An 87,726-nucleotide genomic window follows, 5' to 3' on the forward strand; every position below is an offset into this window, starting at 1 on the left:
CGAAACCCAGGAATTGAGAGAAATTGAGGCTCCTGAAGGTGAGCTATTCCTGAAATTCAAGGTTGCTACCGGCGAAGAATTTGCATTGCCGGCAGTATCAATTGTGGAAGTGATGAGCATTGGCCCTGAGAAGATTACCCCCATGCCCAATGTGGCACCGGTTTTGCTGGGCACACTCAACTTGCGGGGTGAAGTGATCTGGGTTGCAGACCTGGGGCAATTCTTGGGGATCAGTCCCCCCCTCAATCTTGAGCGTGCCGAGCTGCCTGTGGTGGCTGTAATGGATCAACAGGATTTGCTGATGGGATTGGCTGTGGACTCCATTGGGGGCATGGAGTGGCTCAAGACGGAATCGCTGCAACCTGTTCAGAAGGCTCCTGAGTCGCTAGCTCCCTTCTTGCGCGGAGAATGGGTGGTGCCAGAGACAGGGGCTCACTTGCCGTTCCTGGATCCGTCGGCCATCCTGAAATCTAATCGTTGGGGCTGATGAGGAGCCGCCTATAAGTTCGCCAGGAAAAGGAGGATGTATAGTTCTTATCGAGATTGCTCCCTAGACAGGGGAAACAGCTTGGAGCCTGTTCCCAAGAGATTTGCCCCAAGCTTGCTGGGGATGTGTTGCGCTAGCTCTTGCCCCCAAAGCTTTAGGGTTGGAGGGGAAAAGCAGTCCATGAGCATATTACTACAGCTTTATGGCGACCTAGCGACTTTGAGGGGTTGGTGTGGGGTGAGTTCTGTGCATTGAGGCTAAAGCAGTCCCAGAGGTAGCCAAGCAGGGAAGGGAGGAGCCATGGTTTCCAGCGCAAACAATCAGAGAGACTTCACTGAGGGAATGGTTGCCTTTTGGCGGGGAGACTACGCTGAGGCAGTGCGTCTATTCAGCCAGGTGGCCGCTGCTCAACCTCAGGATACGGCGGTCAAGCTGTTGCTGGCTTCGGCCCAGAAGCAAGCGGGGCAACTGCGGGAAGCCCGCCATACCTACGATACCATCCTCAAAACAGCCAGCGATCCTGAGGATCTGGAAGCAGCCCGTAGGGGCCTGGAGGAGCTGTTGCAGGTGGCGCCGGAGCTAGCAGAGGCTCCCCCTTTACCGCAGGAGGACGAGCTTCAGCCTCGGGAGGGGTTTGCTGCTCAACTGGAGGAGTCGGATCCTTTTTCCCAGTTTGCTTTTGAGGAGAGGAGAGAAGCTGGGGCCGATCCCCTTGCTGCGGAGAGCAACAGCTTTGGAGAATTTGCCGAACCTTTCGAGACGAGACTCTCAGTGGAGCCAGCAGCCCTGTTGGGCTCCTCTCAGCCCCTGCCCACGACTCCTCGAACAAGGGGAGGGGGTGTGAAGCAACCTCAGGCAGAGCCGATGCTCGAGGACGACTTTGCCTTCCTCAACGAGTTTGAGCAACAGCCGCAAGATCTGGAAAGCGATGCTGTTACTCAATTGGCTAGCGGTGCCGATTTTCCCGAGGAGATGGGCTTTTCTCTACCCACTTTTGAGGAAGGGGGATCCCTAGAAGAAAGCTTGCCGACGGAATTGGCCGCCCCCATGAGCGAGCCGATCCCTGCCCCCGACGAAGATACAGCCAGCGCTGGCTCTACGGTGCTCTTTGAGCCTGACGAGTTGGACAGCTTGGATCGCGAACTGGCCGGCATAGGCAGGAGCGAGCCGGCGGCCCTCGGCGCCGATGAGGGCAAGACAGGAGAAACGGCTAGAACGCTACAAAGCTTGCCTACTCTCTCCGTTCCTCTCCCCAGCATACCTAGAGGGGAACTGCCTAGCCGACTGACAGCCAATCAGCTGACCCTGGCGCTGATGCAAGGGGTGGTCAGTTTGGCTGCCGGCTTGGCCATTGGCCTAGGGATCCCAGCCAACGGTGGAGCCCGCCTGCTGGCCGGCGTAGTTGGCGGGGGGGTCATTGGCACAGGAGTTGGGGCTGTCCTTGCCTCCCGCCATGCCCAGCGCCTTCGCGCCACTACCCAAGAGCTGGCCGGACACTTTGCCGCGCTGGCCCAGGGGAATTATTCCGTGCGGGCAGAGGCGAGAGGAGATGACGAGCTGGGGCGCTTGGCCGACAGCTTCAACCGGATGGCTGCTGCCCTGGAGGCCCATTTTGCTGACCTCAGCCAGCGGGCTGCTGAACAGGGGCAGGCTAAGGAAGACTTGCAACGCCAAGTGATCCGCCTCCTGGACGATGTGGAGGGGGCAGCCCGCGGGGACTTGACGGTGCGGGCGGAGGTTACCGCTGACGTGCTCGGAGCTGTTGCTGACTCTTTCAACCTGACCATTAGCAGCCTGCGGGACATCGTGATTCAAGTGAAGCGGGCCGCAGCCGCTGTGAACGATGCAGCTTTACAGAGCGAGGACTTTGCCCGCAACCTTTCTGCCGACGCCCTGCGCCAGGCGGAGGAGATTTCCAACTCCCTCAACTCCATTCAGGAGATGACAGACTCCATTCAGGAGGTGGCTGGCAATGCTCGCGAGGCAGCCAATGTCGCTGCCCAGGCTACAGAAGCAGCTGCCCGAGGCGGAGAAGCCGTGGATCGCACGGTGGCCAGCATCCTGGAGATTCGGGAAGTGGCAGCAGAGGCGACCCGCAAGGTGAAACGCTTGGCAGAATCCTCCCAGGAGATCTCCAAGATTGTGGCTTTGATCTCACAAATTGCCTCGCGCACCAACCTGCTTGCCCTCAACGCCAGTATCGAGGCCGCGCGGGCCGGCGAGGCGGGACGGGGCTTTGCCATTGTGGCCGATGAGGTGCGACAACTGGCTGACCGAGCCGCCAAAGCTTCGAAAGAGATCGAGCAGATTGTGCTGCAGATCCAGTCGGAGACCAGCAACGTCATGACAGCCATGGAAGAGGGAACCCAGGTGGTGATCGAGGGAACAAGGCGGGCTGAGCAGGCCAAAAACAGTCTGGACGAGATCATCGAGGTCAGCCACCAGATTGATAGGTTGGTGCGGGCCATTTCTCAGGCTACCGTACAACAAACAGAGACCTCTCGCGCTGTGGCCCACCTCATGCAATCAGTGGCGCTGACAGCCAACGAGACATCCGAAGAGGCGCAGAAAGTGGCTGCTTCGCTGCAGCAGTTGGTGGGCATTGCCCGTGAGCTTCAAGCTTCCGTGGGTCGCTTCCGAGTGGGAGATGAATGAGCAAATTTGCCTGGTTCGCGGGCACTCTAGGGAGTAAGGATCCCGAGTCTCCTTGGGAGCCCCCTGCCAATCAGCGCAGAGGCAAGTTTTCCTGTGTCCAATTTGTTACTACTAAAACTGTGGGCCGTAGGAGGAGCCTCCTGCCATGAATGAAGAAGCGCAAAAGCGGATTCTCAACTATTTCATCGAAGAGGCCCGCGACCACTTGGCCACTATCGAGCAAGGGCTCCTCAGCTTGCGGGACACGGTCGGCGACCCTGAGCAAATCAATGAGCTATTCCGAGCTGCTCACTCCATCAAGGGGGGAGCAGCCATGCTGGGCCTTACCAGCATTCAGCGAACAGCCCACCGCCTAGAAGACTTCTTTAACATCTTTCGCTCTCGTCCGGGCGAGGTGCCAGTGGATCAGCACCTGGAAACACTGCTGCTGCAGGTCTTTGATGGTCTGACGGCGCTCTTGGACGAGCTGCAGAGCCCCCAAGGCCTCACCCAGGAGTTCAGCGCTTCCACTTTGGCAAGATTGGAGCCAGTTTTTCAGGAGGCCGAAAAGCACATTCGCAGTCTTCTGGGCGAAGGCCCCCCCTCCATTCCCGCTCCGGCTGTTGCCCCGCCGTCGGCAGCTCGCAGCCTTCAGCAGGAGATGGTGGAAGTGGTGCCGCAGCAGTTGCGGCAGATGTTGGAGCTGTTCAAGCAAGGGGATCAGCCGGGCGTGCGCGAGCAGTTGCGGGAGGCAAATGCCGTCCTCAAGCAAATCGGGCAAACTCATCACTTGAAAGGCTGGCAACAGCTCACAGAAACTTTCGAGCAAGCGCTGGGCAACCCCAATGCCGATCTGCGAACGCTGGCGTTGATTGCCCTGCGGGACTTCAAGCAAGGGCAGCAGTTGATCTTGGCAGGCAGGGCTGAGGAGGTGAGTGCCTCGGCAGAATTGCAGCAGCTGGCCCGCCCGGCAGCGCCGGCTGCACCCCCTGATCCCTTGGACGTGGTGATCCAGCAGCGGATCCCGGCCCTACTGCGCCAGATGCTGGAGCTGTTCAAACGGCCCGACGACCCCGCTACGCGGCCCGCCTTGCAGAGCATCGCCCAATCCCTGCAGGAGGTGGGGCAGGCCGAGGGTGTGGATCTGGGCGGCTGGACAGCCCTAGCGCGCCTGGTTGGGGAGATTTTGGCAGATCCTGCCCAAGATTTACGGCAGGTGGCTCTGCCAGTGTTGCGAGATCTCAAGCAGGGCCACCAGGCTCTGGCTAGCGGATCAGCCCAGAGCATCCAGCCCTCTGCAGAGTTGTTGGCCTTCCGCCGCGTGCCGACAGTTGCTGAGGAGGCTGAGTCAGAACTGTCCTCTGCCGAACCCGAGGCCGTCCTCTCTGCTCCGGCTCTAAGCCGAGAATCTGGGTTAGAGGAAGCCCTAGAAGCCGAAAGCCAAGAAACAGAACACCCAGAGCTAGGCCGGCCGGAGATGCTTGCCGAGAAGGGGATAGAGGAAGACGGGCAAGCGGCCGCCGACCTTGCCCAAGAAGGCCTTGCTGGCTCCGCAGAGATGAACTGGCTTCAGGAGAAGGGGGTGCCACAAGCCGACTGGGCCGTGGGTGGAGGTGACTTCGACGCCACTCCCTTGAGTTTGGAGGAAGAAGTCTCCTTGGCCTTTGAGGAGCTGTTTGCCAACGCAGAACAGCTATCCGATATCGAAGAACTTCCACCAGAGCTGATCCCTCCTGCCTCTGAACTCTCCTCGGCAGCGTTCGAGGAGCTCATCCCAGAAGAGAGGAGCGCGGAAGCGGATCTGGCAGCGCTGTTTGCGGAAGTGGTGGGCGAAGCCACAGCGGAGGCTGGCTCTGCTGAGCGGACAGAGGCTGAGGACACAGGTCAAGCTCTCTGGAACGTCACCGAAGAGGAGTTGACGGCCCAAGCACCTGCGGAAAGGCCTACGGCGAGCCTCGACTTTGCGGCTGCAAGTGGCGGAGTGGAGACCCCGTTTGAGCTGGAGGAGCTAGCCGTTGAGAGTTCTCCCTTGCCTGACTTGGAGTCAACTCCCAGGGTGGAGCTTTGGGCAGAGGTCGAGGAGGGATCCCCTGCCGAGGAGAGCCTAGAGGATCTTCTTGGGGCAGCAGAGCTGGCCTGGTCGGAAGCAGCTGAGCAGTCCGAAGGCCTCGAGGAGCCAGAGGTTGCGGCAGCCCAGGGCTTCACGGCTGAGCTGAGTCTGGCTGAGCTCTTGGCTAGGGAGACGGTGGAGGCCCCAGAAAACCAGGAGGAGTGGGCGCTCCTGGAGCAGATGTTTCCAGCCCCAGAAGAGGAGCCCTCTGCAGCAGCTGCTGCCTCTTTCTCGGAGGATTCTCTCAACCGTCTCGAGGTGTTGTTTGCCGAGGAGGCCGAGGCCAAAGAGCTGGGCAGGGGGGCTGGCGAACCTTCATCGGCTGTGGATACTGATGGCGACAGCCAGATCGATCTGGAGGAGCTGAGCCGGTTCTTTGCCGCAGCGGCAGACACGCAGGAAGGAGCCCCCCTGGCTGACCTAGAAGCCTCGCCAGCAAGCAACTTAGCTGCAGAAGTTCCGCCAGAGGTAGCAGAGGAGGGTAGGGCTCTGCAGTCAGCAGAGGAAGACCTGGCCAGGCAACTGGAAAGCCTGTTTGCCGAGGATGAGCCCTTGGCCGCCCCGGGCGCAACTGTGGCTGAGGGCAAGATGCAGACCCCGGCAGAAGAAGCTTTAGAAGGCTCCTCGAGCCCCAGCCTGGACGATCTGGCTGCTCTCTTTGATGCTGCTGAACCAGCAGTGACTCCTAAGCTGGAAGAGGCTACTGCTCCCCCTGCGGAAGCCGCCAGCGACTTCGCAGCCCAACTGGAATTGCTCCTAGGCGACCTCGAGGTCGCTCCCCAGGCTCCTGCTGCGCCTTCTCCCCCTGCTGTTACTGCTCCAGCAGCCACCCCAGCAGTACCCGCTACGCCAGCAACACCGGCCAGCCGGCGGGCTGCCCTAGGTAGCTCTGTAATGCGGGTGGAGGTGCGTCACCTGGACTGCATCAACAACTTGGTGGGAGAGCTGGTTGTCATTCGCAATAGCATAGAGCAAAACCAAACTCGTCTGCGCCAATTTCTCGATGGCCTATTGAGCCGTGTCCAGCAGCTTGGGGAGCTGGGCCAGCGCATGCGGGATCAGTACGACCGCTCCCTGCTGGAAGCAGCGCTATTTTCTGGCCGCAGGAGCACGGCAGCAGTGGGCTCCAGTCGCAACGGCGAGGGATCCAGCCGCGCCAGAGTAGGTCACTCCACAGGCCAGGAGTTTGACAAGCTGGAGATGGACCAGTTTACGGCCTTCCACGCCCTGGCCCAGGAGATTATCGAGCTCATTGTGCGGGTGCGTGAGTCTTCCTCCGACATTGAGTTTGCCGTGAATGAGGCGGAGCAGATTGCCCGCCATTTCCGGCAGGTCACTGCCCAACTGCAAGAGGGCCTGAACCGAGCGCGCATGGTGCCTTTTGCGCAAATTGCCGACCGCTTGCCCCGAGCTGTTCGCGACCTCTCCCTCAAAACCGGTAAGCAGGCCAGCCTGGTGGTGGAAGGCCGGGACACCCTTATCGACAAGGCCATTCTGGAAGAGCTCTCCGACCCGCTAACCCACCTGGTGAACAACGCCCTGGTGCACGGGATCGAGCCGCCGGAAGAGCGGCGCCGCTTGGGCAAGCCCCCTGAGGGCAAGATCACCGTCAAGGCTTTCTACCAGGGCAACCAAGCCATCATTGTCGTCTCCGACGACGGGGCGGGGATCCCGGTGGAGAAGGTCAAGGCCAAGGCGCAAAGGTTGGGGCTGCTGTCAGAGGAAGCAACCGAAGACGAAGTATTGGGGGTTCTCTTCCACCCCGGCTTCAGCAGCCGCGAGGCTAGCGAGGTAGACGATCTGGCTGGGCGAGGGGTTGGCTTGGATGTGGTGCGGCGCAACATCACTGCACTGCGCGGCAGCATTCAGGTGGATTCTGTGCGCGGCAGGGGCACCACCTTCACCATCTGCCTGCCGCTCACTCTGAGCATTTCCAAGGCGATGGTGTGTGTCAGCGACAAGGCCCTGATTGCCTTCCCCCTCGACGGCGTGGAGGAGATGCTGGATGTTCCCGTCGACGCCGTGCAGCCTGATGAGCAGGGACGGCCCACCATTCCCTGGCGGGATCAGCGTCTTCCCTTCCAGCCCCTCTCCAGCTTGTTGTCCTACAGCCGCAGCCACAGCCGCAGCCGCTCTGAGGTTTATACCGTCACCCAGGATGAGGGTATCATTCCCATCGTTGTCCTCCAAAGTGCGGGCCAGTACCTTGCTCTGCAGGTGGACAGCTTTGTGGAAGAGCAGGAGATCGTGATCAAGCAACTGCGCGGCCCTGTGCCTAAGCCGCCGGGAATCTCCGGGGTAACAGTGTTGGGGAACGGGCGGGTGCTGCCGATTGCTGACGTCCTCGAGCTGGTGGATATGGCTCAAGGCCGCCGTCGCGATCTCAGCCGCCTCTGGGCAGAGCGTCGCGCTGAGGAGCCAAGGGCCGAGGAAACCCATCAGACCACGGTGCTCATTGTGGACGACTCGATTACCGTGCGAGAGCTGCTCTCCATGTCCTTCCAAAAGGTGGGCTACCGGGTGGAGCAGGCCCGCGATGGCCAGGATGCCTGGGAAAAGCTCCGCGGCGGCTTGCGCTGCGATCTCGTCTTCTGCGACATCGAGATGCCGCGCATGGACGGCCTAGAGTTGCTCTCCCGCATACGGGCAGACAGCAACCTCAAGCATATTCCGGTAGCTATGCTCACCTCGCGAGGGGCAGAACGACACCGGCAAACAGCCCGGGAGCTGGGGGCCACTGCCTACTTCACCAAGCCCTACCTGGAGGAGGAGCTGCTCAGCGCTGCTGCCCGCATGCTGCAAGGGGAGCAGTTGTTGAAGCCTGCCCCCCCTTCCTGAAGGGGCGACGCCAGGATCGCCAAAGGGCTTGACTCCAGAGGAGATTGGAAGGTGTAGGATATTGGCCTGTTGTCCTCGGAGGGAAGTGGCGATGCGCCTGACGGTCTGGGCTCTCATCCTGGCTGGTGGGTTTGTCCTGGGGGCTTCCTGGGCTGGCAGGGAGCTGGAGGCAACTGCTCATGAGAGCAAGGGGAAGGGGGAGCTCTCGATCCATAGAGCTCATCAGATCAGCCTAGGCCCTGCCGACGAATCCTTCGACCTGCGGTTTCTGGATGCGATGATCCTCCACCACGAGGGAGCGGTGAGCATGGCCGCGGAGGCCCTGCAAAAATCCCGGCGGCGGGAAATTCGTCAGCTAGCCAAGGATATCCTGGCTGCCCAGAGCCAAGAAATCAAGCAGATGCGAGGCTGGCGGCTGAGCTGGTACCCGCAAGCTCCCCGGGATCCCGTCATGGGGCATGAAGAGATGGGCCACCAGATGGCCATGACTCCGGAGATGGCTGCTGCCATGCGCATGGATACCAACCTGGGATCCGCTGACCCTGAGTTTGACCTGCGCTTCCTGCAAGCCATGATCCAGCACCACGAAGGAGCCCTGGTCATGGCTAGAGAGGCTCTGGAAAAATCCAAGCGCCTCGAGATTCGGCAACTGGCAACAGCCATTGTCACTACCCAGCAGGCGGAGATTGAGCAAATGCGGGCCTGGCAAAAGCGGTGGTATCCGCAGTAGGGCCGCTGGGATAGAAAGATGAGGGGATGCGGGCAAGGCCGGCTCTTGCTGCTGCCCGCAGCACCCAAAGGATTCCTCCGCATTGCCAATGGCCCTAGAGCTGCCCTCCCTCCCTCAACACCCCGATTTGCTTCCACCGGTTCGCCAAGACCGGAGATCCCGCTGGCTGGCAGGGCTAGCTGTTTTGCTGCTGTGCTTGGGATCCCCCAACCGCTGGTTGCACTGGTTCCCAGGGGCACTACTGGGCCTAGCACCCCTGTTTTACCTCTGCGAACAGCAACAGGGGTGGAGGCGGTGGCGTTTGGCCTATGGCCTGTGGTTTTGCGTGTGCCTGTACGCCTTCTGGGTGGATCCCTTCTCCCTTCAAGTGCTCAGCGCCTGGGAAGTCTTGGGGGGAGTGGTGGTGGCCCCCCTGATTCCTCTGTTTTTCACAACGGCCACCGTTTTAAGTTTGCAGTTGAGCCAGCCGCTTCCCCCCTGGGCCCGTCCTCTAGGGGTAGCCACGGTCTGGACAGGGCTAGATGGGCTGCTGGGCCTGCTCCGCTGGCCGATTCCCTTCCACTGGGGATCCCTGCTGTTCGATTGGCCGCTGGGGATCCAAGTGGCTGATCTAGCGGGGATCTGGGGGGTGACCTTTTTTGCGGTCTTCGTCAACGGCGTGCTCTGGCAGTTGGCCCTCCAGCTTCCCCAGCTTTCCTTGCGGGGGGTGCTGAGTGCAGGGCGCAGAAACCCGGATTTCTGGCGGATCTTGGCCTGCGGCCTGGCTCTAGCAGGGCCAGTCTTGGCCTACGGGAGCGTGCGGCTGGCCTATTTCGATGTCCTGGCGGCAAGAGGAGGGAATCCCAGCTTTCGCGTGGGGGCGGTGCAGCAGGTGGCCTGGCTAGAAGCCGATCGCAGTTGGGACTACCGCAGCCAGCGCTACCGCGAGCTGCACCAGCTTTCGGCCCAAGCGGTGGCCGAGGGGGCCCAGTTGGTGATCTGGCCAGAAGGAGCGCTGCGGGCCCGCCTACTGAACACCCCGCTACAACCCTATGTGATCGAGCCCATGCAAGCTATCCTTCCCCCTGAAGGGGCCTTGATTACCGGGGCAACGGAGCCCGATCCCCGAACGGTACATCTGCCAGAGGAGGAGCAGCGGTTTTTCAACACAGCCCTCCTCTTCAACGCCCAGGGCCAGGTGCAGGATTGGTTTGGCAAGCAGTGGATCTTTCCCTACTTCGAGTCGGGCCGCTACGTGCCCTCTCCCGATGGCTATCGGCCGCTAGCAGGAGGAGAGCTGTTTGGGCCTTTGGGGGTGATGATCTGCCTGGAGAGCGTCTTGCCGGCCCCCAGCCGAGCTCTAACTCGTGCGGGAGCGGAGTCGTTGATCGTGATCTCCGACAGCAGCTGGTTTGGCAACAGCCACTGGCCCCTGCTCCACGGCCGGCTTTCGGTCTTTCGGGCGGTTGAAAACCGGCGCAGCGTGGTTTTTGTCAACAACACCGGCGGCAACTTGGTGGTGGATCCCTCCGGTCGAATACAACGCGTGGGCCCGATTTTTCAGCGCGGAGTGGTTACTGGGGAGGTGAGGCGGCAATCCCAGCTAACCTTCTACACGCGCACAGGCGACTGGCTGGCCTGGTTGACCTTAGGCCTTTCTCTGGGATTGAAGGCCTGGGGATCCCGAGCCAAGCCAGGATACGCTAAAATTCCCAGGTAGGGTTAGGGCTTTGCGGCAGGCGGTGCCTAGCTCCGCTTAAATGGAATCCGAGCCCTCCTTGCTGATGTAGCTCAGTTGGTAGAGCAGCTCACTCGTAATGAGCAGGTCATCGGTTCGAGTCCGATCATCAGCTTTAAAACCTGCCTTAGCTTTACAAGGGCTGTGGGGCGGGAGGGGCTGCCCCCTAAGCGTGGCTAGGTGATCAAGCTGTCTCCTTACCTTCCCGGCCGCAGTTTTTGGCCATGACAACCCCTTTTCCTTGGCCCTACCGCACCCCCGGCATTCCAGACTCTGCCTTTGAGCGGATCCCGGGGATCCCTATGAGCCCCCGCGAGGTGCGGGTGCTGGTGCTGAGCCAGTTACGCTTGGGAGAAGACCACTGCCTATGGGATATCGGCGCCGGCACTGGCACTATTGCCATCGAGGCGGCCATCCTCTGCCCCCGCGCTTGCGTGATTGCCATCGAGCGCGATGCGGAGGTGGTCAGCTTGATCGAGAGTAACTGCCAGAAATTTGGCCTCAGCAACGTGCAAGTTATCCAGGGCACTGCTCCCGAGTGTCTGCATCAGCTTTCTCCGCCCCCCGACCGCCTCTGTATTGAAGGGGGCCATCCCCTCCGCCAGATCCTAGAGGCTGCTTGGCACTATCTCAAACCCAACGGCCGAGTCGTGGCCACCACCAACTCGCTAGAAGATCTCTACGGCCTCTCCGCGGGCCTGGCTGCGGTGGGGGCCCACCAGGTTGAAGTTATCCAGGCAGCAGTAAACCGTCTGGAGTCGCGAGGCCGCACCCAACTGTTGCTGGCTTTGGATCCTACTTTTGTGTTAAGCGGAGAGAAAAGCTCTAAATAGCTTGAGAGGTTTCTTCTCCGCTGCTTGCAAAGCTTTTTCTAAAGCAATGTGGATCAACCAAACCGAACCACCAGGACTCCAATTTTCTCCAGCTGCAGAGGGCAATGGAGAGATTTCACGTCCCCTTTCCAGAGTTGCAGGCAGTAAGGCTGGAGCAGCTGTTGACTCGACCTGCAGCGACTTGAATGCTATGGGGACTGGGGCATTGGCAATCGCTGCCGACAGGAAGTGATTTAGGCCAAGCCAGCCGAAGGAAAAGCCAGCTTGGGCTAGCGATGCCTCCTCGCTTTCCCCGCTCTTCCCGAAACCCTAGCAGCTGCCAATCCCCCACTGCGAACCCAAGGAAGGCAACTACTGCGCCATACACATTTCTCTACACTCTGCAGCCTTTGTTAGGGATCGAGGTAGAGTATTTCCAGAACAATTGCCTCTTCGGGAGAGCAAAGGATGAAAGTTGGAGATCGAGTACGGGTGCGCGCCAGCGTGATTGTCTATCACCACCCGGAACATCGCAATCAACCGTTTGACCTCAAGGGCATGGAGGGAGAAGTAATAGCTGTCATCCGGGACTGGAATGGCCGCCCTGTCAGCGCCAACTTTCCCTTTCAGGTGCAGTTTGGTAACAAGTTCCGCGCCCATCTGCAGGCGGAGGAACTGGAGCTGATCGAGGCGGCCCCCTTGCCGGAAACTCCTGCCTAGGAGAGACCTAGCAGGGTGCGGTTGGTTTCCAGAATTGGCTGGATTAAGGCAAACTCCGCCGGGGTAAGGTACTTGGCAATCACCTCCTGCAGAAGGCGGTAGGTGGCCTCGCAACTGCGCTGCGTGCGAAAGGCCCGCATCAAGGTCTGAAACCAGTAGAGGAACCGCTCCTTGTAGCGCTGCTCATCGTCCAAAAGCATGGCCAAAGCGGAAAGACGCAAAACCCGCACTGTGTCCGCCTTCCACTTGTTGCTGAAGTCCTCTATCCCCCGCATGAGCAAGTAGGGATCCAAGGCGCGCAGCTTGGCCTCCACCTCGCCGACAATCTGGGCTTCCGCCGCTTGAATTTTGCGGTAGGCGCTTAGCCGCAACTCAAAAGAAGCTAGGTAAGCCTCCATGAACTGCATCTCCTCATCTCGGAGATAGCGTCCGTCGGCGGCCAGGCTCAATTGGCGCAGTTGGGTCAGCATCGGGATACCAGAGGAATACAGGAGGGCATTCGCTTGCTTTTAAGCCTAGCGGCAGAAGGTGTGCCATTTGATTTCCGCTGGCTTCTCAGCTAGGTTAATATTAGTTAATAGTCTGCCAGTGGGCCCAGGCACCATTGGATAGAAAGCACCCTTTGGGAGGAAACACTTCCGTGAGTCAGAAAAGTAAAAACAAAAAATGGAGGAGTGCCGGCTTGTATGCCTTGCTGGCCATCGTCTTGATCTCGCTGGCCACAACCTTCTTCGGCACCCGCCCGGCTGAGCGCCTGGAGATCAGCTACTCGGATCTCATGAGCCGCGTAGAGCGGGGCGAGGTCAGCAAGGTTTTGGTTGAGGTTACCCCTGATGGCCGCCAAATTGCCATTGCTGACGCGGAGATCAACAGCCGCGCCACTCGAGTGCAGGTCAATCTGCCCCCCCTCACTCCCGACTTTGAGAACACCTTGCTTGCCAAAGGAGTAGAACTGGCAGTGCGCCCTGTTCAGGATGAGGGTTTGCTGGGGCGCATCTTTAGCACCTTCCTTCTACCTGTTTTGCTGCTGCTGGGTTTGTTTTTCCTGCTACGGCGAGCCCAGAATGGCCCTGGCAGTCAAGCGCTTAACTTCGGCAAGTCGAGGGCGCGGGTGCAGATGGAGCCGAAAACCCAAGTTACCTTCAACGATGTGGCAGGTGTAGACCAGGCCAAGCTGGAGCTGGCGGAGGTGGTAGACTTTTTGAAAAACCCTGAGCGCTACAACGCTCTTGGGGCAAGGATCCCGCGAGGGGTGTTGCTGGTCGGCCCTCCAGGCACCGGCAAAACTCTCTTGGCCCGCGCTGTGGCTGGGGAGGCAGGGGTGCCTTTCTTCTCCATCTCTGGCTCCGAGTTTGTGGAGATGTTTGTGGGGGTAGGGGCCTCGCGCGTGCGGGATCTATTCGAGCAAGCTAAGCAAAATGCCCCCTGCATTGTCTTTATCGACGAGATCGATGCCGTTGGTCGGCAGCGGGGAGCGGGTTTGGGAGGTGGCAACGACGAGCGGGAGCAAACTCTCAACCAGCTGCTGACCGAGATGGATGGCTTTGAGGGCAACTCCGGTGTCATTGTTATTGCAGCTACCAACCGACCCGATGTGTTGGATGCAGCGCTGCTGCGACCGGGGCGCTTTGACCGCCAAGTAACGGTGGACCGCCCTGACTTCCAAGGCCGCCTGGAGATCCTCAAGGTGCATGCCCGTGGCAAAACCCTGGCCGCCGATGTGGATTTGGAGAAGTTAGCCCGCCGTACCCCTGGGTTTACGGGGGCAGATCTGGCCAACCTGCTCAACGAGGCAGCCATCTTGGCGGCCCGCCGCAACCTCACGGAGATCTCGATGGACGAGATCAACGACGCGGTGGATCGAGTGCTGGCTGGCCCAGAGAAGAAGGATCGCCTCATGAGCGAGCGGCGCAAGGAGCTGGTGGCCTACCACGAGGCGGGCCACGCCCTGGTGGGAGCCCTCTTGCCCAACTACGATCCCATCCAAAAGGTCACCATCATCCCTCGCGGCCAGGCGAGCGGCCTTACCTGGTTTGTGCCCAACGATGACGACATGGGCCTGACTAGCCGTGCTCATCTCAAAAACATGATGACTGTCGCCCTAGGCGGACGGGTGGCCGAAGAGGTGGTTTACGGCGAGGCGGAGGTGACTACGGGGGCAGCCAGCGACCTGCAGCAGGTAGCCCGTATTGCCCGCAACATGGTGACTCGCTTTGGCATGAGCGACCGCCTAGGCAATGTGGCCCTAGGCCGCCAGTACGCCAACATCTTCCTAGGTCGCGAGATTGCTGCCGAGCGGGACTTCTCCGAAGAGACAGCAGCCCTTATCGACGAGGAAGTGCGGCGTCTGGTTAACGAAGCCTACCAGCGGGCTACCTATCTCATCCGGGAGAACCGCGCTCTCTTGGATCGCATTGCCCGTCGCCTGGTGGAGGCGGAAACCATCGACGGGGAAGAGCTACAGGCAATCATCGAGAGCTCTGAAGTGGTGATGCTGCCACCTGAGGAGGAGCCAGTGAGCTTGCCAGTGGCCCTCAACGTCAACGCTTAGGTCTCTCTCGCTGGAGGCGAGGTGGGGGATCCCTGCTTTCCAGGCAGGGATCTCAAGTTTTTCGAGGAGGCTGTCTTAGTCGACGACAGCCGAGCCCGACAAGAGGCGGCTCACCTCTGTTTCGGTGGCCCGAGGCTCGTACATCTTCACCACGTATTCGGCCACCATGCGGTCGGTGTTAAAAACCGGGTTGAGCGTGCGGATCGCCTCCTTCATGCGGGCAACCCAGCGGCGCGGGATCCCCTTTTCATCCCGCTCGTAGAACATGGGGATGATCTCGTACTCCAACACATCGTAGAGGGAGTTGGCATCCAGTTCATCTTGGATGGCGGGATCTAGGCCTTCAATGGCTTGTCCAATGGCCCAGCCGTTGCGACCGTTGTAGCCCTCAGGCCACCACCCATCCAAAACCGAGAGGTTGAGCCCGCCGTTGAAGCCCACCTTTTGCCCAGAGGTGCCCGAGGCTTCAAGAGGGCGCCGCGGGGTGTTTAGCCACAAATCCACCCCTTGGATCAGGTTGCGGCTGACGTAGGCATCGTAATTTTCAATAAAGGCAACCCTGTGGGCCACCTCAGGCCGATTTGACCATTCGACCACCCGTTGGATGAGGCGCTTACCCTCTTCATCTCGCGGGTGAGCCTTGCCAGCAAAGATAATTTGCACAGGGTATTCTTTGTTGGTGAAGATGCGGGTAACCCGCTCCAAATTCCGCAAGATGAGGTCTCCTCGCTTGTAGGTGCTAAAGCGCCGGGCAAACCCAATCGTCAGGATCTTGGGATCCAGCAACTGGTTGACAGCCTGAATGCGCTCGTTGCTCTCTCCGCGGCTGCGCCGCGCCCGCAACACCCGGTGACGGGTAAAAGCCACCAGCCGCTCCCGCAGGGCTTCTTTGCACCGCCACAGTTCCTCATCAGGTATTTCCTCTACCTTGGCCCACAGCTCCGGGTCGGATACCCGCTCGGGCCAGTCGGGACCTAGGTATTGGTTGTAGAGGTTCCAGAAAAGAGGAGCAACCCAGGTGCGGGCGTGAACCCCATTGGTAATGGAGCCAATGGGCACCTCATCCACGGAGCGCTCTGGGTAGAGCACATGCCACATCTGGCGTGAGACCCGACCATGCAACTGGCTTACTCCGTTAGCCGCACGTGCGTAGCGCAAAGCCAGCACCGTCATGTGGAAGGGCTCCCAGGGATCCCCGCCGCGCCGCGCTCCCAGAGCCAAAAACTGCTCCCGCGTCAGGCCTAGTTGCGGCCAGAAAGAGGCAAAGAACGCATCCATCTCGCTGGGGCTGAAGGCATCGTGGCCAGCCGGCACCGGTGTGTGAGTGGTGAACACACATTTCTCCCGCACCTTGGCCTCTGCTGCCTCAAAGGGCGTGCCCCGCGCCACCTCCTCCCGCAGCAGCTCCAGGGTTAGGAAGGCGGAATGCCCCTCGTTCATGTGGTAGACCATGGGATCCAAGCCCAGCTGGCGCAGCAGCCGTACCCCGCCAATGCCGAGGACGCACTCCTGGGCAAGGCGCGTGTCGGTGCTGCCGCCATAGAGGTGGGCGGTGATCCAGCGGTCAATAGGATCGTTCTCCGGCAGGTTAGTGTCTAAGAGGAAAAGGGGAACCCGGCCCACATCGACCCGCCAGGCGCGCACCTTGACCAACCGCTGCCGCATTGACAGCTCCACCAGCAGGGGGCTGCCATCTGGCCGCCGCACTAGCGTTAGGGGCAGGGAGTCAACCTCACAGTCTTCGTAGAGCTCCCCTTGCCAGCCACTGATGTCGAGGCGCTGTTGGAAATAGCCTTGACGGTAGAGCAACCCCACGCCCACCATCGGCACCCCTAGATCGGAGGCGGATTTGAGGTGATCGGCGGCCAGCATGCCCAGGCCACCGGAGTAGATCGGCAAGGACTCGTGTAGACCGTACTCAGCGCAGAAATAGGCAATAGGGCGCTGCCAGTCGTAGGTTTTCATGGTGCGCTTGGCCCAGGTGTCCTCAGCTGCCATGTACTTGCGATAGGCTTGCACCATCCGATTGAGGGTGTTGAGATAGTTGACATCGGTGGCCAAGGCCGCCAAGCGCAAGTAAGAAACCTCCTCCAGCATGCGCACTGGATTGTGGGAGGTTTTTTCCCAGAGGGCAGGATCCATTTCCCGGAAAATGGTGAGGTGATCCGGGTTCCAAGTCCACCAGTAGTTGCGGGCAATCTCGCACAAAGGGGCAAGCGCCGGCGGCAGGGCCGGGCAACGTTCGGGAAAAGCAGAGGCTAGAGCAGCAAGGGACATAGGATAGATACCTGGGGCGGCGGAGTTTGATTGTACCTGGTAAGCGTTTCTAACTGATTTTAGATTCAGCAGGATCTCTACAACCTGCAGTAGCTCCAAGCCAGATTTCCTCAGCCTTTATTATCCCAGCAGCTCAGCTTTCAATCTCAAAGAGGGCTGCTGGCCAGTCTTCGGCCCGCCTGGAGAGATGGCGCTGCATCAGGTTAACAGAGGGTAATTGCCACAAGCTCGGAAAAGCTTTAGCTGCCTTCGCTACCCAATGAGTTCTTTCGATAGGAGCTCCCACTGAACCTAGCGTCCCTCCACCACGGCCAAGCTGGTGTTGCGGTAGTAGTGGCTGAGGATCTGTTGGTAGGAGTAGTTTTGGCTAGCCAGGGCGGCAGCTCCCCACTGGCTCATGCCCACTCCGTGCCCGTAGCCGCGCCCTTGGATCTCGAAGAAAGCAGGGAAGCTTGCCCTAGCAGGAGTCAGGCTGGCGGTGGTGGCTGTCTCCCCACGCGGGCTGATGGTGATCATTGTGCTGCGCAACCCCAGGGCCTTGCGAAACTCGTTACCCCTGATGTCTTTACTGCCCTGGGATCCCACTAGGCGCAGGGTAATGGCCCGTCCCCAAGGGGAGCTGCGCAGGATCTCGATGGAGCGGATGGCACCGATCCCGTCGGCCAGCCGCTGGATCTGGTGAGCAGGAATGGTGGCCGTCCAGCTAAACACGGGCGAGTGGTGATCGAAGTCGGGCACTCCCTGCAAGTAGGGCCGCGACTCCAGCCAAACATTGCCGGCATCATCTGTGTGCCCCCCACTAGAGGAGTGGAAAACGGCATTGATCAACTGCCCCTGGTGGACGAGAACCTGCCCAGCCGTCTCGCGGGCCGCCGCTTGGGTGCGGTTGGATTCAGCCGCCACCCCCTTGTAGACCTGCCAATCGACGCCATTTCCGATGTCAAAAGGCTGGTGAGAACGGCGACTGCGATGGTAGAGGGCATAGGTGCGGGAGGCCACGGCTTGGGCTTTGAGGGCCTCCATCGGGAAGCGGTGACCCATCTCGCTGCCCACCACGCTGGAAACGTAGTCCTCCAAACCTACTTGATTGATGGCGATCACTCCCCTCTCGCCGGGGACCAGCTCTGCCCAGCCGCGGTACCAGTTCTGGTCAATGAACACCAGCCCCTCCGGCTCCGTAGGCTGGAGATAGAGGCGCTCTGCCTGGTGACCAGCTACGCTTACTGCTGAGCCTACCCGAATGGCCTGAAGGGGCTGCATGGCCGGGATCTCAGCTAGCAGCTGGCCTTGGGGGTTTAGGAGACGGGCCGGAGTAGAGCTGCCAAGCCTAACCTGTGGCTTGTTGACGGCAATTCCCACCCGCAGCAGCACCCGCGCCTGAACTGGGAAGGTCAAGCAAAGCCAAGCCCAAAACAGAAAGCCAGCTAGCCGAGCTAGTGGAGCAGAAAACTGCTTTTCAGGCACAGCCCCTATCCTCCGCACGAGACTACTTGGAAGCAGAAAACCTCCCGATTGCCCGCAAGGCTGGCCAACCCGTTATGACGATATATCAAAAACTGCCTGTAGAGGCACCTTCTTGGGTTCTCGCTCCCCACAAAGAGCTCCCCCGCCGGCGGCTAAACCACTCCTGCAATAGACGACGACACTCAGCCTCGCAGACCCCCCCGATGACTTCTGGGCAATGGAAGCTGGCAGCAGAAGCAGGCAAGTTGAGCACACTGCGCAGTGCGCCGGCCTTGGGATCGTCAGCACCATAGATCACCTGGGCCAGCCGCGATTGGCTAATCGCCCCCGCACACATGGGGCAGGGTTCCAGGGTCACGTACAGCCGGCAGCCCTGCAACTGCCAATCGCCCAGACGCTGCCCTGCCTGCCGCAGGGCCAAGATCTCCGCGTGGGCCGTGGGATCCCGATCCCGCTCCCGCCGGTTGCCGCTCAGGGCCAGCAACTCTTCCCCTGGCCCGACCACCAGAGCTGCCACGGGCACCTCGCCCGCCTCCCCCGCTTGCCTAGCTTCTTCTAGAGCTAACTGCATCCAGGCGCGGTGGCGCTGCCACGGATCCCGCTCCTGGAGCAAAAAAGAGGGGATCTTGCCCCAATTGCCGATCGTCATTGAGCGTTTGAGCACTGCTGTTGCCTGCTAGATTTGCTAAGTTGAGCACAGGGCTCTCACCCATCTAAAGGGTAACGGGGGGCCAGGTAGGATAGGGTATAGAGGCGGGGTTAACCAAGCTGGCCTTAGTCAGCGGATTGGGTCTAAGCCTTCCCTATGCTTGCATTCGTTTTCTTGGCAATAGGGCTTAGCTGTGGGAGGGATCATGGCGCGGCTTTTACGGCAAACACTTCTGGCAATGGCTTTGTTTAGCGGCGGCCTCGCCTACGGAGTTTGGCTGTCGTCGCCAAGGGGGCAGGAGTGGCTGCAGCAAACTCCCCTTGCCTCTTGGTCGCAGCGGACCAGTGAGGGGGTGGGATCCCTTCTGCCTCGCCCCGAGGCTGCCAATTCTGCTGCTCCTGCTGACGCCGTCCGGCCCTCCAATTTTATTGCCGCGGTTGCCCAAAAGGTGGGGCCGGCAGTGGTGCGCATCGACGCCACCCGCACCGTGGCCAACCCCCTTGATCCTGAGCTGTTTAACCATCCCCTGTTCCGCCACTTCTTCCCGCAACTGCCGCAAGAGTTCCAGCAGGAAGGCACCGGATCCGGATTCATCATCGACGCCGACGGCCTGATCCTCACCAATGCCCACGTGGTGGAGGGTAGCGAGCGGGTTAGGGTGCATCTGCTCGATGGGCGCACCTTTGAAGGGAAAGTCAAAGGCTCAGACCCGGTGACCGACATCGCTGTGATCCAGATCGAGGGAGAAAATCTGCCCACGGTGACCCTGGGCAACTCTGACCAGGTGCGGCCAGGAGACTGGGCCATTGCCATTGGCAACCCACTGGGCCTGGACAACACGGTAACGGTGGGGATCATCAGTGCTGTCGGACGCTCCTCTGGGCAAATCGGGGCTGCCAACAAGCGGGTGACCTTCCTGCAAACCGACGCTGCCATCAACCCTGGCAACTCTGGCGGTCCCTTGCTGGATGCGGAAGGTCGGGTTATTGGGGTGAATACGGCCATTTTCCAGCGGGCTCAGGGTGTTGGCTTTGCCATTCCCATCAACCGCGCCATGGAAATTGCCGAGCGGCTGATCCGCGACGGCCGGGTGGAGCACGCCTTCCTGGGTATTCGCATGATTACCCTCAACCCCGATTTGGTAGCCCGCCTCAACCGCGACCCAGCGCGGCTCAGCCCGCTGACGGTGCAGGAAGGGGTGTTGATTGGGGAGGTGGTTCCGGGCTCGCCGGCTGAGCAAGTTGGCCTGCGCAAAGGGGATGTCATTGTCGAGATCGACGGCCGACCTATTCGCGACGCCGAGCAGGTGCAGCAGTTGGTGGATGCCGCCGGCGTGGGCAAGACCCTGACGCTGCGGGTCATCCGCGATGGACAAGTGCGCATCTTCCAGGTGAAAACGGGGGTGCTGCCCCCAGACTTCTAGGGAGCTTTCCAAGCCCTCAAGTCATTGATCCCCGTAACAGAATGACTCCAGGAGCGGGGAAGAGGGGTGCGCATGGCTTGGGCAGTTGGCGAAACATTGCAGGGGGGGTGCTACCGCATTGAGGCTGTTTTGGGGGAAGGGGGCTTCGGCATCACCTACCGGGCCTGGGATAGCGTTCGCGCCGAGCAGGTGGTTATCAAGGTCTTGAGCGACAGCCTCCGCAAGGATCCAGACTATCCTCGCTTCCAGCAAAACTTCATGAACGAGGCGCTGCAACTGGCCCGCTGCCGTCACCCCCACGTGGTGAAGGTGGAGGAGGTCATTTGGGAGCGGGATTGTTGGTGTATTGTGATGGAGTACGTTCGCGGCCAGACGCTGCACCAGCTTCTGCACCAAAAGGGGCCGTTGCCCCTGCCAGAGGCTCTGCGCCTGACGCGGGAGGTGGGATCTGCCCTCATGTGCTTGCACGAACAGGGGATCCTGCACCGCGATGTAAAGCCCGCCAACATCTTGGTGCGGGAGGGATCCGGACAGGCGGTGTTGATCGACTTTGGGCTAGCGCGGACTTATAGGCAGGGGCTCATCCAACGCCACACCTCCTACGGCACCGATGGCTATGCTCCCCTGGAGCAGTACGACAGCCTGCGCCGCCGCGGGGCTTTTACCGATGTCTATGCCTTGGCTGCTACCCTCTACACCATGCTGACGGGGATGGTGCCCCTCTGTGCGCCGGTGCGGGCCACAGGTCGGCAGTTGGATCCTCCCCGCCGCCTCAACCCCAGCATTCCTGAAGATGTGGAGGCTGCTATCCTCAAAGGGATGGCCCTCCACCCCGAAGACCGCCCGCAAACGGTAGCTGAGTGGCTGGCCCTGCTGCCGGCAGAGTCAGCCCTGCAAGAGAAGCGGCCAGCTACCTTTGAGCCTGCCATCCGCACCCAAGAACTGCGGGAACTGGAACAGCTTCTGGCCCAGCAGCAACCCCAAGATGAGCTGGAGCAGCTCCTGGCCAACCACTCCGCAGAAGAGCTGGAGCAAATGGTGGCACCCCCCACCCCTGCCCCAACAAAAGGGGAGGCGGGATCCAGATCCCTGATTTTCCCTGAGGTTTCTCGAGAGGGATCCCTGCCTGCAACTCTCCCCTGGCCAGACTGGGTGGGAGAAGCGGCGCCTGCCCTGCAAGGGCTGTGGGATCGGCTGCGGGCCGGCCAGTGGGGGGAAGCCGATCGGTGGACGACGGCTTTGATGCTCAAACTCAGTGGGCGCTCCCAGGTAGGCTTTTTCGACCCCAAGGATGTTGAGGCTTTCCCGTGCCCTATGTTGCGGCTCATCGACCAACTCTGGATGCAGGCCAGCCATGGGCGCTTTGGCTTTACTGTCCAGAAGCAGCTCTGGCAGGAGTGTGATTCGGAGGGAAGAGGAGGGCTTCGTTCGAGATCTTTCTCCGCCTTGCCCCGCGAAGAGTGCATGGGAGAAAGGGTCGGCTGGTGGGTGCAGGGCCGCTGGCTGGGGTACGAGGAGCTTAAAACCAACCTGGAAGCGCCCGAGGGTCATCTGCCGGTGGGCTTTTTTTGGGGCTACTCAGGTGGCCTACGTGCGGCGCTGCTGATGCTGGATCGGGCGGTATTGAAAAAGTTCAAAGCCTGCCTGTAAAAAACTCCCCCCTCCCAAAGGGAGAGGGGCTGGGGAGTGAGGGGATAGAAAGCCCTAGTAGCGGTGCACCAGCTTGTTGATGGGCTTGAAGATGTCTGCCTCAAACTTTTTGCCCTTGAGCATGCGGTTCCAGTAGAGCCAGGGCAGGACGTGCACCTTCACCAGATACATCGAGTAGCGCTCCCGCGTCGGATCCAGCGGGAAGGAGGGAGCCAGTTTCCCCCCGTAGGCAAACTCCGCCATGATTAGGGAGTTATAGCCTGTGATCAGGGGACAACAGGTGTAGCCATCATACTGGGCCACCGGGGGCTTGGACTGCATGGCAGCCAAGAGATTTTCGGCCAGTACCGGCGCTTGCTTGCGGGCGGCAGCCGCCGTTTTGGACGTTGGCAGAGAAGAGGCATCTCCCAAGGAAAACACGTTGGGGTAGCGGGTGTGCTGCAGCGTTGCCTTATCCACATCCACCCATCCTCCCGGCCCGGCCAGGGGGCTGCGCTTGACAAAGTCCGGAGCGCTCATGGGCGGAGCCACGTGGATCATGTCGTAGTGCAGGCTCACCTCTTCTTTGCCATTGTCGGTGGTGACTTCAAAGATGGCTTCCTGAGTCTCAGGCCGGATGGCTTTGAGGTTGTGCTTGAATTTCACCTGGATCCCTCGCCGCTCTACCACCTTCTCCAGGGCGGCGCTGTACTCCGGCACGGGAAAGAGAGTGGGAGTGGCTGTGCAAAAGAGAACCTTGGTGTTGACGCCAACCCCACTTTTGCTTTTGAAGACATCGTCGGCCAGGTACATGATTTTTTGGGGGGCGCCACCGCACTTGATTGGGGTAGCCGGGTGCGTGAAGATGGCTGTTCCTCCCTTGAAGTTGCGGATGGTCTCCCAAGTGTAGGGGGCGTAGTCCTTGGAGTAGTTGCTGGTTACTCCTCCTTTGCCCAGCGCCTCCGGCAAGCCCTCGATCAAGTGCCAGTCGATTTGGATCCCTGGGGCAACGATGAGGTAATCATATTCGATGATCTGCCCGCTCTCCGTGATCACGCGGTTGTGATCCGGATCTAACTCCGCCACGCGTGCTTGGATCCAGGTGGCTCCCTTGGGGATCACTGTTTTTTCGTCCCGGATAAACTTGGCCAGGGGGGCAATACCTCCCCCTACCAATGTCCAGCCGGGCTGGTAGTAGTGCTTGTCGGAGGGCTCGACAATCGCGATATCAAGATTGCGCTTGCGCTCCAGCAACTGGGCCGCTGCGCTGATGCCGGCAGCCCCTCCTCCCACTACAACAATTTGATGGTGAATGACAGGTTGCGAAGTTCTGGAGGTGGATCCCTCGACGCCAGGGCGCCCGTTCGTTTGGGTGGAGGCGGGTGGGGATTGGGTTTTGAGTTCCATTGGCTTAGTAGTCGTTGACACAGCAGTTTCCTCAAACAGAACTGAACTTGAGCTCAAGAAGCTGTTTAGTTTAATGCGGAAGAACCTGTTAAATGACAGCCAACAACCCCGAACTGGCAATCCTTAGAAGACTCTGCAGATTGCCAGCCTTCAGGAGCTGCAGCTGGGAAACAAGCATAATCATAACACCCGATAAGAATATAGCCATTTTTTCAAGCTGTCGAGAATTTGAGGCAAATCTTAGCCTAGGACTTAGGCTTTGTTGACGCTGGGGGGAACAGCGGCACTTCTGGGGGGTAGGCGGCGTCGGCTAGGCTGTAGACTGTACGAGGGATTTGCCGTTGAATTCACGGCTGGCTTTCAAGTTCTGCTGCGATTCAACTAGAGACCTGCGATGGCAAAATCCGTCTCCCCTGACTCATTGCCGGCAGCTCCCTGGCACGCCCTGCCCGAAGAGGAAGTTGCCCGCCAAATCGTTGCAGTGGATCTGCCTCTGGCGGCGCTTCTGGAACGGGGTCTGTCTCAAGCTGAGGTGATCCAGCGGCAGAAGCAATATGGCCCCAACGAGCTAAAGGCCAAGGCGGCTACCCCGGCCTGGGTGAAGTTTCTGCAGCAGTTCAACCAATCCTTGCTCTACATCTTGATGGTTGCCGGGGCGGTCAAGGCGTTTTTGGGATCCTGGCGCAATGCCATCGTGATCTGGGCGGTGGTGGTAATCAACGCTCTCATCGGCTACATCCAGGAGTCCAAAGCGGAGGAAGCGATTGCCGCTCTGGCTCGGTCGGTGGTGACGGAGGTCACGGTCATCCGGGATGGGCAAAAACTGCGGGTGCCCTCGCGGGAGCTGGTGCCGGGGGATGTGGTGCTCTTGAGCTCGGGAGATAAGGTGCCCGCCGACCTGCGCCTGGTGAGCGTGCGCAACTTGCGGGTGGACGAATCGGCCCTCACGGGAGAATCGGTGCCGGTGGAAAAACGGCTGGGATCCCTCCCCGAAGACACGCCGTTGGCCGAGCGCCAGAACATGGCCTATGCCGGCAGCTTCGTGACCTTTGGCCAAGGGGCGGGGGTGGTGGTGGCCATCGGTAACCAGACCCAAACAGGCCGCATCTCCAAGCTGATCGAGGAAGGGGGATCCCTGCAAACTCCCCTGACACGTAAGTTTGAGGCGTTCAGCCTGACTTTGCTGAAAATTATCCTCACCTTGGCTGCGCTTACTTTTCTGGTGGGGCTGGTGCAGGGCCAAGCGGCAGCGACTGTCTTTGAGGCGGCAGTGGCGCTGGCGGTGAGTGCTATCCCCGAAGGCTTGCCGACGGTAGTCACTGTAACCTTGGCGATTGGGGTTTCCCGCATGGCAAAACGCCACGCCATTATCCGCAAGTTGCCGGCGGTAGAAACTCTAGGCAGCGCCACGGTGATTTGCTCGGACAAAACCGGCACCCTCACGGAAAACCAGATGACGGTGCAGGCCATCTACGCCGGATCCCAGCTCTACCGGGTTACCGGCAGCGGCTACAGCCCCCAGGGCCAGATCCTGTTCCAGGCGGCTGATTCCCCCATCGAAATCCATCAATTGCCTGCTCTTGAGGCTTGCCTCGTAGCTGGCTGCCTCTGCAACGACACCCGCCTCCAACCCAAGGACAAGGGCCAGTGGGAAGTTGTAGGGGATCCCACCGAGGCGGCTCTGCTTGTGGCGGCTCAGAAAGGGGGCTTGAATCGAGAAGATCTGCAGCGCTGCCGCCCTCGCCTAGATACCCTCCCCTTTGAATCCCAGTTTCAGTACATGGCTACCTTACACAGGGTGGGGCCGGAGGAGCATTGCATTTACGTCAAGGGATCCGCAGAAGCTCTCTTGCCGCGCTGCTGCAGCCAGATGGGATCCCAAGGGGAGATCCAGCCCTTGGAAGCAGAGCCGATTCGCCAGCAGGTGGAGGCCTTGGCGCGGCAGGGGCTGCGAGTTCTGGCCTTTGCCCAAAAAACCGTCCCCAGCAGCCAAACTCAGGTGGATCACTCAGATCTAGAGGAAGGGCTGATTTTCTTGGGCTTGCAGGGGATGATTGATCCGCCGCGGCCGGAGGCCATTGCCGCCGTGCGCGCCTGCCAGAGCGCCGGGATCCAGGTGAAGATGATTACCGGCGACCATGTGCTCACCGCCCAAGCCATTGCCGAGCAGATGGGGCTGGGGGGTGGCAAACCGGTGAAAGCCTACAGCGGCCGGGATCTGGAGCAGCTCGGCCCAGAGGAGTTTGTTACCGCCGCCAACGAGGGATCTGTCTTTGCGCGGGTGGCCCCGGAGCAAAAGCTGCGCCTGGTGGAAGCTCTGCAGTCGCAGGGCCATATCGTGGCCATGACTGGCGATGGAGTTAACGACGCCCCGGCCTTGAAGCAGGCGGACGTGGGGATTGCTATGGGAAGGGGTGGCACCGAAGTGGCCAAAGCCGCCGCCGACATGATCTTGACCGATGACAACTTTGCCTCCATCGAGGCCGCCGTCGAAGAGGGGCGCACCGTTTACAACAACCTGCTCAAGGCCATCGCCTTCATCCTGCCGGTGAACGGAGGGGAGTCAATGACCCTTCTCCTCAGCGTCCTCCTCAACCGCGAGCTGCCCATTTTGGCCATCCAGGTGTTGTGGCTCAACATGATCAACTCCATCACCATGACAGTGCCCCTCTCCTTTGAGCCCAGCACGGGGCGGGAGATGACCCAACCACCGCGGGATCCCGACGCCAATTTGCTTTCTCCCCGGCTGCTGCAGCGCATTCTGCTGGTTTCAGCCTTTAACTGGCTCTTGATCTTCGGGGTTTTTGAATACATCGAACAAACCACCGGCAACCTCAACCTGGCCCGCAGCATGGCCATTCAGACGCTGGTGATTGGGCGCATCTTCTACTTGCTCAGCCTCAGCCAGGCTATTCCTACCCTGTTGGGCCGCGGGCGCGCCAGCCAGTTGGAACGCCACGAACGCCTAATGGATGTGGCGGCTATCACCATCGGCATTGGAGCGGCCATCCTGCTGCAGATCCTCTTCAGCCAATGGAGCCTGTTCAACGCTCTCTTCGACACGGCACCGCTAGCTTGGGAGCAGTGGGGCTTCTGCCTGGTGGTGAGCCTGCCAATGATTGGGGTGGCAGCGCTGGCCAACCGGGTGGATCCGGAAGGCGCTTCGCTGGCCCGCTTACCCAGGAAAACCTAAATCTTGGGGGAAGCCAGAGCGGCGGCAAGGGCTTGCCTCCTAGATGGCTACGCTCAGCGGTTGCCCTGGGGGATGAGGAGTTGCCGCAAGGCTTCTTTGAGGTGGGGATATTGGAAGGTGAACCCCAGCTGCAGCGCGGCTTGGGGGATCACCTTCTGCCCCGTTAGAACCACCTGAGCTGCTTCGCCCAGCAGCAGTTCTAAGGCTAGGGCTGGCACTGGCAGCCACGAGGGGCGGGCCAGAACTTGCCCCAACGTGCGGCAGAACTCTTCCATTGGCACTGGGTTAGGGGCAGTGGCGTTGAAGACGCCGGATCCCTGTTGCAGCAGGAAGCAGACTAGACTCACCCAGTCGTCGCGGTGGATCCAGGAGACCCACTGCTTGCCAGAGCCAATGGGGCCGCCGAGGAAGAACTGAAAGGGGGCAAGCATTTGACCCAGGGCTCCTCCATCGGGCCCTAGGACAATCCCCGTGCGCAGGATGGCCAAGCGGATCCCTAGCTCCTCAGCCGGGCGGGCAGCTGCTTCCCACGCCTGACAGACTTCTGCCAAAAAGCCCTGGCCAGGGGGATTTGCCTCCGTCAGGGGCTCTCCTTCGGGTCGGGATCCGTAGTAGCCCACCGCCGAGCTGCTGATCATCACCTGGGGCTTCTGGCCAAGGGAGGCGAGGGCTTGGACAAGGGCCTGGGTGGTCTCCACGCGGCTGCGGCGGATCTCTCTTTTCTTAGCTTCCGTCCAGCGGGAAGAAGCCAGGGGCTCTCCGGCCAAGTTGACGACTGCCTCGTACCCTTCCAGAGCTGAGGCCCAGCTTTGCGGTTGATAGGGATCGTACCCCAGCAGCTTGAGGTTGGGGGAGGCTCCCAGAACGCGGCGGGCCTGCTCAGGGCGGCGGCTCAAAACCAACACCTCATCTCCTCGCTCCAGCAGGTGGGCCACCAAGCGGCGCCCGATAAAGCCACTCCCACCCGTAACCGCTATGCGCATAGGCGGATCCCGACTCCTTGCATTCCCCCTGTCGAACCTCTAGCCTAGCGCGTCTGCGGTTTACCCCGCCTCCGCCGCGCTGAGTTGGCGCTAAAAGACAGAAAAGTCGTGGGCCAGCCCCTGACATGCTCGGAAAAATCGGCTTCAATAAGCCCTAGCTGCGCTTCCTGGTAGCAGCGGCGGCTCTTTACCTCCTTATGGCACCCAAGTCTGCTTCCCGCACTCTGGCTCGCTCCTTGCCTCTACAGGTGGAGCAAGTTGCTGGGCCTAGACTGCGCCTTTCCAGTCGCTCCCAGGGATCCTTAGCTCGGGTGCGGGGGCAGGGAACGCTAGCTGCCAACCGACGGACGATCCCTGTCCGGCCTTCTAGAACCTCGCCCCGACTGCAGAGACGGCCAGAGCCTCAAGCTTGGGAACTACTCTGTCGCATCGGAGTGAATCTCCTGTTTACGGCGGCTGCTCTCAGCGGTCTGTACCGCCTTTTGCCTGTACAACTAGCCCAGCATCACCGTCTAAAGGTTTTGGAGCAGAACCTCGAAGTCCTCTCAGCGCGAATCTCGCGACTGCGGGAGGAGTTGGATCGCGGCATGGATCCCTTGCAGCAGCAGGCCCTCATCAAGGAACGCCTCAACCGAGTGCCGCCGGATCAAATCCAGGTGCGCCTGGTGGATCCCAGCGCTCTAGTAGCCGACACGGAGAAAGAGGCGCCTCTTGCCTGGATTGGACAATCTCCCCAGTTGTCTAGAAGGCCTTAGCTAGGACTGCCGCAAAAGCAGGGCCGCCTCCTTGGCGAAGTAGGTGAGGATCATGTCAGCGCCGGCTCGCTTCATGGCCAAGAGCGATTCCATCATCACTTTCTTGCCGTCGATCCAGCCCTTTTGCTCGGCAGCCTTAATCATGGCGTATTCGCCGCTAACGTTGTAGGCGGCCACAGGCAGATTTGTTGCTTCCTTAACCCGATAGATGATGTCCAGGTAGGCCAAGGCCGGCTTTACCATCACCATGTCCGCCCCTTCCGCCTCGTCCAGCTCCACTTCTCTGAGGGCCTCGCGGGCGTTGGCGGGATCCATCTGATAAGTTTTCTTGTCCCCCCACTTGGGCGCAGATCCCAGGGCATCGCGGAAAGGGCCGTAGAAGGCAGAGGCATACTTGGCCGAGTAGGCCAGGATGGCCACGTCGGTGTAGCCTTGCTCGTCCAGGGCCTCGCGAATGGCGCCGACGCGACCGTCCATCATGTCGGAGGGGGCAACAATATCGGTTCCCGCTTCCGCTTGCGAGAGGGCCTGCTTAACCAGCACCTCCACTGTCTCGTCGTTGAGGATCACCCCGTCCCGCACGATGCCGTCGTGGCCCTCGCTGCTGTAGGGATCCAAGGCCACATCCGTTATCACCAGGATCTCGGGGATTTCCTGCTTCAGCCGCCGCACCGCCCGCTGGATCAACCCTTCTGGGTTAAAGGACTCCCGCCCCGTGGGATCCTTTTTCTCTTCCGGCACCACTGGGAAGAGAGCCACCGCTGGGATCCCCAAGTTGGCTGCTTCCTCCACCTCCTTCAGGAGCAGATCCAGAGTGTAGCGGTAGCAGCCGGGCATGGATTCCACTTCCTGCCGCTGGTTCTCTCCCTCCATAACAAACAGCGGGTAGATGAGATCCTGCACCCGCAGGTGGGTTTCCTGAACCAGTTGGCGAAGGGCCTCAGTGCGCCGCAGCCGGCGGGGACGGTAGATTAGGTCTAGGCTCATGGGAGCAAGCAGAAAGAGGGCCTCTCTATTTTGCCACGAGGGCCCAAGCGGCAGGGAAAGTGCCGATCCAGCCACTGGCAGAGAGTCTCCTGGACGGCTTCGGCTTGGCAGTCGTGTAAAAGGTCGTGGCGTGAGCAGGAGAAATCGTAGATCTCTCCCTGGGGCAGCCGGCGGGCAAACTCCACGGCGCCGGCAGGGTTGACGACGATATCGGCGGAGGTGTAGAGCACCAGAACCGGCAGCTCCAGGCGGTGGGCCTGCTCAAGGCAGCGCTGCCCGCTACGCACCAACTCCGCCGTAAACCGGGCCCGGGTAACGCCACACACGTAAGGATCTGCAGCCAAGACCGCCTGCTGCTCCGGCAGGGAGGTCACCCGCACCGGCTCGTAGGGGCCAGTCAGGGCCAACTGGGGCAAAACCTTGTCCAAAACCTGTAGAAGACCCCAGGTAAAGCGGTTGAAATAGTGGTCGATACGAAAGGCAGGGGAGATGAGGATCAGCCCCTGCACTTGGTCGGGGTGAGCGAGCGCATATTCCGTAACCCAATTGGCCCCTGCGCTGTACCCGCACCAGACTTGGAGGATCCCTGGCTGGGGCCAAACTTGCTCGACGATTGCCTCTAGATCCGCCCGGTACTGACCAAAGTGATCGATCCAACAGCGGATGCCATCTGAGCGTCCAAATCCCCGCATGTCAGGCGCCAAAACCTCCCAGCCCCGGGCCACTAGTTCTTCCGCCAAGGGGCCAAACCCGCCGCCGTGATCCCCTTTGCCATGCAACAGCAACACCCGCCCGCGCGGGGATCCCGGTGACCAGTGGCGGAGAAAAACCGCAGTGCCGTCCGAAAGCTGCAGTTCCTGGGATCGATAGATCTCTTGAGACGACGGAGGTCTTGTCTGACTTGGCAACCGCTCCTCTGGAGCCTCCCAGTGGCCTAACTGGCGACCTGGATGACCGGACAAGTCGAAGGGCATAGGCAGATGAGATACCAGCCGGCAAAGCCGCAGATCCCATTTTCCCACTCCCCCGTCGCTGAGCGACTGCAATGTTGCTTTTCGCTTTAAAATATTTCTTAACAATTTCACCTCTTGCCGGGGATCCGTGTCAGTTCGAGCTTTCTGCTTTTTTCGGGAGCAGGGGGGAAAGAGTTTTCGGGTTAAAAAGAGGCGCTGGGGAGGTATGATCCTGTGAAGAAGTTTTGCCAAGCCTCAAGTTGACGGGATCCCGTCGCTACGGCTTCTCCTTTCCCTTGAGCATTGCTCTACTGCTTGTCAGCTTTGTCTAGTTGGAAATGGGTTGTTGAAACTATGCTGTTACTGAAAATCTCAGTTTACGCAGTGGTGATCTTTTTTGTCGGGCTGTTTGTCTTTGGCTTCTTGAGCAACGATCCGGCCCGTAACCCCAACCGTCGGGATTTGGAGTGAGGGAACCTTGAGGGGGTGCCCAACGCATCCCCGCTGCGGTAGCTTTCAACCCAACACGGCGGCCTGGCTTGCCTACGGCAGCGCTGTGATGAGCAGGGTTTGGGATCCAGAGCGATTCTGCTGGTCAAAGGCGGTGATGCGGAACTGCCAAACGCCGGCAGGATCGCCAGGAGCAACCCGGAAGTCGGTGTTGAAGCTACAGAAAGTAGCACCTGGGCTACAGCCAACCTGCTGCGGGCTAAAGGCTTCTCTTTGCACGCGCGCGCCAAGCGGGTTAAAGGTTTCCAGTTCCACAAACTGGGTTGAGCGGGCACCGCCGGGCACACTGACTTGTACCGTAAAGGCGGGGGTGGAAGTGCCCACCCGCACAGAGGTAGGCGGATTGATGAAAGAAACGGTTGGGCTCTGGGGTGGGATGAGGATCGATCCCCCAGGGCTACTACCACTGCTGCAGGCGGTCAACGCCGTAGCCAAAAGGCCCGTGGCCGCAAGAGTCAGAGCAGCGCGCTGCATCTTTTCGTCTCCCTACAAAGCCTTTGCAGAAACCTGATGAAACCCCTTGCCCCCTCCCTGCAGCCAGCTTGCCTTTGGACTACCCTTTTCCCGTCCCAGCCATAGAGAGTCTTTGCGCTAAAGCAGCAGCAGGCGCCGCAGGATTAGGGCTATCACAGCAGCGAAGCTAACCACGATGAGCTGTCCTGGCAGGGTATAGCCGGAGTAGAGCCGAAGCAACTTCAGCAACTCTCCATTCCAGGGCTGGGTAGCCAAGAGATAGATGATCCCGGTCAGGTGAACCAGGGCCAGGGCCACCAAACTGGCGGCGGCCAAATCCTGTAGACGCACCGGCGCAGAGATGCTGGGCAGCAGGTAGGGGTTGCGGCGAGGGAGAAGGGAAGTAGGCAGCAGGTGGGGATCCCTTTGTCGAAAGGCCATCGTCCCGCAGGCCCAGGCCGCAGGCAAAAACCCGAGCAAATAGCCAAAGGCGGGCTGGTACAGGTACTGCCACCCCCCTCCCTGGGCAAACACCTGCAGCCCTGCCAATCCCAAGCCTAGATAGACAAGCTGGGCGCACACTGCCGCCACCGGTCCCGCCAGACAGGCCGTTAGCAGCATGCCGCCGATTTGCAGGGAAAAGCTATATCCTCCCACCCCTGGCCACTGAGGCGGCAAGCTCACCTGGGTTAGGGTGCCCAAAATGGTCAAGATCACTCCAATTGCGGTCCAGAGCCATTCCAGAGGGGTTAACAGTCGGCCAGCACGCATAGCCGAGGGAAAATCTTTCCCTATGCTAGGAGAGAACACCGACGAGGTAGGCAAGAGAGTGGTTAAGCCAGAGTGGATTGCCTTGGCCCAGGCTCTAGCCGACGCAGCCGGAGCGGTGATCCGGCCTCTGTTTCGCGGGGAGCTGCAGGCCGAGTACAAAGAGGCTAGATCCCCTATCGTAACGATAGCCGACCGGGAAGCAGAACGGGCAATGCGGGCGTTGCTGGCCGCCCACGTGCCGGAGCACAACGTCCTTGGCGAGGAGTTTGGCTTCCACCAGACCGGATCCCCCTATACCTGGGTTTTGGATCCCTTGGATGGCACCATCGCCTTTTCCACCGGCAAGCCCACCTTCGCCACCTTGATCGCCCTTTTGGAAGAGGATCGCCCCATCTTGGGCATTATCGATCAGCCGGTGTTGCGCGAGCGCTGGGTGGGGGTGCAGGGACAACCAACCCGCTGGATAACCCCTTCCACCCAACAGCTCAGCCGCAGCAAAGCCACCACCGACCTCAGCCGCGCCTCTTTGAGCTGTACCACTCCTGATTTGTTTGCTCAGCCAGACCAGCAGCAGCGCTTTCAGCAGCTCAGCCGTTTGGTTCACATCACCTCCTACGGCGGCGACGGCTACCAGTACGGCCTCTTGGCCAGCGGCTACATCGATCTGGTGATGGAGTGCGGCCTCGCCCTCTACGACTTTGCTGCTCTCGTGCCCGTGATCGAGGGATCCGGCGGCGTGATTACCGATTGGTCGGGGGATCCCTTAACCCGCACTTCTAGAGGAGAAGTGTTGGCGGCAGCCAACCCGACGCTCCATCGACAGGCCTTGGCTGCTATTCAAGAGAGAGGCAAACCTCACCCCTCCCTTAGCTAAGCCCTCAGTCAGGCCTCCCCAACCTAGGGGCTGGGTTGCAGCCTGGATCTCTAAGAGATCTTGAGTACAAGCGGGCGAACGGAATCGAACCGTCAACAGCAGTTTGGAAGACTGCGGTTTTACCATTAAACTACGCCCGCACAGGTGTTTGCTTCCGCCCAGTAATAATAGCACCTGGCGAGGGTACCCCCTCAAGAGGCTTCCCTTCAAAGACAAGAGGTGTCTCATCGACGCTGGAGCTGCTTTTGGCGTTTTTTCTGCCACTGCCGAAACTCTTTTTCGTAGCGTTCCCCTTCCGTCTGGCAGGTGCTCCAGCCCTTGAGGGCAACAGCCAGGCCCCAGCCCATCAGTATAAACAGCGACCAAGACAGCCCTCCGCCGGAGAGCCAATCCAAGCTTACTAGGAAGCTGTTGACAATGGCATACCGCCCCAGCAATTGGTAGAACTGCCGCCGGCGGTAGCGTTGAAACTCACGCTGTTGGTTGGTTAGTTGCTGCCAGGCTCTCCATTCCCGCTCGGCCTCCTCCAGCTCTTGGGGGGAGATCCCCAGTTCGGCAGCCATCTCCTCCAGTTGCGAGCGGGTAAACTCACCAAGGCGCGGCTGGCGAGCGATGGCCCGCTGTAGGATCTGCTGCACGTCCTCTTGGCTGTAGCGGGATCTGGACATTTGACGAGGGGAAACCTGACGATCCTTAGTTTAGGGCAGCCAGACTTGGCAGCTCCCCGATCCCAGCCAAGGGTAGCTAGGGAGAGGATCCCCCTAGACTTAGGCAGCGCTCCCGAATGGCCTGCAGGTTGAGGGCGAGATCGCGGCGGATGCGCCGTTCTACTAGGCCAACCGGCATGCGGCGCGGCGGTTGCACCTGCAGGTGGTAGGTGAGCAGGGTCTGCTGCTCTAGCCAGTCGGCTAGCTCCCAAAACCCCTCGAAGATGAGGAAATCCCCTTCTACTTCTTGAAAGCGCAGTTGGTGGGGAAACACTTCCTCGATAGCCAGCACCACCGCTGCAGAAAACCGGGCAAACAGAACTTGCTGGGATCCCACTTGACGCACCAGTTTGCGGCCATTCTGGCTGCCAAGGAGGCGACTTTCCACCAAGTTAGGAATAAACTCCGCCAGATGGTCGTAGTCGGTTAAAACCTGCCAGACCTGCCGGCGCTCTACTGGGATCAAGATGCGGCCTTGCACTTGGCGGCGGCGCTCCCCCAAGTCTTCTACCTCTACCTGGATGTCTGAGAACTCCCTCCCGCTAAGGAGAGCAAGAGCTTCTAGGTGACCTTGTGGATCCTGGTCAAAAGGCATGGCAAGGAAAGGGTTGAAAGCCAAGGCAGAAGCTGCCAGCCCCTCAACAGGCTGAGCTCCCCTGGAGCCTTGTATAAGGGATAACGATCCTAGGAGAGAAGAGCCCGGAACCAACTCAGGATTACCTGCCAAACTTGGTCGAGGAGGGCAAAGGGATCTCGCAGCTCCTGGAGCACCTGCTGCGGGCCGATTCTAAAGACCACGTACAAAACGGCTAGGAGGACCGCGATCCCCACCGCTGTCCAGATGACCTCTCGAACTACCCGCACCCAGAAGACCAGCATAAAAATGGCGATGGCTACAGCGGCAACCAGCGGCAGTGTCTCCAGTACCATCGTGCTTTCCCCCCTAGCTCAGTTTTGGCCTCTGAGGATCAGCCGAGCCGTCCTTGTTTTCCCAATCAAGAGTACAATCGAGCCATGCAGCGCCTGCAAGCAGCCTGAGTGAGCTGGGGAGAAGAACGAGTTGGGAGCGTTGCTCCAGTTGCTGGCTAGTTGGAGATGAGTGTGTTGGCTTCAGCAGGATCCCCTCCCGACTTCGCAAGTGTGCCGCACCGCTCACGGCAGCGGATTCACCCCACTGCGGTGATCCACCCCAAGGCTGAGTTGCACGAGACGGTGCAGGTGGGCCCCTATGCCGTTATTGGCGAACATGTGCGCATTGGTGCCAACACCGTGGTGGGGGCCCATGTGGTGATCGAGGGCTGGACGGAGATTGGTGAGGACAACCAGATTTTTCCAGGAGCGGTGCTGGGCGCAGAGCCACAAGACCTAAAGTACAACGGCGCACCCTCGCAGCTGGTCATTGGCAGGGGCAATCTCATTCGGGAGTTTGTCACCATTAACCGAGCCACCAACGAGGGGGAGGCGACGATAATTGGCGACTACAACCTATTGATGGCCTATGTCCATGTCGCCCACAACTGCGTCATCGAAAACCAAGTGGTGATCACCAACGCGGTTTCCCTGGCTGGCCACATTCACATCGAGTCCCAGGCGCGCATCGGCGGCATGGTCGGGATCCACCAGTTTACCCGGGTAGGGCGCCTGGCTATGGTGGGGGCGATGAGTCGGGTGGATCGCGATGTTCCACCCTACCTGCTGGTGGAGGGGCATCCAGCCCGCATTCGTGGCCTCAACTTGGTGGGGCTGCGGCGGGCCAAGGGGATGGAGGGATCCCTGCCGGCCTTGCGCCAGGCCTACCGGCTGCTCTACCGCTCTGGATTGCCCTTGGAAAAGGCGCTGCAAACGCTGCGGGAGAGCCTGCGAACCGAGAACGGGCAGAGCATCCTCTCCCTAGAGGGGAAAGAGCTGGTGGACGAGACGGGATCCCTGCTACACCTGCTGCAATTTTTGGAAGATTCCCTTTCCCAGCCGCAACGGCGTGGTCCTCTGCCTGCCTTGCGCCGCAGCAAAGAGGATGCTGAGGACGGGGACGACCTGTGAGCCATCTGTTTGTCTGCACCGGCGAAGTCTCCGGGGATCTGCAGGCTGGCCATCTCATCCGCGAGCTGCTGCGCCAGCGTCCGCACCTGCGCATCACGGCAGTTGGGGGAGAGGAGATGGTTGCTGCTGGAGCCCGGCTGCTGCACCGCACAACTGAAATTGGCTCCATCGGTATTCTGGAGGCCCTTCCCTTCGTCCTCCCTGCGCTGTGGGCGGAGTGGAAGATCCGCCGCTTTCTGGCGCAAGACCCACCTGATCTAGCCATCCTGGTAGACTACATCGGCGTCAACAGCCGCGTGGCTTCCCTGTTGCAGCGGCGGCGTATCCCTGCTGTCTACTACATTGCCCCCCAGGAATGGGTGTGGTCGCCCAGCAGCCGCCTCACCTACCGCCTAGCCCAGCAAATGCGGCTGATGGTGGCCATTTTCCCCGAGGAGGCCCGCTACTACGCCGCAGCAGGCGCCCAGGTTTGCTATGTCGGCCACCCCCTGCTGGATATTTTGGCTACGGTACCGGGTCGTGCGCAGGCCAGGGCGGAGTTGGGGATCCCGGAGGAGGCAACGGTGGTGGCGCTGCTGCCCGCCTCCCGCCGTCAGGAGTTGCGCTCAGTTTTGCCTGTCCTGCTTCAGGCAGCGCGGCTGCTGCGGGCTCGTCTGCCCCAGGTGCAGTTTTGGGCGCCGCTGGCCTCGCCCCATTTTGCTGCCCCAATTGCCCGAGCCGCCCGCCGCTATGGGCTGGACGATCTCACCCTTTTCCTGCCTCGCCCTTCCCCTCCAAAGGCCCATCACCTGCTTTTGGCGGCTGCTGACCTGGTGTTGGCCAAGTCGGGCACCGTCAACCTGGAGGCAGCCATCTTGGGGATCCCGCAAGTGGTGGTCTACCGCCTCAACCCGCTCACCTTTTGGCTAGCCCGCCATTGGCTAAAGGTGTCGGTGCCCTTTATGGCTCCCCCCAATTTGGTGCTTATGCGTCCCATTGTGCCGGAGCTGCTCCAGGAGGAGGCCCAGCCGGAACGGATTGCCCAACTGGCGCTGGAGCTACTGACCCGGCCCGAGCGCCGCGCCCAACTGCAGGCTGACTACGCCGCCATGCGGGCAGCTCTAGGGGAGCCGGGAGTTTTGGCCCGTGCGGCCAAGGCTATTTTGGAGGTGCTCGACAGCGAGACCAGCTTCAAGGAAGCTCAGGCTCCGAGCGCCTGAGGCTAGCCTGCTGAGAGAATGGCGTCCAACAAAGGATCGGCCCCAAAGCGCACCACATCGGTACAGGGCCGGCCCGTCTCTGTTTCCACCTGGCGGATCTGGGCCAGGGCCGCTTCCTCTTCCCAGCCAAAGGTATTGAGGGCTACCCCCACCACCGGTGCAGGGGCAAAGGCGCCAGCAGCCGCAGCCACTTGTTCGTACAGCTCGATCACCTTAGGCAAGGGAGGAATGGGCACATCGTTCATCCCTTTGATGTGGGTCTGCCCAGCTCGATGCACCAAGATGAGATGGGTGGGCTGGGATCCCCTTAGCAGAGGCAGGGTGGCGGTGGAAGCGGGGTTGAGCAGGGATCCCTGACCTTCAATGTGCAGAATGTCGTGGTCGAAGCCATAGCGCAGCACCAGTTGCTCCACAGCGCCGCTGGCGTAGTCCACCCGCACTGCATCCAGAGGCACTCCGTCGCCGCTGATGAGGATCCCCGTCTGGCCGGTGGCCAAGAAACGAGAACGCAGGCCGCGTTTTAGGCTGGCCCGGTGCAGTTCCAGGCTGGTGGACATTTTGCCGACGGCCATGTCGGTGCCCACCGTCAGTACCCGCCGGCAGGGGAGAGAGCGAGCTAGGCCCCTCCCTACTCCTAGACCAGGGGGTTCGCGGCGAATGTCCCAGATCCAGGCTCCCGGCTGCAGCCACTGCCGCAACTGGGCATCTTCCGCTAGGGAGGTGTGCAGCCCGTTTGCTAAAGACAAGCCGGCTTGCAGGGCTTGGCACAGCTCCTCCCGCCACTCCGGGGGCAACTGGCCGCCGGAAGGAGCAATCCCAATCACCAACACCTCGGGGCCGTAAACCAGCGCCTCTTGCACCGAGGCTACGATGGGAATGTCTTTGGCAATGCCCGTGAGTTGGGCCAGGGATCTCCCCGCCTGCTCCCGGTCAATAACCGCCACCACCGGGAAGGGCCCATACCGAAGCAACCCCAGCCCTGTTTTGCCGTGCTCCCCCAACAGGCCGCCGTGGAGCAGGATGGCCACCCGAGTTTGACTGGAGAGCATGGTCCTACTCCCGCAACTCCACCCCTAGGCCGGGTCGGTCGGTGGGGATGAGACAGCCCTCCTGCACCAGAGCCCCGGAGAAGGGATCGTCGACGAGATTGAGGTGGCTGTCTAAGTCCACGTAGTCCGCTAGCGGCGCCAAGTGGGCCGCTGCCGTGTTGCCCAAAGCGGTGTTGCTGTAGCAGCCCAGCATCACCTGTAGCCCATGGGCTCTGGCTATGTGGATCATGCGCCAGGCTTCGCTAAGGCCGCCACACTTCATTAGCTTAATGTTGATGCCATGAACCCGATCCGCTAGGGCAGGAATGTCGCGGCTGTCAAAACAACTCTCATCCACAAAGATGGGCAGCTTCGACTCGTGCCACAGGGTGATTAGCTTCGCCTCCTGGCCCCTCTCCAGGGGCTGCTCCAAGTAGCTCACCCCCTGCCCCGCCAGCCAATTGCTCATGCTCAGGCTTTGCTCCAGTGTCCAAGCCCCATTGGCATCCACCGTAATCAGGGATCCCAGCGGGATCACCTCCTGCACGGCAATGAGCTGGTTTTGATCGGCCATTAGGCCCAGTTCGCTGCCCAGCTTGATCTTAAAGGCCCGCGCCTGTTGGATCTGTTCCATCCAAGCCAGAGCCCGCTGGCGCGCCTCCTGAGGGGTGGAGAGGCCGATGGTTAGGGTCGTGGGCGGAATGCGGGAGCGATCTAGGCCCCACAGCTGCCAGAGGGGCCTCCCCAATCGCTTGCCCATCCAGTCGTGCAGGGCTATGTCCACTGCCGCCCGCACTGCCGAGGGGATCCCGGCCTGCAGCAGTTCCGCCTCGACGGCCTGCCGCTCCCAGGGGGAATAGCGGCGTAGGATCCCTTTAGCCACCTCCAAACCCGCCAAGATGTCCTCCAAAGTCTGGTGGCAGTCCTCGCTCACCGAGAAGGGGCAAGCCTCTCCCCAGCCCTCGATCCCCTCCTCTTCAACGCGCACCCAGGCCAAGGTGGCCTCCGTATGGGTGCCGCGGCTAAGGGTGAGGGCATAGCGCTTGTGAACAGTGAAGGGCTCAACGTAAAGCCGCATGAGCAGTCTAAAGGTGGGTCGACTTTCTCCCTTCTAGATTTCCATCAGGTTGCAGAGTCGGGCCAGTGAGGTCTCCTGCCCCTACCGTTGACCTGGGGGGTCAACTACAGTCAATATGGACACATCGTGCGTGCCCCAGCTACTGCTTATGAGCGATCTTCCTCCCCCCTTGACCTCCCGTCGCAGCAGCGGGAGCAAAGCCTTAGCGATTGCCAATGCCAGCATCACCCCCTTTGGACGCAAGCTAAAAGAGCTGGGCTTTGCCGACGATAAGCAAATCCAAGACATTCAAAATGCCCTCAAAGCGGATCGAGAGGGCGGCAGCAAAGTTTTGGCCCTGGCGGTCAAGAACATTGTAGGCAAGGAGCTCACACCTGACCTGGAGCGGGCCTACAAGCGACAGCAGCTTTTTGAGCTCAAAGTTATCTACGGGATCCCCTCTCTCGACACCGACCTGGAGCCGGTGGATCTCGCGGAGATGAGCGAGCTCATTGAGTCGCTCTTGCCCCTTGATATCTGCAACCGCTATAAGTTCTTGCCCATTCGCCGCCAAGACAGCCAGGTCGTGGTGGCAATGGTCAAGCCGGACAACCTGCAGGCGCTAGACGACATTCAGCGGCGCTTCCGCATCCAAGGGCTAAAGCTGCAGCGGCGGGTCTTCACCCAGCAGGACTTCGAGACCCTGATCAACCGCTACATGGATGCACAGGCGGAACTGCTGGCTGTCAAGGGGATCAACGACACAGATGTCGCCAGCCAAGTTGCCCCCCAAGAGGAAGAAGAGGTGGTGGTCAACACTGCCGAGATTGATCTAGACAGCATCGAGGATGTCGCTGTTGATGAGGCCGGCGAGACCTCTCTGGAGCAGCAACTCAAATCGGCAGACGATGCCCCGATCATCAAATTGGCCAACCAAATCCTGATCAAGGCCCTGCAGGAACGGGCATCTGACATCCACATCGAGCCGCAAGAAGAAAACCTGCGCATTCGCTTCCGCAAGGACGGGGTGCTGCGGCAGGCTTTTGAGAACTTCCCCAAAAAGATCATTCCTGCTCTTACCGCTCGATTCAAGATCATGGCCAACCTGAACATTGCCGAGCGGCGCTTGCCTCAGGACGGGCGCATTCGGCGGATGTTCAAGGGACGCAAGGTGGACTTTCGCGTTAGCACCCTGCCCTCCCGCTACGGGGAAAAGATTGTCCTGCGCATCCTGGATAACTCCGCCACGCAACTGGGCTTGGATAAGCTGATCACCGACCCAGAGACCCTTGCCAGCTTCAAGGAGGTTGTGAGGAGACCCTTTGGTCTAATCCTGGTAACCGGGCCCACTGGATCCGGGAAAACCACCACCCTCTACTCAGCCCTGGCGGAGCTAAATGATCCAGGCATCAACATCAGCACCGCCGAGGATCCCATCGAGTACTCTCTGCCGGGGATCACCCAGGTGCAGGTTCTCCGGGAGAAGGGCATGGACTTTGCCATGATCCTGCGCGCTTTTCTGCGGCAAGACCCGGATGTCATCCTGGTGGGGGAAACCCGCGACCACGAGACAGCCAAAACCGCCATCGAAGCCTCCCTCACCGGTCACCTGGTGTTGACTACCCTGCACACCAACGATGCCCCCAGTGCCATCGCCCGCCTGACGGAGATGGGGATCGAGCCGTTTATGATCTCCAGTTCCCTACTGGGGGTGCTGGCCCAGCGCCTGCTGCGGCGGGTATGTCCTGAGTGTCGGATCCCGTACCACCCTACCCCTGAGGAGCTGGCCCGCTATGGCCTTAGCCTCAGCGGCGACAACGAACAGCTGACCTTCTACAAAGCCAACCAGCTCTCCCCCAAAGAGATAGAACAGCGCAAGGCCACCGGCAAACCCATCTGTGAGAACTGCGGGGGCGTGGGCTACAAAGGCCGGGTGGGGGTGTACGAGTTCATGCGCATGAACGACCGCTTGGCCGACTTGATCAACAAGGGGGCTCCCACCGAGGTGCTCAGGGAGGCGGCAGTTGAAAGCGGCATGAAGACCCTATTGGCCTACAGTCTGATGCTGGTGAAGCAGGGGCTAACCACGCTGGAGGAGGTGGATCGAGTCATCCTCACCGACAAAGGCTTGGAGACCGAGCTGAAGGCTCGTGCCAAGGCCCTTAGCACCTGCCGCAACTGCGGTGCTGCCCTGCGAGTGGAGTGGATGGATTGTCCGTACTGCTTGACGCCGAAGTTTTAGTTTGACTCTTGTCAGCTTCACCGGAGCAACTCACGCCATTGATTGGAGAGGGAAGTCCTATGAAACAACTGATGATCGAAGACCTGATGGAAGAAATCATCCGGAGGGGCGGTTCCGATATCCACATCTCAGCCGGCTTGCCTCCCTACTTCCGCATCAATGGCGAACTCCAGCCAACAGAGTATGATCCCCTCACGCCTGAGGAGGTGCAGCGGCTCATTTTCAGCATGTTGAACAACACCCAGCGAAAACAATTGGAGCAGAACTGGGAGCTGGACTGCTCTTACGGCGTGCGCGGGATCGGGCGCTTCCGGGTCAACGTCTATCGCGAACGCGGCGCCTATGCCTGCGCCATGCGAGCTCTGGCCTCGGAAATCCCCAGCATTGAAAAGCTGGGCCTGCCCGACATCTGCAAGGAAGTTGCGCGACTGCCGCGGGGCCTGGTGCTGGTAACGGGACCAACGGGATCCGGCAAATCCACCACTTTGGCCGCTATCATCGACTTCATCAACCGCGAGCGAGCTGAGCACATCCTCACCATTGAAGATCCCATTGAGTATATCTACACCCCCATCCGCAGCATCATCCACCAGCGGCAGTTGGGCGAAGACACCAAGAGCTTTGCCAATGCCCTGCGGGCAGCGATGCGGGAAGATCCGGATGTGATTTTGATTGGGGAGATGCGGGATCTGGAGACCATCCAGTTAGCCATCACCGCCGCCGAAACCGGCCACCTCTGCTTTGCCACGGTGCACACCAGCTCGGCTGCCCAGACGGTGGATCGCCTGGTGGACGTGTTCCCGCCGGAGCAACAGCAGCAGATTCGCGTGCAGCTTTCTAACTCTCTCAAGGCCGTCTTCTCGCAAACTTTGGCCCGCCGCCTCAACCCCAAGCCAGGGGAGCCAGGCCGGGTGCTGGTGCAGGAGATCATGGTGGTCACCCCAGCCATCGCCAACCTCATTCGGGAGGGCAAGACGGCCCAGATCTACTCGGCCATCCAGACGGGCGGCAAGCAGGGCATGAAAACCCTGGAGCAGGATCTGGCCAACCTCTACCTGCAGGGCAAGATTGACTTCGAGACGGCCATGTCCAAGACCTCTCGTCCTGAGGAGTTGCAGCGGCTTTTGGGCAACGTTGCCGGGCCTTCCCCAGCCGCGGCAGTTCAGCAGCAGCGGCCAGCAGCGGTTACTGTCCGTCGCTAGAGATCCCTGCCTGGAAGTTCCCCGCCAGCCTTTGGCCGCCGGTCTCATCTGTAGCTAAGCTCTAGCTGGGGGAGAGTGACGGTTTGGCTAAGGTTGCAAAACTAAGCCAAGGGATCCCACTCCGGAGTTTTAGCAAGCATCCAAGCAGGGGTAAGCCATGCCGCGCTACAAGGTTCGGGGGTTAAAGGCCGGTCAGCCGGTACGCCTGACGGTGGTGGCCAACAACTTGACCGAGGCTCGCGCACGGCTGCGCCGCGAGGGGATTTTCGCCAAACCGGAGGACATTCAGGAGGAGAAGCCCTTTTTCTCCCTGGATACGTCTTTCGATTTCTCGATGCTGCGGTCCATCGACATTCGCGACAAGGCAGTGTTCTCCCGGCAATTTGCTGCTCTCATCAACGCCGGCGTGTCGATGGTTCGCTCTCTCACCATCATGGAGGAGCAGACTGGCAACCCCAAGCTCAAAAAATACCTGAGGGCCATCCGTGCAGAGGTGGAGGCGGGGAAAAACCTCTCCGACTCCATCCGCCCCTATCCAGATGCTTTCGACAGCCTCTACTGCAGCATGGTGCAGGCAGGGGAAGTGGGCGGCGTGCTCGATGAGGTGCTCAACCGCCTGGCCAAGCTGCTGGAGGACATGGATCGCCTGCAGAAGCAGATCAAGTCGGCCATGACCTACCCAGTGGTGGTGACGATCTTGGCTGTCTTGATCTTCTTGGGCATGGTGCTCTTCATCTTGCCCACTTTTGAGAGCATCTACAACGACTTGGGGGGGGAGCTGCCTGGCTTTACTCAGTTTTTCATCAACGTCAGCAAGTTCCTACGCACACCCCAGTACAGCTTGGGTCTGGTGGGCTTTCTGGTAATGGTCTTTTTTGCCTTTCGCCGCTTCTACCGCACCCCGGCTGGCAAGGAGACCATCGACGCGCTGGCCCTCAAGCTCCCTCTCTTCGGGGATCTGATCCAGAAGTCGGCGGTGGCTCGCTTCTGCCGTACCTTTGGCGCTCTCACCCGCTCTGGCGTGCCGGTGCTGACTGCCTTGGAAATTGTGCGGGATACCTCGGGCAACCAGGTGGTGGCCAACGCCATCGACGCCGCCCGCCAATCCATCTCGGAGGGGGGGCAGATCGCCCCTGCCCTAGCTAAGGCCAAGGTGTTTCCCCTGATGGCCATTCAGATGATCAGCGTCGGCGAGGAGACGGGGGAGCTGGACGCGATGCTGATGAAGACAGCCGACTTCTACGAGCTGGAAGTGGAGGAGGCAGTGCGCGCCCTGACCAGCTTGCTTGAGCCTTTGATGATTGTGATCGTGGGTGGTATGGTGGGCTGCATCATTGTGGCCATGTACCTGCCCATGTTCAACGTCTTCGAGCTAGTGAAGTAGCAGGTTCAGGTACCGCTCTGGCCAAGTTCTGCCTCGAGGAACGGGATAGTTTCGCCAGCCTAGGGTATGAGCGTCCGCACGGTCACCACTGCCCCCTTCCCTGACCAAAGACCTGGCACTTCCGGCCTGCGCAAGCCGGTACAGGTGTTCCAGCAGCCCCACTACCTGGAGAACTTTGTCCAATCCATCTTTGACGTCCTCGAGGGATCTGCCGGCCAAACCTTGGTGGTGGGGGGAGATGGCCGCTACTACAACCGAGAGGCTATCCAGATCCTGCTCAAGATGGCGGCAGCCAACGGCATTGGGCGGGTGTTGGTAGGTCAAGGGGGGATCCTCTCCACGCCAGCGGTCTCCTGCCTCATCCGCAAATACGGAGCTTACGGCGGCATCATCCTCTCAGCCAGCCACAACCCCGGCGGTCCGCAAGGAGACTTTGGCATCAAGTACAACATCGGCAACGGCGGCCCCGCCCCGGAGAAGGTGACCGAGGCCATCTACGCCCGCACCCAGCGGATCCGCGAGTACCGCATCCTAGAGGCCCCGGACGTAGATCTGGATCGCCTAGGGGAGCAACGGCTGGGATCCCTGACGGTTTGCGTCATCGACCCTGTGGCCGACTACCTGGATCTAATGCAGCGCCTATTTGATTTTGACGCCATCCGCGACTACCTGGCCTCTGGGGTTCGCGTCGCCTTCGACGCCATGCACGCCGTCACTGGCCCCTATGCCCACGCCATCCTGGAGAAAGCTCTAGGAGCGCCCCAGGGCAGTGTCCTCAACGGCCAGCCGCTGCCGGATTTTGGCGGCCTCCACCCAGATCCCAACCTGGTGCATGCCCGCGCCCTGGTGGAGCTGCTGTTTCGGGAGGATGGGCCGGATTTCGGCGCTGCCTCCGACGGGGATGGGGATCGCAACATGATCCTGGGCCGCCAGTTCTACGTAACTCCTAGCGATAGCCTGGCAGTGTTGGCTGCCAACGCCCACTGGGTGCCCGGCTACCGGGAGGGGCTGGCCGGGATCGCCCGCTCCATGCCCACCAGCCAGGCGGCAGACCGAGTGGCGGCCAAGCTGGGGATCCCTTGCTACGAAACCCCTACGGGCTGGAAATTTTTCGGCAACCTCCTGGATGCCGGCAAAGTCACCCTCTGCGGCGAGGAGAGCTTCGGCACCGGCTCCAACCACATCCGCGAAAAAGATGGCCTCTGGGCTGTTCTCTTTTGGCTCAACATCCTCGCCGTGCGGCGGCAGTCGGTGCGGCAGATTGTGGAAGAGCACTGGCGCACCTACGGACGCAACTTCTACTCCCGCCACGACTACGAGGGGCTGCCGGTGGAGGTGGCCGAGGAGCTGATGGAGCACTTGCGGCGCTCTGTGTCCGGCTGGGTGGGACAGCGCTTTGGCGCGCAGACGGTGGCCTATGCCGATGACTTCAGCTACACCGATCCCGTAGACGGCAGCACCAGCCGCCACCAAGGGATCCGCATCGGCTTTGAGGATGGCTCGCGCATCGTCTATCGCCTCTCTGGCACTGGCACCCACGGCGCCACCCTGCGGGTGTACTTGGAGCGGTTTGAGCCAGATCCCAGGCGGCAGGGTTTGGATCCCCAGGCGGCCCTGGCCGAGCTGATCCAACTGGCGGATCACTTCGCCCAGATTCGCGCCCGCACCGGTCGCCAGCAGCCGGACGTCGTCACTTAGCTCTCCCCAAGGGCTGTGCTCCTTTTGCTCCCCAAGCCCTTCCTGCGACAGGGAGCACATTTGCCACACCTAGCCTTTCTTGGAGGTTTGGGTAGCTCTTTTGCCCAGGCCCAGCCACCTGCGCACCTTGTCCATCCAAAGCTGAAAGGGCGAAGGCTGGGGTCGGACTGCCACCTGAATAGGTTCGTCCTGAAACTCTTTGTCTTTGAGGCGAAAGCCAAATTCCAGCTCGTCTTTAACTTTGCCAAGACGGGGAAAGAGGCGGACGGCTGCTTTTTTAAGCTCTTCCTCGTTTTGGAAGATGGCCTGGTGGATGGCGCTGGAGCGACTGACCGCCAGGGATCCCACAGGCAGCCAAGGGTTGGGTTTGCCGGGCTCAGCCTGGCGGCGCCGGGCAAAAATGGCAAACTCCGGCATTCCTTTGGCTTTCAGCTCGTCGTAGCGTTTGGCTGCTTCCTTGCGCTTGGCGGCTTTGGTCTTTGCTGCCTGTTTTTCGGGCTGCGAGGGGCTAAAACCCTTGGGCTGAGGCATACCTCCGCCTACGGAAAGGTGGGCTCTTGCAGCTTAGCGCAGATTGGCTCGGCGAGGATCGTGCTTGGCTAGTCAGCGTGCTAGAATTGTTGCGCTGTAAGTTGGATCACGGGATGTAGCGCAGCTTGGTAGCGCACTTCGTTCGGGACGAAGGGGCCGCAGGTTCGAATCCTGTCATCCCGATGGGAGCTGGGCTAGCCCTCGGTAGCGGCCGGGGGCGGTAGCTGCTGTAGCCAGGCACTGACATTAATGCGAAGCTGTTGTCCCAGCTGAAGCAAGCGGCGTAGGGTTTCGGCGGGGATCCGGCCAGGGGCGCGCTCTAGGGCGCTGCGGAGCAGTCCTGATTGCTGGCGCTCTAACCCTAGTAGGTAAAGCTCTTGGAGGCGATCCAAGCGGATGGGCAGGCCCAGATCGGCAGCCAGTTGCAGCCACTCTTCCAAGTTGTGGAGCTGCTCGCTGAGGGTTTCCGAGTCGGCTGCCTGGGCCAGCTGCCACATCCCCCGCTGCAAGAGCCGATCCAAGACCCGGGCTGCCTCTTCCTGCCGCAACTGACACCCCAACTGCTCTGCCTCGCGGGCAATTGCTCGCAACTCCAGCAGGTGATCCCGCTTGCCCTCTTCTATTTCCATGGCCCGTAAGCTGCTCAATAGGCGCTGGTTGAGGGTAATCTGGGCGGCGGCCAACAGCTCTTCCGGGATCGGCAGGCCATCGGCCCGAAAAGCCATCAAAACCCCGTAATTCTCCAGGTAGGTTTGGCGATAGAGCTGGGCCAAGCGCTCCAACGTGTCCTGGGTAAGCCAGCGCAGCATCTGCTGCCGGTCTTCCTCCGTTAGGGCGTTGAGGTCGAAGGTTTCCGGTCCCAGCAGCTCTTGCAGGGTTAGGACGAGCTGGATGCGGCTGCGGGAGCTAGACAGCAAGCTGGCTTTCAACTGCTCGTAGCCGCGCTGCCCTGGAAACGGCTTGACGCCACATTGAAAGTCCCAGCCGCCCAGGTGGAGTAGAGCGTAGATGAGGTCGTGCTCTTCAGAGGTGGTGGGAAAAGAGAGCTTCACCCGCCCAACCAGCAGCGTGGATCCCCCTATAGCTAGGCGCTCCTGATCCACCGGCTCCAGCATATACCCAGAGGAGCAAGGTACGCCGTTGACCAGGGAAAGCATGGCGTGCTGGGCCACGAGCCGCTGCGGGCTAACCCGGCGGGGGCGCACCAAAGCTTGGTAAACTCCTCGGCCGTCTTTGTAGAGTTCGAGGTTGCTGGGGGCCTTGCTTAGGCGAAGCAGAAACTCCTCCTCCAGATCCACCTTGGTGGCAGCCGCTGCCAACTCAATGGCCCGCGCCGCATAGCGCAGGATTTGCACCCCCTCAGGGCGAGCGAGTTCTTCAAAGAACCAGCCGCAACTGGTGAACATCAGTTGGCTGTAGCGCTGCATCTCCAACAGGCGCAGCACCTGCACCCGGTCTTCGGCAGTGAGGCGGTGGCTTTGGTGCTCCTGCAAAAATGCCTCCCTGCGCTCCCGATCCAAGATCACCTCGATGTAGCGATCCCGAGCCAGCCAGGGATCCCGCAGGTAGGCCTTAGCCTCCGTCTCGTAGATCTCGGCCAACTGATCCCGCAGCCAGTTGAGGGCCTCCCGCAGCGGTTGCCGCCAGCGTTGGTGCCAGCCAGGCACTGCCCCACAGCCACAGTCCCGTGACCACCGCCCCACCCCATGGGCACAGCTCCAGGCAGTAACTGGCTTTAGTTGCACCTCCCAGGTGGGAGGGTGGTGGCTGAGGAAATGGGCGTAGTTGCCCACTTGCCAGCCTCGGCGGGGAAACTCCTCGCAGAAGGCATAGGCCAGGGTACGCTCGGTTCCGCGTTTGTGGTGGCCAAAGGTCTCGCCATCCGTGGCACAGTTGATGAGTTGGACTTCTCGGTCAGGGCGAATGGCCAACTGGAGCCGCTCCGCCAGCGCCTGGGTGCTGTAGGCAATATCGCCAAAGCCAAGGTCGCGGGAGATGGGGCCGTCAAAGAAAAAAACATCCAGGTAGCCGCCTCGGTCGGGGGTAAAGCAGCGATAGGGCCGGCTGGGATCGATCTGGCCCTGGCTGACATCGATCCATTCCGTTTGCCCCAAAGGGCGAATGCGCTGCGCCTGGCTGGGGGCTAGGATGACAAAGCGGATCCCGCAGTCGACCAAGGCCTTAACCGTTGCTGCATCGATAGCGGTTTCCGCCAGCCACATGCCTTCGGGGAAGCGGCCAAAGCGATGCTGGAAATCGGCGATTCCCCAGCGGATCTGCGTGTACTTGTCCCGCTCATTGGCTAGGGGCAGGATGACGTGGTTGTAGACCTGGGCAATGGCATTGCCCTTTCCCTCCAGCCGCTCGGCGCTGAGACGGTCGGCAGCCAGGATGCGCTGGTAGACCTCAACGTCGTGCTCCTCCAGCCAGGCAAGGAGGGTGGGGCCGAAGTTAAAACTCATGAACTCATAGTTATTGACAATGCGCACCACCTGCCCTTGCTCATCAAGGATGCGGGCAAAGGCGTTGGGCCGATAGCACTCCGCCAGAATGCGCTCGTTCCAGTCGTGGAAGGGGTGGGCGCTGGGCTGGCGCTCAATGCGGTTCAGCCAGGGATCCTCGCGCGGTGGCTGGTAGAAGTGGCCATGCAACACCACGTAGGGAGCTGTGGTCCGCGGGCCTGGAGACTCAACTCCTTGCCCAGACTGGGCCGCTGGCTGGGCGGGGTTTTCGGAGCCACTCGGCAGCATGAGACCGCACTCTTTGCTTGCCCTTGGAGCCTCTAGGCTCCTATCCCCACGTTACCGCGATCCCCAGCAGCGACTATGTATGATTTGGACAGAAACTCAGCGCCTAGGGGGTTAAGGGCGGTTTTGCCTTCCTGCCCTCCTCCCTCAAGGGGCTGCAAGTTTGGCTTGAGCTGTATGGTTGAACTCATCTTGCCCCGTCGTCGCTTGCTGGAGCAATTGCTAGCTCGCCTAGGGTTCAAAGATCCCACCTGGCTGGAGCAATTGCGCTGGGACTTACTGGATCAGGCTTTGATTCACCCTTCCCGGGATGGCCAGCGCAACAACGACCGGCTGGAGTTTCTGGGGGATTCCGTCCTACGGATTTTGGCCACTGAGTTCTTGTTCCAGTCCTATCCTCACCTGTCAGTAGGAGAACTAACAGCAATTCGCTCCGATCTCATCAGCGATGCTCACCTAGCGGAACTGGCGGATCTGCATGGCCTGGAGCGTTACCTCGAGCTGGGATCTAGCTGCCAAAACGACTTGGCGGGTCGGGCACGACGCTTGGCGGATGCTTTTGAGGCCCTGCTGGGATCCCTGTACCTAAGCTGGGGCATCCACACCCTGTCCCGGCTGCACCCCTGGCTGGATCCCTACTTTCGCCAACGGGTGGAGCAGTGGTTCCAGGATCCCACTCGTCGCAACCCCAAGGCTGCGCTGCAGGAGCTAACCCAACGCTGGTGGGGCATTTTGCCAGAGTACCGCCTCGTGGCTGCCCAGGAGCACCCGCCCCGTTTCACCATGGAAGTTTGGGGCCAAGGCCAATGCTGGGGCCGTGGCGAGGGGCGCTCTAAAAAGGCGGCGGAAATGGCCGCTGCCGCCCAAGCCTACCAATACCTGCAGGAGCAAAAATTGGCGGATACGCCTCCCCAAGGCTGCTAGAACAAGCGTAGTGCTCCCCTAGGGGCTGACGGTATGGATCCCAAACTGGAAGAACGCGCTCGTGAGCTGCGCGCCCTGCTGCAAAAAGCCAGCATCGCCTACTACGTCCACAATGCCCCCATCTTGGAAGACAGCGTTTACGACCGCCTCTACCGCGAGCTGCAGGAGCTAGAGCAGGCCCATCCCGAGCTGATTACCCCCGACAGCCCCACCCAGCGGGTAGGGGAAAAACCCGCTGAGCAGTTTCCTACGGTTTCCCACCGCGTTCCCCTCTACAGCTTGGAAAATGCCTTCAACCTGGAAGAGCTTAAAGGATGGCAGGAGCGCCTGCTGCGGCTGCTGGGGCGGACTCCTGAAGAAGGGGAGCTGGAGTACGTGTGCGAGCTGAAGATCGATGGCGCGGCCCTGGCGCTGACCTACGTGGATGGGCTGCTCCAGCGGGGGGCCACCCGCGGCGATGGCCAAGTGGGCGAAGACATCACCCCCAATGTCCGTGCCATCCCTTCTATTCCCCTGCGCTTGGCAACCGCCAATCCCCCGCCAGTCCTGGAGGTGCGAGGAGAGGCCTATCTTCCCATTGCCGAGTTCGAGCGCATCAACCGCGAGCGCTGCTCCGCTGGGGATCCCCCCTTTGCCAACCCGCGCAACTGCGCCGCCGGCACCTTGCGCCAGTTGGATAGCCGCGTGGTTGCCGCCCGCAAGCTTAGCTTCTTTGCCTACGCTCTCCACTGGCCGGAGGGGTGGCCTGCCGGGGATCCTCCCCAAACCCAGTGGGAGTGTCTGCAGCGGCTGAAAGAACTGGGATTGCCTGTCAATCCTCTTTCCCAGGTCTGTCGGAACCTCCAAGAGGTGGCCCAGTTCTACGAGCGGTGGCGGCAGGCCCAGCTTCCCTATGCCTGCGATGGGGTGGTGGTTAAACTCAACTCCCTGCGGCTGCAAGAGGAGGCCGGCTTTACGCAAAAATTCCCCCGCTGGGCCATTGCCCTCAAATACCCTGCCCAGGAAGTCCCCACCCGCATCCGCGCCATCGTGGCCAGCGTGGGCCGCACCGGAGCCGTCACGCCGGTGGCGGAGCTGGAGCCGGTGCTGCTAGCCGGCACCACCGTCAGCCGCGCCAGCCTGCACAACGCCGATCGCCTGGAGGAGCTGGATGTCCACATCGGCGACACCGCCATCGTGCGCAAGGCAGGCGAGATCATCCCTGAGGTGGTGGGGATCCTCAAGGAGCTGCGCCCCCCCGATGCCGTTCGCTATCGCCTGCCCAGCCACTGTCCCGAGTGCGGCACCCCTTTGGTTCGCCCTGCTGGCGAGGCGATAACCCGCTGCCCTAATCCCGACTGTCCCGCCCAGATCAGGGGTCAACTGCAGCACTGGGCTAGCCGCGACGCTCTGGATATCGAAGGCTTAGGGGAAAAGCGAGTAGCCCAGTTGGTGGAAAAGCTAGGAGTGCGCACCGTAAGCGATCTCTACCGCCTCACCCCGGAACAGTTGGAAAGCTTGGAGGGGATGGGATCCCGCTCCAGCCAGAAGCTGGTACAAGCCATCCAGCGCTCCCGCCAACAGCCCTGGGAGCGTGTGCTCTACGGCTTGGGGATCCCCCATGTGGGAGTGGTAACTGCCCAAACTTTAGCCCAGCATTTCCCCGCCCCTGAACTCTTGGCCCAGGCCAGCATCGAGGACATCGCCCAAATCTACGGGATAGGAAGAGAAATTGCCGAGGCAGTGGTGTCCTGGTTTGCCGATCCAGCCCACCAGCAGCTCCTGCAGGAGCTGCGCGAGTTAGGGATCCCTGCCCTGCCTCAGCAAAAGGCCCCTGCGGCTGCTCAGGTGCTGGCTGGGAAGAAGTTTGTGATTACCGGCACCCTGCCTACCCTGTCTCGCCAGGAGGCCAAGGCTTGGATTGAAAGCCGCGGCGGCAAGGTAACCGCCAGTGTTAGCCGCCAAACAGACTACGTGGTGGTGGGTTCAGACCCTGGCTCCAAGCTCAAAAAGGCTCAAGAATTGGGGATCCCCCTGCTGAGCGAAGCGGAGCTGTTGGCTTTGGATCCTGGCAATCCCCATTCTTAAGTGGAGCCTCAGGGAAAAATTTAGGCGGCCCAGCTTGTCCTGGCCTTGGAGATGGTTTATATTCAACTCTGTGAGGAGTGAACGCCGGAAGGGGAAGCGGACGAAACAAGGAAAGTCCCTTCCCCTTTTGGATGCAATAGACACGTGTCAAGACCTGCCTTGGCCTTGCTCAGGAACAGTGCAGAGCCCTCTTCTTCCCCGCCAGTCCCCTTGGCAGCAGCCGGTGGTGTTCTCCTATCATAGAAGTAGCGGAGACGCATGTTTCCGTTCACTCCTCACACCATCCGCCGCTCGGCGTTAAGTCGAGCGGTTTTCCTATGGGCTTTTCCCCCTCTAAGGTAAGCTCAAGCCAGGCAGCGCTAGAAGGGATCCCTGGCAATGGAAGTGTTAGACTAGGAATACTTGGCTCACCAGGTTATTTGCCTTTCTAGCCAATTCATCTCACCCTGCGGCGAGGGAAGGCAAGCCACTTTTTCGGGTACCTACTTCAACAGCCAACAGCGACGAGGATCCCATGGCCAAGCATGACTCCCAATTGCGGTGTTCCTTCTGCAACAAGTCTCAGGATCAGGTACGCAAGCTGATTGCAGGGCCAGGGGTCTACATCTGCGATGAATGTGTGGAGCTGTGCAACGAAATTCTGGAGGAGGAGCTCTACAACGGCAACAGCTCGCCAGCCTCAGCTCCTGCTGCCAGACGGCGGGAAGCTCCTAAAAAGCCCCCGCGCGGCTTGCCTTCTTTGGCTCAGTTGCCTAAGCCGCGGGAGATTGTGCGCTATCTCGACCAGTACGTGATTGGCCAAGAAAAGGCCAAGAAGATCTTATCGGTAGCAGTCTACAACCACTACAAGCGGCTAGCTGCCAAAGCCAATCCTGGCAGCGCTGGGTTGGCAGAGCTGGAGGAGGTGGAGCTGCAAAAGTCCAATATCCTTCTCATTGGTCCTACTGGATCTGGCAAGACCCTCCTGGCTGAGACCCTGGCCCGCCTGCTGGATGTGCCTTTTGCCGTTGCCGATGCCACAACCCTCACAGAAGCTGGCTATGTGGGGGAGGATGTGGAAAACATCCTACTGCGCCTGCTGCAGGTGGCCGACATGGATGTGGAGCAAGCCCAGCGCGGCATTGTCTACATCGATGAAATCGACAAGATTGCCCGCAAGAGCGAAAACCCCTCCATTACTCGCGACGTTTCCGGGGAAGGCGTCCAGCAGGCCTTGCTGAAGATGCTTGAGGGGACTATTGCCAACGTGCCTCCGCAGGGAGGTCGCAAGCACCCCTACCAAGATTGCATTCAAGTGGATACCTCTAACATTCTCTTCATCTGTGGAGGGGCCTTTGTCGGCCTGGAGAAGATCATCGAGCAGCGCATTGGCAAAAGATCGGTGGGGTTCATCAAGCCAGGGGATCAACCAGCGGTTACTCGCGAGCAACGCCTAGCCGATGCTCTCAAGGCGCTGGAGCCGGAGGATTTGATCAAGTACGGCATGATCCCAGAGTTCATCGGGCGGCTGCCAGTGGTGGCTACGCTGGATCCCCTGGACGAGAAGGCCCTCGAGGCCATCTTGACGCAGCCTAAAAATGCCATCCTCAAGCAGGCCCAGAAGCTGTTGCGCATGGACGGAGTGGAGCTGGAGTTTGAGCCAGCTGCCATTTCTGCCATTGCCAAGGAGGCCTACCGCCGCAAAACCGGGGCACGGGCGCTGCGGGCGATTGTGGAAGAGCTGATGCTGGATGTGATGTACGAGGCTCCCTCGCGGCGCGACATCAAGCACGTGCGTATTACCGCCGAGATGGTGGAGCGTCGCTCTACGGGCGAGTTGATCCCTCACCCCTCCACCTTGCCCAAGCCGGAGTCTGCCTAAGATGACAGCTCTGCCGAGCCCGGCTGCATGGCTTATGATCGATGGCTGGTTTTGGCAGAAAGGGTCAGGGGGTGGATGGGGCGGGCAGAGCGAGAGTATGCGGTAATTGGGCTGGGGCGCTTTGGCACAAGTTTGGCCCTCACGCTGATGGAGCGAGGGCATAACGTTTTGGGGATTGACCGCAGCCGCGAGATCGTGCAGCGCCTGGCGGACCAGCTGACGCAGGTGGTGGCGCTGGATTCCACCGATGAAGACGCCCTGCGGGCGGTGGATATTCCCTCCTTTGACACGGTGGTGGTGGCCATTGGCAGCGATTTCGAGAGCAATTTGCTGACGACGGTAGCCCTCAAGAGTCTGGGGGTACGTAATGTTATCTGCAAGGCTTCCACGGAGCGGCAGCGCTCGATTCTCCTGCGAGTAGGGGCAGATCGGGTGGTGCTGCCGGAGCAGGAGGCAGGGCGGCGCTTGGCGCAGGTGCTAACAGCACCAGGGATCCTGGATCAACTGGAGCTGGAGCCCGGCTACAGCATTACTGAGCTGGAGGTGCCGGAGGCCCTGGTGGGTCATACGCTGGCGGAGTCGGACTTGCGCCGCCGCTTTGGCATCACGGTTCTAGTCGTGAAGCGAAAACAGTCGCTGGTGGTCTCGCCGCCAGCAGACTATGTTCTGGAGAAGGGAGATCTGCTGGTGGTGCTGGGGGCCAACACCAACATCTCGCGGCTGAATGAGATGTAGGGGTAAAGGTTCGATGAGAGAGGGCCGCGTCCCGCCGTTGCAACCGGAGGGGGCTGAGCGCTGGAGTTCCCCCCGCTTTTCTCCTCAGTCTCGGCTACTGGCCAACCCCTTACAGCGGCTCTTTTTTGGAGACAGGCGTCGCCCGCTGCCACCGCCATCACGGTTGGTGGCCGGACTGGGCCTGTTGGTAGTGGTGGGGACTTTGCTGCTTAAGCTGCCGGGGGTCGGCCGGGGGGATCCCTTGAGCTGGAATGAGGCCCTGTTTACGGCCACATCGGCCCTGAGCGTGACGGGGCTCTCGACGATTGTGGCGGCAGAGGATCTCACTTTCCTAGGCCAGATCCTGCTGCTGCTCCTCATCCAAATTGGCGGGGTAGGCTTCATGGTGGTGGCGGTGGTGGTGTTTCAACTGCTTGGGCGGCGCATTTCCCTGCTCAATCGCCTGGCCCTCTGCAACTCCCTGGGCCTGATCGATCCGGGGGCAATCCTGGAATTGACGCGGCGGGTGCTGATCGGGGTTACCCTCATTGAGCTGGGGGGGGCCTTGCTGCTCTGGGTGCACTGGCGGGATCTCTATGGCCCGGGTCGGGCGGTTTTTCTGGCAATTTTTCACGCCGTCTCTGCTTTTTGCAATGCTGGGTTTGATCTATTTGGGCAAGAGGGGATCCCCACCGATGGACTGTCGCTGGCGATCTTGGGCTCTCTCATTTTTATCGGCGGCCTGGGCATCCCGGTTTTGTCGGATTTGTTGACCTGGCCGCGGGGCCACCGCCCCTCTTTGCACACCCGCATCACTCTGGTTGTGGTGGTGGTTCTGCTCTGCACAGGCGGCTTGGGGATGTTTTTGGCCGAGAGTTTGCCTGGCGGCTCCCTGCGCGAGCTAAGCTGGCCTCGCCGCCTGGGCCTGGCGTTTTTTCAGTCGGTTTCGGCCCGCACTGCTGGGTTTGCCGGGATCCCGATTGAGGACTTGACGCCAGCAAGCCAGTTGCTGCTGATGACGCTGATGTTTATCGGCGCGGCACCGGCCTCGATGGGAGGCGGCACCACTACTGGCACCCTAGCGGTGTTGGTGCTGGCCTTGTGGGGCTACGCCCGCGGCTTGCCCAGCGCTCAGATTGCCGGGCGCAGTTTGGATCCCTCGATGGTGCGCAAGGCAGCAGCGGTGTTGACGGTCTCCCTGTTCGTGGTGCTATTGGCAACTTGGCTGATCTTAATTACCCACCACAACAGCAGGCTGGAGCCGGTGCTCTTCGAGGTCATTTCTGCTTTTGCTACCTGTGGCCTCTCGACGGGGTTCACGGGGGAGCTCAACCTCTTCGGCCAACTGCTCATCGTCTTGGTGATGTTCTGGGGCCGGCTGGGGGCGCTGACCATTGTCTTGGCTCTGGCCCAACAGCAGCCCCGTCCGCTGGTGACCTACCCCGAAGAGGCGATCTTAATTGGCTGATCTCTTGCTCTCGGCCCTGGGGAACTTGAAGGAAGAGGAGGCGTCTTAGCTTGTAGTCGGGATGGGAAGCAGCCCTGAGCAGGCTTTTCCCCAAGCCGTTTCCGTTAGACTGAGTAACAAAACAAGTGGCTTCAGCCACACCCTTGGTGTCCCTGACCTCTCAGGAGCTCTGCGTGTCTAAGTTCCTCCTTATCGGCTCGACGGAGCCTTGCAGCGGCAAGTCATCAGCCATCTTGGGTTTGGCTAAGCATCTGCAGCAGCAGGGGGCGAAAGTTGCCTATGGGAAGCCGCTCGGAACAGGCGACAGAGAAATGGATCCGGATGTGCGCTTTATAGCGGAAACCCTGCGGCTGAGCCAGATGCCTCCCATGCTCCTTCAGCTTGACGAAGCAGCTTTGCTGGCTCACCTGCGGCAGTCTCCTACGGATCCAGCTCGCTCGGTTGCCTCTCTGCTGGAGTTTGTCAAGGCATCCCCTGCGGATTTGGTTCTGCTAGAGGGCCCAGCCGGTCTCTACGAGGGAGAGGTGTTCGGCCTCTCCTTGGCCAAAATGGCCCAAGCTCTGAATGCTCCAGTGCTGCTGGTCAGCCGCTACCGTTCCCCTTCGGCGGTCGATGCTCTTCTCTTTGCCCACCGCCAACTGGGATCCCACCTGTGCGGCGTGTTGCTCAACGATGTGCCGCCCGACCAAATGGGGCCAGCCCAGGTCGTCGTCCGACCTTTTCTGGAAGCGCGAGGGATCCCGGTTCTGGGCATTTTGCCCTCCCATCGCATTTTGCGCAGCGTCAGCGTCGGCAAGCTGGCGTGGCAACTGGAAGCGGAGGTGCTCTGCTGTCCGGATCGGATGGATTTGATGGTGGAAAACATCGCCGTGGGAGCGATGAACGTCAACGCTGCCCTAAAATATTTCCGCAATCTAGAACACAAGGCAGTCATCACCGGCGGCGATCGCACCGACATTCAACTGGCTGCCCTGGAGACTTCCACCCTCTGCCTGATCTTGACCGGCAAGCTACCTCTTGATCCCCGCGTTCGCTCGCGGGCAGAGGAGTTGGAAGTGCCGATCCTCTCGGTAGATCTGGATACCTTCACTACCATTAACCGCATCGAACGGCTTTTCGGCCAAATCCCCCTGCACGAGGAGGTGAAAGTCCGCTGTATCCAGGAACTCATGTCAGCAAACTTTGACTTTTCTCGCCTTTACGCTCGTTTGGGCTTGACACAACCCTTAGCGTCGGTGTCGGGCGCCTAGAAAAGCTGTCCTGCGCTTTTCCACTTATGGCTAAGAGCTCCCAGCCAGGCAAGACCTCAGTAACTCAGCCTCCTCAGCTAGTTGCATGTCCCCACAGCGGCATCTTTACCGATGGGGGCTGTTCTCCCAACCCAGGACCAGGGGGATGGGCGGTAGTGGTGGTTCGAGACAACCAGGTTGTGGAAGAGTTTTGGGGAGGGGATCCCGCCAGCACCAACAACCGCATGGAATTGACCGGCCTCATTCGGGCCTTGCAATACTGCCGGGATACGCTGGGCAACGCGGTAGAGACCATCTACAGCGACTCCCACCTTTGCGTGCAGACTTATAACGATTGGATGGAGCGCTGGGCAGCCCAGGGATGGCGGCGGCGCACAGGGCCAGTGGAAAACTTGGATCTGGTTGAGGAGTTATATCAACTCAAGCAGGAGTGCCCTCAGGTGCGGGTGGTCTGGATCCCAGCCCATCGGGGTCTGCGCTGGAACGAGTATGTGGATAAGCTGGTCGCCCGCGCCCGACCCAAGTAATTCTAATTCATCGCCTCACGGCAGAGTGCAAGACTTCCTGAACCGTTCTGGCCATGCGCTCCCAGGTAAAAGACTTGACCCACTCCAAGCCCTTGCTGATTTTTTCAGCGCGCAGCTTCGGATCCAAAACTTGAGCCATGGTATCTGCCAAAGAATCCTCTACGTAAAACGCAGCATCTCCTCCCGCTTCCACCAAGGCAGAGTTGGGATAGATGATGACAGGGGTTCCACAGGCCATGGCCTCCAATACCGGTAGCCCAAATCCTTCATAGGCACTTGGGTAAACCAGAGCTACAGCATTCTGGTAGGCATGAACCATGCCCTGTAGATCTAGGCGAGCGCTGAAGACAGGCTGAGGAGCTGCAGCTTGCCGGTAGGTCTCTGGAACAAACGACCCATAGGTGCAAAGGACAGGAAAGGGCTTGTAGGACCACTGCTGATAAGCCTCGAAGAACAACTCGTGTCGTTTGTAGGTTCCTTGCGAGCATTGAATGAGTAGCCAGTGTTTGGGGGTAGCCGAGGGATCCGGCTTGAACACACTGGTGTCAACTCCGGGGTGAGCTACCACCGCCTCTTTCCCAGTTAGGCGAAGGAGGTCACGGGCTGTGTTTTGGCTAACCGCTATGATGCGAGTGGCTGCTTCAAGGGCGGCGTGCTTTTGGCGCCACATGGGATCTGAGAGATCCCAACCCAGTAGCTCTGGGATCATGTCATGGAGCAGGAGCACCTGAGGAACGTCAGGAGCTAGATAGGTATAGTAAGTGCTCATAAAAACGTCCGCCCCCGACCAAGCAAAGGCTTGCCGCAACTCAGGATCATCCCAGTAGGCATAGCTAAAGGGATGCCCCTGCATTCTCTCCACACCTTGGGGTAGCTCTCCTATGCCGCCCCGATCGTAGAAAGTAACGCGAATCCCAAAGCGGGGCAATTCTCGCAGTAGGTTGCGCCAAACCGTGGCAATACCACTTTGGGCAAATTGGAAGAACACTCCATCCACAAACAGGTGAAGACGCTCCCGCACCTCTACCACTAAGGGATCCCCGTATGCCCAGGGGAAAAAGGGCTGCAGCGAGCAGGGCTTTTCCGCTTTTTGCAGCTCTTCCCAGGCTTTTACGGCCCCTTGATAGCCGTAGTAGGACTCCTTAAACTCCACCTGTTTTCGCAACGCATAGGCGTAGCGGTCAAACACCAAGCCCTCTGCTTCTGTTTGGTCTGCAGTCAAAACCTTCTTAGGAACCTGTCCATTTCGGGTTAATACGGGCGGCTCGTGGGCTTGCCACTCACACTCGGTGGGATCCCACCTCCAAACTCGCCACCCCTCCATCTGAGGGTTGTTGCCCCACTTGCCTTTGTTGTCCAACACAAGATTGGGGCCCACAAAGTAGCGACAGTAGAACTGAGCTGCCTCTAAACTGGGGTCTGCTTCAAATCGTCGATGCACCCGTCGGATTTGTTCAGCTGTCCAAATCTCATCAGCATCCAACTGCCACAGCAAGCAGGGATAATCAGGCTGAGCTGCCCTGACCATTTCGATTTGGCCATCCCAAAACTGGCCATCAGGCTTCTGAACCAGCCGAACACGGGTATCCTTGGCCGCCAAGTCTCTCAAGTATTCAACTGTGCCATCTAAGCTGTGCCCTTGAGCATACTCCTCAGGGATCCGGCCACCGTTGGCCAAACTCCACCCTGTGTCATGCCGCAAGGCAGCAACGCCCTCAACCACCACCCATTGCCAGGGGATCCCTAACCTATCCAACTGACAGAGAACAGGGTAGTGGCGCTCAATGTAGGGTTGTCCATCCAATACAATGGTGAAGAAATGAATAGGAAGGGTAGCTTTAATATCCTTAAAGATGGCAAAGCCGTTGCGGGCATTTCCCCAGCGAATGAGTCGGTAGCCACAGCTAGGAAGCTTCCTGAAAGAGCGGTTGTTCTTGAAAGCAAGGATATCATTCAAGGCAATATACTTGGGACGAGCACCCCGCTCTAAAAAAACCTGCAGGTCGTACCAGCCTGTAAACTCGCCACCGTCGATGAGAAGAAGATCGGGATTGGGAACTTGACTTGCCCCATCCGTGGGAACAGACTTGAGTAAGTCTTCATCCCCCCGACGCCACTGTAAAGCCTGCTCTCGACCATAGGGAGCCCAAATGCTAGAGCCAGATTCCAACCATTCTTCCACCTCCTCCACTGTAGCGATCCTAGGCTGGGCAGCAGCGTGAATGGGAATGCAGCGGGGATCCTTGCTTACCCTTCTAGCCAACTCTTTGTAGCGCTCAGGATGAGCTTCTATGCTGTAGATGCGAACAGAGTCAGGAAGGGCATATCGCAAAACAGCTGTGGATCCCTCGCCACTACTTGCTCCTATCTCGACTACCACTTGCAGAGAAGGATCCCTGCAGATTTCTGCAAGAGCCGTCCCGAAAGGTTCATCCAGTCGAATCTCTGGTGGGATGTACCACTCTGGCTGAGCAGAGTCATTTTTTCGTTGTTGACCGACCCAATGACTATAAGCAACAGCAGCTTCTCGATGGTAGAAATGATAGAGGGAACTAACTTGAGATGAAAAGGCATCAGGTTCGTCTTGAAAGAGGTCGTAAAGATATCGAGTAATCTGGAATAACCACAGGCGCGCCACCTCCTCTCCCAGCGGAGGATCATAAAGGGAGTTGGCAAAAGCGTCGGGTGGCCAATCTTCTAGGATTTGTTTCAGCACTAGACACACAGAATCCTCTTCCCCAGCTTTGGCGAAGTAGTCAAGGCTGTGTCCCAGGAGCTGGAGTCGCTGGTAGTCGCGTGCGGGCAGCTTCAAGGCTTCCTGCCGCATGCGTTCTGCAACAGGCTGATAGACAATCGAAAGAACCTGCAAAAATCGCCTTGCCTGTGGCCACAGCAATCCTTCCGGAGATCCACCCCCATACCTTTCCGCAAACTCAGGGGCAATGGATAGAGCAATGGTCTCCAGGAGAATTGAAGGGATACCTTCTTGCTCAGCTTGGGCAAAAAAGTCAGAGTAAGATCCTTGCCAAAATAAAGCTCCTAACTGCTCGAAGTTCTTGGCTTGTGTCACAGCTAGTAACCTCTAGTGCTCTTCCCCACAGGCGGAGAAAGTGACTCTGCCCAAGCATAGCAAGGGTTTCAACTTTTGGAAAAGGGAGGACTCCTAGGGAAGGTAGAACTACCTCTTCGGATACTCACTATTCCCATCTCGTCGGTAGCGCACGGGGCAAGTATTCCATGCGCTTCGGTTTGCTAAAGCTAAAGGGAAGATGGTGCTAGGCGCAACTTCTACTTAAGAACTTGGCTTCGTGGGCCTCTGCCCAAGTGCTGCGATTGGCTACAACCACTAGCTGCCTAAGTAGCTATCACGCAGCCTCAGCTTCGTCTCCAGTTTCGTCCCCAAACTCTCCCCCTCTCTTGATTGTGGTTGGAAGCTCTTGGCTTCTGGGATCCTGTCAGCTCAGGCTTCCTGACGATGTTCTGCCAGAGACAGCGCTGGTTCCTCCGTCGGCGCCCCTGGCGCTGGCCTTTTCCACCAAACCGGAAGAGGTGAAGGAGCTGCAAGCCTGGGCTGGGGATCGGCTGGTTCAGGAGGCGGGAGCGCAAGTAACGGAAGCGGACTACAACCGGATCAGGCCGTAGGTGAGGGCGTAGCGCACCAGCTCCGTGCGGCTGCTGGTGCCCGTCTTGTTCAAGAGGCGGGTGACGTATTTTTCCACATTGCGCACGCTGGTCTGCAGTTGCTTAGCGATCTCCTTGTTCATCAACCCCTCCGCCACCTTCTCCAGCACCTGCTGTTCTCGTGGCGTCAGCTCTACCTTGATGGGTGGAGGCAAGGAGGTAGGGGCAGAGGGCTGTGGAGGAGGAGCGGCAGCCAGGGTACGCTCCGACAACAGGGCGCGAATCGAGGCCAGCTCGCGGGCCACCACTTCCGAGGGGCTAGCCGCGCGGGAGCGCTCAATGAGATTGGAGACAATGGCCACCAGCTCTTCTGGATCGAAGGGCTTGGGCAAGTAGGCATCGACGCCGGCCCGGTAGCCCTGGATGCGGTCGGCGGTCATCCCTTTGGCGGTGAGGAATACCACCGGCAGATGGCTGTAGGGCTCGAGTTTTCGCAATTGCGCCAAAAATTGGTAGCCATCCATGCCCGGCATCATGATGTCAGAGATGATTAGCTGGGGCTGGGCCGTGCTGAGCAGTTGCAGAGCCTGTTGGGCGTTGGCAGCCGGGATCACCTCGAAGCCGCTGTCCTCGAGGTAGGCTTGCACCGCTTCCCGCAGGCCCGGCTCGTCATCCACCAGCAGGATGCGGGCCGATTTGCCGGTGGCGGTTTCGGGTTTGGCGTGGTCAGAAGGGGCCATTGTACAACTCCTGGCTAGCTTTCAAGGTTTTGCAGAGGTTTAACCTCTAGGAGGCTTGGGGCAAGCGGAGGCGGAAGCAGGAGCCTTGGGGGGAACTTTCCACCTGGAGATCTCCTCCCATTTGGGTGGCCAAGTCGCGGCTGATGGCCAACCCCAGGCCCTGCCCGGGCTTGGTGAGATCGGCGCGAAAAAACGGATCGAAAATGCGCTCCAGGTTTTCAGGATGGATGCCGGGGCCGCTGTCACAGACGGCAATCCACACCTCCTGCCGAGTAGGTTCGTTGGCCTCTTCCTCTGCAGGCCTAACCTCCACCCTAAGCTGGATGGTGCCCGGTGGAGGGGTATATTTGCAGGCGTTGTCGATGAGGTTGTCCAACACCTGGCGCAGAGCCCGGGGATCCACCTGAACTGGGGGCAGCGAGGAGGGCAAAACGGCTTGGAAGCGATGCCCCTGGGTCTCTGCCAGGGCTTGGTAGAGAGGGATCCACTCCTGGAGCAAGTCAGTTAGGGCGAGGGGTCGGAGCTGCAGGGGGCCTGGAACTCCATCCAGGCGCTCGAACTCGCCCAGCAAGTCTTGCAGGCGCTTACACTCTTTTTCGATACTGAGCCCAATCCAGTGGTTGCGATCTTCAGGGGGCAAGTGCTTTTGCAGCAGCTTGGCCAGCATGTTCAAGGTCGTGATTGGGTTGCGCATCTGGTGGATGAGGGTGGAAAGCTGCTGAACAGGCAGCGTGATCCTTTCCCCTGGGCTGGCAGCCCTGGCCTTGTAGGCAGGCTCAGGCTCTGGCTGGGGCTGGGCAACTTTTTTTCTTGCTGGCATGGATCCCCCCTCTCGGCTCTCCTGGGGCACATAAATGGATCCTAGCCCTATCTCCTCGAGCCTGGGATCCAGACTAGAGCTGGCGGGGTAAGTAGATGTTGAGAATTTCCCCTTGCCGAGCCCGGTGGCGCACAGTGAGATAGCCCCCCAAGGCCCGGAACAGGGTTTGGGCCACTGGCAGGCTGAGGCTAATGGCCCCAGTGTCTGGCTGCACCACCAGCAACTGGCCAATTGCTTGAGGGGACTTGAGTTCCAAGCTAGAGGTGTCACTCCCCTCGGGGGTGTTTACCTGAAACTGCAGCTTCACCAGCTCGCCAGCGCTGAGCAATTGGGCGCGGATGTGGCTGCCAGCGGGGGTACTGCGGGCCAGGCGGTCGATGATTCCAAATAGCACCGCTTCCAGGGCCTTGGGATCGCTGACCACATCGGGCAGCTCGGCAGGGATCTCCAACTCCAAGCGGGATCCCCGCCGCTCTACCTGGTCTTGCCAGCGCGGCAGGTTTTGCCGCACCAGATCCACCAGCGCAATCGGCTCCAGTTGCAGTCGGCGCCCCTCCCCTTTCCCAGCAGGGGGCATCACTGTCTCAGTGGCTTGGAAAAAGAGGCTGAAGCGGTTGATTTGCTCGGTACATTCGCGGTCAATCTTTTCCACGTATTCCCGCACCCGCGGTGGCAGGTCCTGCTGCTTCAGGATGAGACTGGCCAGGGTGCGGATGGTGCTGAGGGGAGTCTGGATCTCGTGGATGAGAGCTCGCAATAGCTCCGCCTCCGAGAGGCTGCTCTGGGAGCTTGGCGCGGTAGGGATGCGGGCGTCTGCTTCCACAGCGGAAGGGGGCTTCTGCGACTTTTCTTTGGGTCGGGCTGCCCGGCTTTCCCCTTCGGTTCTGGCGGGAGGCAGGCGGGCGGGCGGGGATCCCGCCTCAGCGAGTGAACCCAGCAAGAGGAAGCTGCTAAAGCGAGCCAGCACCCGCCCAGGAGGCTTGGTCAGGGGGTAGTGGAGAGCCAGCTCCCGCCAAGCGGCTAGCTGCTCGGGTTTGCTCTGCTGCACCCGTTCCTCCAAGTTCTGCCAGGCCCGCCGCACCACTTCCGGCTCGAAAGAGAGCATCATTCCCCTTTGGCGGGTGTGGGGGTGGTACCCCTGGACGGCTATCACGGCAAAAGCAGGCGTAAGCAGCAGCAGAAATGGCTCCTCCACCAGCGGATCCTGGGGCAAGAGAGGGATCACGGTGTGGCCAGGAGCTGGGATAGACTCCGGCGGCAAATTCGGCGTAAACAGCCAAGGGGCCTCCCGCGCAAGCTCTCCGGGGCGGCATGGCAACGCCTCCAGGGACGGCGGATCCCCTATCATCCAAAAAGGCCACCAGGGTACCGGCCCGCCGATAACCACGCCAAATTGACCCACCTCCTGCCATAGCCGCAGCAACGCAGCCACTGCCTGCTGCCAGACGCGCCCCCCTGCCCCCGGCAACCATTCTGGCAGGGGCAGCTCAGCCCAAAGGGCCTCCAGCAGGGACAGAAATCGGCGGCTGTTCACGGATCCCTCTGCTCCCACCCCTCCCCTGGTAGAGTAGCGGTTGCCATGCCCCTCAGACAGCGGAAAACCTCACCTTTAGCGGGGTGGATCCCCGCCTTAGCCAGTTCGCCCATCGGGAAGCGTGGCTCCACGCAAGTTGGCCCCCTTGAGGTTGGCCGTGCTCAGATCGGCGCGCGTGAGGAGGGCGTTGCTGAGATCAGCATTTTCTAGGTTGGTGCGACCCAAGTAGGCGTCCACAAGGTTGGCAGACCGCAGATCAGCTCCAGCCAGATTGGCTCGACTCAGATCCGCCCGCGCCAGCTTGGCCGAGCACAGACAGGCAGCAGAAAGATCGGCACCCTCTAGAGTTGCTTCGCTAAGGTTGGCCTCTGCCAAGTTGGCCTGGCTAAGCTTCGCCTCCTTCAAATTGGCCTTTCCCATCTGCGCCCCTTGCAAGTTTGCGCCTAAACAGCAAACCTCCCTTAGGTCAGCGTTGCTGAGGATGGCTCCCTGCAAACAGGCTTGCTGCAGGTTGGCCCCCTGCAAGTGCGCCCCAACTAGACTAGCCTCTTTGAGGTTGGCCCTGCTGAGATTGGCCCGCGTCAGATCTGCTCCCGATAGGTTGGCCCCCCTAAGATCGGCGCGGCTGAGGTTGGCGCTGCGCAACACCGCTCCTCGGCGGCTCTCGTAGCGGAGATTGGCTCCACGCAGGCAAGCCCCCTCCAGGTTGGCGCTGGTCAAGTCGGCCCAGCGGAGATCGGCATCGATGAGGTTGGCGTCAATCAACAGGGCCAGCCTCAGGTTGGCCCGGTGCAAGTCCGCCCCTTGCAAGGTGGCACCGTGCAGTTGAGCGTCCCTGAGATCTGCCTCGCTCAAGTCGGCCTGGTTGAGGTTGGCTCCACTGAGGTCGGCTCCCACCAGGTTGGCTTTGCTTAGCTTGGCTCGCCCCAAGTAGGCAAAGATGAAGCTGGCTCTCTGCAGGTTGGCCTGGGAGAGGTCTATCCCAATTAAATCGGCTCGGCTGAGGTCAAGGGCGGCCAGGTTCTCGCCTACGAAGGAAGTGCACCCCCCTCGGTACAGGCGGAGCAGATCTTTAGCATCCATAGCAGGCTGGTCCGCTCCTAGCAGCCATTTTAAGAGGCCCGACTCTCAGGCCAGGCCAAACAGACGGCGCTCCGCCTCCTCCATGCGCGCTAGGAAGGTGGTGAACTTGGCGGAGATTGCCTCGATTTCCTGCAAAAAGGCGCGCAAGGTCTGGTACTTGAGAACTAGGGCCTCCTCGAGAGGATGGCTCTGCAACTGCTCCTCTAAGGCTTGTCCCAACTCGCTCAGAGCATTTTCAATGGCGGCTTTGAGCGTGCCACTGCTGCGCCGTACCAAGCGCATGACCTCCTGCTGCAGGTGAGGCTTCTGCTGGACCAGATCGCTATTGGCCAGCACCTGCCGCAGGGCCGCATAGGGATCTCCTGGCTGAGGTGGCGTCTCGACCCCTTCTTCTGTCGGCCTTAACAAGCGCCACTCGGATTGCTCCAGCTTTTCGAGGATCCCTCTAAACAAGGCGGCGGATCCCTCAAAGTCTTTGAGAAAGCCGCGCAGCACCTGGTGCTTGAGGGTGAGGTATTGGGCTGGATCCTCGTCCTGCAGGATCTCGTCCAGGGCATTGCCCAAGTCGCTTAGGGTGTTCTCGAGGGTAACCATCAGGGATCCGGCGCTGCGCTGCAGCAGTTGGCGGCAGGGTTCCGGGAGCTCTTGGGCTGCGATGGCAGGAGGGCCAGCTAGGGAAAGTTCCGGCTCCAGCCAGCTCATGCCACTGGACTCCACCCCCCCAGCCGCACTTTCCCCTTTTAGCCAGTCGAGATCAGCAGTGGGGGTTTCGGCAGCCAGCCCCCCGCCGGCAACCGTTTCTAGGGGCACATAAGCGTAGAGGGGCTGCAACATCTGCAGCAGGGCATTGGCTGCCTGGGCATCTTGCTCAGGTTCCTGGAGTTGCCGCACCGCCTGCTGCAGCCGCGCCTCCAGCTCCTGGGGGGAGTTGCAGGCTTCGTAGAGGGCCTTGAGCAATTCGTCGAGGCTATAGCGCCTCAGGGTCGCCAACCCTTGCCCTGTGGGCTCTAGCTTGTGGTACAGAGCTGTAAACAGAACCAGCTTGGCCCGCAACGGACTGGTCTGCTGCATCAGCCCAGCCCGCAGCTCAAACGGATCGTAGGCTTGCTTGCGCAGGTGTAGGCCGCCGTACTCCAGCGGAGGAGCCTCCCTGGCTGAGCTGCTGAGATCCCTTTGGGTTAGCTGAGAAGGCTGGTAGAGGGGCTGGAGCTTGCTCAGCAGCAGCTTGGCGATGCGGGCGTATTCGGCCTTTTTGTTAAGGCAATGGATGGCGTCGCGAAAACGCTGGCCCAGGTCCTCAAGGGTCGCATGCTCACGGCAGAGCTGCTCCAACAGGGCCCTTAGCTCCTCTTCGCTCAGCTTGCTGGCGTCGTTGGTCCAAGTGCGGGTGCAAGTAAAGTAAACCAGCTTTTTCACTCGGTCTGCGTACCCGCCCTGCTGCACCGCCTGCACAACAAGGCCAAGGGGATCCGAGAGAGCCATAAGAGCTGCTACGCGAGAGCTTTAGGCTTAGGCTGTTTCTGGAGGAGCATGGCCCAAGAGGTACCACCATCATCACATCATGAAGCCAGCGGCGGAGACAATAACCTTGGCTGCGGCAGAGGCTGCCTCAATCCTCCTGCCAGTCGAGTTCGGGATTGGTTAGGACCTGACGGCTCTGCTTGCGGCAGGGAAAGTGATGTCTTTCCCCGCTTGGCTTGAAACTTGCCGCTTGCGCTTCCTGGAGTTCGTGTAAAAGCTGCAGGTAGAACGCTCGCCGCTCCCAGTCCAGCTCCCGCAGCCCACAACCCGGCTCCCGATCGTGCAGGCAATCGCGAAACTGGCAGGTGCCCAGTCGCTCCCGCACCTCCGGAAAGCAGTGGATTAGCTGCTGAGGTGAAACCGGCGGGATCCCTTCGCCAGCATTGAACCCCGGCGAATCGGCAATCCAACCGCCTTCTGGCAGAGGGAACAGCTCCACGTGGCGAGTGGTGTGCCGCCCCTGGCGCAGCTTCTCTGACACCGCTTGGGTGGCCAGCTGAACACCTGGCAGCAGCCGGTTGAGCAAGCTGGACTTGCCTACCCCCGAGGGGCCGGCTACCACGGAGATCTGATCCCGACAACGACGGCGGAGCTCGGGGATCCCGGCCTCAGTCAGGGCACTGACCAACAGGGGCTCGTACCCCCACCGCTGCGAACGCTGCCGCCACTCCTCGGCTACCGCCGCTTCGACACAGTCACACTTGTTGAACACCACCTGAATCCGCAGGTGGCTGGCCTCTGCTTGCACCAGCAGACGGCTGAGGGCGTCGGGGTCGGGCTCCGGATCCGCCAGAGCCACCACCACCAGGACCTGGGTCACGTTGGCAATGGCCGGCCGCGACAGCTGAGTTCGCCGCGGCAGAATGGCCTCAATCGCCCCCCGCTCTGGCCAAAGAGGAGCAGCTGCTGGGGGCAGGCTAACCTCCACCCAGTCTCCCACCATCACCTGCTGTCCCCCTTTTTTGAGCTTGGCCCGCGCTGTGCAGAGGAGCTCTGCCGGCAGCGGCTTTTGGGCGGGGAAATGCCCCTCGATCTCGGGAAAGAGGGCAGCCAGCTCGGGATCGATGCGCACGCGATAAAAGTTGGCCTGGGCAGCTCGCACCCAGCCGGTGCAAGTGGATCCCTGCCCCTCCCTCCGGTGGCTCATGCCAAGTTCCCACGGCGTACCCAGAGGATGTAATATCCCTCGGGCGCCGCTTGTTGCCCTTCAATGGAATGGCCCGCCATCGTCAAGCTCTTGGGCACCTGCTCCAGGGGCTCCCCTGCATCCAGCCACAGCTCCAGCAGCTCCCCTGGGGCCATGCGTTCTAGGCGCAACTTAGCGCGCACGTAGTTGAGCGGACAGGGGATCCCGCGCTGATCCAGAACCAGCTTTACGTCTTGGGGGGGAACTGCCTCTGCCATCATTCCTCCTCCCGCTCCCGATGGCCAGGCCTTTGGGCTAGCCCACGCAACAGCCCGCTCAAGAAGCCATCCCGCTTGTTGGTGCGTTCTCCATGCAGCTCAGCCAAGCGTAGGAGCAACTCTCGCTCTTCTGCGCTGAGGCGGGTGGGGATCTCCACCACCAGCGTGACTTTGTGGTCACCCCGCACCGCTGGGTTGCCAAGACGCGGCACCCCCTTGCCCTCCAAAACCAGCACAGTGCCTGGCTGGGATCCAGGGGGGATGACTAGCTCCGTTTCTTCCTCTAGGCCGGCTTTTGAGTCTACCGTGGGCACTGAGACTTTGGCTCCCAAGATAGCTTGCAGGTAGCTCACCCGCACCTCGGAGAGAATGGTGAGGCCATCCCGCTGGAAGTCGGGATCCGGCTCGACCGACAGGTAGACATAGAGATCTCCTGGCGGGCCGCCACGCCGACCGGCGTCTCCTTCGCCTGCAACCCGCAAACGGGTGCCGCTGTCCACGCCGGCAGGGATGTTGATGCGCAGCTTCTTGGTAGTCTGGATCACTCCCTCTCCGTTGCAGTGGGAGCAGGGCTCCTCCAGCACCTGGCCGCTTCCTCCGCAGGTGGGACAAGTGGAGACCTGGGTAAAACTGCCAAAGGGCGTTCGGGTGGCCCGTCGCACCTGGCCAATGCCGCCACAAGTGGGACAGGCTTTCATACCCCTGCCCGGTTTAGCGCCGCTGCCCCCGCAGACAGGACAGGTTTCCAGGTGGCTGATGCGGATTTGCTTTTCGCCCCCGAAGATGGCTTCAAGAAACTCCAGCTTCAGGTCAAAACGCAAATCATCCCCCCGTACCGGCCCTTGGCGGCTACGGGCATAGCCGATCCCTGCTCCGGCAAAATTGGTGAAAAAGCTCTCAAACAGGTCAGCAAAACTGCCAATTCCACCGAAATCCTGGAACCCACTGGCTGCTGCTGCTCCGCTTAGCCCTGCCTCGCCATAGCGATCGTAGCGGGCCCTTAGCTCGTCATCGGAGAGCACCTCATAGGCGCGGTTGATCTCCTTGAAGCGATCCTCAGCCCCTGGCTCCTTGTTGACATCGGGGTGGTACTTGCGAGCTAGCCGGCGATAGGCGCGCTTAATCTCCTCCTTGGAGCTACCACGGCTAACCCCCAAGATTTCGTAGTAGTCGCGGGCCATAGAAACGCTTCAGAAAAAGAAAGCTCAAACTCGCTGAAGACACAACTGGCTAGACGACCTAACGGCAACTTTGCTCAGCAAGGGCCATAAATCTCGCTCCCCATCTCCAGGAGCGCTGCCCTCAGCTCTTCCATTGCCTTCTGCAAAGTCGCTAAGTCTACGTTATCATCTGACAGCAGTGCCCTCAATGTGCCCGCTGCCTGGGCCCCCCGCTGGCGGCAGGCCTCACTGAGGCGGCTGGCATTGTCCTGCAGTGTCTTTTCGTAGTTGTAGAGCAGGCTGTCTGACTGGTTGCGGGCTTCCGCCAACTGGCGCCGGCGGCGATCTTCTTCCGCGTAGAGTTCCGCCTCCCGGCGCATCCGCTCAATCTCACTGCTGCTGAGGCCGCCGTGGTTGGTGATCGTGATGCTTTGCTCAAGCCCTGTTCTCTTCTCGCGGGCTGAGACCTTGAGGATACCGTTGGCATCGATATCAAACGAGACTTCAATCTGGGGCACTCCGCGAGGGGCTGGCGGGATCCCAGTTAGCTGAAAACGGCCCAAGGTCTTGTTATCCTTAGCCATGGCCCGCTCCCCCTGCAGGACGTGAATTTCCACCATTGTCTGGCCGTCAGTGGCTGTGGAGAAGATCTGGGTTTTGCTGGTGGGAATGGTGGTGTTGCGCTCGATGATGCGGGTGAACACCCCCCCCAAGGTTTCCACGCCAATGGAGAGAGGGATCACGTCCAGCAGGAGCAGGTCTTTGACCTCTCCGCCCAACACGCCTGCCTGGATGGCTGCGCCAAGGGCCACTGCCTCGTCGGGGTTGACAGAGCGATCTGGATTTTTTTTGAAGATTTGCCGAATTTTCGCCTGAACAGCCGGGATCCGCGTCGATCCTCCCACCAGCAGCACGCGGTCGATGTCCTCCGGGGAGAGGCCTGCATCCTGCAGGGCCTGGAAAGTAGGCTCGACGGTGGCCTCTACCAGATCTCGCACCAGCTCTTCGAACTGGGCGCGGGTTAGCTCCACTTCCAGGTGCTTGGGCCCAGAGTCGTCGGCGGCGATAAAAGGCAAATTGATCAAGGTAACCTGGGTGCTGGAGAGCTCGATTTTGGCTTTCTCCGCCGCCTCCCGCATCCGCTGTAGGGCCATGCGATCTTGAGAAAGGTCGATCCCTTCCGTCTCGAGAAACTGACGGATGAGCCAATCCACAATTCGCTGGTCGAAGTCATCCCCGCCCAAGTGGTTGTTGCCAGCAGTCGCTTTTACCTCGAACACGCCGCCGCCCACCTGCAACACAGAGACATCGAAGGTACCCCCACCCAGGTCGAAGACCAAGATGCGCAGATCCTGATCCTGCTTGTCTAGCCCGTAGGCGAGAGCTGCCGCTGTCGGCTCGTTGATGATGCGCAGCACCTCCAGCCCCGCGATAGTACCGGCATCTTTGGTAGCCTGGCGCTGGGCATCCGTGAAGTAGGCAGGGACGGTAATCACGGCCTGGGTCACTGGCTCCCCTAGGTAGGCCTCCGCGTCGGCCTTTAGCTTTTGCAGGATCATGGCGGAGATCTCCTGGGGGGTGTAGGCGCGATCCTGTGCCACCACCTCCACCATGTTGTCCCGGCCAGGGATCACCTTGTAGGGAACCCGCCTCCGCTCTTCTTCGGTCTCAGCAAAGGTGCGGCCAATAAAGCGTTTGATGCTGTAGATGGTGTTTTCTGCATTGGTGACGGCCTGGCGCTTGGCCAGTTGTCCCACCAAGCGGACATTGTTCTTGGCAAAGCCGACGATGCTAGGGGTGGTGCGCCCTCCCTCGGCATTGGTAATCACCACGGGCTGACCCCCCTCCAAGACTGCCACACAGCTGTTGGTAGTCCCTAGGTCGATCCCGACAACCTTCCCCATAGCCCCTTTTCCCGCGCATCAAACGCCATCCCACCGAATCATTCTGCCCAGAGTCCTCCAGAAACCTTCAGGTGGTGCTTTCACCTTCACTGTGGCTCTCTGATTTGCTAAGGACTGGGAGCAGTTTGGGAAGCATCAGGGGTGTCTTCAGCCCTGGGTTGAGGGTTGGCCCCCTCGCTTGGCGAAGAAGGCTCAGGGCTGGGACTGCCCGCAGAGACAGCTACCATGGCATGGCGAATCACCACATCGCCCAGCTTGTAGCCTGGCCGATATTCGGCAACTATCACATCTTCGGGGTACTCACTGCTGGGTTGGCGGGCTATGGCTTCGTGCAGGCTGGGATCGAAGGGCTGGCCCACTGATTTCATGCGGGATACGCCCATTTTTTTCAAAGACTCCACCAGTAGGCGATAGACGCTCTGGTAACTGTTGTGCAGTTCCCGCTCGCGCTCAGTCTCGATCCTTAACTGCTGCTGGGCCCGCTCAAAGCTATCTACAACCGGCAGGATCTCCAGCACAAATCGCCGTCGTTCCCTTTGGCTAAGCTCCTCCTGTTCTCGCTGAGTACGCTTCCGGTAGTTCTCAAAGTCAGCGTAAAGGCGTATGTAGGAGTCTTCTTTCTCTTTCAGTTTCTGGCGCGTTATTTCCAACTCCTGCTGGAGCTGCCTGAGGGTCTCGTTGAGATCTGGAGAAGCCTCGCTAGGGGAGGTGCCGACCTCTGCTTCACGGTCTTCCAAAATGAGCTTCTCCAGCTCTGCTTCCACGTTGATTTCTTCTTCCTGGAGCTCAGGATAGGTCTCTTCTGGGGGCATCGGTTGCTTTTCTTCAGCAGTCATAAGGACAAGCACCAAGCAGTAGCCACAACTGCCAAGTTTGGCGCCTCAGAACCACTGCTGTACTCAGCCAAACCAGGCTCTATGCTGATCGTATTCTACCGGCTGCTCTAGCGGCCAGTTGTGGCGTTGGTGGCTCTAGCCCACCAGCAGACTCTCCTGGGATCGATTCAAGCTCTGGGGAAAGTAGATCTCGGCCAAGTTGGGGATGAGGTGCCAGTTGTGGCTGTAGATAGGCTGGAGGGGGGAATGGGTGCGGATGTGGCGAGCGAGAAAATCGCGGATGCTCTCGGCAGAGATCCAGAGCATTTGGGCTTCCTGGAACATGCTGTAGCCACCGCCCCCACCGGCGCGGTAGTGGTTGATGGCTAGGCGAAAGGTTTGCTCCGGTTGCACCGGCTGGCCGCGAAATTGCAAGCTGACCAGGCGCTCGCCCACGGGCCGAGTGAGGTCAAAGCAATAGTGGATACCGTGGTAGAGGTCGAAGGTGTAGCCGCGAGCCTCGGGGGCGACGACAGCCTTGGGATCGGCTGGCAGGTGCTTGGGATCCAACTGGCGAAAATACCCAGCCGTCTGCTCAAGAGCGCGCCGCAGAATGTCGCCGGTGATCTCCAGAAGGCAGAGGGTGTTGTCGTAGACGGTGAGGCTGTAGGCGTCTTGCAGGAAGATGGGGCCTGCCGCCAACCCCGCATTGCTACAGATGTTAACCAGAGAGAGCTCCGCCGAGAGGCCGGCCTCCCGCACCGCCTGCAGTTGGGCCTGATGCAGCAGCTCCGCTAGAGGATTGGCTCCCAAACGGGCTGCCAGCCCGCCGCGATAGGCACAGCAGGCATAGCCAATGGGCTGGCGGATGTAGCGCAAGGTAGCTTGGTGGTAGGGCTCGGTGAGGGCTAGGAATTGGGGATCGGCCGGGATCCCTTCTGCCGCCAGCAACTGGGCGGTTTTGCGAACCACTTGCCAGCCACTGCCGTGGCGCTCCAGCTCTAGGGAAACTTGGGAAAGGTGGCTACCCCAGTAGCCGGGCTGGACAACCAGGGCCTTAGCTCCCCCTAAGCCCGCAATGGTCTGATGAGTATGGCCGGAAAGGATGACATCGATGCCCTCAAGCTGGGCCAAAGCCAGCAGCTCGTTTTCTCCTGCCAGACTCTTGTTGCTCACCCAGCCGGAGCGCTCCAGGCTAAGCCAGGCCTCGGGGGTGCGCAGAGGGGGCAACCGGTCAGGGCCGCTGTGCAAAATCAGCACCAGCACGTCCACCTGAGGCCGCAGCAGCGACAGGTAGTGCTGGGTCGTTTCCAGCAGGGGGGCAAAGCGCAGCCCTGCGATGTAGTCGGGACGCTCCCAGGTGTCGATGCGGGGAGTGGTCAGCCCCAACAGGCCAACGCGGATCCCGCCCACTTCCCGGATGACGTAGGGTTGGAAGAGGGGATCCCCGTTGTGGCGGAGAATATTGGCGCAGAGGGTGGGACAGCGGAGGTCGGCGGCGAAATCCTGCAGCACCTGCAGCCCAAAGTTGAAGTCGTGATTGCCTGGCGTGAAGGCATCGTAGCCAAGGGCGTTGAGAGCCTGGGCTATGGGGTGAGGAGAGGCCCGCTCCACCTGGGCGTAGTAGGTGCCTAAGGGGGAGCCCTGAATGGTGTCGCCGCTATCAATGAGCAACACCGGGTCTTGGCTGCTAGCCCGCACCTCCTTGATCAGGGTGGCTACCTTAGCTAGGCCGTGCTCTGCAGGGCTCCCGGTAAAGTAGTTCCAGGGATGCAGGTTGGCGTGGAGATCGGAGGTGTGGAGAATTATTAACCTCATTCCACTATCCTAACGGCAGCCAACAGCTCACCTCAGCAAAAACAGCACTTGTACGCAGCCAACCAGAAATCCCAGCAGCCCTCCTAAGTTGACGATGGCCTGCAGTTCCTGACGCACAATTTGCTGAATGGCCTGCTCCAGCTCAGCAGGGGAAGTGGCGTTAACTTTGTCAGCAATCACCTGATCCAAGTTCAACACGGGGATCACCTGCATCATGAGAGATTCTAAGTCGCGCTCCAAGTGGCGCTCCAGGATCAAGGCGAGATCAGCACTGATCTGGTCAATGGAGGCCATCACAGCCTTGGAGCTGCGCAGCCGCCCCAACACCAAGCTGGCTACCTTTTCCCAGTCAATACTCTCTCCCAAGCTGCGAATGGCATCGGCTCCCTGGGAGCGCAGGTAGTCTTGGATCCCGTCGCGCAGGGTGCGGCGCAACTGGCGCACAGCAGAAAGGGGCAGGTTTTGCAGCGAGAGGTTCTGCAAGAGCTCTGTCAGGCGGCGCGAAGCGTTGAGGTCTTTGAGCAGATCCGCCAAGAGGGCTTCTGCACCTTCCGGATCTTCCAGGCAATAGGCGCGCAGACGCAGCAGGGCGTTTTTGAGGCCAAACAAGTTGGCTACCACCCAGTAGGAGCCGGTGGCCCGCTCGCGAAACTCTTCATCCAAGGCTTCGATGTTGCGATCGGTAAGAAAGTCCACTAGGTTCTGCCGCAGCACCTTTGGGGGCAGCGCCTGGTTCAGGATCCACTCCGAAAGCTGCCGGGCCTGCTCCGCATTGAGGCGCAGTTCCAGCAGCACCTGGTCGAACAGTTGGTTAATTGGCCCCTCCAAAAAGGTTTCCTGACGGGCAAGCACCTTCACCAGGCGAGGCAGCGACTCGTTAAACAGATCCGCCAGGATGCGAGCTAGCACTTGCGCCGTTTGCTGTTGGTGCTGGGGATCCTGCAGCCGATCCAAAGCCACCCCTAGCAGCCAGCGGATCCCTGCTTGCATGCGCTCGGTTTGCAGCAGCTTGCGAGCCAAGTTGTGCAGCTCCTCCGGCGTAAGCAGGGATCCCATAATGGTCTTGGCAATCTGCTTGGCCAGGCGGGGCTGATTCTGCGGGATCAGGCCGGGGGTAAAGGGAATGCGCCAGCCGAAGACCCGGTAGGGGCGATAGGGCCGGAAGAGCATCTTGATGGCGATGTCGTTGGTGAAGTAGCCGATCACCAGCCCGGCCAAGGGGGGCACAACGTAGGTCCAGACGGCCATGGGGCAAACTAGGGGCTCTTCTCTACTCTACCGACCTGCCGCTGACTGCTCCGGCCTTAGCAAGCCGGGGTAACACTGCCCACGCTATTGGATGATCAGGCTGTCCGTGAGTTCCAGCTCCACCAGGGTATTGGGCTGCAGCGTCACCACCCGGTCAATGTTGGTAGCGCTGGCAGCTGCGCCCACGAGACTGCCGGCCAAGATGGGCAAGAAACCCCATCCCCCGGTAAGCACCCCTAAGGCCAACCCGCCCGCTGCTCCGTAGCCCGCTCCCCGCGCGACGGTGGTGCCCATATCGGTGTTGCGATCCAGCCCAACCGGCAGCAGAGAAGACTGACCTCTGACGAGATAAGTGGAAAAGCCAATGGTGAGGCGATGAGCCACAAAGCGGCTGCCGACAACCCGCTCTTGGGAACTGGCGCCCTCCACCTCCCGGCTAGAAAGCTTCAGTTCTTGGTAGACCGGCTCGAAGGTGCCCCACACCACACTCCCTGGCGGGATCACCACCTGGCCAAAGCGATCCACCACCGGCTCAGCAACCTCCAGATGGGCACTGATGGCCTGGTAGGGCTGGAAGGTAATGGGGCGGTAGACTGTGAGGAGAAGGCGGGTACCGGCTGGCAGCTCGCCCCGCGTGGCTCCGGCCCGGTTTCCCCCTGGGCTAAGGTCGGGCCGCCGCTGGTAGGAATAGGCTTCGCCTGGAGAAGCTTGCTCACCTGGGGCTGTTTGAGCGGGCACCACCGGGATTGGATCCAAAACCGGGGTCGTGGAATCCAGCGGCATTTGCGGCACCTGAGGCACCGGCGGCAGGGCTTGCGGAGCCGTGGAACCGGGCGGGTCGCTGAGCAGAGGGAGGGTGGGGACGGGACTGGGCTGAGGAGCTTGGGGAGTAAACTCAAACTGCTGGGCAGCAACTGCAGTAGCCGCAGCAGCCCACAGCACTCCGCCCACCAGCCACCCCAAGCCAACCCTTTGCCACGACAGCGAAAATGGCCGCAACGCTGAGCTCATGGATCCCATCCAGTCACACCTGGCAGTAGCTTAGCATCCTGACTGGCCTCACCCCCCTAGATGTAGGGGTGGCAAGGGCCAAGAAGCACTATTAAGGCCTATTGGCCGGGCACGTCCGCTAGTTTTCCTGAACCGCTGTTGCGATGGGGGCAGGGGCGAAGTTGGGAACCAGGTTGACGTCTTCGAAGCCGGCCAGGATAGCGTCAATTTGGCCGGGATCCTCAAGGAGCTTGCCGTTAGTGGCAGCGCAGGTCAAGACAGTGATGGCCTGGGCGCGGCTGGGGACATCGTTGGGGCGAAAGGTGCCGTCCGGGAAGCCGCCGATAATCTGCTGTCCATTGAGCCCGGCAATGTACTAAGCACCCCATTAGGGGCTGATATCAGAAGGGTTGAAGAAGACGAGCCAAACTGCGCACTCAGACAGGGAAACCTTCCAAAAAGTTCTATCCGGCTGCCGGTTTTGCCAGCCGTTTTAGGGGGCAGGATTGGGGTAGCGCTGGTGCACCGCCTCGATCTCCGCCAGGATCTCAGGCGATAGCTCCACCTCCAGGCAACTGAGGTTTTCCTTGAGCTGGGCGAGATTGGTGGCCCCGATGATGGTGCTAGTGACAAACCAACGGCTGCGCACAAAGGCCAAAGCCAACTGGGCAGGGGTCAGGCCGTGCCGGCGGGCAATCTGGACATAGGCGGTTACGGCCTCTTCCACATTGGGCTTGCGGTACCGCTGGCCAAAGCTCTCAAACAAAACCAAGCGCGATCCCGGCGGCTTGGCGCCCCCTAGGTACTTTCCTGTCAGCACTCCAAAAGCTAAGGGACTGTAGGCTAGCAAGCTCACCTGCTCGTGGCGGCAGACTTCCGCCAAGCCCATTTCAAACGTGCGGTTGAGGAGGCTGTAGGCATTCTGAATCGAGACCACCTTGGGCAAGCCCAATTGCTCGGCCACGTGGCAGAACTCGCAGAGTCCCCAGGGGGTTTCATTGCTCAGGCCGATGTAGCGCACTAGGCCCTCCTGCACCAGTTCCGCCAGCCCCTGCAGTTGCTCAGCAATGGGAACTGTGGGCCGCTCTTGAGAAGGGTCGTAGGCCACGCCCCCAAACAGCGGCACATAGCGATCCGGCCAGTGGATTTGGTAGAGGTCGATGTAGTCGGTTTTTAGGCGTTTGAGGCTACCGGCCACTGCCTGTTTGAGGTTGTCGCGGGTGATCGACAAAGACCCGCCGCGGATCCAGTGCCAGGGCCGACCGGGGCCGGTGATCTTGGTGGCTATGACGAGGCGATCCCGGGGTTGGTGCCGCAGCCACTCGCCGATGTAGCGTTCTGTAGCTCCCTGGGTCTCCGCCCGCGCTGGCACCGGGTACATCTCCGCCGTATCGATGAAGTTGATCCCGTGCTCCACTGCGTAGTCGAGCTGCTCCCAAGCCTCGGCCTGGGTATTCTGCTCACCAAACGTCATGGTGCCCAGGCAGATCTCTGAAACCTGGAGAGGGCTGTGGCCAAGCTGGCGGTAGCGCATGGGGACTCTCGATCGCCTAACCCGAGACGTAGCCCTATTCTGAGGCCAGTTGCCTGCCTGTGGGATCCCTCGCCTACTGCAGGACAGGGACGTACTCGCGGTAGATCTGGTTTAAGATTTCCAGGCCAATGCGGCTGCGACTGTCGGGGGGGCGAGCTTCAATGGCCGCTTTGACCTGTAAAATCGTGCCCACCGGATAGGGCGAGCGCAACTCCTCCTGCTTGCCCAAAAACACATCGGTAAAGTAGTCGATCAGCCGCCGCACTGCCCCCATATCTTTGCGGGAGATCTCCATATCCAAAACGGTGGTCAATTTGGCTCGCATCGCCTGAAAGCTTTGCTGGCTGGTGTTAAGGGCCACCCGCTTGGCCAGGCTATCCACCAGAATTTGGCTGATCTTCTCCACATTTTGAGTCACGATCTCGCGGTGGCGGGCAGCAAAGCGCAGTTGCACTTCATGCAAAAATTGTTCTCGCTCCAGGATTTGGATGCCCTGCTGCTCCAGATCCACTCCGTAGCTTTGCAACTGCTTGTACTGGTTCAAAATCCATTGGCTGTAGAACGAATCGGCCAAAACCCGCCAGTAGCCGATGATGGTTGACTCGGCAAAGGGGATGCTCAGCAAATAGGCCTCGCTGGTGATCCAGTGCAAATGCTCGGTCAGGTTGTCCCGGTCTTTCTCGTCCAAGTAGGAGGTGCGCGGTACCCAAGCTGACCCGTACTCGCTTTTCACCTCTACGGGTAGGGAGACCAAGAGGGTGTCGAAAAATTGATGGAGGCTGAAAAGGAGAAACTTCTTCGGATCCTGGAGGCGGTTGAGCAGCTCTTGTTTTTTCTCTTCCTGATATTGAGCTACCAACTGCTGGGCCGCGGCGGCCTGGCTGCGCGCTGCCTCTACATCTTGCCGTAGCTTTTCGATTTCTTCCGTACTCGGCACCTCGCTAGCAGCAGGCTCCCACTCTCCGCTGAAACAACTGCCGCCCGGCCCTGGACTCCCGAGGCTTGCCAGCGGTTCGTCGCTGTCGTTGTCCAGAGTCAGCAAGTGAGAAAGAGCCCGCAGCCGAGCTCGTCGATTGGAAGAGCACAGGGATCCCACCTCCACCGGATCCCGACTTTCCCAGCCGTCCAGCCCACCGATGCGGTAGAGCGTATAGAAATACTTGCTAAGCAGCAGGGCGAGGAGATGGTGGTTTTTGACGTCGTTGTACTCCAAGTAGGCCCGCAGACACAGTTGAAAAGCGATGTTGGGCAGGCTGCGACACACCCCCATGATGTGGGAGTACACCCTTTGCAGGTGGGGCCGAAAGCGGCGTGGGATCGCCTCCGGCCGCAGGCCGCGCAGCCAAAACTCCGGCTGGCGCAGATCTTGGGGGGTGAAGTAAAAGCTTTCTTGCCAGAGCAGTTCGTCCAAGTCGCGGGCAAAAATCGGCCTTAGCTGATCCACGATTTGCACGACGACCGACTCGCTAAAAACCGGTATGACTTTTTCAATACGCAGTTGCTCGTAAACGGAGTACAGCCGCTCGCTGCGAAAGGACTCGATCGAGATCAGCCCCTTCATGGTTCCAATCCGACCGTCGCGCGTAAGAAACTTGTACACAATCTCGGCGGTGGCGTTGGGAGAGAGGATGAGAGTTCCTGTTAGATCAGGGGAAATTTGCAAAGGTCGCAGCAGGCGGCTGGTTTCGCTAAGGCTGAAGCAGCTCCAAGCTGCAGGGTTAAGCACCACCGACGATAAGCTGGCCAGCCATTGCTTCTCGTCCAGGTCTTCCAGACGAATCTCCCCCTCGAGGGCTCCAGTTGGCATGGGCGGCGGGGCGGTGCGTCCATCCTCAAGTGGAGAAGAAGATGGCCATCGTGGAGATGCACTCATGGGACACCACCCCAACGCGAGGGAGAAGGGACTGTTAGACGCTCTCGAATCTGCAGGTAGACTATAGAAGAAAGTATTCCCAGGTAGGTGTGATCTGCATCTCCCAAGGGACTTGGCGACTCTCCCTGGCGGCAAAGGGAAAGGGCATCCTGGAAGGTCTTTAGCCCCATTCTTCAAGTATCCTGAGAAAGTTAGTTTCTGGGTAGCGGGCAATTACGGTTTGGGAGCGTCAGAGAGAGATAGAGGGGATTGCGGAAGCAACCTCTACTACTGCTAGCGGGCTAACTGGCGGCAACTCCCTCCCTGCGGGTTAACGACCAGATAGAGCGAGTGAGGAGAGGGGCGTTCTGGCAGAGCGCCTGAACGCGGTTTCAGCTTCGGGGATAGGAGGGCAGGGATGACGACTATTCTGGTTGTTGACGACGATCCCACCATTTGCTTGCTGTTGAAGCGATCCCTGGAGCAGCAAGGCTACACCGTCGAGATAGCCAGCAATGGTTCGGAAGGGCTGGAGAAGGCCCATCTTCTAGCCCCGGGGCTGATTATCTGCGACTGGATGATGCCTGATATGGATGGGCTGGAAGTCTGCCGGCGCATCAAGGCTGATCCCAAGTTTTCCACCACCTTCTTCATTTTGCTTACCGCCCGCACCGAAGTCGAAGACCGCATTCAGGGCCTAGATGCTGGGGCAGACGAGTTCCTCAGCAAGCCAATCGATCCCAATGAATTGCGAGCGCGGGTGCGGGCTGGGCTACGCTTGCACCAGCTCAGCTATGACCTGCAGCAGCAAACTGCTCGACTGCGGGCGGAGTTGGCCGAAGCAGCTAGCTATGTGCGCTCGCTTTTGCCCAAACCGGCCCACTTCCCCCTTCACCAGATAGCGATTGAGTGGTGCTTTTTGCCCTCCCAGGAGCTGGGGGGCGATTCGTTTAACTACCAGTGGCTGGACGAGGATCACCTAGCTATTTACCTTCTGGATGTCTCAGGGCACGGGGTGGGATCCGCCCTCTTGTCCGTGTCGGTGGTGAACCAGCTGCGCTCCCAGAGCCTGCCCGACACCGACCTGCGGCAGCCAGATGCGGTGTTGCGCGCCCTCAACCAGTCCTTCCAAATGGGATCCCACCATGACATGTACTTCACCCTCTGGTATGGGGTTTACCAGCCGGGATCTCGCTTGCTTTCTTTTGCCAGCGCTGGCCACCCCCCCGCTCTGTTGGTTGCTCAATCGGATCCCATCCCCCTAGAGCTGAAGACACCCAATTTGCCCATTGGCGTTTTGCCCGAGCAGGACTTTGCCAGGGACGAAGTGCGGATCCCGGCGAACAGTTGTCTCTACGTGTTCAGCGACGGGGTTTACGAAGTGTCCAGCTCGGAAGGGATCTGGGGGATAGAGAACTGGAAGTCGTTCCTAGGCGCCCATGCCTGCATTGGCGTCGATCACGTTCTGCAACACATCCAATCTTTCCGCGGCAGGGCGGCTCTTGAAGATGACTTTTCTCTGCTCCGTATCAGCTTTGGCTAGTAGCTCAAGAAGGAGGGAATGGGGATGATTGAAGAGCTGAACCGGGATCCGCTCCCTGAAGCTCCTCCCACTGGCTAGGAGTAAAGGTACGGAGAGCTAGGGCATGGAGACGGCCATCCTGAAGGTAGGGCTTCAAGGCCTCGTTCACCAGCCGGTGCTGTTGGATGAGGGACAGGCCCTGGAACTGCTCAGCTACAACAACAGCCTGAAAATGGTTGCCATCGCCCACGGTATCTTCTACGTGCACTTTGGCGCCGGGTAGGGCAGCCTGTATCAACGCCTCGATTTCCCGCGAATCCATGCGCCGTCTTCCTGGCTTCGGCCCAAGAAACGTAAAGAAGCTCTCCTCCTGTTTGCAGATGTTATAGCGGGGACTGGATTTGAACCAGTGACCTTCGGGTTATGAGCCCGACGAGCTACCAGGCTGCTCTACCCCGCGTCGCTTTTCTACTCTAGCCTGCTTCTTCCAGGGTCGGCAAGTCCTCTGCTACCGACCAAAAAAATCCCCCTGGCAACCAGGGGGAAGGGCAAGAGCAGAACCTCTAGGGCAGCAGTTCCTCAAGGGCCTCCTCTTTGGTGTTGGTGCGGCGAGAGAGGGTGCGGCGATCGAAGGTCATGTGGATCTCGCGGGTTTGCTCGCCGTCGGCAGCTACAGCAAAGATGGGAAAATCGATGTTGCCGTCGGGGAAAGCCATGTGGAAGCGGAAAGTGCCATCAGGGTTGAGCTGGATCTTGCGCCCCCCGATGGTGACGGTGGCATCGGGCTCCGTGGCTCCATAGACGATGAGTTCGGCATCGGCCACCAGCCAGAACTTACGGGAGCGCCGCGGTAGCACTTCGGAAGCGCCCGAGAACAGCCCCAACCCCGAGCCAGAGGCCATCCAAGGAGCAGCAGGCACTTCTGCCATGCCCATCATGCCCACCCCGGACGGAACGATGAACGAGCTGATGGCCTGCTCCGGCACCAGTTGGTGGCTGCCAAACAAGGATCCCGCTACTCGCATCGCCTCGAAAGCCCCCACCATGTCCAGGAAGGGATCCGCCGTCCTCTCCCGCTGCGGCTCGTCGCCTTTGTAGGCCACCACGCCCATGCCGGTAGCGCTGCGCTTGTAGGGCTCGGTGAGCTGGTAGAGGGTGCGGCCCTGGAGGGGCATGTCAAAGGGCACTGTCAGGAAGTGCTCTTCAAACCAGTCAGAAGGGAAGACTGGCGGCACCATCACCGCCGCCGAGCGGGCCAACACGAGCCAGCGACCATCCGCCGTCCGGTAGCCAATCTCCACCAGGTAGGAGCGATCGCTCACCGGGATCGGCAGGTACCATTCCCGCGCCAACTCGTCGCAGGGGTACTCCTGCATGCTGTGGGCCGGCTGGCGGTCGAAATCGATATCCGTTACGTCATAGAGGCGCAGCGCCAACTGCTGACCTCCCTCGCGGCGCTTGCTCTCTTTGGCCTCGTTGGGCACATCCCAATAGGCGTAGGCCCACTGGGGATCCCGCGGCAGCAGAACAATGCGGCTTTCGCCATAGCCACCTGGCAGATCCCCTAACCCTTTATCCACATCGGCCAGATCCGGCTTGCTGGCAACCTCCGGACCCACAAACTTCGTTTGGGTAACCGATTCTTGCCCGCTGGGCTCCGGCATCGCATCCATAGGACGGCCAGCCTTGACTTGAGCCTCCCGAATGGCCTCGATAAGCTGGTCTTTGGTCATGCGGCTGTACTTGGGGATCTGATAGCGGGCCGCTTCTTCCCGCAACTGCCGGATGGTCATTTCTTCTAAGGGGATCCGCTCTGGTGGCATGGTCGGGGCCTCCTCTCCTCAACAAATCGGGCTTGTGCGCACACTCAACTGGCTAACCGATAAGGCTGATCCCAGCTTGCGGCTAAGCGCAACCCCTGACCTACTGGGGTGACCGCCGGCTTTGCGTCTTCCAACCGCTGATGACTACAGGTTGGGATCAGCGGGGATCAGTAATGATGACCCTATGTTCACGTATTTCTTCCTATTGGTCAAGAGCTTGGGGATCGCTGGGGATCAGAAAGAAAGGAGGACTGCGCGCGATCCCCTGCCAAACCACCCCCGCCTGGATAGCATGGGGGAACGAGCGGCTGCGGATTTTCAGGCCAAGAGGTGTGGGCATGAGAACTCAAGGCGCAGGGATCCGGATCAAGGCGGCAGCCCTGGGACTCCTGGCAGGGGGACTTGTCTTGCCGGGGGAAGCGGTCGAGGCGCAGACACTGTTTCCTCCCCTCCACCGCCTGCAGGGGGGATCCCCTACCCCAACCCTTGAGAAACAAGAAGCGCCCTGGCGTTCGGTCACTCCCGACCAGCTATTTCCTGACGAGAACGCAGGATCAGAAGGGCCGATTTTCGATTTGGACTTGTTGCGCCAGTTGGACATGAGCGCCGGCGGCGGTGGCTTGGGGTCTGGGCAAGGGGGAGTAATCGGGCCTGGCAGCGGCCAGAGCGGGGTGCGCGGCTCCAGTCCTGGCTCAGGGGTGGGCACAGGCCAAGGGTCAGGGGGTGGAACTGGCCTGGAGGCGGGATCCCAGCGGCCCCAGTCCCAGGTCACAGGGCTGCTGGTCGATGCCCGCGGCCTGGACTTTCTGCCCAGCCAGTCGATGCGCCTTTTGGATCCCGATGGCAACCCTGTTTACCCGCCCATCAACCTTGGCCAGGATCTCAACGCCGCCTTTGTGGGCAGCGAGGGCACAGCCGCCTACGCCACCTCGGAAGAGCAGGCCCGCTTGTTAGTCAACCGCATTGGGGAGCGGCCCCACCGCATCCGCGCCCTGCGCACCCTGGGCTATGACCTGGTGATCTCTGCCGAAGATGCCTTCAACTTGCGCCGGATGAACGCCGCCGATGGCTTTCTGGATCGCTTTGCCGTGGTGGTCATCTGGGATGGCAGCCAAGCCAGCTTGCCCTAGGTATAGCCCCTCCCCAAGGACTTGGCTGGAAGGCTGACCTGGGGATGCTAGCCTAGCGAGAGGGCTCTACACCACTGACCCAGACGGCATAGCCCTATGCAACGGTTTGCCAACCAACCCTTGCGGGAACGGCCACATCTAGCGGTATTTTCTTCCAGCAAGGTGGGCAACTTTGTGGTCACCATCCCCCTCTTGCGTGGCCTCAAGGAAAAATACCCTGGCTGTGTGCTGGATTTTTTTGGCAGCGAAATTACCCGCGACTTTGAGCTCCACTGCCCCTACATCGACTTCAGTTTCCCCCTCTACAGCCGCCGCCCCGATTACCTCGAGGCCCTAGCGGCCGCTGTGCGGGATCGCGTGGCTCAAGCTGGTCCCTACGATCTGGCCATCAATTGCGACGAGTTTAGCGAGCTCAACCTGGTAGCGGTAACGGCCCTGCGACCCCAGTACATTGCCGGGGCTGGCCTGACCTTGGATTTTCGCCGCAAGTTGGATCCCGGCTCCGACCCGGTGCAGCGCATGCTGCAGGACGACGACTGGAACAGCCCGGAGTTTTTGCAGCGCTATAGAGATATCCTCACCAGCAACTACATTGCCGAGATCTTCTGCCGCCTGGCCTACGTAGAGACGGATTTCTTCCGCCTAGAGCTCCCCAGCCGGGATCCCGATTTTCCGGTGCCGGAGGTCCTCGTGCACATCACCACCACCCGCCGCGCCAAGATGTGGCCGCTTGAATACTGGCGCCAGGTAATCCAGTGGTGCCAGGGCCAGGGCTTGCAGGTGGGGCTAGTGGGCAGCGCCCCCGAGCTGCAGCGATCCCTCTACCACGGCGACGGCGAGGAGCAACTGCTGGCTGAAACGGGGATGATTGACTTGCGGGGCAAAACCACCCTCCTCGAGCTGGCGGGGGCCCTGAAGCGGGCGCGGGTCTGTATCTCCGTGGATGCGGGGCCAATGCACATTGCGGCAGCTGTAGGCTGTCCCACCATTGCTCTATTTGGCAACGATGCCGACGGCGATGGAGCTAGCCCCGTGCGACTGTGGGCACCTCGCTTGCCCCATGTTTACGTTACCCAGACTCCCTATAAATGTCGGGTCTGCGCAGAAAACAAGTTCAAAAACGAAGCCTGCCTAGTGGAAGGCCACCCCTGTATGGTTCACCTCAAGCCGGAAACGGTCATTGGCTACCTCAAGGAGATTCTCAAGAAAAGCTAGGGGTCCCGTTTTGCCCTGCCCCTTGGAGCAGTCTGGTAGACAGCAGAGGGTGCCTAGGAGCGCAGGCTGGATCCTTAAAAGTCTGGTTAAGCTGAGAGTTTGAGGCCGAAAACTCTGTCCCTAAACCATTTGGGTGTGAGCTGTGACTCCAAGGAGGAGGTACAGCCATCAAGGGAGCCGCCTTGCTGAGCAAAGAAACAAGAGGGCTTGGCAAGGAGTTGCCCTAAAGCTGCTAGCCACCTTTTGCTTTGCCTGCTTGGGGGTAATCATCCGGCTCAACACTCCCGCCCTGCACCCTTTTGAGATTGTGTTTCTACGCAACCTCTTCGGGTTTCTTGCCCTGGTACCGCTGCTTTTGCGAGCAGGGATCCACTCTCTGCACACTGCCAAGATGAGCTTTTACCTCCTGCGCTCGGCAATTAGCACCCTGGGAATGCTGCTTTCCTTCTGGGCGGCCAGCCTGTTGCCTTTGGCAGAGGCCACGGCCCTGAGCTTTGTCCAGCTTTTGTTTGCTGGCATGATGGCGGTTTGGGTGCTGGGAGAACAGATGCGCCCCTCGCGCTGGCTGGGTTTGGGCTTAGGAGTTGTCGGGACTTTGGTGATGCTGAGGCCAGGCTTTCGCGAATTCTCTTTGGGCACAGGGCTAGCCTTAGCGGCGGCGCTTCTTTTTGGCTGGGTGATCATCGTGCTTAAGATCCTCGCCCGCACCGAGTCCAGCCTCACGATCACTGCCTACATGGGCCTGTTGCAGACTCCCCTTTCCTTCTTGGCTGCCGTTTGGGTTTGGACCTGGCCTTCGCCGGAGCAGTGGCTGTGGATGGTGGCGATGGGACTGTTGGGCAGCCTTGGCCAGGTGGCCCTTGCCCAAGCCTACAAGCTAGCCGACGTAACGATGCTCCTGCCTTTGGATTTCTCCCGCCTCCTCTGGGCTAGCCTGCTCGGGTTCTGGGTGTTTGCCGAGATCCCGGATGGGTGGACTTGGGTAGGCGGAACCCTGATTTTAGCAGGCGTCACCTCCGCGGCATACAGCGAGGCCCGCCAAGCCCGTAGTAGGGGAGTCTGCCAAGGACAATGACTTACACCCGTGGCAGGACGGGGCTGGAGCTGGTCACGTCAGTGGTGGTGAGGGCCACCAGCAGGGCTTCGGGGCTAACAGGGAAGGGCAGGTGGTGGATATCCGATCCCGGCTGGCAGGCCACTTGGGCAGCGTGCAGCAGCTCGGCAGATCCCAGGTGATCTAGCTGTAGATCCCGCAGGTTCAGGGGCAGTCCCACCTGGCGGTAGAACTCCAGCAACTGAGTGCGGGCCGCTAGCGCCAACTGGCTCCCCTGCAAGATCTCCTCCAGGCGGAGCTGGGCCAAGATGCCAAAAGCCACTTTCTCCCCGTGCAGGGTGGCCCGGTGCCCCCTCAGATGAGTAAGGCCATTGTGGACAGCGTGGGCGGCCACGGTGCGACATTTAGCCCCTCCCAAGCCGCCGACGATCCCCGCTAGGCAAATGCAGGCATCCACCACTTGCTTCCAAGCAGTTCCGCCCGGCTCCCTCAAGGCCGCCAAGGATTGCTGGAACAGCAGATCCCGCAGGACACGGGCTTGTTGCACAGCAGCAATCACCAAGGCATCTTCCGAGTTGCCACTGCTTACAGAAGACTCGTACCACTTGGCCAAGGCGTCTCCGATCCCGGCCACTAGCGTGCGCGCTGGGGCTTGCAGAATGAGCTCATAGTCCAGGATCAGGGCAGCGGGAGCTTGATCCAAGGCCACATCCCGCTGAAAGGCGCCTGCATCGGAGTAGATGTTGGACAGGGCACTCCAGGCAGCACAGGTGGCGGCAGAGGTGGGCACCGTTACCACTGGGATCCTCAAACGATGGGCCACCAGCTTGGCCGTGTCCAGCGCCTTGCCGCCTCCTACCCCCAAAATGCCGGTTACCGATTCTGCTGTGGCCAGTGCCTGCAGGCGAGCCAGCTCCGACTCACTGCAGTCAACCCCGTAGGTAGTCCAGTAAACCTGGACGGCGGGATCCCGAGCAAAATTGCGCTTCAGGGGCAGCTCTGCCACGGCCAGGGATCGCTCCCCCCCAATGACCAACACCCGGGATCCCAGAACCGTCAGAGGTACAGTCCCCAAGATGCCCCTGCCCCGGTACAGGCGGGCCGGCGCCGGGATGGCTAGGTCAAATTCACAAGTTCTCATTCCCAAAAGGGGCAATTACAGACTACGATTCTAGCCGCAAGTTCTGCCTTTCCCACCTCAGGTGTAGTCACGGGCAGGCCTCGCCTGCTTAGAAGGGGTTGAAGGGAGGGTCTGCTATCACAAATCTTTGCCAGCAGTCAACTACGAGTGGTGGTAACCCCCCAACAGATTGGGTAGTATGCGTCTAGCAGTGGCGCAGAGGGTGGGGTTTCCCAGCGTGTTCG

69 protein-coding genes, 4 tRNA genes and 1 pseudogene are annotated in these 87,726 nt (G+C 60.2%); 33 read left to right on the forward strand and 41 right to left on the reverse strand.

What is annotated here, in order from left to right; all coding sequences use genetic code 11:
- From NW807_RS09525 to NW807_RS09560, 8 genes are all read left to right on the forward strand, one after another.
- A partial coding sequence (locus NW807_RS09525) for a CheW domain-containing protein (RefSeq protein WP_414425952.1) occupies nucleotides 1-487 on the forward strand: 487 nt, incomplete at its 5' end.
- A 300-nt stretch (nucleotides 488-787) separates the two neighbouring features.
- Nucleotides 788-3,142, forward strand: a complete 2,355-nt coding sequence (locus tag NW807_RS09530; RefSeq protein ID WP_414425953.1) for a methyl-accepting chemotaxis protein — start codon at nucleotides 788-790, stop codon at nucleotides 3,140-3,142.
- 145 nt (nucleotides 3,143-3,287) lie between these two features.
- A complete protein-coding gene (locus tag NW807_RS09535) occupies nucleotides 3,288-8,069 on the forward strand; it encodes a response regulator (RefSeq protein ID WP_414425954.1) in 4,782 nt (1,593 codons plus the stop codon).
- A 91-nt stretch (nucleotides 8,070-8,160) separates the two neighbouring features.
- Nucleotides 8,161-8,799 carry a DUF305 domain-containing protein gene (locus NW807_RS09540; RefSeq protein ID WP_414425955.1) on the forward strand — a complete coding sequence of 213 codons (639 nt, stop codon included), beginning with the start codon at nucleotides 8,161-8,163 and terminating at the stop codon, nucleotides 8,797-8,799.
- 88 nt (nucleotides 8,800-8,887) lie between these two features.
- A complete protein-coding gene (lnt, locus tag NW807_RS09545) occupies nucleotides 8,888-10,498 on the forward strand; it encodes an apolipoprotein N-acyltransferase (RefSeq protein WP_414425956.1) in 1,611 nt (536 codons plus the stop codon).
- Nucleotides 10,499-10,558: 60 nt separating this feature from the next.
- Nucleotides 10,559-10,631 (forward strand) — tRNA-Thr (locus NW807_RS09550).
- A gap of 109 nt (nucleotides 10,632-10,740) precedes the next feature.
- Nucleotides 10,741-11,349 (forward strand): precorrin-6Y C5,15-methyltransferase subunit CbiT, encoded by a 609-nt coding sequence (cbiT, locus tag NW807_RS09555; protein ID WP_414405802.1) that lies wholly within the window; start codon nucleotides 10,741-10,743, stop codon nucleotides 11,347-11,349.
- 447 nt (nucleotides 11,350-11,796) lie between these two features.
- Nucleotides 11,797-12,048 carry a ferredoxin-thioredoxin reductase variable chain gene (locus tag NW807_RS09560; RefSeq protein WP_414396683.1) on the forward strand — a complete coding sequence of 84 codons (252 nt, stop codon included), beginning with the start codon at nucleotides 11,797-11,799 and terminating at the stop codon, nucleotides 12,046-12,048.
- On the opposite strand, the gene NW807_RS09565 is transcribed toward NW807_RS09560, so the two are convergent.
- Nucleotides 12,045-12,518 carry a phycobilisome protein gene (locus NW807_RS09565; RefSeq protein WP_414396686.1) on the reverse strand — a complete coding sequence of 158 codons (474 nt, stop codon included), beginning with the start codon at nucleotides 12,516-12,518 and terminating at the stop codon, nucleotides 12,045-12,047. The two genes, NW807_RS09560 and NW807_RS09565, sit on opposite strands and share 4 nt — an antisense overlap.
- A gap of 170 nt (nucleotides 12,519-12,688) precedes the next feature.
- Here NW807_RS09565 and ftsH point away from each other — a divergent pair, with 170 nt between their 5' ends.
- Complete coding sequence (gene ftsH / locus NW807_RS09570) at nucleotides 12,689-14,599, forward strand: ATP-dependent zinc metalloprotease FtsH (protein WP_414405805.1); 1,911 nt, start codon at nucleotides 12,689-12,691, stop codon at nucleotides 14,597-14,599.
- Between the two features lie 75 nt (nucleotides 14,600-14,674).
- Here the strand turns inward: ftsH and glgP are convergent, their stop codons facing one another.
- The 3 genes from glgP to NW807_RS09585 all read right to left on the reverse strand — a co-directional run bounded on the left by glgP (nucleotide 14,675) and on the right by NW807_RS09585 (nucleotide 18,989).
- A complete protein-coding gene (glgP, locus tag NW807_RS09575; RefSeq protein WP_414425957.1) occupies nucleotides 14,675-16,876 on the reverse strand; it encodes an alpha-glucan family phosphorylase in 2,202 nt (733 codons plus the stop codon).
- Nucleotides 16,877-17,167: 291 nt separating this feature from the next.
- Complete coding sequence (locus tag NW807_RS09580) at nucleotides 17,168-18,271, reverse strand: SpoIID/LytB domain-containing protein (protein ID WP_414425958.1); 1,104 nt, start codon at nucleotides 18,269-18,271, stop codon at nucleotides 17,168-17,170.
- A gap of 154 nt (nucleotides 18,272-18,425) precedes the next feature.
- Nucleotides 18,426-18,989, reverse strand: coding sequence for a nucleoside deaminase (locus tag NW807_RS09585; RefSeq protein WP_414425959.1), 564 nt, complete (start codon nucleotides 18,987-18,989; stop codon nucleotides 18,426-18,428).
- Between the two features lie 205 nt (nucleotides 18,990-19,194).
- Here NW807_RS09585 and NW807_RS09590 point away from each other — a divergent pair, with 205 nt between their 5' ends.
- Together NW807_RS09590 and NW807_RS09595 are read left to right on the forward strand one after the other, a co-directional pair.
- Nucleotides 19,195-20,412 (forward strand): HhoA/HhoB/HtrA family serine endopeptidase, encoded by a 1,218-nt coding sequence (locus tag NW807_RS09590; protein WP_414425960.1) that lies wholly within the window; start codon nucleotides 19,195-19,197, stop codon nucleotides 20,410-20,412.
- A 72-nt stretch (nucleotides 20,413-20,484) separates the two neighbouring features.
- Nucleotides 20,485-22,062, forward strand: coding sequence for a serine/threonine-protein kinase (locus NW807_RS09595; RefSeq protein ID WP_414425961.1), 1,578 nt, complete (start codon nucleotides 20,485-20,487; stop codon nucleotides 22,060-22,062).
- 54 nt (nucleotides 22,063-22,116) lie between these two features.
- Here NW807_RS09595 and NW807_RS09600 read toward each other — a convergent pair whose 3' ends face one another.
- The gene (locus NW807_RS09600; RefSeq protein WP_414425962.1) at nucleotides 22,117-23,469 is read right to left on the reverse strand and encodes an FAD/NAD(P)-binding oxidoreductase; all 1,353 of its coding nucleotides are present in this window, start codon (nucleotides 23,467-23,469) and stop codon (nucleotides 22,117-22,119) included.
- A gap of 373 nt (nucleotides 23,470-23,842) precedes the next feature.
- Here NW807_RS09600 and NW807_RS09605 point away from each other — a divergent pair, with 373 nt between their 5' ends.
- Nucleotides 23,843-26,641 (forward strand): cation-transporting P-type ATPase, encoded by a 2,799-nt coding sequence (locus NW807_RS09605; protein WP_414425963.1) that lies wholly within the window; start codon nucleotides 23,843-23,845, stop codon nucleotides 26,639-26,641.
- A gap of 53 nt (nucleotides 26,642-26,694) precedes the next feature.
- Here NW807_RS09605 and NW807_RS09610 read toward each other — a convergent pair whose 3' ends face one another.
- Nucleotides 26,695-27,624, reverse strand: a complete 930-nt coding sequence (locus tag NW807_RS09610) for a TIGR01777 family oxidoreductase (protein WP_414425964.1) — start codon at nucleotides 27,622-27,624, stop codon at nucleotides 26,695-26,697.
- 197 nt (nucleotides 27,625-27,821) lie between these two features.
- On the opposite strand from NW807_RS09610, the gene NW807_RS09615 reads away from it, so the two are divergent.
- Nucleotides 27,822-28,379, forward strand: coding sequence for a hypothetical protein (locus NW807_RS09615; protein ID WP_414425965.1), 558 nt, complete (start codon nucleotides 27,822-27,824; stop codon nucleotides 28,377-28,379).
- Here the strand turns inward: NW807_RS09615 and hemB are convergent, their stop codons facing one another.
- Together hemB and NW807_RS09625 are read right to left on the reverse strand one after the other, a co-directional pair.
- Entirely contained in the window at nucleotides 28,380-29,366 is a 987-nt protein-coding gene (hemB, locus tag NW807_RS09620) for a porphobilinogen synthase (RefSeq protein WP_414405813.1), read from the reverse strand.
- Nucleotides 29,363-30,274 (reverse strand): lysophospholipase, encoded by a 912-nt coding sequence (locus NW807_RS09625; protein WP_414425966.1) that lies wholly within the window; start codon nucleotides 30,272-30,274, stop codon nucleotides 29,363-29,365. Before NW807_RS09625 ends, hemB begins: the two co-directional genes overlap by 4 nt.
- 399 nt (nucleotides 30,275-30,673) lie before the next feature.
- Between NW807_RS09625 and NW807_RS09630 the strand changes: the two genes are divergently transcribed.
- A complete protein-coding gene (locus NW807_RS09630; RefSeq protein ID WP_414362630.1) occupies nucleotides 30,674-30,790 on the forward strand; it encodes a photosystem II reaction center protein I in 117 nt (38 codons plus the stop codon).
- A gap of 72 nt (nucleotides 30,791-30,862) precedes the next feature.
- On the opposite strand, the gene NW807_RS09635 is transcribed toward NW807_RS09630, so the two are convergent.
- Nucleotides 30,863-31,303, reverse strand: a complete 441-nt coding sequence (locus NW807_RS09635) for a hypothetical protein (protein WP_414425967.1) — start codon at nucleotides 31,301-31,303, stop codon at nucleotides 30,863-30,865.
- Nucleotides 31,304-31,420: 117 nt separating this feature from the next.
- Nucleotides 31,421-31,999, reverse strand: a complete 579-nt coding sequence (locus NW807_RS09640) for a biotin transporter BioY (protein ID WP_414425968.1) — start codon at nucleotides 31,997-31,999, stop codon at nucleotides 31,421-31,423.
- Nucleotides 32,000-32,075: 76 nt separating this feature from the next.
- On the opposite strand from NW807_RS09640, the gene hisN reads away from it, so the two are divergent.
- The gene (gene hisN, locus NW807_RS09645; protein WP_414410704.1) at nucleotides 32,076-32,927 is read left to right on the forward strand and encodes a histidinol-phosphatase; all 852 of its coding nucleotides are present in this window, start codon (nucleotides 32,076-32,078) and stop codon (nucleotides 32,925-32,927) included.
- Nucleotides 32,928-32,996: 69 nt separating this feature from the next.
- Here the strand turns inward: hisN and NW807_RS09650 are convergent.
- The 4 genes from NW807_RS09650 to NW807_RS09665 form a co-directional block, all read right to left on the reverse strand.
- A tRNA-Gly gene (locus tag NW807_RS09650) sits at nucleotides 32,997-33,067 on the reverse strand.
- A gap of 84 nt (nucleotides 33,068-33,151) precedes the next feature.
- Complete coding sequence (locus NW807_RS09655; RefSeq protein ID WP_414425969.1) at nucleotides 33,152-33,595, reverse strand: 2TM domain-containing protein; 444 nt, start codon at nucleotides 33,593-33,595, stop codon at nucleotides 33,152-33,154.
- Between the two features lie 76 nt (nucleotides 33,596-33,671).
- Nucleotides 33,672-34,253: an SRPBCC family protein gene (locus NW807_RS09660; RefSeq protein ID WP_414406212.1), complete on the reverse strand. Its 582-nt coding sequence runs from the start codon at nucleotides 34,251-34,253 to the stop codon at nucleotides 33,672-33,674.
- Nucleotides 34,254-34,318: 65 nt separating this feature from the next.
- Nucleotides 34,319-34,564: a hypothetical protein gene (locus NW807_RS09665; protein WP_414425970.1), complete on the reverse strand. Its 246-nt coding sequence runs from the start codon at nucleotides 34,562-34,564 to the stop codon at nucleotides 34,319-34,321.
- Nucleotides 34,565-34,729: 165 nt separating this feature from the next.
- On the opposite strand from NW807_RS09665, the gene lpxA reads away from it, so the two are divergent.
- Nucleotides 34,730-35,674: an acyl-ACP--UDP-N-acetylglucosamine O-acyltransferase gene (gene lpxA / locus NW807_RS09670; protein WP_414411867.1), complete on the forward strand. Its 945-nt coding sequence runs from the start codon at nucleotides 34,730-34,732 to the stop codon at nucleotides 35,672-35,674.
- Entirely contained in the window at nucleotides 35,671-36,873 is a 1,203-nt protein-coding gene (gene lpxB, locus NW807_RS09675; RefSeq protein WP_414425971.1) for a lipid-A-disaccharide synthase, read from the forward strand. Before lpxA ends, lpxB begins: the two co-directional genes overlap by 4 nt.
- 2 nt (nucleotides 36,874-36,875) lie before the next feature.
- Here the strand turns inward: lpxB and NW807_RS09680 are convergent, their stop codons facing one another.
- Complete coding sequence (locus NW807_RS09680; protein ID WP_414425972.1) at nucleotides 36,876-37,922, reverse strand: DUF1611 domain-containing protein; 1,047 nt, start codon at nucleotides 37,920-37,922, stop codon at nucleotides 36,876-36,878.
- Nucleotides 37,923-37,926: 4 nt separating this feature from the next.
- Nucleotides 37,927-38,979: a dipeptide epimerase gene (locus NW807_RS09685; RefSeq protein ID WP_414425973.1), complete on the reverse strand. Its 1,053-nt coding sequence runs from the start codon at nucleotides 38,977-38,979 to the stop codon at nucleotides 37,927-37,929.
- A gap of 148 nt (nucleotides 38,980-39,127) precedes the next feature.
- On the opposite strand from NW807_RS09685, the gene NW807_RS09690 reads away from it, so the two are divergent.
- The 4 genes from NW807_RS09690 (at nucleotide 39,128) to NW807_RS09705 (ending at nucleotide 45,484) form a co-directional block, all read left to right on the forward strand.
- A complete protein-coding gene (locus NW807_RS09690) occupies nucleotides 39,128-41,200 on the forward strand; it encodes a GspE/PulE family protein (protein ID WP_414425974.1) in 2,073 nt (690 codons plus the stop codon).
- A gap of 59 nt (nucleotides 41,201-41,259) precedes the next feature.
- Entirely contained in the window at nucleotides 41,260-42,402 is a 1,143-nt protein-coding gene (locus NW807_RS09695; protein ID WP_414425975.1) for a type IV pilus twitching motility protein PilT, read from the forward strand.
- A gap of 157 nt (nucleotides 42,403-42,559) precedes the next feature.
- Nucleotides 42,560-43,786, forward strand: coding sequence for a type II secretion system F family protein (locus NW807_RS09700; protein ID WP_414425976.1), 1,227 nt, complete (start codon nucleotides 42,560-42,562; stop codon nucleotides 43,784-43,786).
- A 66-nt stretch (nucleotides 43,787-43,852) separates the two neighbouring features.
- Nucleotides 43,853-45,484 carry an alpha-D-glucose phosphate-specific phosphoglucomutase gene (locus NW807_RS09705; protein WP_414425977.1) on the forward strand — a complete coding sequence of 544 codons (1,632 nt, stop codon included), beginning with the start codon at nucleotides 43,853-43,855 and terminating at the stop codon, nucleotides 45,482-45,484.
- 69 nt (nucleotides 45,485-45,553) lie between these two features.
- Here NW807_RS09705 and NW807_RS09710 read toward each other — a convergent pair whose 3' ends face one another.
- Nucleotides 45,554-46,015, reverse strand: a complete 462-nt coding sequence (locus tag NW807_RS09710) for an HHL1-like protein (protein WP_414411875.1) — start codon at nucleotides 46,013-46,015, stop codon at nucleotides 45,554-45,556.
- Between the two features lie 109 nt (nucleotides 46,016-46,124).
- Here NW807_RS09710 and NW807_RS09715 point away from each other — a divergent pair.
- Nucleotides 46,125-46,198 (forward strand) — tRNA-Pro (locus NW807_RS09715).
- Between the two features lie 11 nt (nucleotides 46,199-46,209).
- Here NW807_RS09715 and NW807_RS09720 read toward each other — a convergent pair.
- Nucleotides 46,210-48,765: a DUF3536 domain-containing protein gene (locus NW807_RS09720; protein ID WP_414425978.1), complete on the reverse strand. Its 2,556-nt coding sequence runs from the start codon at nucleotides 48,763-48,765 to the stop codon at nucleotides 46,210-46,212.
- A 174-nt stretch (nucleotides 48,766-48,939) separates the two neighbouring features.
- On the opposite strand from NW807_RS09720, the gene rnc reads away from it, so the two are divergent.
- The 7 genes from rnc to NW807_RS09755 all read left to right on the forward strand — a co-directional run bounded on the left by rnc (nucleotide 48,940) and on the right by NW807_RS09755 (nucleotide 57,573).
- Nucleotides 48,940-49,686, forward strand: a complete 747-nt coding sequence (gene rnc / locus NW807_RS09725; RefSeq protein ID WP_414392967.1) for a ribonuclease III — start codon at nucleotides 48,940-48,942, stop codon at nucleotides 49,684-49,686.
- A gap of 33 nt (nucleotides 49,687-49,719) precedes the next feature.
- Complete coding sequence (ligA, locus tag NW807_RS09730) at nucleotides 49,720-51,753, forward strand: NAD-dependent DNA ligase LigA (RefSeq protein WP_414425979.1); 2,034 nt, start codon at nucleotides 49,720-49,722, stop codon at nucleotides 51,751-51,753.
- Nucleotides 51,754-52,267: 514 nt separating this feature from the next.
- Complete coding sequence (gene clpX, locus NW807_RS09735; protein WP_414425980.1) at nucleotides 52,268-53,614, forward strand: ATP-dependent protease ATP-binding subunit ClpX; 1,347 nt, start codon at nucleotides 52,268-52,270, stop codon at nucleotides 53,612-53,614.
- 27 nt (nucleotides 53,615-53,641) lie between these two features.
- The gene (locus tag NW807_RS09740) at nucleotides 53,642-54,349 is read left to right on the forward strand and encodes a potassium channel family protein (RefSeq protein ID WP_414425981.1); all 708 of its coding nucleotides are present in this window, start codon (nucleotides 53,642-53,644) and stop codon (nucleotides 54,347-54,349) included.
- A 13-nt stretch (nucleotides 54,350-54,362) separates the two neighbouring features.
- Nucleotides 54,363-55,796, forward strand: coding sequence for a TrkH family potassium uptake protein (locus tag NW807_RS09745; protein WP_414425982.1), 1,434 nt, complete (start codon nucleotides 54,363-54,365; stop codon nucleotides 55,794-55,796).
- A gap of 173 nt (nucleotides 55,797-55,969) precedes the next feature.
- The gene (locus NW807_RS09750) at nucleotides 55,970-57,046 is read left to right on the forward strand and encodes a phosphotransacetylase family protein (protein WP_414425983.1); all 1,077 of its coding nucleotides are present in this window, start codon (nucleotides 55,970-55,972) and stop codon (nucleotides 57,044-57,046) included.
- A 26-nt stretch (nucleotides 57,047-57,072) separates the two neighbouring features.
- Entirely contained in the window at nucleotides 57,073-57,573 is a 501-nt protein-coding gene (locus tag NW807_RS09755; RefSeq protein ID WP_414406196.1) for a ribonuclease H family protein, read from the forward strand.
- Between the two features lie 7 nt (nucleotides 57,574-57,580).
- Here NW807_RS09755 and NW807_RS09760 read toward each other — a convergent pair whose 3' ends face one another.
- From NW807_RS09760 to NW807_RS09845, 18 genes and pseudogenes are all read right to left on the reverse strand, one after another.
- Nucleotides 57,581-60,643 (reverse strand): glycosyltransferase, encoded by a 3,063-nt coding sequence (locus NW807_RS09760; RefSeq protein ID WP_414425984.1) that lies wholly within the window; start codon nucleotides 60,641-60,643, stop codon nucleotides 57,581-57,583.
- A 550-nt stretch (nucleotides 60,644-61,193) separates the two neighbouring features.
- Nucleotides 61,194-61,934, reverse strand: a complete 741-nt coding sequence (locus NW807_RS09765; protein WP_414420172.1) for a response regulator — start codon at nucleotides 61,932-61,934, stop codon at nucleotides 61,194-61,196.
- Nucleotides 61,935-61,980: 46 nt separating this feature from the next.
- The gene (locus NW807_RS09770) at nucleotides 61,981-62,784 is read right to left on the reverse strand and encodes a sensor histidine kinase (protein ID WP_414425985.1); all 804 of its coding nucleotides are present in this window, start codon (nucleotides 62,782-62,784) and stop codon (nucleotides 61,981-61,983) included.
- 43 nt (nucleotides 62,785-62,827) lie between these two features.
- Nucleotides 62,828-64,288: a sensor histidine kinase gene (locus tag NW807_RS09775; RefSeq protein ID WP_414406192.1), complete on the reverse strand. Its 1,461-nt coding sequence runs from the start codon at nucleotides 64,286-64,288 to the stop codon at nucleotides 62,828-62,830.
- Nucleotides 64,289-64,384: 96 nt separating this feature from the next.
- Entirely contained in the window at nucleotides 64,385-65,371 is a 987-nt protein-coding gene (locus NW807_RS09780) for a pentapeptide repeat-containing protein (RefSeq protein WP_414406191.1), read from the reverse strand.
- Nucleotides 65,372-65,416: 45 nt separating this feature from the next.
- Nucleotides 65,417-66,853: a hypothetical protein gene (locus NW807_RS09785; RefSeq protein ID WP_414425986.1), complete on the reverse strand. Its 1,437-nt coding sequence runs from the start codon at nucleotides 66,851-66,853 to the stop codon at nucleotides 65,417-65,419.
- A 127-nt stretch (nucleotides 66,854-66,980) separates the two neighbouring features.
- On the reverse strand, nucleotides 66,981-68,039 hold the full coding sequence (gene rsgA, locus NW807_RS09790; protein ID WP_414425987.1) for a ribosome small subunit-dependent GTPase A: 1,059 nt from the start codon (nucleotides 68,037-68,039) through the stop codon (nucleotides 66,981-66,983).
- Complete coding sequence (locus NW807_RS09795) at nucleotides 68,036-68,299, reverse strand: sulfurtransferase TusA family protein (protein ID WP_414406188.1); 264 nt, start codon at nucleotides 68,297-68,299, stop codon at nucleotides 68,036-68,038. Before NW807_RS09795 ends, rsgA begins: the two co-directional genes overlap by 4 nt.
- On the reverse strand, nucleotides 68,296-69,477 hold the full coding sequence (dnaJ, locus tag NW807_RS09800; RefSeq protein WP_414406187.1) for a molecular chaperone DnaJ: 1,182 nt from the start codon (nucleotides 69,475-69,477) through the stop codon (nucleotides 68,296-68,298). The genes NW807_RS09795 and dnaJ overlap by 4 nt, the downstream gene beginning before the upstream one ends.
- A gap of 74 nt (nucleotides 69,478-69,551) precedes the next feature.
- Nucleotides 69,552-71,360: a molecular chaperone DnaK gene (gene dnaK, locus NW807_RS09805; protein ID WP_414425988.1), complete on the reverse strand. Its 1,809-nt coding sequence runs from the start codon at nucleotides 71,358-71,360 to the stop codon at nucleotides 69,552-69,554.
- A 107-nt stretch (nucleotides 71,361-71,467) separates the two neighbouring features.
- Nucleotides 71,468-72,196 carry a nucleotide exchange factor GrpE gene (grpE, locus tag NW807_RS09810; RefSeq protein ID WP_414425989.1) on the reverse strand — a complete coding sequence of 243 codons (729 nt, stop codon included), beginning with the start codon at nucleotides 72,194-72,196 and terminating at the stop codon, nucleotides 71,468-71,470.
- Nucleotides 72,197-72,331: 135 nt separating this feature from the next.
- Entirely contained in the window at nucleotides 72,332-73,993 is a 1,662-nt protein-coding gene (locus NW807_RS09815; protein ID WP_414406184.1) for a bifunctional metallophosphatase/5'-nucleotidase, read from the reverse strand.
- Between the two features lie 27 nt (nucleotides 73,994-74,020).
- Complete coding sequence (locus tag NW807_RS09820) at nucleotides 74,021-75,241, reverse strand: DUF445 domain-containing protein (RefSeq protein ID WP_414406183.1); 1,221 nt, start codon at nucleotides 75,239-75,241, stop codon at nucleotides 74,021-74,023.
- An 84-nt stretch (nucleotides 75,242-75,325) separates the two neighbouring features.
- Nucleotides 75,326-76,252: a hypothetical protein gene (locus NW807_RS09825; RefSeq protein ID WP_414425990.1), complete on the reverse strand. Its 927-nt coding sequence runs from the start codon at nucleotides 76,250-76,252 to the stop codon at nucleotides 75,326-75,328.
- Nucleotides 76,253-76,370: 118 nt separating this feature from the next.
- Complete coding sequence (locus NW807_RS09830) at nucleotides 76,371-76,508, reverse strand: hypothetical protein (protein WP_414393006.1); 138 nt, start codon at nucleotides 76,506-76,508, stop codon at nucleotides 76,371-76,373.
- A gap of 18 nt (nucleotides 76,509-76,526) precedes the next feature.
- Nucleotides 76,527-76,604, reverse strand: a pseudogene (locus NW807_RS09835) (S-layer homology domain-containing protein); the annotation flags it as partial.
- Between the two features lie 120 nt (nucleotides 76,605-76,724).
- On the reverse strand, nucleotides 76,725-77,765 hold the full coding sequence (locus NW807_RS09840) for an NADP(H)-dependent aldo-keto reductase (protein WP_414425991.1): 1,041 nt from the start codon (nucleotides 77,763-77,765) through the stop codon (nucleotides 76,725-76,727).
- A gap of 73 nt (nucleotides 77,766-77,838) precedes the next feature.
- The gene (locus NW807_RS09845; RefSeq protein WP_414425992.1) at nucleotides 77,839-79,638 is read right to left on the reverse strand and encodes a hypothetical protein; all 1,800 of its coding nucleotides are present in this window, start codon (nucleotides 79,636-79,638) and stop codon (nucleotides 77,839-77,841) included.
- Nucleotides 79,639-80,035: 397 nt separating this feature from the next.
- Here NW807_RS09845 and NW807_RS09850 point away from each other — a divergent pair, with 397 nt between their 5' ends.
- Nucleotides 80,036-81,160, forward strand: a complete 1,125-nt coding sequence (locus tag NW807_RS09850) for a PP2C family protein-serine/threonine phosphatase (protein WP_414406179.1) — start codon at nucleotides 80,036-80,038, stop codon at nucleotides 81,158-81,160.
- Nucleotides 81,161-81,164: 4 nt separating this feature from the next.
- On the opposite strand, the gene NW807_RS09855 is transcribed toward NW807_RS09850, so the two are convergent.
- The 4 genes from NW807_RS09855 to NW807_RS09870 form a co-directional block, all read right to left on the reverse strand.
- A complete protein-coding gene (locus NW807_RS09855; protein ID WP_414393014.1) occupies nucleotides 81,165-81,461 on the reverse strand; it encodes a BolA family protein in 297 nt (98 codons plus the stop codon).
- 64 nt (nucleotides 81,462-81,525) lie between these two features.
- A tRNA-Met gene (locus NW807_RS09860) sits at nucleotides 81,526-81,599 on the reverse strand.
- A 103-nt stretch (nucleotides 81,600-81,702) separates the two neighbouring features.
- Nucleotides 81,703-82,962 (reverse strand): DUF4912 domain-containing protein, encoded by a 1,260-nt coding sequence (locus NW807_RS09865; RefSeq protein WP_414425993.1) that lies wholly within the window; start codon nucleotides 82,960-82,962, stop codon nucleotides 81,703-81,705.
- Nucleotides 82,963-83,164: 202 nt separating this feature from the next.
- Nucleotides 83,165-83,302, reverse strand: a complete 138-nt coding sequence (locus NW807_RS09870; protein WP_414406177.1) for a hypothetical protein — start codon at nucleotides 83,300-83,302, stop codon at nucleotides 83,165-83,167.
- Between NW807_RS09870 and NW807_RS09875 the strand changes: the two genes are divergently transcribed.
- The 3 genes from NW807_RS09875 to NW807_RS09885 all read left to right on the forward strand — a co-directional run bounded on the left by NW807_RS09875 (nucleotide 83,301) and on the right by NW807_RS09885 (nucleotide 86,382).
- Nucleotides 83,301-84,092, forward strand: a complete 792-nt coding sequence (locus tag NW807_RS09875) for a hypothetical protein (protein ID WP_414425994.1) — start codon at nucleotides 83,301-83,303, stop codon at nucleotides 84,090-84,092. The two genes, NW807_RS09870 and NW807_RS09875, sit on opposite strands and share 2 nt — an antisense overlap.
- 96 nt (nucleotides 84,093-84,188) lie before the next feature.
- Nucleotides 84,189-85,307 carry a glycosyltransferase family 9 protein gene (locus NW807_RS09880; protein WP_414425995.1) on the forward strand — a complete coding sequence of 373 codons (1,119 nt, stop codon included), beginning with the start codon at nucleotides 84,189-84,191 and terminating at the stop codon, nucleotides 85,305-85,307.
- 142 nt (nucleotides 85,308-85,449) lie between these two features.
- Nucleotides 85,450-86,382 carry a DMT family transporter gene (locus NW807_RS09885; protein WP_414406174.1) on the forward strand — a complete coding sequence of 311 codons (933 nt, stop codon included), beginning with the start codon at nucleotides 85,450-85,452 and terminating at the stop codon, nucleotides 86,380-86,382.
- Nucleotide 86,383: 1 nt separating this feature from the next.
- Here the strand turns inward: NW807_RS09885 and NW807_RS09890 are convergent, their stop codons facing one another.
- A complete protein-coding gene (locus NW807_RS09890; protein ID WP_414425996.1) occupies nucleotides 86,384-87,502 on the reverse strand; it encodes an iron-containing alcohol dehydrogenase family protein in 1,119 nt (372 codons plus the stop codon).
- Nucleotides 87,503-87,726 lie beyond the last annotated feature (224 nt).

Source organism: Synechococcus sp. R70.1 (genome assembly GCF_047461675.1).
Lineage (GTDB): Bacteria > Cyanobacteriota > Cyanobacteriia > Thermostichales > Thermostichaceae > Thermostichus.

Excerpts from the sequence above, each read along its gene's own strand:
- NW807_RS09530 (WP_414425953.1), top strand. The coding sequence starts at position 788 with ATGGTTTCCAGCGCAAACAATCAGAGAGACTTCACTGAGGGAATGGTT.
- NW807_RS09535 (WP_414425954.1), top strand. The coding sequence starts at position 3,288 with ATGAATGAAGAAGCGCAAAAGCGGATTCTCAACTATTTCATCGAAGAG.
- NW807_RS09540 (WP_414425955.1), top strand. The coding sequence starts at position 8,161 with ATGCGCCTGACGGTCTGGGCTCTCATCCTGGCTGGTGGGTTTGTCCTG.
- lnt (WP_414425956.1), top strand. The coding sequence starts at position 8,888 with ATGGCCCTAGAGCTGCCCTCCCTCCCTCAACACCCCGATTTGCTTCCA.
- cbiT (WP_414405802.1), top strand. The coding sequence starts at position 10,741 with ATGACAACCCCTTTTCCTTGGCCCTACCGCACCCCCGGCATTCCAGAC.
- NW807_RS09560 (WP_414396683.1), top strand. The coding sequence starts at position 11,797 with ATGAAAGTTGGAGATCGAGTACGGGTGCGCGCCAGCGTGATTGTCTAT.
- NW807_RS09565 (WP_414396686.1), bottom strand. The coding sequence starts at position 12,518 with ATGCTGACCCAACTGCGCCAATTGAGCCTGGCCGCCGACGGACGCTAT.
- glgP (WP_414425957.1), bottom strand. The coding sequence starts at position 16,876 with ATGTCCCTTGCTGCTCTAGCCTCTGCTTTTCCCGAACGTTGCCCGGCC.
- NW807_RS09585 (WP_414425959.1), bottom strand. The coding sequence starts at position 18,989 with ATGACGATCGGCAATTGGGGCAAGATCCCCTCTTTTTTGCTCCAGGAG.
- NW807_RS09590 (WP_414425960.1), top strand. The coding sequence starts at position 19,195 with ATGGCGCGGCTTTTACGGCAAACACTTCTGGCAATGGCTTTGTTTAGC.
- NW807_RS09595 (WP_414425961.1), top strand. The coding sequence starts at position 20,485 with ATGGCTTGGGCAGTTGGCGAAACATTGCAGGGGGGGTGCTACCGCATT.
- NW807_RS09605 (WP_414425963.1), top strand. The coding sequence starts at position 23,843 with ATGGCAAAATCCGTCTCCCCTGACTCATTGCCGGCAGCTCCCTGGCAC.
- NW807_RS09610 (WP_414425964.1), bottom strand. The coding sequence starts at position 27,624 with ATGCGCATAGCGGTTACGGGTGGGAGTGGCTTTATCGGGCGCCGCTTG.
- NW807_RS09615 (WP_414425965.1), top strand. The coding sequence starts at position 27,822 with ATGGCACCCAAGTCTGCTTCCCGCACTCTGGCTCGCTCCTTGCCTCTA.
- hemB (WP_414405813.1), bottom strand. The coding sequence starts at position 29,366 with ATGAGCCTAGACCTAATCTACCGTCCCCGCCGGCTGCGGCGCACTGAG.
- NW807_RS09630 (WP_414362630.1), top strand. The coding sequence starts at position 30,674 with ATGCTGTTACTGAAAATCTCAGTTTACGCAGTGGTGATCTTTTTTGTC.
- NW807_RS09635 (WP_414425967.1), bottom strand. The coding sequence starts at position 31,303 with ATGCAGCGCGCTGCTCTGACTCTTGCGGCCACGGGCCTTTTGGCTACG.
- hisN (WP_414410704.1), top strand. The coding sequence starts at position 32,076 with ATGCTAGGAGAGAACACCGACGAGGTAGGCAAGAGAGTGGTTAAGCCA.
- NW807_RS09655 (WP_414425969.1), bottom strand. The coding sequence starts at position 33,595 with ATGTCCAGATCCCGCTACAGCCAAGAGGACGTGCAGCAGATCCTACAG.
- NW807_RS09665 (WP_414425970.1), bottom strand. The coding sequence starts at position 34,564 with ATGGTACTGGAGACACTGCCGCTGGTTGCCGCTGTAGCCATCGCCATT.
- lpxA (WP_414411867.1), top strand. The coding sequence starts at position 34,730 with ATGAGTGTGTTGGCTTCAGCAGGATCCCCTCCCGACTTCGCAAGTGTG.
- NW807_RS09680 (WP_414425972.1), bottom strand. The coding sequence starts at position 37,922 with ATGCTCTCCAGTCAAACTCGGGTGGCCATCCTGCTCCACGGCGGCCTG.
- NW807_RS09685 (WP_414425973.1), bottom strand. The coding sequence starts at position 38,979 with ATGCGGCTTTACGTTGAGCCCTTCACTGTTCACAAGCGCTATGCCCTC.
- NW807_RS09690 (WP_414425974.1), top strand. The coding sequence starts at position 39,128 with ATGAGCGATCTTCCTCCCCCCTTGACCTCCCGTCGCAGCAGCGGGAGC.
- NW807_RS09695 (WP_414425975.1), top strand. The coding sequence starts at position 41,260 with ATGAAACAACTGATGATCGAAGACCTGATGGAAGAAATCATCCGGAGG.
- NW807_RS09700 (WP_414425976.1), top strand. The coding sequence starts at position 42,560 with ATGCCGCGCTACAAGGTTCGGGGGTTAAAGGCCGGTCAGCCGGTACGC.
- NW807_RS09705 (WP_414425977.1), top strand. The coding sequence starts at position 43,853 with ATGAGCGTCCGCACGGTCACCACTGCCCCCTTCCCTGACCAAAGACCT.
- NW807_RS09710 (WP_414411875.1), bottom strand. The coding sequence starts at position 46,015 with ATGCCTCAGCCCAAGGGTTTTAGCCCCTCGCAGCCCGAAAAACAGGCA.
- NW807_RS09720 (WP_414425978.1), bottom strand. The coding sequence starts at position 48,765 with ATGCTGCCGAGTGGCTCCGAAAACCCCGCCCAGCCAGCGGCCCAGTCT.
- rnc (WP_414392967.1), top strand. The coding sequence starts at position 48,940 with ATGGTTGAACTCATCTTGCCCCGTCGTCGCTTGCTGGAGCAATTGCTA.
- ligA (WP_414425979.1), top strand. The coding sequence starts at position 49,720 with ATGGATCCCAAACTGGAAGAACGCGCTCGTGAGCTGCGCGCCCTGCTG.
- clpX (WP_414425980.1), top strand. The coding sequence starts at position 52,268 with ATGGCCAAGCATGACTCCCAATTGCGGTGTTCCTTCTGCAACAAGTCT.
- NW807_RS09740 (WP_414425981.1), top strand. The coding sequence starts at position 53,642 with ATGGCTTATGATCGATGGCTGGTTTTGGCAGAAAGGGTCAGGGGGTGG.
- NW807_RS09745 (WP_414425982.1), top strand. The coding sequence starts at position 54,363 with ATGAGAGAGGGCCGCGTCCCGCCGTTGCAACCGGAGGGGGCTGAGCGC.
- NW807_RS09755 (WP_414406196.1), top strand. The coding sequence starts at position 57,073 with ATGGCTAAGAGCTCCCAGCCAGGCAAGACCTCAGTAACTCAGCCTCCT.
- NW807_RS09765 (WP_414420172.1), bottom strand. The coding sequence starts at position 61,934 with ATGGCCCCTTCTGACCACGCCAAACCCGAAACCGCCACCGGCAAATCG.
- NW807_RS09780 (WP_414406191.1), bottom strand. The coding sequence starts at position 65,371 with ATGGATGCTAAAGATCTGCTCCGCCTGTACCGAGGGGGGTGCACTTCC.
- NW807_RS09785 (WP_414425986.1), bottom strand. The coding sequence starts at position 66,853 with ATGGCTCTCTCGGATCCCCTTGGCCTTGTTGTGCAGGCGGTGCAGCAG.
- rsgA (WP_414425987.1), bottom strand. The coding sequence starts at position 68,039 with ATGAGCCACCGGAGGGAGGGGCAGGGATCCACTTGCACCGGCTGGGTG.
- NW807_RS09795 (WP_414406188.1), bottom strand. The coding sequence starts at position 68,299 with ATGATGGCAGAGGCAGTTCCCCCCCAAGACGTAAAGCTGGTTCTGGAT.
- dnaJ (WP_414406187.1), bottom strand. The coding sequence starts at position 69,477 with ATGGCCCGCGACTACTACGAAATCTTGGGGGTTAGCCGTGGTAGCTCC.
- dnaK (WP_414425988.1), bottom strand. The coding sequence starts at position 71,360 with ATGGGGAAGGTTGTCGGGATCGACCTAGGGACTACCAACAGCTGTGTG.
- grpE (WP_414425989.1), bottom strand. The coding sequence starts at position 72,196 with ATGACTGCTGAAGAAAAGCAACCGATGCCCCCAGAAGAGACCTATCCT.
- NW807_RS09815 (WP_414406184.1), bottom strand. The coding sequence starts at position 73,993 with ATGAGGTTAATAATTCTCCACACCTCCGATCTCCACGCCAACCTGCAT.
- NW807_RS09820 (WP_414406183.1), bottom strand. The coding sequence starts at position 75,241 with ATGGCCGTCTGGACCTACGTTGTGCCCCCCTTGGCCGGGCTGGTGATC.
- NW807_RS09825 (WP_414425990.1), bottom strand. The coding sequence starts at position 76,252 with ATGAGCTCAGCGTTGCGGCCATTTTCGCTGTCGTGGCAAAGGGTTGGC.
- NW807_RS09840 (WP_414425991.1), bottom strand. The coding sequence starts at position 77,765 with ATGCGCTACCGCCAGCTTGGCCACAGCCCTCTCCAGGTTTCAGAGATC.
- NW807_RS09845 (WP_414425992.1), bottom strand. The coding sequence starts at position 79,638 with ATGAGTGCATCTCCACGATGGCCATCTTCTTCTCCACTTGAGGATGGA.
- NW807_RS09850 (WP_414406179.1), top strand. The coding sequence starts at position 80,036 with ATGACGACTATTCTGGTTGTTGACGACGATCCCACCATTTGCTTGCTG.
- NW807_RS09855 (WP_414393014.1), bottom strand. The coding sequence starts at position 81,461 with ATGGATTCGCGGGAAATCGAGGCGTTGATACAGGCTGCCCTACCCGGC.
- NW807_RS09865 (WP_414425993.1), bottom strand. The coding sequence starts at position 82,962 with ATGCCACCAGAGCGGATCCCCTTAGAAGAAATGACCATCCGGCAGTTG.
- NW807_RS09875 (WP_414425994.1), top strand. The coding sequence starts at position 83,301 with ATGAGAACTCAAGGCGCAGGGATCCGGATCAAGGCGGCAGCCCTGGGA.
- NW807_RS09870 (WP_414406177.1), bottom strand. The coding sequence starts at position 83,302 with ATGCCCACACCTCTTGGCCTGAAAATCCGCAGCCGCTCGTTCCCCCAT.
- NW807_RS09880 (WP_414425995.1), top strand. The coding sequence starts at position 84,189 with ATGCAACGGTTTGCCAACCAACCCTTGCGGGAACGGCCACATCTAGCG.
- NW807_RS09890 (WP_414425996.1), bottom strand. The coding sequence starts at position 87,502 with ATGAGAACTTGTGAATTTGACCTAGCCATCCCGGCGCCGGCCCGCCTG.